The sequence below is a fragment of the Ignavibacteriales bacterium genome (genome assembly GCA_026390575.1).
Taxonomy (GTDB): Bacteria; Bacteroidota; Ignavibacteria; order UBA10030; family UBA10030; genus Fen-1298.
Genome location: JAPLFR010000011.1, coordinates 1 through 91210 on the forward strand (window position 1 = coordinate 1; position 91210 = coordinate 91210).

General features: G+C 41.7%; 59 protein-coding genes and 2 tRNA genes. 58 read left to right on the top strand and 3 right to left on the bottom strand.

All coding sequences use genetic code 11. The annotated features are described in order from the left end of the window. The 8 genes from NTX44_10495 to tadA form a co-directional block, all read left to right on the top strand. A partial coding sequence (locus NTX44_10495; GenBank protein MCX6122029.1) for a hypothetical protein occupies positions 1-188 on the top strand: 188 nt, incomplete at its 5' end. Next, complete coding sequence (locus NTX44_10500) at positions 137-6994, top strand: fibronectin type III domain-containing protein (protein MCX6122030.1); 6858 nt, start codon at positions 137-139, stop codon at positions 6992-6994. The genes NTX44_10495 and NTX44_10500, both read left to right, overlap by 52 nt. An 82-nt stretch (positions 6995-7076) precedes the next feature. Continuing rightward, positions 7077-9584, top strand: coding sequence for a hypothetical protein (locus NTX44_10505; protein ID MCX6122031.1), 2508 nt, complete (start codon positions 7077-7079; stop codon positions 9582-9584). A gap of 639 nt (positions 9585-10223) precedes the next feature. Then, positions 10224-12056, top strand: coding sequence for a YgiQ family radical SAM protein (locus tag NTX44_10510; GenBank protein ID MCX6122032.1), 1833 nt, complete (start codon positions 10224-10226; stop codon positions 12054-12056). A 133-nt stretch (positions 12057-12189) separates the two neighbouring features. Continuing rightward, positions 12190-12263: transfer RNA gene (locus NTX44_10515), tRNA-Arg, on the top strand. 52 nt (positions 12264-12315) lie between these two features. Next, positions 12316-12573 carry a GIY-YIG nuclease family protein gene (locus NTX44_10520; GenBank protein ID MCX6122033.1) on the top strand — a complete coding sequence of 86 codons (258 nt, stop codon included), beginning with the start codon at positions 12316-12318 and terminating at the stop codon, positions 12571-12573. 280 nt (positions 12574-12853) lie between these two features. Next, positions 12854-13282 carry a hypothetical protein gene (locus NTX44_10525; protein MCX6122034.1) on the top strand — a complete coding sequence of 143 codons (429 nt, stop codon included), beginning with the start codon at positions 12854-12856 and terminating at the stop codon, positions 13280-13282. 58 nt (positions 13283-13340) lie between these two features. After that, entirely contained in the window at positions 13341-13823 is a 483-nt protein-coding gene (gene tadA, locus NTX44_10530) for a tRNA adenosine(34) deaminase TadA (protein MCX6122035.1), read from the top strand. Between the two features lie 6 nt (positions 13824-13829). On the opposite strand, the gene prfA is transcribed toward tadA, so the two are convergent. Next, the gene (prfA, locus tag NTX44_10535; GenBank protein ID MCX6122036.1) at positions 13830-14900 is read right to left on the bottom strand and encodes a peptide chain release factor 1; all 1071 of its coding nucleotides are present in this window, start codon (positions 14898-14900) and stop codon (positions 13830-13832) included. A 7-nt stretch (positions 14901-14907) separates the two neighbouring features. Next, positions 14908-15999, bottom strand: coding sequence for a DUF1385 domain-containing protein (locus tag NTX44_10540; GenBank protein MCX6122037.1), 1092 nt, complete (start codon positions 15997-15999; stop codon positions 14908-14910). 104 nt (positions 16000-16103) lie between these two features. Here NTX44_10540 and NTX44_10545 point away from each other — a divergent pair, with 104 nt between their 5' ends. The 32 genes from NTX44_10545 to NTX44_10700 all read left to right on the top strand — a co-directional run bounded on the left by NTX44_10545 (position 16104) and on the right by NTX44_10700 (position 66899). Then, on the top strand, positions 16104-17939 hold the full coding sequence (locus NTX44_10545) for a U32 family peptidase (protein ID MCX6122038.1): 1836 nt from the start codon (positions 16104-16106) through the stop codon (positions 17937-17939). Positions 17940-18097: 158 nt separating this feature from the next. Next, a tRNA-Leu gene (locus NTX44_10550) sits at positions 18098-18183 on the top strand. Between the two features lie 97 nt (positions 18184-18280). Next, the gene (locus tag NTX44_10555; protein MCX6122039.1) at positions 18281-18556 is read left to right on the top strand and encodes a GIY-YIG nuclease family protein; all 276 of its coding nucleotides are present in this window, start codon (positions 18281-18283) and stop codon (positions 18554-18556) included. Between the two features lie 380 nt (positions 18557-18936). After that, entirely contained in the window at positions 18937-20196 is a 1260-nt protein-coding gene (locus NTX44_10560) for an MFS transporter (protein ID MCX6122040.1), read from the top strand. A gap of 221 nt (positions 20197-20417) precedes the next feature. Beyond that, positions 20418-23954, top strand: coding sequence for a hypothetical protein (locus NTX44_10565; GenBank protein ID MCX6122041.1), 3537 nt, complete (start codon positions 20418-20420; stop codon positions 23952-23954). Positions 23955-24161: 207 nt separating this feature from the next. Continuing rightward, positions 24162-24671 carry a methylated-DNA--[protein]-cysteine S-methyltransferase gene (locus tag NTX44_10570; GenBank protein ID MCX6122042.1) on the top strand — a complete coding sequence of 170 codons (510 nt, stop codon included), beginning with the start codon at positions 24162-24164 and terminating at the stop codon, positions 24669-24671. Positions 24672-24865: 194 nt separating this feature from the next. Further along, positions 24866-27103 carry a UvrD-helicase domain-containing protein gene (locus tag NTX44_10575; protein ID MCX6122043.1) on the top strand — a complete coding sequence of 746 codons (2238 nt, stop codon included), beginning with the start codon at positions 24866-24868 and terminating at the stop codon, positions 27101-27103. A 275-nt stretch (positions 27104-27378) separates the two neighbouring features. Further along, a complete protein-coding gene (locus tag NTX44_10580; GenBank protein ID MCX6122044.1) occupies positions 27379-29124 on the top strand; it encodes a CotH kinase family protein in 1746 nt (581 codons plus the stop codon). A gap of 391 nt (positions 29125-29515) precedes the next feature. Beyond that, entirely contained in the window at positions 29516-30826 is a 1311-nt protein-coding gene (locus NTX44_10585) for an extracellular solute-binding protein (protein MCX6122045.1), read from the top strand. Beyond that, positions 30823-32322, top strand: coding sequence for an ATP-binding protein (locus NTX44_10590; protein MCX6122046.1), 1500 nt, complete (start codon positions 30823-30825; stop codon positions 32320-32322). The genes NTX44_10585 and NTX44_10590 overlap by 4 nt, the downstream gene beginning before the upstream one ends. Positions 32323-32343: 21 nt before the next feature. Continuing rightward, complete coding sequence (locus NTX44_10595) at positions 32344-33804, top strand: sigma-54 dependent transcriptional regulator (GenBank protein MCX6122047.1); 1461 nt, start codon at positions 32344-32346, stop codon at positions 33802-33804. Between the two features lie 591 nt (positions 33805-34395). Continuing rightward, complete coding sequence (locus tag NTX44_10600; protein MCX6122048.1) at positions 34396-37686, top strand: TonB-dependent receptor; 3291 nt, start codon at positions 34396-34398, stop codon at positions 37684-37686. A gap of 16 nt (positions 37687-37702) precedes the next feature. Next, positions 37703-40462, top strand: coding sequence for a hypothetical protein (locus NTX44_10605; protein ID MCX6122049.1), 2760 nt, complete (start codon positions 37703-37705; stop codon positions 40460-40462). A 46-nt stretch (positions 40463-40508) separates the two neighbouring features. Continuing rightward, the gene (locus NTX44_10610) at positions 40509-41507 is read left to right on the top strand and encodes a PorV/PorQ family protein (protein MCX6122050.1); all 999 of its coding nucleotides are present in this window, start codon (positions 40509-40511) and stop codon (positions 41505-41507) included. A gap of 18 nt (positions 41508-41525) precedes the next feature. Further along, positions 41526-42908, top strand: coding sequence for an IPT/TIG domain-containing protein (locus tag NTX44_10615; GenBank protein MCX6122051.1), 1383 nt, complete (start codon positions 41526-41528; stop codon positions 42906-42908). 246 nt (positions 42909-43154) lie between these two features. Further along, complete coding sequence (locus NTX44_10620; GenBank protein MCX6122052.1) at positions 43155-44867, top strand: T9SS type A sorting domain-containing protein; 1713 nt, start codon at positions 43155-43157, stop codon at positions 44865-44867. A 108-nt stretch (positions 44868-44975) separates the two neighbouring features. Continuing rightward, on the top strand, positions 44976-46937 hold the full coding sequence (locus tag NTX44_10625; protein ID MCX6122053.1) for a Na+:solute symporter: 1962 nt from the start codon (positions 44976-44978) through the stop codon (positions 46935-46937). Between the two features lie 296 nt (positions 46938-47233). Continuing rightward, positions 47234-49468: a hypothetical protein gene (locus tag NTX44_10630; protein MCX6122054.1), complete on the top strand. Its 2235-nt coding sequence runs from the start codon at positions 47234-47236 to the stop codon at positions 49466-49468. 92 nt (positions 49469-49560) lie between these two features. Further along, positions 49561-50865 (top strand): cellulase family glycosylhydrolase, encoded by a 1305-nt coding sequence (locus NTX44_10635; GenBank protein ID MCX6122055.1) that lies wholly within the window; start codon positions 49561-49563, stop codon positions 50863-50865. Between the two features lie 37 nt (positions 50866-50902). Then, positions 50903-53341, top strand: coding sequence for a glycosyl transferase (locus NTX44_10640; GenBank protein MCX6122056.1), 2439 nt, complete (start codon positions 50903-50905; stop codon positions 53339-53341). Positions 53342-53425: 84 nt separating this feature from the next. Further along, positions 53426-55261 carry a GDSL-type esterase/lipase family protein gene (locus NTX44_10645; protein ID MCX6122057.1) on the top strand — a complete coding sequence of 612 codons (1836 nt, stop codon included), beginning with the start codon at positions 53426-53428 and terminating at the stop codon, positions 55259-55261. Positions 55262-55599: 338 nt separating this feature from the next. Further along, on the top strand, positions 55600-56982 hold the full coding sequence (locus NTX44_10650; GenBank protein ID MCX6122058.1) for a GWxTD domain-containing protein: 1383 nt from the start codon (positions 55600-55602) through the stop codon (positions 56980-56982). A gap of 321 nt (positions 56983-57303) precedes the next feature. After that, positions 57304-57849 (top strand): T9SS type A sorting domain-containing protein, encoded by a 546-nt coding sequence (locus NTX44_10655; GenBank protein MCX6122059.1) that lies wholly within the window; start codon positions 57304-57306, stop codon positions 57847-57849. Positions 57850-58120: 271 nt separating this feature from the next. Next, on the top strand, positions 58121-58363 hold the full coding sequence (locus tag NTX44_10660) for a hypothetical protein (protein MCX6122060.1): 243 nt from the start codon (positions 58121-58123) through the stop codon (positions 58361-58363). A gap of 11 nt (positions 58364-58374) precedes the next feature. Continuing rightward, entirely contained in the window at positions 58375-60114 is a 1740-nt protein-coding gene (locus NTX44_10665; protein ID MCX6122061.1) for a carbamoyltransferase, read from the top strand. Positions 60115-60138: 24 nt separating this feature from the next. Further along, positions 60139-60321 (top strand): DUF5989 family protein, encoded by a 183-nt coding sequence (locus NTX44_10670; protein ID MCX6122062.1) that lies wholly within the window; start codon positions 60139-60141, stop codon positions 60319-60321. An 84-nt stretch (positions 60322-60405) separates the two neighbouring features. Beyond that, complete coding sequence (locus NTX44_10675) at positions 60406-60819, top strand: hypothetical protein (GenBank protein ID MCX6122063.1); 414 nt, start codon at positions 60406-60408, stop codon at positions 60817-60819. A 9-nt stretch (positions 60820-60828) separates the two neighbouring features. Beyond that, positions 60829-61578, top strand: a complete 750-nt coding sequence (locus NTX44_10680) for a hypothetical protein (GenBank protein MCX6122064.1) — start codon at positions 60829-60831, stop codon at positions 61576-61578. Positions 61579-61882: 304 nt separating this feature from the next. Continuing rightward, positions 61883-62551, top strand: coding sequence for a succinate dehydrogenase cytochrome b subunit (locus NTX44_10685; GenBank protein ID MCX6122065.1), 669 nt, complete (start codon positions 61883-61885; stop codon positions 62549-62551). Positions 62552-62570: 19 nt separating this feature from the next. Continuing rightward, entirely contained in the window at positions 62571-64484 is a 1914-nt protein-coding gene (locus tag NTX44_10690; protein ID MCX6122066.1) for a fumarate reductase/succinate dehydrogenase flavoprotein subunit, read from the top strand. A 91-nt stretch (positions 64485-64575) separates the two neighbouring features. Further along, positions 64576-65316, top strand: a complete 741-nt coding sequence (locus NTX44_10695; protein ID MCX6122067.1) for a succinate dehydrogenase/fumarate reductase iron-sulfur subunit — start codon at positions 64576-64578, stop codon at positions 65314-65316. Between the two features lie 62 nt (positions 65317-65378). Continuing rightward, a complete protein-coding gene (locus NTX44_10700; GenBank protein ID MCX6122068.1) occupies positions 65379-66899 on the top strand; it encodes an AMP-binding protein in 1521 nt (506 codons plus the stop codon). Between the two features lie 55 nt (positions 66900-66954). On the opposite strand, the gene hydA is transcribed toward NTX44_10700, so the two are convergent. Continuing rightward, the gene (gene hydA, locus NTX44_10705; GenBank protein MCX6122069.1) at positions 66955-68334 is read right to left on the bottom strand and encodes a dihydropyrimidinase; all 1380 of its coding nucleotides are present in this window, start codon (positions 68332-68334) and stop codon (positions 66955-66957) included. A gap of 248 nt (positions 68335-68582) precedes the next feature. Between hydA and thrC the strand changes: the two genes are divergently transcribed. The 18 genes from thrC (at position 68583) to NTX44_10795 (ending at position 91202) form a co-directional block, all read left to right on the top strand. Further along, positions 68583-69824, top strand: a complete 1242-nt coding sequence (gene thrC, locus NTX44_10710; protein MCX6122070.1) for a threonine synthase — start codon at positions 68583-68585, stop codon at positions 69822-69824. Beyond that, positions 69821-70372, top strand: a complete 552-nt coding sequence (locus NTX44_10715) for an ORF6N domain-containing protein (GenBank protein MCX6122071.1) — start codon at positions 69821-69823, stop codon at positions 70370-70372. Before thrC ends, NTX44_10715 begins: the two co-directional genes overlap by 4 nt. Positions 70373-70374: 2 nt before the next feature. Further along, positions 70375-71673 carry a putative aminohydrolase SsnA gene (ssnA, locus tag NTX44_10720; protein ID MCX6122072.1) on the top strand — a complete coding sequence of 433 codons (1299 nt, stop codon included), beginning with the start codon at positions 70375-70377 and terminating at the stop codon, positions 71671-71673. Between the two features lie 95 nt (positions 71674-71768). After that, positions 71769-74123, top strand: a complete 2355-nt coding sequence (locus NTX44_10725; protein MCX6122073.1) for a xanthine dehydrogenase family protein molybdopterin-binding subunit — start codon at positions 71769-71771, stop codon at positions 74121-74123. Next, positions 74120-74974, top strand: a complete 855-nt coding sequence (locus tag NTX44_10730) for a xanthine dehydrogenase family protein subunit M (protein ID MCX6122074.1) — start codon at positions 74120-74122, stop codon at positions 74972-74974. Before NTX44_10725 ends, NTX44_10730 begins: the two co-directional genes overlap by 4 nt. Before the next feature lie 57 nt (positions 74975-75031). After that, positions 75032-75298, top strand: a complete 267-nt coding sequence (locus tag NTX44_10735; protein ID MCX6122075.1) for a four helix bundle protein — start codon at positions 75032-75034, stop codon at positions 75296-75298. Positions 75299-75446: 148 nt separating this feature from the next. Further along, positions 75447-75923: a (2Fe-2S)-binding protein gene (locus NTX44_10740; GenBank protein MCX6122076.1), complete on the top strand. Its 477-nt coding sequence runs from the start codon at positions 75447-75449 to the stop codon at positions 75921-75923. Between the two features lie 3 nt (positions 75924-75926). Continuing rightward, entirely contained in the window at positions 75927-77864 is a 1938-nt protein-coding gene (locus NTX44_10745; GenBank protein ID MCX6122077.1) for an APC family permease, read from the top strand. Positions 77865-77893: 29 nt separating this feature from the next. Then, the gene (locus tag NTX44_10750; GenBank protein ID MCX6122078.1) at positions 77894-79165 is read left to right on the top strand and encodes an FAD-dependent oxidoreductase; all 1272 of its coding nucleotides are present in this window, start codon (positions 77894-77896) and stop codon (positions 79163-79165) included. Next, positions 79155-79739, top strand: a complete 585-nt coding sequence (locus tag NTX44_10755; GenBank protein MCX6122079.1) for an ORF6N domain-containing protein — start codon at positions 79155-79157, stop codon at positions 79737-79739. The genes NTX44_10750 and NTX44_10755 overlap by 11 nt, the downstream gene beginning before the upstream one ends. A 2-nt stretch (positions 79740-79741) precedes the next feature. Beyond that, positions 79742-80974 carry an NAD-dependent dihydropyrimidine dehydrogenase subunit PreA gene (preA, locus tag NTX44_10760; protein ID MCX6122080.1) on the top strand — a complete coding sequence of 411 codons (1233 nt, stop codon included), beginning with the start codon at positions 79742-79744 and terminating at the stop codon, positions 80972-80974. Between the two features lie 24 nt (positions 80975-80998). Continuing rightward, positions 80999-82189: a knotted carbamoyltransferase YgeW gene (ygeW, locus tag NTX44_10765; GenBank protein MCX6122081.1), complete on the top strand. Its 1191-nt coding sequence runs from the start codon at positions 80999-81001 to the stop codon at positions 82187-82189. An 11-nt stretch (positions 82190-82200) separates the two neighbouring features. Then, positions 82201-83646 carry a pyridoxal-phosphate dependent enzyme gene (locus NTX44_10770; GenBank protein ID MCX6122082.1) on the top strand — a complete coding sequence of 482 codons (1446 nt, stop codon included), beginning with the start codon at positions 82201-82203 and terminating at the stop codon, positions 83644-83646. A gap of 66 nt (positions 83647-83712) precedes the next feature. Beyond that, on the top strand, positions 83713-84918 hold the full coding sequence (locus tag NTX44_10775; protein ID MCX6122083.1) for a YgeY family selenium metabolism-linked hydrolase: 1206 nt from the start codon (positions 83713-83715) through the stop codon (positions 84916-84918). Positions 84919-85072: 154 nt separating this feature from the next. Further along, positions 85073-86449, top strand: coding sequence for a type II secretion system F family protein (locus NTX44_10780; protein MCX6122084.1), 1377 nt, complete (start codon positions 85073-85075; stop codon positions 86447-86449). A gap of 49 nt (positions 86450-86498) precedes the next feature. Next, the gene (locus NTX44_10785) at positions 86499-88292 is read left to right on the top strand and encodes a GspE/PulE family protein (protein MCX6122085.1); all 1794 of its coding nucleotides are present in this window, start codon (positions 86499-86501) and stop codon (positions 88290-88292) included. Positions 88293-88568: 276 nt separating this feature from the next. Next, positions 88569-89873 carry a PilT/PilU family type 4a pilus ATPase gene (locus NTX44_10790; GenBank protein ID MCX6122086.1) on the top strand — a complete coding sequence of 435 codons (1305 nt, stop codon included), beginning with the start codon at positions 88569-88571 and terminating at the stop codon, positions 89871-89873. A gap of 87 nt (positions 89874-89960) precedes the next feature. Continuing rightward, the gene (locus tag NTX44_10795) at positions 89961-91202 is read left to right on the top strand and encodes a hypothetical protein (protein ID MCX6122087.1); all 1242 of its coding nucleotides are present in this window, start codon (positions 89961-89963) and stop codon (positions 91200-91202) included. The last annotated feature ends 8 nt before the right edge of the window (positions 91203-91210 follow it).

Below are 91210 nucleotides of genomic sequence, written 5' to 3' on the forward strand. Positions count from 1 at the left end.
TATACAACTCAATCCAAATTTCAAGGATGCAGGGAATAATGATTTCCGAATATTGGAATCGTCGCCGTGTGTGGATGCGGGAGATCCGAGTGATTCGCCGGGAGAAGAGCCAGCCCCATACAATAGCAGAATTGATATGGGTGCTTATGGTGGAACGAAATATTCACCGTATTTACCAACTAACTTAGCTCCTTCCACCCCTAAGAACCTCATCGCCATTGCTGGCAATGGAATGGTAACTCTAAAATGGAACAAGAACACAGAGAACGACGTCCTGAGATATCGGATATACATAGGAACCGACTCAAATTCAGTTTCACTCAAAGACTCATCGGCTTCTATACTCGATACTGTTAAAATCGTTACTGGTTTACCCAATGGCGCGATATATTATTTCCGCGTCTCAGCAATGAACAACTTGAGGTTAGAGAGTGGGAAAAGTTATGCTGTGAGTGTCACAATTCCAAATGTTCAATCACCGACGATCACACTGACTTCACCGATTGGTGGAGAACTGTGGAATGAAGACCATACGCATCCGATCCAATACCAGGCCTCCGATCAAGTTGGAGTTACACGCATCAAGATACTCTATTCCACTAACGGCGGTCAAACCTATACAACTATTGTTGATAGTACCCGGAATTCTGGTTTTTGTAATTGGACGGTTCCGCGCATACCTTCGACGCTAGCGAAGGTAAAAGTGATAGCCTACAACGCACAAGGTTTCTCAGCATCAGATTCAAGCCATGCCAACTTCATCATATGCGATGTATCGTCATATGTCCACGCAACAGGGGCACTCTCGCTGACCGTGCGGAACGATGGAACGATTGGAACAACCGATAGCCTGCGGCGATTCACAGAACCTTCAATGGAATACCCTCCCGGTTCCAATAAGCATCACCTGTATCTCGGCGAATTGGTGATTGCAACGATTCGAGGAACCGATACGATTACGACATCATTGTACGGAGATTATTTCACACCCGTTGGCCTTGTAACTGCTATCAATCATGGATCATATATTGAAACGCAATCGCACTTTATTGACAAGATGTATCTTGGACTTGATCTGACACAACGCACCTTCGGAATAGCAGGTCAGGCCTCCGTTATCGTTTCCTATTCGATCAAGAACACGGGCACGACATCGTTCCCGGCTTTTTACGTCGGCTTCCATACCGATTTTGATCTTAACAATCCGGCATTAAACCTTCCAGGATTTGATGTAGTGAATAAGCTTGGTTACATGTATGATGCGCAAGGTGGATGGACAAGCTATGCAGGCATTCGTCTTCTTGATCGCTCGATAGGAGGATTCAAAAGAATTCTGGGAACAGAAGGCTTTCCGACGCCAGGAGATTTCTATCGGCGAATGACTGCGGCAGGAAATGATAACACCTCTTCCGATGTACAAGCCGATCATCGGATTATTGAAATGCTGCCGGCAGTGAATTTGCCGATTGGCGAATCCACAACTGTTACTTTTGCGCTGGCCGCTGGTGCCGGACTCACAGGTCTCCAAACGGCGAGTCAGCAAGCTCAAACTCAATGGACACAGATCAACGTTGCTGCCCCCACTCCTCCACGAAACCTCACTGCCATAGCTGGCAATGGCCAGGTGACACTCAGGTGGAACAAAAACACCGAAGCTGACTTCTTGAAATACTTTGTGTATATGGGAAGCGACTCGATAACGATGTCGCTCAAAGACTCTACTTCAGGTGGAATAAATGATACTGTTCACTCAATTACTCAACTGCTCAACGGCACGAAGTATTACTTCCGTGTTACAGCATTGAACAGCGCAAGGTCGGAAAGTGCGCAAAGTTATGCTGTTAGTGCAACACCAAAAGTTCCAACAGTTATCGTACCTATCGGTACCGGAACAATAACAGATAGGCATATTCCCGTTGAACCATATTATGGATATTCATATTCTCAGGTTATCTACCTTGCTTCAGAAATTAACAATTTTGGAAATATTGTAACCCTTCAATGGTATTTTTCCGGTTCTTCGTTGTCTTCTTCAAATAATTGGACTATTTATTTGGGACATACTACGAAAACTGCGTTTAATTCTTCAACTGATTGGATTCCTCTCAGCAGTCTGACACAAGTATATAGCGGATCGTTTTCAAGTCCGTCAGAATCTGGTTGGATCACATTTGATATTACAGATTTTGCTTATAATGGATTAGACAATCTTGTTGTTGCTGTCGATGAAAATGCGAGTGACTTTAATAGTTCATCGGATGATTTTTATTGCACATCTGTGAGCAACACACGAAGTATCTATTATTATAACGATTCCGATAATATCGATCCTTCTTCTCCTCCGGCAGGAACCACGCAGTCTTATATCGCTAATATACAGGTAGGAATTTTTCAACCACTTATAATGCCGCCTCAAAATCTTACCGCTGCTGCAGGCGATGGGCAGGTAACGCTGAAATGGAATAAGAACAAGGAAGCAGATTTATTACGATATCGGATTTATTGCGGCACGTCACCTCATCCAACGACGAAAGTGGATTCTTCGACAGCCTCAAATCTTGATACGACGAAGATCATAATTGGTTTAACCAACGGCACTACTTATTATTTCCGTGTCACAGCAATTAATAACACGGGGTTGGAGAGTGGATATAGTAACGAGGTGAGTGCAACACCAAAACCAGAAGAAAATATTCTACGTCTTTCTCCGTTTGCGGTCTCTAGCCTTTATCTAAACGAACAAATTGCAGCTGATACGTTACGAAATGGGAAGCTCTCTAACCGCGTCTATATATTGCAGCGCGGTGGTGTCTATCGGGTTAACACAAGTATTATGAATTATAACTGGACGTTGCGTATTCGTGCCAACGACAGCACAACGACTCAAAAGCCGATCATCTTTCTTTATCCTTCACCAACAACAGGCGTTCTGCCTGCTCAGTTTATCAACGTTTCAGGTGATGTTGAGTTAAAGAACCTTATTGTTTCTGGATACTATGAGCTAGCAGATACAAATCTACGCAGTCTTCAAGGAACATTATTACGCGTTACTACAACATCAGGATGGAAAATAGTAATTGATAGCTGCATTCTTTCAAACGCTATGAATCACATTAGAACTGAGGTTGCTGCATCCGTCATAAAGGTCACAAACACGGTTTTCGCTAATATGGGATATTTAGGTAAATCGAATGTGGGTGCCGGAAGAGTTTTCGATTTTCGCGAGGTATCAATCGATTCACTTATAATCCAGAATTGCACATTTGTCAATTCGCTTGATCGAATTATACGACATGTGGGAATAACATCACCTTATACAACAAGTCCAATAAAGTATATACTCTTTGATCATAATACGCTCGTGAATGGAACAGGGTATCATGGAATATTAGCATTCGGAAATGTGAGCGATCGAAGTATCATCACGAATAATTTACTCTTCGACGCATTTGCATTGGGGAATGATACCGATTATACACGACAGCTCAGTCCGGAATTTGCTTCGAGTGGAGAAAAGGATCGCTATGATAGAAATCGGATAACGTGGATTTACTCGGAACCGAATCAAACTGCACAATGGACAATCTCGAATAATTATTATGGTATCAGTGACTCTGGCAGAGCATTCTATAACCAGTATGCTTCAGCTGGTGTAACAGGTGAGGGTTCACCATTGACCTGGCACATCAACAGCCGGTTAGGAGCCGACTCGATCGGTGCGTTTAAGAAGATCTGGATCGTTCCGTCAAAAGTACCCGCATTGATGACAGAACTTATGCGATGGTACCGCTCACCATCCGGCGGTAATAAGACAAAAAATACTCCAGCAGCATGGATTTATGGCGACGTGAATACACATCCATACGCCGATCCGTTTGATTATGACCGGAAGGGATACAGTTGGCTGCAGGATTCGTTAAACTGTTCTTATTATTCCAGCGTCAAGCCTTCGAGTACCGATGGAAAAGTTGTCGGCGATTCAAGGTGGAATTTCAAAGGGATTGTTAGTGATCCATATGCTCTTCCTGCTGCTCCACAAAACCTCACTGCCATAGCCGGTAACGGCCAGGTGACACTCAGGTGGAGTAAAAATATCGAAGCCGACTTCCTGAAATATCGTATTTACCGCGGCACAACGTCAGGCGGAGAAACGCTGGTTGATTCTTCATCCGCGTCGATTACTGATACAATAAAAACGATAAGCGGACTTACCAATGAACAGATCTATTACTTCCATATTACAGCAATGAATACCGCGAGATTGGAGAGTGGATATAGTAATGAAGTGAGTGCGACGCCAACGAATAATCCTGTTCTATCGGTCAATCCTGCGACACTATCTTTTAGCAGCCTAATAGTGAGCACGACGTCTCCAGAAAAGACATATTCCTTATCTGGCGCCAATTTATCACCTGCAACCGGCAATATAACAGTGACAGCACCGACAGCGTTTGAAGTTTCGTTAACGAGTGGTTCTGGGTTTACCTCGTCAATTAATGCTTCGTATACAAATGGAACGCTCAGTACAACTGTTTATGTGCACTTCAAGCCAATATCACTTATTGCTTATAGTGGAAATATTTCAAATTCAGGCGGAGGTGCGACAGCACAAAGTGTCTCGGTATCAGGGACCGGCATTCAACAGATTACCATTCCTGCCGCACCAACTAACTTGTCAGCAAGTGTAATTTCAGGTTCACAAATCAATTTATCCTGGACAGATGTCTCGAACAACGAAGATGGATTCAAAATTGAAAGAAAAATTGGCACCAGTGGAATATATTCGCTTCGTGTGACACTTGGTGAGAATGTGCAAAGTTATTCGGATACGGGATTGGCAGAATTGACAACGTACTATTATCGGATATATGCATATAACACAGGCGGCAGTTCCGAATATGCCAACGAAGCATATGCAATTACAAAAGATACCACTGCACCGAGTGCTCCAACAGCGGTGCAAATTTCCCCATCGATTTGGACGAATCAAAATAAATTCGATATCGCTTGGACAAATCCGAGTGATCCATCGGGCATTGCAAAAGTGTGGTACACGATTGATGTAGTGCCGACAGTTGCTCAACCCGGAACAGGCGTTGGTATTACACAGGCACAATTGCAGGTGACACTTGCTGCTGGCACGAATTCCGGCAAGCATACTATATATATGTATTTGGAAGATGGAGCGAACAATAAAGATCCGAACAAAATCGCAAACGTTATAGTGAGATATGACAACAATAAACCAGCTATAACAGATAACTCTACTCTTCCAACGGTAACGGTAGAAAATGGAAATGCATCACCGCAAGTGATTATTACATGTTCGGCAACTGATGGCGCTGGTGAATCCGGGGTGCAGTCATTCGTGTTGCAATATATTCGTGTAGGTGATACTCAAATTGATTCAAATAGTATTAATGCGCCATTCGATGTTACAACGAACAAACAAATACCAACGAGTGTATTTGTCTCCTCCGATGGAAAGGCAAAAGGAGTAAGTTATCGACTGAAAGCAGTGGATACAGCGGGCAATGCAACATCAACTCTCTGGAAGTCAATCGTTGTACAAAATGCATCGACAGTAACCATTAACACACCAACAACGTTTCCTGCGGCATCAAACTATGCAAGTACCGAGATAGTAAAAGCATATCGAATATTTTCGATTCCATATGATCTTAATGATAAAAGGCCAGTGGACTTTATTCCACAAAGTCTTGGTGATCATGCAAGTAACGGTATCAATTATTACAACTGGCGGTTGCAGCGCTATGTCAACGGTGTAAAACAGGACTATGAGGATTTCAAGAATGATCTGACTGCTGCAGCACCCGGTAATGGATTCTTCCTGATTGTGCGTGACCCACAGAAGAAAATCTCAATTGGTCCTAATAAAGAAGTTCCGGCAGATTTAATGAATAACACGGGTATATCATTAGCCAATGGATGGAATTTAGTAGGAACGCCCTTAAATATGGATATCAAATTCGATAGTCTTGTATTTAGCGGCGGGACATACGCAGATCGAGCATATTACGACGGCGCAGGATCAGTAAGTGGATGGCATAAGAGCGGTGCAAATATTGACGTTATGAAAGCATGGGAAGGTCTTGCTATAAAGATGAATGGAGCAGGAACAATGCGTTTCCGAACTTTAGGGCCGCAGTTACGTGTGGGAGAAAAAGATGGTATCTATGGAAAAACGATAACTGCTGGAGCGCAGGTGTTATCGAAAACCGCGATGAATTGGATTGTATCAGTGGATGCCTATCGTTCTGACATAGGAATGCGCTGTGAGGGGAACAGTATCGGAATGGCACAGGACGCTCGTGATGGACAAGATGCATATGATTCGTTTATGCCGCCGTTCGTTGGCGATCGGAACGTCGCCGTCTATTTCCAAAATCCCGATGGTGCAATGATGCGAGATATCCGTCCCTTGAATGACGACGGCGGTGTATGGGATATGCGCGTCATAACTGGAGATGCAGCAGCGAAGGTGAAGCTGCAGTTTGGCGATGTCATGAATCTCCCGAATCCGCAATTTGAAGCCTTTGTTATCGATATTGATCAAAGGATGGCGTACAACCTGAAAGATGTGTCAAAGATAGAGATTAATTCTGGAAATGGTGCACGGAATTTAAGAGTTGTTGTAGGTAAGAAATTATACATCGAACAGAACAATGCAGGAGTAGAATTATATCCGACAACAATGAAATTATTTGCAAATTATCCGAACCCGTTTAATCCAGAGACAATCATACGATACACAGTGCCGAATGCATCGCCAAGTTATACTGTCATTCTGAAAATATTCAATGTTCTAGGTCAAGAAATTACTACCTTAATAAATGCTCAGCAGAAATCCGGGTATTACGAAGTGAAATATGCAGCACAGAACCAAAGCTCTGGTGTCTATTTTTATCAGATCAATGTCTCGGATGGTATGCAGGTATTCAAGGATGTCAAGAAGATGGTGCTCATGAAGTGAGCCGTTGAGTATTAGAGCTCATGGAAAATGGAAGCTCAAATTACTTTAGGTTACGAGGGGAATAAATTAAGGAGAAATAACGATGAAAATTTTTGGACTGATGCTTCTTCCTGTGATGATGTCAGTCACGCTTATGCTAGCGCAAGACCAGAAAGAATGGCCGCGCATTATGGTTATTCTCGACGAGAAGATTGACAATCAAGAAGTCGATGCACGGTTAGTCGCATCAAAAATAGAAGAAATATTTTTAGAAAAAGGATTTCGGCTGGTCGATAAAACACAGTTCGAAAATGTCCGCGCGCGTGATATCGCAATTGCTGAAGGTGATCCTGCGCGCGCGAAAGAGCTTGGGACACGCTACGGTGCAGAACTTATTATCGTCGGAAAATCGGCAGGTACATTGGAAGACGAAAAAGATTTCTACGGAGTCAAGAATTTCGAATATGCAGCGAAAGGCGATTGCAAAGTTCTCATCACAGATACAGGTGAACTCATTGCAGTTTCGTCGAAAACTTCCAAAAAATCTGCGGGCGGAAAAAACTCGGCGGCAAACTACTGCATGGCGACACTTGGTGAAACGCTGGCGAATGATCTCTATTATAAAATCCGCATGAAGTTGAAAGAAGAAACAGCGGGGATAAAAATTGTGCAGCTCGCTTTTATTGGAATTGATCAAAAACTTCTTTCGGAATATGAAAAGACTCTCCCGCAAGAGATGCGAATGATCGAACGGTTAAAGCTGCGGTTTCTTGAAAAAGAAGCGGCAGTATTTGAAGCATCGATCAATGGTTCGATCGACGATCTCCGCAGCGAATTTGCAAAACGGAATGATCTCATTGTTATCAGCTTCACAGGCAATCGACTGGATCTGAGCACGAAAGAATATGCAGAGAAGGCGAAGGGAAGCTCTTTTGTCACCAGTCCGCTGGAAATTACAGAATTCACTGTAGAAAATATTTTTCCATCTCAGGTGAATTATTATGCCTACAATCCGCTGGCAAAGATCGATATAGAAAATTCTGCCAAATCGGAAATCAAGAATGTGAAAGTTTCCATCTTCATCCCCGGTTATATGCAGCTTCCATCTGAGCAGATTGTCCCGAAGATTGATGCGGGCGCGAAACAAACATTTAAGCTGCCAGTAACACTCGATGCGAAACAGCTCTACGGCTTAAGCGAAAATGCCGTCGCACAGGCGAAAGTCGAACTCAGTTACAGTTACACCAACCAGCCGCAGACGCGTTCTCTGGTCAAACCTGTAACGCTCTATAGCCGGAACACGATTAATTGGAAACGTGCAGAATCTATTGGTGCTTTTGTTACGACCTCGGATGAAACAGTGGTGAGCTTTGCGCGGTATGTTGTCGGCAGTCTTTCTACAGATGATAAACTAAAATCCAGACTCCCAAGAGCAGTAGTCAATGCAATGGCTGTTTGGGATGGCATCCGTGCAAACGGTTTTAATTATGTCTCCGATCCTTGGAAATCAGCGGATGCAGATGTGCTTGATGTCATCGAATATCCCCGGGAGGCATTAGCATCGCGCACAGGCGATTGTGATGATTCGTCCGTACTATTGGCAGCATGCCTGGAGAATATTGGCATCCGGACGAAGTTCATTGCAACAAATGATCATATTTACATCATGTTCGATACTGAAGTAGTTCCGAAGAATGGCTATATGATCAGTCAGGATGAGAATGAATATATTGTGCATGAAGGTTCAATTTGGATACCTCTTGAGACGACGATGATCAATAAACCGTTCATGACGGCATGGCAAACTGGCGCCGAAGAATATCATAAGGCCATTGCAGAGAATGCAAAACTTGAGATCATTGATACACGAAAAGCAATGGCTGCATTTCCAGCAACAAATCTCTCGCTTGCAACAAAACCAGTGAATCCGCCGCCAACAGAGAAGATCGTATTACTTGCTTCTCAGGATTTAAGTGAATACGAAACTCACCAGCGTGAAATTACAACAACGGCGGTGAACGCTCTTGCGGCATACACAACACCTGAGGGAAAAAATAAACTTGCCATCGTGCAAGCAAAAGCGGGTAATTTTGAAGAGGCTGTTTTCACGTTAACTGGTATTGCTACTCCGCAGGCAGAAAATACATTGGGAAACATCTCTTTATTGAAGAACGATCTCACAGCCGCTCAAGAACATTATCAAAAAAGTCTCGATTTGAATAAAGAAGACGGCGGTGTATATCTGAACTTCGGATTAGGACGTTATCTTGCAGGTTTTCCTGATGATGCAGTTGAAGCATTTAAAGTTGCAGTTTCCAAATTTGAATCTCCGGAGAAAGCATATGAGGTTCTAGGTTTGGGCAATGTGAAGGAAGCGCTGGGTATGCGTGGTGCAGAAAAAACCGAGAAGAAAGTTTCAAAAAACGATATATTTACTTTGTTGAGCAGATCGCTTCAGAATATCCCTGATAAACAGGCATCGAATTCGCAGGCGGCAAAAGTGCGCGAGAAATACAAGAATGAACAGAATCGCTTCGTCTTTGGCGGACGCCGCGGCGCCGATCCAACACAAATCGCCAGCATAAAAGAATTTCTTTATTGGAGAGAATAACTTTTATTATAAAATTCCCGATATCTTCCTATAACGTATTCTAGGTAGATATCGGGAATTGAGATTCACCTCGGAAAAATCTGCCTCTACATCATTTCTACCTTCGCAGCTGCGGTATATGGTGCAAGCAAGACTTTGTTGCGTATACAATCCGATTTCTAAAAAGTCGTTGGAAAGTGATACACGATGAGCAAAGGGGAATCATAAAATCCGAGTTCGCAGAAATATTTATCCTGCCAAAGTCATTCATTCATCGATGTTACGCAAAAAAGGAAAAAAAAGACTGTCATTCCCGCGGATTTTTAGTCCGTTTCGATTAATAAATCGAAACGAGATCTCGACAAAGTCGGACGGGAATCTTGAATAAGATGCCCGATTATCCCGATTGATATAATCAATCGGGACGGGCATGACAACTTCATTTCATGAGGTGCATTTCCTGTCTGCGTAACATGGGTTCTTCAGTTCATCCATTGACCGAATAATTTTTTTCCTCGCTTCATGAGCCGTCGTCCGGCATTCCTACATGTCTTCCAAAGAATATTTCTATCTCCTCATGCATTGGCAGATATTGGGCAAAGAAAATATTAAATCGTATATTATGCAGCATTTGAGAATCTGAAAATATTAGATAGATGGATGAAAAGCGTCACAGGTCAAGTACATAAAAAGTGTAACTGCTTTCCCACTTCTGTAAAAGAAATGCGGGAGCTTGGTTGGGAACAAGCCGACGTCGTATTGTTCACAGGAGATGCATTTGTTGACCATCCGGCATTTGGTGCAGCTGTTGTGGCACGAGTACTGGAACATGCGGGATATAAAGTCGCCATTATTCCGCAACCTAATTGGTGCGATGATCTGAGGGATTTTAAGAAAATGGGAGCACCCAGATTGTTCTTCGGAGTCACTGCGGGCAATATGGATTCTATGGTGAACCATTACACGGCGAACAAACGCCTCCGTTCCAATGATGCATTCACGCCTGGAAATAAAGCACGGCAGAGACCTGATTATGCAGTGCAAGTTTATTCAAAGATACTGAAATCGCTCTATCCACAAGTTCCCTTGATCATCGGTGGTATTGAAGCTTCGCTTCGAAGACTTACGCATTATGATTATTGGAGCGACTCTTTGAAACCCTCAATATTGATCGACTCACATGCCGATCTCCTTGTTTATGGAATGGCAGAAAAAGCTATTGTGGCAGTGGCTGATAGATTACACAATGGTGAAAAAATCGAAAGCATAACACAAGTTCCTCAAACGGCTTATTGTGCAAAAGATTTGCCATCTCTTGAACATGAAACTATGGCGGTTCTTGCATCATTCGAAGAATGCGTAAAGAGTAAAAAAACTTTTGCCCGCAATTTTGTGATAACCGAAGAGGAATCAAATAAAATTGAACAACAATATCTTGCTGAAAAGGTAAAGGATACGTTTGTCATTATCAATCCACCGTTTCCCGTCCCCTCGCAAGAGGAGATGGATAGTATTTATGATCTGCCGTTCACGCGCCTGCCGCATCCAAGATATGATAGAAAAGAACCGATCCCTGCTTATGAAATGATCAAGGATTCTGTGACAATCCATAGAGGATGCTTTGGGGGTTGTTCCTTTTGCACTATTTCCGCTCATCAAGGGAAATTTATTTCAAGCCGGTCACTTGGTTCTATACTGAACGAATTGAATACTATTGCTGCTGCTCCATCTTTTAAAGGGCATATTACTGATTTGGGGGGACCTTCAGCAAATATGTACATGATGAAAGGCATCAATCAAGAACAATGTGCTCACTGTAAACGTCCATCGTGTCTATACCCCGTTATTTGTAAAAATCTGAATGCCAGTTCCACACTGCTCATTGAACTATACAAAGCAGCAAGAAAAGTGAAAGGAATCAAAAAAATCACTGTGGGAAGCGGAATCAGGTACGATCTTATCATTGACAAAAACAACAAACCCGTGGCTCCTTCTTCTCTTGAATACCTCGATGAACTTGTTGTTCATCATGTTTCAGGCAGATTGAAAGTCGCGCCTGAGCATACTTCAGAAAAGGTTTTAAAACTTCTGCGTAAACCTGCCTTTGAATTGTTTGTTCATTTATATAATCGATTTACAGCGATCTGCAATAAAAACGGGTTGAACCAGCAATTGATTCCCTATGTTATTTCAAGCCTGCCGGAAAGCGGGGTCGATGAAATGGCGAATCTTGCAGTTCAAATGCAAAAATTAAATATGAAACTTGAACAGGTTCAGGATTTTACTCCCACGCCCATGACATTGGCATCGGTTATGTTCCATACAAAACTTAATCCATATACCTTGGAAAAAATAAATATACCGACTTCACTACAAGAAAAGAAAATACAGCAGCTCTTTTTCTTCCTCACTGATAAAGCAAAGCGCAAGGAACTTAAAGGTGAACTTTCCAGAATGAAACGGTTTGACATCATCCAACTTCTTGGCTTGTAGTTCATCAGAATTATAGAATCGTTGCATTGTTGCAAGACGTACGTTTGTTTTGTAAATTATTGATGAAGAAGATATCTGCACCTGTAGCTCAATCCCGATACAAATCATCGAGGATTTCGCTCCGAGTGCTCACGCACCCGTAGCTCAACTGGATAGAGCATCAGCCTTCGGAGCTGAGGGTTGGGGGTTCGACTCCCTCCGGGTGCACATATTTTCATCAAACTTTTTGAGTTGATGTACAAAGTTTAATTTTATACTAATGAATGGTTCTTCAAGAAAATATAGTACTTATATATTGCAAAGTCTTGTTGATCATAAGCACTATACTGGTCTTTCATCGGATGTTGAGAAGCGTCTAAAGATGCATAACGCTGGTAAAGTACAATCCACAAAGAAACGAAAACCATTCATCCTCATTTATCAAGAAGTCGCCGAAACACTTTTGGAAGCTCGTAAGCGAGAGAAGTATTTTAAGTCTGCCGCCGGAAGGCATTTTCTTAAGAGTTTGAAATATTAAGAATTCAATTATAGTTGGGGGTTCCCTGCCCGACTGCTGACGCAGTCACGCAGGCGGGGACTCCCTCCGGGTGCACAAGAGTGGTGGGTCTGTTCTGTTAAAATCGCTGATATCATCAAACACTGTTCGGGGGGTACTTTGAATGAATCCTATTAGAAAGATTTACGAAGAGGCGAAAAAATATTTTATAAAATATCCCGCGGTCCTTTCAGGGTTCTTCATTTACAGCTATCTTTTATTTTGCATCGTACAATTTTTTATCAAAGTGAAGTACCTTCCTATGCATTCTTCATTTTATCTTGTGAATGTCATTGACAGTTTTGATGCCTTTCCATTTATGTGGTTTCTCTCAGTAGCATTAGTGAAGGTTATTGACGTGCGGACGAAACTACATGAAAGCGAGGAACAACGGCTCATAGCTGAACGAGAAAGGCAACTTCAGCAAACACAACTTACAACGCTGCATGAAGTAGCCCGCGGGATACAACATCAGATTAATAATCCGCTCTCAATTATTATGCTCACGTTGGGATCTGCACATAAAGCTGCCGCAGGCAATCCGAAAATAATACGCAAACTCGATACAATAGATGAAGAAGTAAATCGAATAATCGCAGCATTATCGGATTTCTCAAAAGTAAATACCTATACCGTAGAATCCGTTGATTCGCATGTCGGCGATATTGCATCACGAAGTATCGTTCGTTAAACCATTTCATGTAAAACCTATCAACGAAGTAATCACGACCGTACTATAAAAAGTATTTATGATAACGCAACATGAACAATGGATGAAAATCGCGCTTCGAGAAGCTCAGCGTGCTTTCGATGCAGATGAAGTGCCGGTAGGAGCAATCATTGTGCATGAGGGGAAAATTATAGGCAAGGGATATAATCAGATAGAACAACTGCAGGATCCAACCGCTCATGCCGAAATAATTGCAATTACTGCAGCTGCCAATCACTTGCACTCGCGGCGGTTGGAGAATTGCACGCTGTATGTTACGCTTGAACCATGTCCCATGTGTGCAGGCGCTATTGTTCATGCCCGCATTCCAACACTTGTGTTCGGTTCATACGATCCTAAAGCTGGTGCGTGCGGAACACTGTACAATATAGTTGAAGACCGGCGGCTGAATCATAGCGTTCATGTCGTGGGAGGAATTTGTGATAAGGAAAGCAAAGTATTGCTGAAAGATTTCTTTGCTCAGAAGAGAACTTTTCAACGAAGTAAGACATCCATACAATAGGCAGCATTATGCCGTTGCGTTTTGCAGCTTCTCTGCACGCTCGGCAATTCGTAATTGTTCAATCAATTCATCTAATTCCCCGTTAATCACGCGGTCTAAGCTATAAATTGTATATCCGATTCGATGGTCGGTCAGCCGGTTTTGCGGAAAATTATACGTCCGTATTTTATCGCTTCGATCGCCGCTTTTCACCATCGATTTTCGCTGCGCTGCCGTAGATTGTGTCTGCTCTTCGAGTTTTATCTCGTAGAGTTTCGCCCTGAGCATTTTCATCGCTCGTTCTCGATTCTGAAATTGCGATCGTTCCTGCTGACAGGCAACAATAATGCCGCTTGGCTTATGTGTGATACGCACAGCTGTCTCCACTTTATTCACATTCTGCCCGCCTTTGCCGCCGGAACGATACGTATCAAGCTGAAGATCAGCCGGGTTAATATCTATTTCTACATCTTCCACTTCCGGCAGTACAACAACTGATGCCGCTGAAGTATGGACACGTCCTTGGGCTTCTGTTTCAGGCACGCGCTGGACACGATGCACACCGCTTTCGTACTTCATCACGCCATAAGCACCTTCACCGGATACAGCAAAGACAATTTCCTTAAAGCCGCCCTTTGCGGTTTCATTCCAATCCATCAACTCAACTTTCCAGCCTTTTCTCTCTGAATAGCGGGTGTACATTCTGTACAAATCTGCCGCAAAGATTGCAGCTTCCTCACCGCCTGTGCCCGCACGAATTTCCATGATAAAGTTCTTCGTGTCATTAGGATCAGGAGGAATCAGCAATATCTTCATTTCTTCTTCAAGCTGAACTATCTCGACCTTAAGCCGGTCGTATTCTTCTTGCGCCAGAGATTTCATTTCCGGGTCACTTGTAGAATCCAGCAATTCCTTGCTGCCATTAAAATCGTGATAAACTTTTTTATAACGCTGCCCGGCTTTGACAACCATTTCCAAAGAATGAAATTCTCTTCCCAGTTCTCTGCTTTTTTGCTGGTCGGCTGCAATTGCCGGATTGCTCATCAATTTGCCGACTTCATCGTAGCGCTGAAATATTTTTTCTAACTTATCAATCATTCAAATCTCATACTTTCGCTGATAAAGAAGTCGAAGAAACCGTTACCGGGATTGGTTGTAGAATATATTTTGCTGGATCGTCTTGACCCAGCGCGCATTTAAGTGCTACCAAAGCAACTTCTATTTGCGACTCAGTCGGCTCCTTCGTCGTAATACGTTGAAGCCATAATCCCGGTGCGATCAATAGTCGACCCCACCAGGTGGTGCCATGCTTTGCGGAGAATTTTATGATTTCGTACGCCAACCCGCCAACGATAGGGATAAAGGGCAAATGCGTCAGCAGGCGGATGGGCAGCGTGATACTGGTCAGGAACATGAGTAAAAATGCATCGAGAAGACTGAAGGAGAGAATTGCGACAAACGCAACGATGAGGAGAAAGCTTGTCCCGCATCGAGGATGAAAGCGGCTGTATTTTATCACGGAATTTGGGACGAGCGCACCTTTCAATTCATACGCGAATACAGATTTATGTTCGGCGCCGTGATAACGAAACAGCTGCTGAATATCTTTCATGAACGAAATGCCGGCCATATAGAGAAGTAAAATGGTAATGCGAATAGCGCCGGCTACAAAGTTGAATGTCATTGCAGTTTGTTCGATAGCGAATACTTTCGTCGTCAGATAGAGCGGTATGACAAAGAAAATTCCTATTCCAAGAGCAAGCGCGAATACAAGCGTTGCTATAAGAACCAGTTTGGACTGAGACTTGGTCTGAGACTTAGGATGTGATTTTGTTTTACTCTCAGAATTATTTTTGCCGACTGCACCATTATTTTTTACTTCTTCGATTTCAACATCAAGCATTGCAATCTCGGCAGAAAAGTTGAGTGTTTTGATGCCGAGATACATCATATCGATAAGTCCAACTGCACCGCGCACGATAGGTACATTCAGCCATTTATATTTTTCCGTAACCGATTTATAGACCTGTTGTTGTACTACGATTTGGCCATTTGCCCGCCGTACTGCTGTAGCAACTGAACCGGGCGCACGCATCATGACGCCTTCAATCACTGCCTGTCCGCCGACCTGCATTGGTTTGTTGGGATCATAGTCAGGGTTTGTCGGAATCCATTCTTTGTTTTCTTGGCTCTGCAATCATTTCTCCTGTTATTTTATTTGAAATATACGGAAGTTTTTCCGCGCTATCAATTTGAGAGGGAAGAGAAGTTTCTCTACCTTAATAAAGAGGTGATTGTTGAATGAACAAGGAAGAAGCTGTACGACGCATAGAACTTCTCGCTCCAGCGAAGAACTTAGAAACCGGCAGAGCGGCAATCAATCATGGTGCTGATGCAGTGTACGTTGGTGCGCCAAAGTTTGGGGCACGCGCTGCTGCAGGTAATTCGTTGCAGGACATAACCAAACTCGTGAACTATGCACATCGTTATTGGGCAAAGGTCTATGTTACACTCAATACGATATTGTATGATAATGAATTAGATGAAGCGCTCGCACTTATTCGATCAATTCATGAGGCAGGTGCAGATGCCCTCATTGTTCAGGATATGGGATTATTGGAGCTTGATTTGCCGCCGCTTCCGATCTTTGCCAGTACGCAAACGCACAATTATTCTGTTAAGAAAATCCAATTTCTTGAAAAAGTCGGATTCCAGCGTGTTATTTTGGCGCGTGAATTATCGCTGAAGCAATTGCGCGAAATAAGATCGAGCACGAAAATCGATTTGGAATTTTTCATCCATGGTGCACTATGCGTTAGTTTCAGCGGGCAATGTTATCTCAGTCAGGCGACACAAGGGAGAAGTGCAAATCGCGGTGAATGTGCGCAGCCTTGTCGTTTGCCGTACACACTCACGGACAGTTCGGGAAGCGTTCTTGAAGAGAACAAATATCTGCTTTCACTGAAAGATTTAAATCTTTCTGAATATCTTCGTGATTTGATCGAAGCCGGTGTGTCTTCCTTCAAGATTGAAGGTCGCTTGAAGGACATCAACTATGTGAAGAATGTAACGGCATTCTACAGACAAAGAATTGATGAAATAGTAGAAAAGGATGGGTCGCTTGTACGAGCATCGTCCGGGAAGACAATGATAACATTCCAACCTCATCCATCTAAAACATTTAATCGCGGATTTACGGAACACTTCATCCGGCGAAGGAGTAAAGATATTCTCTCTCTGCACACACCGAAATCTATTGGAGCATATTTAGGGAAGGTGAAGCAGAGCGAACGAAATTGTTTTATTCTTGAGACAGCAGAGATATTGCACACTGGGGATGGGATTTGTTTTTTCGATGCACAAAATGCGCTGCAGGGCACGAACATAAACAAGATAGAAGGGAAGAAGATATTTCCTTCTGAAGCCGGTGGAATTGAAATCGGAACTACGATCTATCGCAATTATGATTATGCGTTTGCAAAGGAACTCCAGGCAGATACAACAAAACGTCTCGTTGCAGTTAGGATGCAATTCGTTGAAACAAACGATGGCTTTGCTGTTTACATTGAAGATGAAGATGGTGTAAAAATAATGATTACTAAAGTTTGTGAAAAGACTCCTGCAAAAAATAAAAACCACGCGGAGGAAACTGTTCGTCGTCAACTTACAAAATTAGGTGATACGATTTTTGTTTGCGAAGAAATGAATGTGGTCTGGAGTCAGCAGTATTTTCTTCCTGTCAGTGTGTGCAATGAATTGCGGCGTGAAGGAATACACCAATTGGAAGAAGAACGATTAATACTGTACAGTAGAAAAATCTCTTTTATTCAACCCAACAATGAGCCATATCCGGAAAGACAATTAGATTATTTGGCTAATATCGCAAACAGAAAAGCAGAAGCATTCTATCATCGGCATGGTGTAGAAAATATTGAGAAAGCATTTGAGCTGCAAAAAGGGACTAAAGGAAAGACTGTCATGACGATGAAGCACTGTTTGCGTTTCCAATATGGTCTCTGTATGGGAAAAAACATTTCCGATGCAGAACCGTTATTTTTACAGGATGCAAGGAATAAGTACCAGCTTGAATTCGATTGTGAAGCTTGCCAAATGCGAGTAGTGGTAAGTAACGAATGACGAGTCACCAGTGACCAGTGTAGAGCGACTCTTCAAAGGATTCGATGAACTCACCGCAGGCGAGCTGACAGAATTATATTTCAATAACGATATTTAAATTAATTCACGCAAGATGAGTTGATTCGAAAGAGAAACTTTAATAAATTAAAATATTGTTTGCCGAAGTGGCGGAATTGGTAGACGCGCTGGACTCAAAATCCAGTTCGACTCAAATCGAGTGGGGGTTCGAGTCCCCCCTTCGGCACATATCAAGCTCGGAGAATTTTTTATCAAGTTTTTTTATTTTCTAGTAAACTCTCTTGGAATCAAGCGCACCCTTCTATAAGTTAATTCTGTGATTAATGTCGAAACATAGGTATACGGTATATATTCTGCGTTCTTTGAAAGATTGCAACCTCTACGTCGGGATGACTTCAAATATTGTTAGTCGATTGAAAAAACATCAAGCTGGCGGAGTACCTTCGACAAAACATCGTCGTCCTTTGGAAATTGTTTATTCAGAAGAATGTCCGGATCGTGAAACCGCACGTAAGAGAGAAATATATTTCAAGAGCGGACCAGGTCATCAAGAAACAAAGAGGATTCTTGAAAGACGCGTCCCGACTTCGTCGGGATAAACTGGACTCAAAATACAGTTTACCCCGTTCTACGGGGTTCGACTCAAATCGAGTGGGGGTTCGAGTCCCCCCTTCGGCACAAAAAAAGCCTGTGAGCATTATGCTTACGGGCTTTTTCGTTGTGTCTGTTGGAAATGCAGCCTGGCTTACTTAATTTATTAAATGATATTTCGGAAAGTAAGTTGATGCATAGCCACGACGTTTACGTCGTGGACAAATAAAGTTGAAACAGCATCGGCTTCAGTCACATTTTGAATCGTTTTGGGCTAAAGCCAGGATTTTTATGAGACAATAAAGCCACGACCTGTCCCGAAGGGATGGCGTTGCCAAAGGTCGTGGCAATATTTTATACATTTATACATTACATAAGTTGTTAAGCGATGAATAAATCGAATATCTTATCTCAAGAAAACGATCCATATGCAGCTCTGCGATATCCGGAGTTTCGCAATCTTGTTCTGGGAAATTTTTTGCTCACGTTGGCGCTTCTTGCGCAAGAAATTGCGATTGGATATGAACTCTATCGCGTCACTCGCGATCCGCTTTCGTTAGGATTGATTGGACTTGTTGAAGCGGTCCCTTTTATTTCTTTTTCTCTCTTCGGTGGCCATATTGCTGACAAGTACAGTAAACGTAAAATCCTGTTGCGGAGCGTAGGAGGCGTTGCCCTGAGTTCAATAATGCTGCAGATTGTTGTACGGCAGCAGGGCCATATTTCTCAGGCAGCTTTTCTTATTGCAATCTACCTCACGATTTTTATTATCGGATTCTGCAGAGCATTTCTATCTCCCACTGCAACTTCTCTTCGTGCTATTCTTGTCCCTATAGATTTATATGAAAATGCTTCAGCGTGGGGCAGTTCTGCCTGGCAGGTAGGTGCTATTGTAGGTCCAATGATGTCTGGTTTTCTCTATGCATGGATTGGATTTGCGAATACCTTACTTGTTGTGATTGTTATGGTTACCGCATCTTTTTTCCTTTTTAGGCAGATCGGAGAGAAACCTGTTCAGGTGGCGGATGATCAAAGTGAAATCATCGCCAGCATAAAGCAGGGAATAGGTTTCGTTTTCAAAACAAAAATTATCCTGTATTCCATATCGCTTGACTTATTTTCCGTAATGTTTGGTGGAGTGATGGCGATTCTTCCCATCTATGCAGAGGACATTTTACATGTCGGGGCACAAGGATTAGGAATTCTTCGCGCAGCCCCCTCACTTGGCGCTGTTATTACATTGTTCTTGCTGACGCGCTTCTCTCCCATGCATCATGCTTGGAGAAATTTGCTTATCTCTGTTACAGGATTTGGTATTTCCATCTTACTATTTGCTGTCTCACCGTGGATGGGACTTTCGGTTGCGATGCTCTTTATAGGGGGCGCTTTTGATAGCATCAGTGTCGTCATTCGCGCAACAATATTACAGATAATGACTCCCGATGAAATGCGTGGCAGGATTATGGCAGTGAATGGAATATTCCTTGCTTCATCTAATGAGCTTGGCGGCTTTGAATCAGGACTTGCCGCAAAACTCATGGGGACGGTTCCTTCTGTCGTGTTCGGTGGTGTAATGACACTACTAATCGTCACTTGGGTTTATTTCCGAACTGGTGACTTGAAGTATGTTGAAGTGAAAAAATCCTGAAGGGATTCTATGATATCTGTCAGAAGATATAATAGGGATTTCTCGACATTCATCTCTGTCTATAATCTCTTTCTATAAAGAAGTTGTAACAATTCATTCTCTTCGTTATCTTGCAATAACCATATTCATGGTTAACCGGAATAAGTCGATATAGTGCGTTTAGGAGGAAATTATGAGATATTGAGACAAATCTTTTTTCAGGAATATCCTCTACGCACTCAATGAAGTATTTGCTTTCTATCACCATTCTTGTCTTGTTGTTTCATTCAGCCCGTCTTTCCGCGCAGTCTTCCGGAACGGTTACGTATTCTGGTATCCATTCCCATACGATTATACTCAACACGATTGATACAATCTATCAACTTCCAAAAGAATTTATTATTGAAGGAAGTGAGCGCATTCTTATCGATTCAACAGCACATTTACTACGTTTGCGTGATTATCAAATAGATTATCGCTACGGTCATATTCTATTTTCTTCAGTTCAACTCAAACGAATTGTTTCCGATTCAATTCCACACAGGATGACAGTCACGTTCCGCACGCTTCCGATCAACTTCAAACGGGAATATGCACTCCGGCAATTAGAAATACGACGGGATTCTGATGGTGGTAATACAACGCTTATCTCACAGCCATCACGCGGGTTACTCTCGGAAGATTTATTTGGTCCGGGTTTCCAAAAAAGCGGATCGATTGTCCGTGGTTTTTCTGTCGGTTCTAATCGTGACCTATCGTTGAATTCCGGCTTCCGCATGCAGCTTGCAGGCAAACTTGCTCAGGATGTTGACGTAACGGCAGCGCTGACAGATGAGAACTCACCGATTCAACCTGAAGGGACTACACAAACGCTTCGCGAGGTTGATAAAGTGTATGTTGAAATAAAACATCCTCACTATTCTGCTACACTAGGAGATTTCAATTTACAGATTGATCAAAAGGAAGGAGGTGAGTTTGGAAGGTTGAATCGCAAATTGCAAGGTGCGCGCGGGGTTGCTTCATTCGAACGGATTGCAGGCTCTGATGTCGATGGATCAGTGTCATTTACCGGGGCGACAGCGCGGGGCAAGTATACAACAAATCAATTTCAAGGAATGGAAAGTGTGCAAGGTCCGTACCGTCTTACGGGAGCAAACGGTGAAAATCGTTTGATTGTCATCGCAGGAAGTGAACGTGTCTATTTAAACGGCGAGTTGATGACGCGCGGAGATGTGAATGATTATACTATCGATTATTCCAGCGGAGAGGTGACATTCTCGAGCCGTCGATTGATTACGAATGCGTCGCGGATTGTAATCGATTTTGAATACACCGATCAACAATTTATTCGAAATCTTATTGCAGGTACGATAAGCGGAAAAATATTCAGCAATGGATTAACATTGAATGCATCATTTGTACAAGAGGCGGATGATCCGGATTCTCCTATCGATGTAGCGCTCAACGATACAACTCGCGCCATCCTTCGGCAAAGCGGTGCAGATCGGATGACGGCATCGGTCTCTGGAATCATGAGAGCGGATAGCGGCAAGGGGCAATATATTTTGCACGATACACTTGTGAACGGTATACATTATCCGATACTTATCTATGCACCGGGAGATTCGCTCGCATTCTTTTCGGCAAGTTTTTCGCCTGTAGATTTGGTGCCCGATACATCTGCCGGATACGTACGTGTTGCTGCCGGACAATTTCGTTTTGCCGGAATCGGCCAAGGAAGTTATCTCCCTCTCCAATTTTTGCCCATGCCGCAGCTTCATCAAATTTTTGAAGTGAACGGTCAAGTTGCTCTCTCATCGGATTTTTCTGTTTCCGGTGAATATGCAATGAGCAATTTCAATCAAAATAGATTTGCCAGCCAAGAGAGGAGCAGTCTTCAAGGCGGTGCGTTCACGTTTACCGCTCACTATAATCCGAAACGACTGCTTCTAGGTGGAAAGAATGTAGGGGAAGTGGATGCACATATCTCCGATCGATTTGTAGACCGGCGCTTCGTTCCGCTGGATCGTGCAAATGAAGTGGAGTTCAACAGGAAATGGAATCTCAGCGAAGCAGCCGTTGCCAATGAAGAAATTCAGGAATTCTCTCTGGCGTATCTTCCGACACGGAGTGTGAACAGCGCTGTGTCGTATGGTGTGCTGAATCGTTCGGGAGAAGTGCATTCCAGCAGAACGCAAATCAATCTTGGAATTGCAGACTCAAGTTTACCGAACGCTCAATACCAAATCGAAAGAATCAACACAAGCAACACACTCTTGCAAGATGAATCGCACTGGACTCGTCAGCGCGGAACAGTGGAATATGAAATTGCAAAATGGCGCCCCAGCATTCGCATAGAAATGGAAGAACGCATTGCTGCACCGAGCGGACAAGATTCAATGCGTCAAGGCAGTTTTCGCTTTCTCGAAATTGCCCCGCGCCTTTCCACTGCCGAATTCTGGAGAATGACTGCCTCTGCCGAGTATCAAATACGTACGGAAGACAGCACTGCTGACGGAAGTATAAGCCGTGCATCACGATCTCTGACGCAACTTTACAATTGGCAGTTGAACGGATGGCAATCTTTATCAAGTTCGCTCACCTTAAGCATTCGCACTGTAGAGTTTACTGATGAATTCAAGCACCGTGGGAATTCTAATTCTGACGGCGTTCTGGTTCGCTCCCAAACACGTTACACTCCTCTGCAGCGTGCTGTTGAAACTGATCTCTACTATGAGTTTTCCAACCAACGTTCTGCGCGCCTGGAGCGGCTATTTATTCGCGTAACAAAGGGGAGCGGAAATTACAAATACATTGGTGATGTGAATAACAACGGAGTTGTTGATGAAAATGATTTTGAACTCACGCGTTTCGATGGTGATTATATCGTTGTCTATATTCCGAGCGACCAGCTTTATCCTGTCGCAGATCTTAAAACGAGCGTGCGTTTACGACTGCAACCGGCACGTTTGATTCCGGTTGCATCCACGTGGCTCAGAAAAGCTCTGCGGGCAATTTCAACCGAAACATATGTACGCGTAGATGAGAGAAGTAAGGATACGGATACCAAACAAATATACTTGCTTAATTTCTCGCATTTTCTGAACGATCAAACGACGCTCGCTGGTGCACAGCAATTCACGCAGGATGTGTTTCTCTTTGAGAACAATTCCGATCTCTCATTTCGGTTTCGTTACAACGAGCGATATGGATTAACACAACTTGTCTCGTCAATAGAAAAAACCTTTCAGGAGGAACGATCCGTACGGATCCGATCGCAACTTGTGCAAGAGATCAGTAACCAGACAGACTTTGTTAGCAAAATTGATCGAATGACAGCATCCGCGCACTCGTCGGAAGAACGAGAACTGGTTTCCAATGCACTGCTTTCCGATTTTTCTTATCGGCCGACGATGAATTGGGAATCCGGCTTCAATTTCGGCGTCACGGAAGTGGTTAATCATTTCGGTGGAAAGAATGCAACAGCAGATATAAATGAAGAGGGAATGAGGATGGTGCAGTCATTTCCTGGCGTCGGACAGTTACGTGCGGAACTCAAGCGGGAAGAAGTGTCGTTGACAAATATCACCGATCCCAATGCATCATTGCCCTATGAATTCACTCTCGGTAAAGCAGTAGGACAAAGTTATCTTTGGCAGTTGACATTCGAGTACCGCATCACTGCGAACCTGCAATTGTCACTCAATTACAATGGACGGAAGGAAGGAGGAGGACTGCCGATCCATTTTGCGCGCATGGAAGCGAGAGCGTTTTTCTAATTACTGTCAAGGACTATTCTCAAGAAGGAGTCGAAAGAATCAAGAGACCTCTTGCCTTTCAAATACCTTTTCGTTATACTTTTTCCGGCTTCAGCCCGGGAGCATTTCTCGAAATGCAATTCAACAACAAATCGATTTCGCATACGAAAGAATGAAAATGAAATTTGATGAGACGTTGGACCTGTTTTTTTAGGACAGTGAGAGAACATGGAAAAAATCTACTATTCGTCGTTTAATTCAAAAATCGGCACCATTCATATTGCTTCAACAAAATCGGGTGTATGTAAAATTAGTATTCCGGCTCAGACAAAAAAAGAATTTCTCGTATGGCTGCAAAAGAAATTCGATGGTGCTGAACTCGTCGAAACATCGACCAAGAATCGTCAGATCATCGATGAATTGAATCGCTATTTTGACCGGCGGCTTGTGAAGTTCCACAGCCGGCTCGACCCGGTGGGAACTGAATTTCAGCGCCGTGTGTGGTGTGAGTTAAAACGAATTCGCTATGGGAAAATGATTTCATATAAAGAACTTGCGAAACGTGTCGGCGTTCAGCGTGGCTTTCAAGCAGTAGGAAAAGCAAACGGGGCCAATCCGCTTCCCATTGTTGTGCCATGTCATCGCGTCATCGGATCGAATTCTAAGCTTGTAGGGTATGCTGCTGGTTTGAAAACGAAAGAATTTCTTTTACGGCTCGAAGGCGCATTGCCGGTATGATTTTGAAATGAGGGAGTAGGTGTGTGGCATGAGTGATTACAATCTCAATTTCAATACTCTTCATTCTGTCATCTTCAATCTGAAATCAGCACTTCAAAATTTATTTTTCTGTAGGAATACGTAAAGAAGAAATCGACTTCTTCTTGCCCTCCGAGCAAATATTTCTTACCATTTCATCTTACGAAAGTACTTGTATGATGAAATTTCTCAACGATCTCAATCCTGTTCAAGCAGAGGCAGTGAAAGCCGCCAATGGTCCGGTGATGATCATCGCCGGCGCAGGCAGCGGTAAAACACGCGTCCTGACGTACCGCATTGCATACCTGATGGCATGCGGTGTGCCGGCACATCAAATTCTTGCGCTTACGTTTACGAACAAAGCGGCAAAGGAGATGAAGAATCGTATCATGAAGCTGGTGGGTGATGATGCGGGAAATCTTTGGATGGGTACATTTCATTCTATGTTTGCTCGTATTCTCCGCAAAGAATGCATGCATTTGAAGTTCACGCCGTCCTTCACGATCTATGACTCTGATGATTCGCTCAGTACCATAAAAAAAGTAATGGAGAAACTGAACCTGCCGACTCAGCAGTTCAATCCTTTAGCGATTCGCTCGCGCATTAGTAATGCGAAAAATCAATATCTCTCGCCACGTAAGTTCGCTGACACTGTACACGAACTCTTCGATGAAAAGGCAGCACTGGTATATTTGGAGTATCAAAAAACGCTTGAGCGCAGCAACGCTATGGATTTTGACGACCTCCTGGTAAAACCAATTGAACTCTTCGAGAAGAAGAAAGAAGTGCTTGAAAAATATCAGTATCGCTTCAAGTTTATTTTAGTGGATGAATTTCAAGATACGAATCGAGCACAATACCAGGTTATCCGGCTGCTCGGCAATATGCTGAAGAATATTGCGGTCGTGGGAGACGATGCTCAAAGTATTTATTCCTTCCGCGGCGCAGATATCCGCAACATTTTAGATTTTCAAAAAGATTATCCCGGCTGCCAGCTTTTTAGATTAGAACAAAATTATCGGTCTACAAAATCGATCATATCGGTGGCAGATGAGCTCATTCATTGTAACAAAGAACGGTTGAAGAAAAAATTGTGGACTTCAAATCCTGCGGGCGAACCGGTAACGATTGTGCAATGCGCAGATGACCATGATGAGGGAAGTCAAATTGTCCGTGCCATCCAGCAGGAAAGTCACAGGCGTAAACTCGACCTGAAAGATTTTGCTGTGCTGTATCGAACAAACGCACAATCGCGTGCACTGGAAGAAGCATTTAGAAAAAATGCGATTCCCTATGAAATTATCGGCGGCACGCGGTTCTACGAACGCAAAGAAATTAAAGATGTGCTTGCGTACTTGCGCCTGCTTGCAAATCCTACGGACGAAGTAAGTCTGTTGCGCATCATTAATTATCCCGCACGCGGAATAGGTGACGTGACGATCGAACATCTGCAGAGATTTGCATCGGAACACTCGCTCACGTTATTTGATACATTAAAACGACTTGATGAAGTAAGAGATCTGACGGATCGAGCAAAAAACAGCTTGTCAGAATTCAGCGCAATTATTGATAAGTACCACTCATTACGTCCGCAGATGACGTTCAGCGAATGGTCGCGTTCTCTCGTGGATGAACTGGGAATTCTATCGATCTTTAAAGAGGAACGCACGGCTGAGTCGATGGGACGGTGGGAGAATGTACAGGAATTACTCTCGGCAATTTCTGAATTCAGCAATGATAAACCAGATGGCACGCTCGAGTCGTTTCTTGAAGAAGTAGCGCTCGTTTCTGATATCGACACATGGGAAGGCGAACACAATGCCGTTACATTGATGACGCTGCATGCGTCAAAGGGATTGGAATTTCCTGTAGTAATGATCGCTGGATTGGAGGAAGGGCTTTTACCGTTTTATTCCAGCACCATCGAATCTTCAGATGTGGAGGAAGAACGGCGGTTATTTTATGTCGGGATTACAAGGGCAGAACAAAAGTTGTACATCACTCATACCAATCTCCGGTACAGATTTGGCGACGTCACGTATCCAAGCGAATCACGATTTCTTCATGAGTTGGGGACAGAAAATATAGAGCGTGTAGGAATGAAAGCTCAGCGTCAGCGCGCGGCTGCATCATTGCTTGAGTTCGATAAGCCGGCATCTGCGACGCGGCAACTGGCACATCAGAAGAAGAAACAGGAAGCGGCGCTTTTTAGTGACGTCATGCCGGACTATGAATCTGAATCACAGGAACATTTCGAAGTCAAACGCGGCGCAATTGTGAAACACGAAATATTTGGCTGCGGACGCGTTATGGTTGTAAGTGGAAAAGGGGATGCTCAGAAAGCTGTCGTGCAGTTTGATAGTTGTGGAACGAAGAATCTCATTTTAAAATACGCAAATTTGAAACCCGCCTGATCAGCCCAGTTGTTGGTTCGACTATATGTGGATGAAGTGTTTACTCAGTTCAGGATGTAGATTTAATGGGAACGCCTCCCTGATTTAGAACTCTCACAAAACTGCTTATTCCATGTTATTTTAAAAAAAATGACCGTGATATAAAACGGCATCAATCTGTATCATATTAGTTTTATCTAAAACTTATTGCTTCCCACTAATCATTTCTCAATATTTTATATAAGTGAAATTTCAATTTGTAACCATAGTATACTGATATCGGAATTACACACACAATGAATACTTCAATAGTAAGACCATTCCTTATTTTTGTTTTACTTTCATTAATACTATTCTTAATGAATCCTGATTCTCTCAAAGCGCAAAGTAATTCTTCTATTCGACCAGATGACTCATATGTCGCAAACTCTGTTACCTTTTCATCCTCGAATCTGCCGATCATCGTAATTAATACACATGGTGGTGTAATTCTTGATAACCCGAAGATAGAAGCAGATATGAAAATTATTTATAATGGTGAAGGGAAACGCAACACTGTCACGGATACAGCCTATGACTATAACGGTAAAATTGGGATTGAAATACGAGGTTCGAGTTCGCAGATGTTTCCCAAAAAACAATATGGTGTCGAAACACGAAATTCGGTTGGAGAAAATTTAGATGTCTCACTTCTCGGTTTCCCCGCCGATAATGATTGGATTTTGTATGCTGCTTATAATGATAAAACGTTGATGCGGGATGTTCTCGCATATACACTCTCGCGCAACGCTGGCAAATATGCAACCAGGACGTGTTATTGTGAGCTCATCCTGAATGGCGAATATATGGGCATTTATATTCTATTCGAAAAAGTGAAACAGGGAAAAATGAGAGTGAACATATCGAAGCTCGATTCCACCGATACAACAGGAGATGCGCTCACGGGAGGATATATAATAAGAATGGATAAACTCGATCCTGGAGACAATCCTTCCGTGGTCGGTTGGTATTCGCAGGTCCTACCATTTCCATCGATTCCAACCACGAAAATATTATATCAATACACGTATCCAAAATCCGAAAATATTCGCCCGGAACAGAAAACGTATATTCAGAATTTTATCAAATCATTTGAAACGACAATGAACGGTGCGAAGTACGCTGATTCGGTCAACGGATATCCGAAATATCTCGATATCAGTTCCGCCATCGATTATATGCTTGTTAATGAACTAGCAAAGAATGTCGATGCGTACAGGTTAAGTGCATATATGTTTAAAGATAAGGACAGCAAGGGAGGCAAGTTGAATATCGGTCCATCATGGGATTTTACTAATTCATTGGGCAACTGTGATTATTATAACGCATGGCTGACTGAGGAATGGTGGATGTCTTACGCAAAAACAAATACGGGGGATTATTTCGCAGTCCCCGCTTGGTGGAAACGTTTGTTCTATGATTCGACATTTATGAGTAATGCGAAAAATCGCTGGATTGAATTACGATCAAGTCAATTTACAAAATTAAAAATTTTTGGAATCGTTGATTCACTTGCTGCGCATATCGATGAAGCACAGAAAAGAAATTTCGTTAAGTGGCCAATTCTAGGGTCGTATGTCTGGCCGAATAAATATTATTTTAAAACATACCCAGAAGAAATAACATTTCTAAAGAGCTGGATCAATGATCGGCTGAATTGGATGGATACGGAACTTGCGGGTACTCCGCTTGGTGTTATTGATATCAACAGTCAACAACCCTCGAAGTTCGAACTATACCAAAATTATCCCAATCCGTTTAATCCGGCAACAGTGATTCAGTATCAAATACCAGTTTCTGGCTATATCAATTTGAAAGTTTACGACGCATTGGGAAGAGAAGTAGCAACATTGGTTGATGGTTACAAGGACACCGGAAGATATGAGGCTCAGTTTTCTGGCAGTCATCTTGCAAGCGGTCTCTACATAGCCCGCTTGACTGTGATCGATGAACATGGTAAATACACCAATGCGAAGAGTATGAAAATGCAACTTGTCAAATAATAATTATGAGCATCAAAGTATAAATGAATTTTATATAAAGAAATATCTGAATATAAGATAACAATGACATTCTTCGCTTCGCACAGAATGACAACAATTAAATGAGGTCGGGAGTCAAACTCCATCCCAGCTTTGGTTACTTCTCAGAAGTTACTTGCCGGCGAGGACCCGTTCATAGTATTGCTCATACTGGCTAATAATTTTTGTAGACTCAAATTCGATTGCGCGCGTGAAGTAAAAATTACTGATATTTTATCATGGTGAGAGGAGCGAGGATTGAGATAATTGCGTATGAAGAGTAACATACAAAATAAACCATAACACTTGTAAGTCTATGAATTGCGCCTTAGATTGATATAAGCATTGTTCCATCTATCATCAAAATCTCCTTATGCAAAAACGATATGTTTATGTTTCAGTCTTCATTATTGTTTCAGTCATCATCGGCATAGGTTGGTATCCGACACTGCTTGATTTTTTTAAAGTTGGAGAGAAAAATCAGCCGGTCAAATTGTACTATGCTGATAATATTTCTCCATCACATCAGTTCGCCATTGATGAGTTTAATCGATTGTACAAAGGGAAGATTGAAGTCATTCCCGTTAATTTGCCGTTTTCAAAATTCAGTACGAACGAACGGAAAGAGATGCTTACGCGTTCACTCCGTAGTAAAAGTGAAAAACTCGATATCTTTGCTGTCGATTTGATTTGGGTGCCACGTTTTGCAAAATGGTGTGAGCCATTGGATTCTTATTTTTCCGCCGAAGAGAAGGCAAGGTTATTAAGTAATGCGATGCGGTCGTGTGTTTTCGAAGGAACACTTGTCGCGATGCCGATGTACCTCGATGTAGGTCTTATGTATTATCGTTGGGATATTATTCGCAGACTGCCGGACGCAGCGGTGATTGAGAAACGGCTCCAGGAATCAATAACATGGGAAGAAATGGCACATTTGCGCAAGCGGTTAGGGTATATGAATAAACCCTTTTTTTTATTCTCGGCAAAAGACTTCGAAGGGTTAGTATGTACTTTTCTTGAGTTGGCAGTTGGTTATGATCCGGGTTTTTTGAAAGCAAATACCTTTCCTACTCTCTCGCTGCCTGCAAAAAAATCTCTTCAGATGATGGTGGACTTTGTGAAAAATGGGACAACCCCCCTAGAAGTTGCAGACTTCGATGAGTTTTTATGTAATACATATATGCTTGATCACGATGCTGTTTTTGTTCACAGCTGGCCCGACTTTGTACAAAACTTTCGCACTTCTTATCGTGATACGGCAAAACTCAGATACATTGCCAAAGCACCTTTGCCTCATTTCGAAGGAAGACCATCAACCTCCGTTATAGGCGGGTGGAATTTAATGGTGTCAAAGTCTTCAACTAAAAAAGCGGAAGCAGCTGAATTTATACGATTCTTTCAAAGCGAGCCGATTCAACGAATGATATTCGAACGCACCGGGTATTTACCAGCCATTAATTCTATCTATGAAGATAGTGTGTTCTTGCGTAATCATAAAGAATTAATCTTTCTTCATCGATTGCTCCGTCGTGGATTCTATCGCCCTGCGCTTGTCGAGTACACTAAGTTCTCGGATATTATTTCTCATTTTGCAAATCTTGCTATCAAACAAGAAATTTCGGTAGATGAAGCTCTTGCTCGCACCGATGAACTGATTCGTTCCAACGAAGTGCTGATCAAATGATAATAAGACTGAAAAATCCTAGACGGCTACGGGAAAGATATCATAAGTATCGGATTGAAATCCGTCACATTACAGTCATCGCATTAGTATTGATTGCTTTTCAGATTGTTGTTCTCTTCATGAATCAGAATTCGCTTGGAAAAGTATTTGTCAAATCCCAGCAATGGTATCAGCAGGATGCTGCAGAACGTATCGCCAATCTGACCACCACTTCCATTGAAATGCTTTTAGAATCGAAAGGTTCGAAGGCAAAACTTTCTGATAGCGAAGAACGGAAAATCATCAAGGATTTTAACATCATATTTAGTCAGCAATTATTAGACAAGAATGTTCAAAGCGTATCAATCCTGATCCCTCATGGGAACACTATCATTGCTATCGACGATGGTAAACAATTGTTCGATTATTTGTTTGGAGTGGACAAAAAGATTCAAAGTTCTGATAGCACTCACGCCGAGGCAATCCGATTGTTTCAATCGGTTCAAGATACACTTCGCAAAATAGAACAGACCTACACTATTGTTGAGCGGGAACAAATATTCCATGTGTTTATTCCGTTCGTTCCGAGAGGGGAATTTGTCGGTGCCGTCTATATGAAAACAACTCCCGATCTTATGTTTCTTACCGAGGAAATGTCGAAGAACTACAGTCAGACGGCATTGGTATATTCTGCCCTCATCATTGTAGGATTGCTTGCAATGTTCTATATATCAACGCGGACTCTTACCGAGCGGAATGAAGTACAGCGGTTGTTATTTGAAGAACAGAAACTTCACTTGGCAGAACAAATCAATCATCAGAAGGAAATGCTTTTCACCAAGCGGATCTATCATACACATCACAAAGCCGAAAAAATTGTTGGATTTATTAAAGAGGACTTGCGAAATTTATCAATTGAAAATATCAACATTATTAAGAACCGCATCGGCAAATATGCCAGTTTCATTGCACGCGTGATCTATGATATGAAATGGTATGATCCGCCTATCCAGACAATTCGAAGTCCGCTGTTTCAAACTAACGTGAATGAGGGCATTCAATTTATCGTAAATAATATTTTTCAACGAGTGTCGGATAACCGGCCAAGAACAAAGTTTGAACTCCAGCTTGATCCTTTGATGCCTGAAGTCGCCATCAATGAATATGTCATTTGGGAGGTCATTGAACCCATTATCCAGAATAGCGTGGATCATGCTGGAGTCGAGAACAAAGTTGTCACAATCAAGACGGAATTCAATCCTTCTCTGAGACAATCGACTATCACCATTGCAGATAATGGAACAGGAATTCATCCTAATCTTTTAGAGAGTGATGGGAGTGGTGTCAAGAAAATATTCCAGGAACAAGTAACCTCCAGTACTGTACCGGGTAAAGAACACTCAGGATATGGCTGTTATATTGCATATGAACTCGCGACACAGCGTTTTGGATGGAGAATCGATGCAGAAAATCTTCCAACAGGAGGATGTAAATTTACATTTATCGTACCGCATTAAGTAAACAGGAAAAGAAATACCATGTCAACTGATGAACGTATACAAGTCTTACTCATTGAAGATGAAGAATTTGATGTTCGCAGAGTACGAAGTACACTCAAACCATTCGAGCATCAAATAGAAATTCGAGATGTAGTCTCAAATGGTGATTCAGCTTTAGAGCTGCTCGAGCATCACACTGAACGCTATGATGTTGTGATTATGGATCTTCAGATTGCCGGTGGTACTATGGGAGAATTACTGATTAGGGCGATTAAGCGAATAGCGCCTTTACATCAAATCATCGTTATTACAAAGATGACTGTGAATATCACAGACTTTGATTTTGCGAATCGACTTCTTCAAGCAGGAGCATTTTGGTATTGCACCAAATATCCCAGTGATATTGAAAATTATATTTATCAGCCCACCGACTTCATTCTAAGTATTTTCAATGCCTATCAAAGAAAAAAACTTGAGAGAGAAAAGTCGCGATCTGAAAAGAAACTGCTCCATAATGTCGAAGGAATGCTGTCACGTACAAAAATCCTCGGGGTTTCAGAACAAATCCAGAAAATTCGAGCGCAAATAAAACAATTAGCTGTGACTGATGCGACAGTACTGATTTCCGGGGCATCAGGTACCGGTAAGGAATTAGTTGCGATCAATATTCATTATGAAAGCAAGAGAAAGTTGGAAAATTTTGTTCCTATTAATTGTGGCAGTATTCCGGATGAGTTAATAGAAAGCGAACTCTTTGGTTATGAGAAGGGTGCGTTCACAGGAGCAAACGCAAATAAGCGCGGGCTTTTTGAACAAGCGAATCATGGCACGATCTTTCTTGACGAAGTTGCAGAACTTCCTCTGGCCGCGCAGGTAAAATTGCTAAGAGTCATCCAGGATGGTGAAATCGAAAAGATTGGGAGGGTAGGGGAAAAGGTGAAAGTTGATGTTCGTATTATTGCTGCAACGAATAAAATGTTACAGCAAGAAATTGCAGCAGGGAGATTTCGGGAAGATCTTTTTTTTAGGTTACATGTTGTACCTCTGCATATATCTCCACTGAAGGAGAGACCCGAGGATATTCTCGTTCTGTGGGAGCACTTTATGCGCAAAATGAGTATTGATATGATTAAATCGACTCCAAGCACAGAAGAGGCTGCTTTTGATGTCTTGAAGAAATATGACTGGCCAGGCAATGTCAGAGAGCTCGAAAATGTCGTGCAAAGACTTTTGCTGCGAGAAGAAAATATTATCACCTCGAAAATTATTGAAGAAGTATTATCTCTCCACCCATTATCTCCGAATGCCGGAAGCGACACAATAGTATTTCAGGATTCCGAAAATGTTTCTTCGCTGCGAGAAATGGAATGCGTCTTCAGAAAAAAATATTTTGAATTTATCCGAAAACATTCTTCGTCGGATGCAGAGGCAGCGCGAAAACTTGGCCTCGCTCCACCAAATTTTCACAGGATGTGTAAAAAACTTGGATTAAAAAGTTGAGATAAATTGTTTTTACTTACAATTGTTTCACAATCTCATAATGAGATCTGTCTTAATGTTTTTCGCTTCAAGTTAATTATCAAGCTGATAATAGCGCCGTTATTAGCATAATAATCTTTTCGATTTTGAATATTAACTTTAGTTAAGAATACTGGTTTTTTATTTGGTACGGATGTTGCAGTCTGCTTATAGAATCACTGGTGAAAGACCGCTGTGTAGGGTCGTAAAGTGTACAATTTATAGTACTTGTTGCATTTAATAATAATAAATTGAATATTGACCCTGGTTGAGAGAGTTGGATTTTTGATTAGCGAGATATTGCAAATTAAATGATAACGTCGCTCGTGAAAGATCGCTTAATAAATTAATATTCTAATTGTAGCACCTGCTGAAATCAATAGCAATAAATGGATTCAACATTATAAATTCATTTCAGAGAATCCAAAAGTACATTTCAAGCTAATAAGTAAAACTTCTAGAGATCATGAGAATAATTCTGTCAGCTTCATTTATGCGCGTGAGGAAAATACTGTATTATTTATAAAGTAACTTCAATTTGGTATAGAAAGAATCTATCAAAGGAGTAAATCTATGTTATCGGATAAATACCGAATTCTTGTTTATGTTGTCTTACTATTTACGCTGACGGTAAATTTTGTTTTAGCAGGGACGACAGGAAAAATTGCTGGCAGAGTTATGGATAAAGAAACTGGTGAACCATTGATAGGCGTTAATGTCGTTATTAAGGGTTCATCTCTTGGAGCGGCCACAGATATTGACGGCTATTTTGCAATTCTCAATATTCCACCTGGTGTACATACTGTTGTAGCTAGTATGGTCGGTTACTCCTTGGTAACTGTGAACGAAGTGCGTGTCCTTATTGATCAGACTACGCCAGTTGATATCCAAATGGCTCCACAATCAATTGAAGCCTCTGCTGTAGATATAGTTGCAGAAAGAAACGTTATAAAGAAAGACGTTTCTACAAGCGTATCTTCAGTACAGACGGAAGAAATTCAAGCCCTTCCTGTTTCTTCGGTTAATCAGATTGTGGGTTTGCAAGCTGGAGTTGAGGATGGCATGATGATTAGAGGTGGTACTTCAGACCAATTACTTCTGCAGATTGATGGTATTACTCAACGTGATCCAAGAGACAACACTCCTATTTCTACAGTTGCATTAACTTCAATTCAGGAAGTTTCAATTGAAAAAGGAGGCTTCAATGCAGAATATGGACAAGTCCAATCGGGTATTATAAATATTGTCGGCAAGGAGGGAAACGCCTCTAAATATTCTGCCGCTGCACAAGTCAGATATAGCCCACCAGGTCCTAAAAATTTTGGAATATCTTTCTTCGATCCTAATTCTGTATGGAACAAAGCCTATTTGGATCCTGCGGTTTGTTGGACGGGAACAGATAATGGTAGTTGGGATTATTATACACAGAGACAATATCTTCCGTTTGAAGGTTGGAATGCTGTTTCCCAAAGACTGTTAAAGGATGATAATCCGTATAATGATCTTTCTCCTGCTGCGGCTCAACGTGTATGGGAATGGGAACATAGAAGAAGACCACAAACAGATCAACCCGATTATAATATTGATGCAAGTTTTGGCGGCCCTGTTCCGTTTATTAGTTCATCATTAGGTGATTTACGATTCTTTACAAGTTATACATTGAATAGAGAAATGTCATTTGTTCCGCTTACCCGTGATGATTACAAAGAGTATAACTGGTCGATTAAGGTAAATTCAGATATTAGTAAAGATATGAAATTGATGCTCACAGCTAACACGGGTAGTTTTTATACTTCTGCTAAGAATATAGAAGGGGACATTTTCCATAACCCTACTGATTATTTCCATTCACCATTTTCAATTGCACAAACTTTTGTCGACCGCGACGGCCAATTTTATTCTAATGGGTATTACAGCGATGTTCAAGTAAAAAATCTCACATTAGGAGCAAAATTTACTCATGTTATTACTCCTACAACATTTTATGAAGTAAGTATAGAAAATGTAAATCGTTACTACACTACCGGTCCCGTCGCTGGAAGGAATCAACTTAAGTATATTGACCCAACGGATCTTGCTAAATATAATCAATATGGAGAAGATAGTGTAACGGTAATACGGCTAGATTATAACGGGGATCCTAATCTTGTCTACATAGGGGATCCGGCCGCGCGTCATGAAGTAGTTCCTGGTTATTGGGTAAGTGAAGTTCCAATGGGATATAGCTCCAAAAATGATAATTCTCCAATATCAGGTATGTTTTTGGGAGGTCATTCAGGTGAAGATCTTGATTCCAGTATTGTTAGATCTTATAAAGCAAAATTTGACTTAACGAGTCAAGTGAACAAATCTAATATGGTTAAGTTTGGCGTTGAATTTAATTCATACGATCTGAAATTAAATTACGCATTTGTTGCTCCTGGTTACGGTAGTCGTAACGCTGTTAATACGGAGTGGAAACCTTATCAATTTGCTGCATATTTGCAGGATAAGATAGAAATGTACGGGTTTATTGCCAATGTTGGCTTAAGGATGGATGTCAGTAATCCAAATACAGACTGGGTAGTTGTTGATCCATTTGATAAATCTTATTATTCGAGTGATTACAATGCGAATGCTGATTATCCGAAACAAAAAGCCTCTGTAAATGTTTCCTTCAGTCCGCGTTTAGGTATATCGCATCCGATTACAGAAAATTCAAAATTGTATTTTAATTACGGGCACTTTTTACAATTGCCTGCATACCAAGAAGTATTGAGACTTGGTCGAGGAGCGAACGGCAGTTTATCAAATTCAGGTGACCCTAACTTAATTCCGGCAAAGACAATTGCGTATGAATTAGGCTATGATCATGTTCTTTTCGATTATTACTTATTACAAATTCAGGCCTATTATAGAGATATCTCAGATGTTCAAGCATATACTCAGTATACAAGTGATCTCAAAGGTATTGGCTATTATAAAGCTACGAATAACAGATATGCGGATATCCGAGGTTTTGAATTAACATTTAGAAAATCCGAGGGTGATTGGGTACGAGGTTTTGTAACGTATACGTATGAAGTTAGTACCAATGGTGCATTTGGAGCAGCCGCTATCAATGATGACCCGGCTGTGCAAAGGCAGCTAGACCAGACTACTCAAAGCTTATATCAACAAAAACCGATTCCTCAACCACATGCACGAGCAAGTGTTACATTTTTAACACCTAAAAATTTAGGACCTGATATCTTAGGGCTTAAACCTTTAGATAATTGGTCACTTAATATTTTGGCAGATTGGCGTGCTGGCTCGTGGCTTAATTATAATCCCAAGGGAGCGCAGGAATATTTAAATATTCCCAACGTTCAATTAGCGGATTATTTTAATATTGACCTTCGGCTAAATAAGTCGTTTAATTTCAAAAACATTAATTTGATGGTTTTCATAGATGTAAGAAATTTATTTAATATTAGGAGATTATCTGGAGTAGGTTACTATTATGGCTTCGATCAGCAATTTTATTATCAATCGTTGCATCTGCCAGAAAGCACTGCGTATGACAATATTCCGGGTGATGATCGAATAAACGATTATCGGAAAGACGGTGTTGCTTTCCAACCAATAGAACAAGCCGGTAATGTGTATTCAATCGATCCTAATAGTATCCATTATACCGCGAGTGGACAGTCTGCAATATATTATAACACACCGACTAAACAATACTTGAGATATGTGAATAATAGTTGGTCAGAAGTGCCGAGCGGTGAGATGAAACAAATCTTGGATGATAAAGCATATATTGATATGCCAAATATTACATCGTCTGCTTTTTTAGATCCGAGGCAGATTTTCTTCGGAATAAATATTTCATTTAATTTTTAAATAAGGAATTACGATAATGAGAGGTGATAATAACATGGTGAGAAATTACATGAGAAAAATTGCAATTGTTATATCTCTTTTCTCTCTATTGACAATTGTAAATTTTCAGCGGGTCCATGCACAAGTCGTGGGGACGGAACCACAGGTCATAAAATGGTTGTCGGCAAGTGCATTACGTTCTTGGTTCTCGAATTTGGGATCAGAAATTGAATATGGAAGACGGGACAGGGCAACATACCAGAATGTGGATCAGATTGATGGATTATGTTGGCCTAATGAATATAGTATAAGAATGAAGGGTATAAAGGTCGGAAAATCACTGTGGATTGGTACAACAGATTTTGCTGATCCGATTTCAAATACTACATATCCACATAAAGTCGTTTGCATGGGTGGAAGGATGATAGTATCAGGAACAGAGGTTTTTTCAGATGAATTAAGTCTCATAGGTACATTACCACATCCCAATGTATATGTAGATGATGCACGCGCTTCCGCGCGCGATTATGATGATGTTCTTGATAAAGAAGATAATGCTCAGGTTGCAGACAGAGTAATGATGAATAGATTTCATACAAGTATTGGAGTTTCTGTAACAAGGAAAGTATTGGCTTTTTCACAACAGTACAACGATAACTATTATATTTATGAATATACATTTAAAAACACGGGTATTATTGATGGAAGCGGACAGAAAAAATTAGATAAAACTCTTACAGGAGTTTATTTTTATTTGCAAAACCGGTTAGCCTACTCTGGTATGTCGGTAAGTGCAACGGGCGCTTATTTCTGGCTTTCAGGTGGTAATTGGGGAAGAAATACAATAAATGATGTAATTAGAAAAGATGGCCCTACCCCTGGCGAATTCAGAGCTGATTTTTCGTATTGGGGACCGTTGTCAACGACTGCTTTTGGAAGCCCATCAGCAGATATAGGGGGGCCTGGGCCGAATGCGACAGCTGTAACTCAATTAGGAGCTACTGATTTCGGGGGTATGGTTGTATTGCATGCCGATAAAGCACCTAATGACCCAACGGATGACATAACACAACCAACAACAACGAAGTTTGTAGGATCAGACAATGGTATTGATTTACAACCAAGTCAATATAACCAGCTTTTGATGGATCAAAAATATACGATATATATGGCAGGAGGCCACTACGCTCAAACTCAGGCAGATCAAGTAGGAAAAGATGCGAATGGGTGGCCAACTAATTATGCAAATACTTGGGGAAATGATGCGGGTGGATACAAGTCTACTCAAGGTTTTGGACCATATACACTTGCGCCTGGAGATAGCATACGTATTGTGGTAGCAGAATGTGTTGCAGGTATAAGCTGGAATAAAGCATGCGAAGTTGCAAAAAACTGGTTTGCGGTTAGGAATAGTACTTCTAATCCTCAATTAGTTCTGCCTGCAGGATACAAAAATGGAGCGGTTACAACAGATGCTAATGAATATAAAAATGCCTGGGTGTTTTCTGGTAAAGACTCTTTGTTTCAGACTTTTAGAAGAGCGATAGCAAATTATAATAGTAACTATGCAATACCCCAGCCGCCACCGCCACCGGATCTTTTTCAAGTTAATTCGGGCGGTGATCGAATAAAGATTAAATGGTCTAAGAGTGCTGAATCGAGCCCCCATTTTGACGGCTACAGACTCTTTCGAAGCGAAGGCAAAACAGATACAACATACGGAGATCCCATCTTTGAGTGTGGCAAGAGTACAGGTAACCTTGTAAATTCATTCGATGATCAAAGTGCAAAACGTGGATCTAACTATTATTACTATATTCAATCGAAAGATGACGGATCAACGAATCCAGGAGATCCTAGTTTAAATATACCTGCACATGAACCATTGGTAAGCAGCAGATATTTAACGATGACAATGAACCCTGCATATTTAACACGTCCGGCGGGTGTTGCGCTTACAAATGTAAATACGATTGCTACATATCAAGGCAACGATACTACTACAGATTTTATACTGCCGAAAACTGTCGCAGATTCTACAGGAACTGTAGTGAGAGGTTTATCCGTCACGGTAGATGGTGTCAGGCAAATTCCTGCTTTATATACAATAATGGTTAATACCTCACGAATTACATATGTTACTGCTGGTGCAACAATACTACGACCTGATACATTAAGATTTGTAAAAGCACCGCATGGGACTATTGAAGTGACACTCATCGCTCCCGTTAATCCGCGTGTGAATATGATAATTATAGGAGATAGCATTCATACTAAATTTGGTCTCCCTGAATTCGTGACAGATAGTAAAGGCAATAAGATATACGATGTAAAAGTATCTGACATGAGTGGTGAAATTTCATCAGGATTATATACCATAGTTGCAGATACGATAATTTTCACGCAGGTTTACACACGTCGAGATACTTTAACAGTATTGCTTACATCTCAAGTGCAAAGAAATTACTTGCTCTCAGCAATCAGAGTGGTTCCGAATCCTTACAATATAAAAGCGAGGAATATTCAATATGGACAGAATGATCCCACTTCTATAGATAAACTAGGATTTTACAATCTTCCACCTGTTTGCAGAATAAAAATATACACTGAATTAGGTGATTTAATCGCAACCATAGACCATACCAATGGTAGTGGCGACGATTATTGGTATTCACTAACATCTTCAAGACAAGTTGTCGCCAGTGGCTTATATATAGCTTATATTGAAGTTACTGAAGATTCCCAAAATTATAGGAAAGGCGACAATATTTTTAAGAAATTTATTATCATAAGATGATTATACCCATCTATACGAGAATGTATATCGAATAGGAGATTAAAACGTGAAGCGAATACAAAATACATGCTTGGCTTTAATAATAACGGCGTTATGTGCGACCATGTCCTTCAGTCAGATAAAATTGGCTCAGACAGGATTTAATTTTTTGAGTGTATCCTCTGATGCGAGATCAAGCGGGATAGGCGGCGCTGTAAATTCATTCTCAGGATTCTCGGGCGCGATGTCCTATAATCCGGCTTCTATGGCTGAAATGCCAACGTTACTCAGCGCTACTTTTAGCATGAATAAATGGATAGCTGATATCAATTACTTATCGGCCAGTGTAATACTATCACCAGCTTCTGGAGATTATGGTACGGTTGGTCTAAGTGTACAAACCGTTGATTACGGAGACGTTGAAGGGACAATGGTTGATAGAAATAATCCGAATGGATATTTTGACACTGGTATTATAAACCCTACTGCTCTTGCGGTAGGACTTGGTTATTCTAAAATGATCAGTAAGCAATTTGGCCTTGGCGCTCGAATCAAATATGCATATCAATCGCTGGGTGAAAGTACGTTTTTTGACAATACTTCAGCGGATGTTACGACAAAGAAAAATAAAGCTGATGCAATTGCCTATGATTTTGGAACGATCTATAAGACGGGTATTAAAAGCATCGCATTTGGAATGTCTGTGACGAACTTTTCACAAGAGATCAAATTTGAAAGTGAAGGTTTTCAGCTTCCTTTGCTTTTCACCTTCGGTGTTTCAGCCAATCTTTTTGATCTCATCAACCTCCCGCAATCTAATCAAGAGTTCATGATAGCTGTTGACTGGACTCATCCAAGATCACATCCGGAACAAATAAAAATTGGAGCGGAATATAAATTTATGAATTTACTTTCTCTGAGAGGTGGATACGTCGGTGGCAATGATGAAAATAAATTCACCTATGGAGTTGGCATTTCTTCTTTCGGTTTTGCAATTGATTATTCATATACTCCGTTTGGAGTATTTGGTAATGTTCAGCAAGTCACAGCATGTGTCTCATTGTAAAATGTATAAGGGTAAATTATGAAAAATGAAAAATTAAAACAAAGAACTTTTGCAAAGGGATTTATTGCACCGTGGTCGATCTTCTTTGCATGGTGTATTTTTATTATACCAGTACTATTTAACGCTTGCGAATACAAGAACAAGCCTGGAATTATATATGATCCCTCAATGGTTATGGATACTACTGGCAAGCCAACCATTACCGGCTTTACACCGGCAGCCGGTGCATTCGCGGGAGTTAGAGAAATTCAAATTAACGGTTCTAATTTAGGATTAAAAAATGGTACGGATACAGATTGGGTTTTTGTTGGTGGAGTGAGCCCATTAATCAAAGAAATACATGACTCATATATAACGATCTATAGACCAAAATTAGCAAACGATCATTATAATATACCTATTTCTGTAAGTGTTACAAACATGAAAATGCCGACAGAATCTTCCAGCGCCAGTTATTACGTTGAATCTCCGGGCACTATTACAGGTGATTATTCCAGCAATTCCGGTGCTTCTACAATGTTGACAGCAACTGAGTTTGATAAGAATGAAAATATTTATGTAATGAGTGTAGGTAAAAATTTATATAAAACCGATTCTGCAGGTGTTACACGAACGACAATATTAAATTCACAAAACATGGTACCGTCTGAATATGCGTCGATCACCACTATAGCTTTTGGCCCGGGTTCTAAAGATAAAAATCTCTTTATTGCAGATGGTAAAAGCAACATTGGACGCATTGATGTTTATGATACGTTAAATAGAACCGGTACTAAATCTCCATCGCCAGTTAAGTTAATCACACCTGCACCGGTGAGCGGACTGGACTTTGATGAAAATGGTAATATGTACGTCGCCGGCAATGCAAATCTTTATATCGCCGATACCTCGGTTGGCAACAGTACTGCTCCAACGTTTAATACGATTTCAGGTTATGCAGGTGTAACCAACTTAATAAAAATTCGCATAATTAAGGAATCAGGCAGCCAATATATTTATTATGCTGATTCTCTGCATGTTTGGAAAAGTCAAATATCGGGTAGTGCGTTGGTTAGCACTTCATCATTGGTTGACTTAAATACTCATCCCGAGTTAACCGGCTGCAAACTCAGTTCATTTGAAGTTGATATAAATGGCTCCCTTTTCCTTTGTCTAAAGAATCATCCAAAGTATTCCTTATTTTTTAGAGAAATTGATGGTTCAATAACTCCATTTTATTACGATCAAACTATTTTACCAAAAACTGTTGAAAGGATAGTTTGGGGCTATAGAAAGAATCTCTATCTCATAAGCGGCTCATTACAGACTGTACCTGGTACATACGACGCTGGCAGAATATATAGATTGGTCATGGATAGGTATGGTGCGCCATACAATGGCCGGAAATTTATAAAAAAATAAAAAAACCATTGACTTATATAAAATGTATTGTTAATGTACAGTCAAGCAAGTCACTAATCCAGTGAGCGAAGGTAATTATTTATATTAAGGAAAGGAGGTTCCCCGAAAATATTCAATCAACAATACAATGTACTAGATGAAAGGAGGTTTTTATAGTCAGGGGGAAAGAATGTAATTTTTTAAACGGTCTTTTTTTAGTACTTGTTTGGTCAAACTATTCACAAATATATGTTTGGAGAAATGAATATGAAAAATATACTATTACTTCTTCTTAGTCTTGTCTTAATTGCAGGTATAGTTGAAGCAAAGATAGTTACGAAAGATAATCTGTATCAAATTCCAAAAACAAAAATTGCTCCGGTCATTGATGGACAGGTAGATGCTGTATGGAATACTCTTGACTGGAATATGATGCGAAATTACCACACAGACGGTATATGTGATAGCGGTGCTGGCCTTACCGGTCTGAGCAAGATGATGTGGGATGCGAATAATCTTTACATTTTGTTCTACACAGTAGACGATGTTGTTGTTGATATTCCATCAAATCCAACTTGGAATCAGGATGGTGTTGAACTCTTTCTTGATGGATCCAATGACAAGACCGCAGAGACTGCCTTAAAAACTGGTCAGTACCAGTGGAACATCCCTCACTGGCTTAAAGGCCAAGAAGATGGGCATAAATATGTATCATTCACGGGTGGTGTCGATACAACCGGCATCGAATTTAAAATTTACGATGTACTTGATACAGAAGGTTTCCCAGGATGGCAGCTTGAATTAAAAATTCCTCTTGATGCTTTAGGCATTGATGGATCTGCAGCTGACAATCAAAAAATTGGGCTGGAATTCCAAATGGATGAAAGTGATAATGGAACTGCACGTGAAAGCGATGCGAAATGGTGGAGTGACAATGGCAGGTCATGGGCGGATGCATCACTTTGGGGCACCGGTATTCTTAGCACGAGAGAAGTAGATACTGTCCTTCAAATTGTTAAAGCTTCTACAGCCATAACTCTTGATGGGCTAATGGATGAAGACTATAAAAATTCCAATTCTATTACCATGAATTACTTTAGAGTTGATGGTGCGACAGATGTTTCAGGAACAGACCCAATGTTCGGTAGCTTCGTAACTGCCTATCCATTGTGGGATGCGAATAATTTTTACCTGTTCTGCGATGTCGTTGATGGTACTGTAATAGATGTTCCTACAAATCCGGGTTGGAATCAAGACGCTGTTGAACTTTTCCTTGATGGTGACAATGATCATACACCGGAAACTGCATTACATGGCAATCAACACCAGCCTGTCGTCCCGCACTGGCTAAAAGGCCAAGAGGCTGGGCATATGTATTTGATGAATTGGGGAACAATGGACACAACCGGCATTGAAGTCAAAATTACTGATCATGATATGAGAGGTAACGATGGCTCCCTTACAGAAGAAGGAAGCGGCTTCAATGTAGAGTTTAAGATTCCTCTTGCAAATTTTGGTGTTGATGGCTCGAGTGGAGCTGGTGCGAAATTCGGATTCGAAATTCAACATGATAATGGTAACACAACTGTACGTGATGGCCAGCAAAAATGGTGGAGTCCCAATGGCAGGTCGTGGGCAGATGCATCACTTTGGGGCTATTGTCAGTTGAGTGATGAGATTATTAATACTAAAGTGAAGACATCATCGTCTGTTATCAGCAGTTATAAACTGGAACAGAACTATCCGAATCCTTTCAACCCTTCCACGAAAATTACTTTTGAGCTTGCAAAGAGCGAGAAAGTAAAGCTTGCAGTTTATAACCTATTAGGAGAGCAAGTTGCAGAATTGGTAAATGGAATGATGAGTGCTTCATCTCATACCATTACTTTTAATGCACAGAATCTTGCCAGTGGTATCTATTTCTATAGATTAGAAGCTGGAAGCACAGTGTTATCAAAGAAGATGATATTACTTAAGTAATTAAGTAATATTGAATTGAGGTCTAAGAAAGCGTCTGTGGCAGACACCTTGCACAGACGCTTTTTTTTGCCAATCCTAAATACATAGTAGCCATTGGAGCTTAGAAATATGAATCTTCATATTATTGATATCGGAATAATCCTTCTCTATTTAATTTCTACAATATTTATTGGATTCTATATTTCTAAAAAAGCTACGAAGGACATGAATAGTTACTTCCTTGGGGGTAACCGTATTCCTTGGTGGGTTCTGGGTATTTCTGATGCTTCGGGTATGTTTGATATTTCCGGCACGATGCTTTTGGTTTATTGGCTTTCTGTGTATGGAATGAAGAGCATTTGGATCCCCTGGATATGGCCGGTGTTTAATCAAATTTTTTTAATGGTTTATTTATCTCCCTGGCTACGAAGATCAAATGTGATGACGGGTGCAGAATGGATGAAGACCCGTTTTGGGACGGGAAGAGGCGCTACGCTTTCCCATATCGTCGTAGTGATATTTGCTCTTATTAGTGTCATTGGATTTCTCTCGTATGGGTTTAAAGGAATTGGGAAATTTGCCGTTGCATTTCTACCCGCCTTGGTAACTGACCCGGTAACGCTGGCTCATTACCCTCAAATAAATGCAAATCTTTATGCTCTCATACTTATGGGAATAACAACATTGTATGTTGTCAAGGGTGGAATGATGAGCGTCGTTGCAACAGAAGTCGTTCAATATTGCATTCTTTCAATTTCTGCGGTTGCAATTGGTATTATAGCAATGGTTCACGTTTCCCCGGACATGATCAATAGTGTAGTTCCAGAAGGCTGGAAAAGCATGATGTTTGGTGCAAACCTGAATCTGGATTGGTCGACAGTGCATTCCATCCTTGCGACAAAAGTAGTCGCATTTAATCAATGGATCAAAACGGATGGCTATTCAGTTTTTGGATTATTTTTTGGTATGATGCTCTTTAAAGGATTCTTTGTTGCCGCAGCGGGTCCCGCGCCTAATTATGATATGCAGAGAATTCTTTCTACACGCAGTCCGAAAGAAGCAGCAAAAATGAATTCCATGGTTAGTATTGTTCTTAATCCGACCCGCTATTTTATGGTTGCAGGTATTACAGTACTTGCCCTGACAAATTTTGACACACTTTATAAAACCTCTTTAACGACTCCCGATTTTGAAGGAATTCTTTCTGAAGTTCTTGCTAATTATGTCCCTGTTGGCTTACTCGGTCTGCTTATGGCTGGTTTTATAGCGGCATTTATGAGCAATTTTGCAGCGACAGTAAATGCTGCACCTGCATATATTGTGAATGATATCTATAAGCGTTACATCAATCCTCATGCAGATCCCAAAAAATATGTCAGGATGAGCTATATTGCATCTGTTGCTGTTGTCGTGGTTGGAATAACAACCGGATTCTTTGTTGAATCAATTAATCAAGCCGCACTTTGGATTGTTGCATCATTATGGGGCGGTTATACAGCAGCCAATGTTTTAAAATGGTACTGGTGGCGTTTTAATGGATATGGATATTTCTGGGGTATGGTTTCAGGTATTACAACTTCATTGGTGCTGCTTTTATTGAATAACCTGGGTTTTATTCCATTCTTGAATCATTGGCCGTTATCCGATAATCCAAGTATGAATTCTTTTCCCTTTATCTTTCTCAATTCTATCATTGGATGTTTGATCGGCACCTTCTTAACGAAACCAGAAAGTGATGAAGTGCTTATGAAGTTCTACCACAATGTTCGTCCTTGGGGCTTCTGGAAGCCGATCTATGAAAAAGTTGTGAAAATTGATCCAGAGTTTGTAGCGAATAAAAATTTCAAACGTGATATGTCAAATATCTTCGTTGGAATTGTATGGCAGATAACACTCATGGCGACACCTGTGTTTTTAGTACTACGAGATTTCAACTCGCTCTTGATCTGTCTTGGTGTGTTGGCAGTGACGTCACTCATATTAAAGTTTAATTGGTGGGACAACCTTGAATCCTCGTATGGTGAACAAAAGACGAAATTCGTATTTCCAGTGACAGAGAATGGGACTTCAGCGGGACAAGGAAATAAATAACAGAAAAAGAATATCATGTGGGAAGTACGATCTTATATATAGATACCCCGGTTTCAAAGTCCGGGGTATTCTTATAGTATACTACTGTCAGCAAGCATCCACGTATTTCAAAGGACATCTCCTGATTCTTCATAAGGGAAAGATTATTTTTCCATTTGCCCTTTCTCCCATTCCTTCGCGAATCATACTATCATCAGAAATTGTTTCCAATCAATTCAGTATGGAATGGTTTCAAACTTTACTCTATATTGAAGGAAGTGAGATTGGCAGGATTATTATAAAATGAAAAAAGTCGTATGCGTAAGCTGAAGCACAATGGGAAAAAGATTCTATTTTATTCGTTGATGGTAATTTCACCATACCTCGTCTTAGCATTGTTAGAACTTGTGCTCAGACTATTCTCATTTGGCGATGATATGAGTCTCTTTATCCCAAGTTCTGATTCAAAGTACTACGAAATCAATCGACTTGTCGGGGAAAGATATTTCAGCAAATATGACCATACAACGCCACTTTCTGAAATTTTTTTGAAGGAAAAGCCAACGAATGGTTATCGAATTTTCGTTTTAGGGGAATCATCAGTACAAGGCTTTCCGTACGATGCGAATGTTGCATTTACAAGAATTCTTCAGAGGCGCCTTCAAGATATCTTCCCAAATCGAATTATTGAGGTTGTGAATCTCGGTCTCACTGCAATCAGCAGTTATACTCTCTTAGACTTTACAAATGAGCTTCTTCAACAAAAGCCGGATGTCGTCTTAATATATACCGGCCACAATGAGTACTATGGTGCTTTGGGTGTTGCTTCCATGGAAAACGGGTCAATTCCTCAATGGCTCAAAAAGCTCCATTTGAAGATTATTCATGTAAGGACATATCAATTGCTTCAAAAGGGAGTTGGAAGCATTCATAAACTTTTGTATCCCACCACGAAAGATGAAGCAAAAGCAACAATGATGGAAAAAATGGTTGGTAAGAATTTGATCCCGTTCGGTTCACACATGTATTTGGAAGGATTGAAACAATTCTCCGACAATATGAGTACTCTGTTGGGAAAATTGAAAGATGCACATGTTCCTGTTATTATCAGTGATCTTGTAAGTAATGTAAGAGATCTACCTCCTTTTCGCTCGTTGCAGTATGAAAATTATCCAAGAGCAGATTCTGTGTTTTCCCACGCACAACGACTTGACGCTCATCATGTATTTGAAAAAGCAAAGGATGAATATATAACGGCAAAGAATTTAGACGTCGTTCGGTTCCGGGCACCGGAAGATATAAACAAAATAATTGCACATCTTGCCGATTCGCTTGAATTGTATCATCTCTCGTTACAATCGCTTTTTGAAAAATATTCTCCCCAGGGTATTATTGGAGACAATTTGATGACCGACCATCTCCATCCGAACGTTGATGGATATTTCTTGATGGCGGAGGGTTTTCTTTATGCACTGAGAGATCATGGGATGATCGATACTGAGTGGGATTCTACGAGAGTGAAGCCATGGACATATTACAGGTACAACTGGGGTTTTACCGAACTTGACAGTATGATCGCAGTTCTTCGCATAAAGCATTTGAAAGCTGGGTGGCCATTTCAACCTGAGACCACAGTCAACAATTTCCGCGCTACATACAAACCGCATGGAATGATAGATTCATTAGCATTTGCCAGTATTATGTATATGGATGTAAATCCGAGTAAGGTACATAAAAAACTGGCTGACTATTATGAATCTATTGGAGATCTCTCTCGCGCTTCAAAAGAATATCTATCATTAGCATATATTTCTCCATCAGATATTTCATCGTATTATTATGCAGCCGATCTTGCGTATAAAGCAAAAGAGTACACCAACGCAATCCGATATTTACAAGAATCACCGAGCGCTGATACGAATTTTTATGCCCAATTAACGCTTGCCTCAATTTATTATTCTCAAAAAAACTATAAAGAGGCTCTTGCATGCATAGACCGATTGGAAAAAATACACACAGATGGAAATAAATATTTGCAGATTCAGAGGCTTCAATACAACATTCTAAAAGATTCAGGACTTAGTTCCGATGCTGAAAAGACGCTCGCTGAAATTAAAAAAATAGATCCATCCTTCAACGAATCTGTAAAAGGGAAAAGTCTCGTCATTCTCATTCCCAATAGTATAAAACCTTATTTAGAAAAAGCCGAGACATTGCGGAAAAACGGACAGCTCTCTGAAGCATTGTCTGTTTTAAAAGAAGCCAATACGATTCATGAAATCTCCTACACCAATCTTCTCATTGGGAAATTGCTATTTTCACAAAAAAATATTCAAGCCTTAACGTATCTGGAAAAAGCCCATAGAGAAATTAAGGACGATCCGTCACTGATGTATTGTCTATGTGCTTTATATATAATAAAACGGGACTTTCCTAAAGCTAAGACATCGATGGATAATTTTGTAAAATTACAAGGTGAGAATCATCCGCAGTACAAACAATTGAAGGCATTATTTGAGAAACAAGTAAAAAATAATGAAGCTCGTAAATAGGCTGTCAATATTTTTGTACGATGAATTTCTCTTGAGCGGTTAGAGAAAATGCAATTGCAAAATTTTAGTAATAAAAATCATGAGGTAATCATATGATACGACAAAATATTTTTGTATCACTGCGCATAATGCTTTTCATGAGCGCGCTTGCAAGCTTGACCAGCACAGCAGTATACTCCAACGACACGTTAATTGTTGAAAAGCATGGTCAACTAAGCGTTAAAGGGAATCGGATAGTAGACAAAAATGGTGATCCTGTCGCTTTGCACGGAATGTGTTTGTATTGGAGCCAATGGAAAGGGCTATTCTATAATTACGATTGTGTGCAATGGCTTCGTGATGATTGGAAATGTACCGTTGTGCGTGCGTCGATGGCAGTAGAATCGGGAGGATATCTTACGAATCCGGAAACTGAAAAAGCTAAGATTATGGCTGTAATTGACGCGTGTATCGATTTAGGTATCTATGTTATTGTTGACTGGCATGATCATTATGCCCAGCGGCATGGAGATCAGTCAATTGCTTTTTTTGAAGAAATCGCAAGTACGTATAACGGCATACCAAACATAATCTATGAAATTTATAATGAGCCTTGGGGATCTGTCTCCTGGGCTGATTCTGTGAAGCCATACGCGGATTCTGTGGCTAGACATATTCGCGCCATTGATTCTGTTAATCTTATTCTTGTTGGTTCTCCAAATTGGTCCCAGGATGTTGATGTTGCCGCTAATAATCCTTTGTTATATAACAATATTGCTTATACATTACATTTCTATGCCGCAACCCACAAACAATGGTTGCGAAACAAAGCGACGACGGCATTGAATAGAGGCGCCGCACTTTTTGTGAGTGAATTTGGTACAACGACGTCGAGCGGAGATGGAACTATTGATTCCGCCGAAACAAATATTTGGATGCAATTTATGACTGATAATAAATTGAGTTGGTGCAACTGGTCTGTTGCTGATTTAACCGAGACCTCCGCTGCATTAAAACCGGGCGCCAATGCCAATGGCGGGTGGCCGGACTCAGATATTAGCATTTCAGGTCTTTTGATAAGAAGAAAACTTAGGGAAGCGTATGAGTTGTCCACAACAAGTGTGGGGACTGTGAGTGAAACGCCGTTGAATTTTGCATTACACCAGAACTATCCCAATCCGTTTAATCCATCAACAACGATCAGCTATTCGTTGCCTGAGGGAGCAAAGGTGAAAATTGATATATACAATCTTCTGGGACAAAAAGTGGCTGTCTTAGTCGATAGAGTTGAAGCTGCAGGCAATCATTCAGTTACATGGGATGCGCACAACTTCTCAAGCGGAATTTATTACTCTAGGATAAGAGCCGAAGGGGAAAAGACATTCGAGAAAACTCAAAAGTTAGCGCTTGTACGATAGAGCAAACATGATCTTCATTAATAAATAAGGAATAAAAGTGAAATACGGATATTTTGATGATAAACAAAAAGAATACGTAATAACACTTCCCGATACACCTTTACCATGGATCAATTACTTAGGCACCAGCGATTTCTTTGGAATCATTTCCAACACGGCAGGAGGATATTGCTTTTATCAAGATGCAAAACTTCGCCGTTTGACACGTTATCGGTATAATAATATTCCCATGGATAGCAATGGCCGGTACCTCTATATCAAAGACGGCGATTCAGTTTGGAATCCAATGTGGAAACCTATGCGTGTTCCACTTGATAAGTACGAATGCCGTCATGGGTTGGGATATACGAAGATCACCGGACAAAAAAATGAGCTGGAGGTTTCTTCATTATTTTTTATTCCGTTGGGTTCTAGAAATGAAATCTGGCATGTGCAGGCAACAAATCATTCAAAGAAACTGAAAAAAATTCGGTTGTGGAGCTTTGTTGAATGGTGTCTGTGGGATGCTCTTGATGATATGACCAACTTTCAAAGAAATTATTCTACCGGTCAAGTTGAAATAGAAAATGGTACCATTTTCCACAAAACAGAATATCGCGAACGAAGAAATCATTATGGATATTTTTCTTCCAGCGAACCCGTCTCTGGTTTTGACAGCAGCCGTGATGCATTTGTAGGTGTGCATCAGGGACTGGATGCACCGCAAGCTGTCATGCAGGGAAGTTGTAAGAACAGTATTGCATATGGATGGTTGCCTATCGGTGTTCATCAAATAGACCTGGAGTTGAAACCAGGTGAATCAAAATCTATAAATTTCTTATTAGGGTATGCGGAAAATCCGCCTGAAAAGAAATTTCTCGAGAACGGAAAAATCAGAAAAGATGAATTTGAAGAAGTGAAAGCGAAATACTCGAAGACTTCGGATGTACTGGCCGCATTTCAAACACACAAAGATTATTGGGAAAACTTGTTCTCAACGTATCAGGTTGATGCACCTGATACGATCGTTAATCGGATGGCAAATATCTGGAACCAATATCAATGTATGGTTACTTTTAACATGTCGCGCTCAACATCTTTATATGAATCCGGAATTGGCAGAGGAATGGGATATCGCGACAGCAATCAAGATATTCTGGGATTCGTGCACATCTTACCAGCCAGAGCACGTCAGCGGATGTTGGATTTAGCACGAACACAGCTTTCTGATGGCACATGCTTTCATCAATATCAGCCGCTCACCAAGAAAGGGAATGCTGATATAGGTGGTGGATTTAACGATGATCCTCTCTGGCTGATTCTATCCGTTGCGGCTTATCTGAAGGAAACAGGTGATTACAGTATTCTCAGTGAAAAGACCGGTTTTGCGGATGTTCAGAATTCAGCAGCAACAATGCTTGATCATCTTACTATCTCACTACAGTATACGTTAAATCACCGAGGACCGCATGGTTTGCCGCTTATTGGCCATGCTGACTGGAATGACTGCCTTAATCTGAATTGCTTCTCTACGACACCAGGCGAAAGCTTCCAATTAGCAGGACATATCGAAAATGATAAAGTCGCCGAATCCGTCATGATCGCTGGTTTGTTTTGTAGAGCTTGTGAAGAGATGGCGAAAATTCTAAAAAACACCGGAAAATCTGAACAAGCCGAAGAGTATCTGAAGCAAGCTGAAAATATGAGGAAGGTGATTTATGAGCATGGATGGGATGGTGAATGGTTCCTCAGGGCTTATGATTCTTTTAGCAGAAAACTTGGCTCATCAGAAAATGAAGAAGGTAAAATATTTATTGAAAGCCAGGGCTGGTGTGTTTTGGGCGGTGCTGGATTAGAAAATGGCTATGCAAAAAAAGCGTTAGACAGTGTCCGGAAACATTTAGCGACACCGAATGGAATCGTCTTGCAGCAGCCAGCTTTCCAAAAATATTATGAGCACTTAGGTGAAGTAAGTTCCTATCCACCCGGATATAAGGAAAATGCTGGTATCTTTACTCATAATAATACTTGGATACAAATTGCTGAAACCATGATCGGCAGGGGAGATCAGGCTATGGAATATTACAAGAGCATTTGTCCTCCGACGAAAGAAGATCAAATAGATATTTACCGTTCCGAGCCCTATGTGTATAGTCAAATGACCGCGGGCAAAGACGCCCCTACGCCAGGCGAAGGCAAAAATTCTTGGCTCACAGGCACAGTGGCTTGGTCTTTCGTCGCTCTTTCTCAATACATTCTCGGCGTACATCCAGATTACAACGGATTACGTATTGATCCTTGCATCCCAAGTGCATGGAAAAAGTATAATGTCGTTCGAAAGTTTAGAAACAGTATTTATAATATTACAGTGCATAACCCAAAGAACGTTTGCAAAGGCGTGAAGAGTCTGAAGCTAGACGGAAAATTATTGAACGGTACTGTTATTCCAGTTTTGAATGATGGGAAAACTCACACTGTAGAAGTTGAACTCGGTTAAATGAAAGATAAGAAAAAGAAAAAAGAAATTGATCCTCCATCCGCTTTGAGTCTGTCTCCTCGGAAAAGGAGAATATTTATGGGAGTGGCTGTTACACTCCCATTCGTATGTATCCTGCTTCTTGAAATAGGTCTTCGAGTATTTCATTACGGAGGAAACCTCGATCTGTTTATTGAAGGGCCGGATGGATATGGAGAATATCTCCGCTGTAATCCGAATGTTGCCCGACGTTATTTTTCCATGCAATCGAGCATACCGACACCTCCCAAACAATTATTTCTTAAGCAAAAACCTTCGAATGGATATAGAATATTTGTGTTAGGTGAATCCAGTGCTGCAGGTTTTCCTTATGGAAATAATGCTTCTTTCCCTAATGTGTTAGCGCGAGCTCTCTCAAATGCGTTTCCTGAAAAGCGTATTGAAGTAATTAATGTTGCGATGGCTGCTATCAACAGCTACACACTTTTAGATCTGGTTGATGAAGTCATTCAACAATCACCCGATGCATTACTTATTTATACAGGTCATAATGAGTATTACGGTGCATTGGGAGTTGGATCAGCACAATCCCTGGGCAATTTTCGATGGCTTATTAATGCCTACTTGAAGCTTCAATCAATAAAAGTGTTTTTGCTCTTACGCGATTGTATCGAATGGACAAGAATTCAGTTTAGTAGAATATTTTATAAAGGAAGCGAGGTTGATCCTTCTGCTACTTTGATGGAAAGAATCGTTGCTGAACAGACTATTCCGTATGGCAGTTCACTCTATGAAAACGGAAAAAAGCAGTTTCATGAAAACATAGATGCTATTCTTCAACGAGCTCAAAAAAGTGGTGTACAAGTGGTTCTGAGTGAATTGGTAAGCAATGTAAGGGATCAAGAACCATTCATCTCGATAGAGGGTAAGGAAGGACCATCGGCAAAATCAATATATACTCTGGCACAACAATTAGAAGCACATGGTGAATATGAAAATGCCAAACGAAATTATTATTTGGCAAAAGACTTAGATGCGTTGCGTTTTCGTGCACCAGAAGAGTTTAATTCAATCTTAAGGGAATTAGCGAAGAAATATAATATTCCGATTGTACCTGCAATATCGTATTTTGAAAAGGAATCTCCGAATACATTCATCGGGAGTTCTTTGATCCTGGAACATGTACATCCCAATATAAAAGGCTATTTTCTTTTAGCAAAAGCATTTTATGAAACAATTCAAAACAATCGAATGATTGGTACTGAATGGCCTTCGAATTGTATTGACCAAGAATGGAATCATGGATTGACCGAATTAGATAGTGTGTATAGTGCGCTGGTCATTCAGCAGCTAAAAGGGAGCTGGCCATTCCAACCGAAATCTCTGCCCAATCAGTTTCTCAAATATTTTCGACCAGCTACTCAGATTGAAAAAATAGCCTTTCACGTTATTCAAACTGCAAATTATAGCCTCGAATCAGGCCATATGGAATTAGGCAATTACTATAAAAAACAGGGTATTCTTGATAAAGCTTTTTTAGAATATAATGCGCTCATTACATCAATTCCTCATGAAATAGAATTCTATCAAAAGGCCGCAGCCGTTCTTCTTGAAGAAAAAGAATATGATAAAGCCTCACACTTGTTGCGCACGTCGCTAAAATATAAGGGGAACTATTTTGCATATAAGTGGATTGGACAAGTGGCGTTGATGGAGAATGATTATAAAGAAGCCATTTCGTTTTTATTAAAAGCAGATTTATTAGATACTCAGGTAGTATTTAATTTATGTCGTGCCTATTATTCGGACGGTCAATGGAAGAATGGAGAAGTGTATTTTCGTCGGCTGCAAAATTTAGCTCCTCATTCTAACTATTTCGACTATCTTAAGAAAATGCGAATTCAGTCGCTCATAAAAAATAGTACACCACCATCGAAATAATCTGAAAAACGCATACAAAGACGTGAAAAATCTGGATTGGGATGGAAAATTATTGAGCGAGCACGAGATTCCAGATTTAAATGAAGGAAAAATTTATAGCGGGAGAAGTTAACCTCGGTACGTGAACGACAATAGTACAAAGACGAGTAGTATGCATTGTGATAAAAAGCACGAATTGTACTGAGGAATCGAACCACATGACATTTGATGACTTCTCTAAGAAAACGGCGACGGTTCAGTGAGGAGAAAAAGAGTATATTATATAAGAGAAGATGGAGTTATCATTTTTCAATATTTTATTGACGAAAGATTTTTCATAATTAGGAAAATATAAGTATATGAAAAACATACGTTTGTATATGTATTATGTTCTCTCATTCTGTCTGCTAAGTCTTCAAATGCAATCGCAAACTCAATCTCATGTACAGAATCGCTTTGTTCTTAATGTCGATTATAGTCGGTTTTGGCAAAACGATTCTACAATGTTTGTAGAAATATCCACCGCAGTCTATCCGAATCTTACTATACTTACGCAAGATTCCCTGGGCTATCATGGGAAAATCGAATTGAGTATTACCATTCAGGATACATCAAGCGGAGTATTTGTTAACACAGATCGGTTTACGATTCCAATGAATTTTATCGATTCTGTTGCTCTCGCTAAAACAAAATCGATGGTTAATAACGCAACATATACTTTACGATGTGGCCTCTATAAAGTCTCTGTCTTGGGTGTTGATGCTTCCAATAGATCACGACGGGATAGTTCAATGTTCTTCATCGATATCATCAAGAGACCCGACACAATTGCTCTTAGTGATATCGAATTATGCTCAAGCATCACCGAATCTTCAGATCAAAAAGATGTTTTCTATAAAAATACATATCGAGTGATTCCTAATCCGAATTGTGTTTATGGCTCAACGACTTTTCCTCTGGTGCTCACGTATATGGAATTCTATAATCTGAAGAAGGGAATGACGTATTCAATCAAAGCACAAATTGTAGATTCGAAGGGTGATGTAAAGAAGCAGCGAACGCATCTCCGTCGATTCTCAATTCCCAACGTCGTGGATGTAACAACGTTGAATGTTACTTCGATTAGTTCAGGAAAATACAACTACGTTATTATCCTTTCCGATACACTTGGCAACGAAATTGCCAAATCACATCGGCCTATTTTTCTCTACAATCCCAATGTCCAATCAGCGCAAGCTCAGCCACTTTCAGAAGGAAGCGCTGTGTATGCTGGGTTCTCTTTGGAGGATCTTGCCGAAGAGTTTCGAGTTGCAAAGTATATTACACAATCCGAGGATAACAATGCATTCGATAAATTAACGACACTGGGAGCACGTCAAGAGTTTATGCAAAAATTTTGGACGAGAATTGAGAGAGAAGAACTTGGACGTTTAAACCTTACAAGATCTATCTATATGCAAAGAGTTGAGACTGCCAATCAGCGCTATAAGACACAGGCTAAGGAAGGATGGCGGACAGATCGAGGTAGAGTTCTTATTCTCTATGGAGAACCTGATGAAATACAAAGATTTACCTACTCGATGGATCGCAAACCGTACGAAATCTGGAATTATCATCAAATAGAAGGCGGTGTTGAGTTCGACTTTGTTGATCTTATAGGATTTAATGAATACCTCCTTGTGAATTCTACGAAACGTGATGAAATAAAGGATGATTCATGGCAACAATTATTAAATCAGTAATAACTGATAAGGAAATTTGCGACAGTAGATTATTTTGACGGCAAAAGATCGTATATGAAAAAAACTTACTTCACTTTAACAGCATTCCTGTTATTTTCTTTAGTTCCATTACTAACAGCTCAACCATTTCCTTATCAGGAAAGTACTCTTCCAATCGATCAACGGATTCCAATAAATTTTAGTGATGAAAACTATCATCTTCTTTATACGTACGGATTTGGAATAACTTCCATGGATGATTTTCCCCCAGGATCTTCTCCACAGTGTCTGTCAGCAATTATAACTTCTATGCGAGACATTTTGAGTTGACGTTTAATAAAAATGAAAAATCCATCTACTGAGCAGGCGTCTTTTGTTTTTACAAGAAATCATGTTCCACTAGTTGCAACGGCAACTCTTTCCTTGAAACACAATGACAGCACAACAATTATTGTAGAGTTAGACGCAGCATATTATTCCAGTAGCGACACTGGCACAATATCATATCGTTCCGGAACGATAGAATCTGTCGATAAAGGAATACTTCAACCTTTCGCTCCAATGGATGTCTATAATTGGACAAGCTCGTCACTGGTGGTCGCAGAAGATAAAAGCCTGATTCCTCTTGTGAGTAAGCTGGACCAAAACTATCCTCACCCATTCAATCCGGAAACATCAATGAACTATGAGCTTTCATTATATTGCCATGTTGAATTAAAAATCTATGATTTATTGGGGCGTGATGTGGCAACATTGGTAGATAGAGAACAGAATGCCGGAAGATATGCTGTAAAATTCAATAGAAGCAATTTAAGCAGCGGTATTTATTTTTATAGAATGAAAGCTGGAAATTTTCATAGGACACAAAGGATGATTCTGATGAAATAAGGACATTTGGATTATTTAATTCATAAATTGTCTTAGGATGTCTCAATTTGAAATAAGAATTTAGTTAACATCGTGGATGGATAAAAGGAAGCAGCATCGGCGTTAGCCACATTTCAAACCGTTTTCGGCTGAAGCCCAGATTTATTTAAGATATTCAAACCACGACCTGTCTCGAAAGGGATGCCCTTGGCAAGGGTCGTGGCAATATTTATGAATGACGACGATTTATCGTAGACACACCTGCTGGAGTATTTTAGAAAATGAGGATGAGATGAAGAATATTTTTCGAACACTCAAACGACTGTGGTTACTATTTGCACATACGCTTGGCAAGGCAAATACGATTTTGCTGCTCTTTCTTGTGTATTTTGTTGTCATTGGGATTATGTCGATCATTGTGAGACTTTTTCGAAAAGATCTTTTGCAGAAGAAAATGGATTATGATCAAGCATCGTACTGGCAATCCAGGGTAACAAGTGAACAGACTCTCGACCGCTCCAAATTTCAATTTTAATCTGGCATACTATGAATATTCTCGGCATATCCTGTTTCTATCATGATTCTGCGGCAGCTCTTATTAAAGACGGCATTCTCGTTGCCGCTGCCCATGAAGAACGGTTCACAAGAAAAAAGCACGATCAAGATTTCCCGACAAATGCAATTCGCTATTGCATGCAAGAAGGAGGCATTCAAGCACAGGATCTTGATTACATAGGATTCTACGATAAGCCGTTTACCAAGTTTGAGCGAATACTGACGACGTATGTAGCAACTTTTCCGAAAAGCTTACCTTCTTTTCTGAAAGCGATGCCGATTTGGTTGAAAGAAAAACTGTGGATTCCACAGAAGATGAGAGAGGAACTGGGTGACACTGCAAAACTCTTGTTCGTAGAACATCATCTCTCTCATGCCGCGAGTGCATTTTTTGTTTCCCCATTTACTGAAGCAGCAATTCTTACTGCGGATGGAGTCGGTGAATGGGAAACGACGACTATGGGCATAGGAAATGACAAAACTCTTACGTTGACGGAGAGCATTCATTTTCCGCATTCGCTCGGGCTCTTGTATTCAGCATTTACCTACTATCTTGGATTTCGAGTCAATAGTGCTGAATATAAAGTTATGGGGCTGGCGCCGTATGGAAAACCGGTGTTTGCTGATCTTATCTTAAAGGAACTTGTATCCCTGAAGGATGATGGAAGTTTTCGTTTGAATATGAAATACTTTGCGTATGATTATGGTCTGACGATGACCAATAATCGTTTCCATAATCTTTTCGGTGTGCCGCCGCGAACTCCGGAATCTGCATTAACGCAGTTCCATAAAGATGTTGCCGCCTCTATTCAGTATGTCACTGATGAAATAATGCTGCGCATGACAACCGACCTTCACAAGAAAACCGGAAGCGATAATTTATGTCTTGCGGGAGGCGTCGCACTCAACTGTGTTTCCAATAGTAAAGTACTTGCTTCGTCTGGGTTTAAAAAAATGTTTATACAACCTGCGGCGGGAGACGCTGGCGGATCTGTTGGAGCTGCGTTTTATATTTATAACATGTTGTTGAAGAATGAGCGCACCTATACTTGGAGTCATAATTTTTTAGGGCCGGAATATTCCGATGAAACTATTGAGCAGGTATTAAACCAGTTGAATCTTGGAGGCGAGCGACTGAGCAGCGAGAATCTTTTAAAACGCACTGCTCAACTGATCGCTGATCAACAAGTTGTGGGATGGTTCCAAGGTCGTATGGAATTTGGACCACGCTCGTTAGGTGCACGCAGTATTTTAGCAGATGCACGAAATCCAGAAAACTATTCACGTGTAAATTTAAAAATCAAATTTCGAGAGAGTTTTCGTCCATTTGCACCGACAGTGATATTGGAAAGAATGAAAGACTATTTCGAGTTTGATCAACCCAGCCCCTATATGTTGTTTGTTGCGCAAGTGAGACCTGATCGGAGAACAATTCCGGCAGTGACGCACGTCGACGGCTCAGCTCGCCTTCAAACCATTACACGTGACGATCATCCATTATATTATGATCTCATTGGCGAATTTGAAAAACTCACAAACTGTCCGGTTATTATTAATACATCGTTTAATGTCCGTGGTGAGCCTATCGTTTGCACACCGTTCGATGCAATCAAATGCTTTTTGCGAACCGACATGGATTATCTTATCCTTGGCAGCTTTATTTTGGATAAACGGAAAATCAAAGAATCAGGGTATCAGATGCAGATAAGCGAAACGTTTGCACTTGATTAATCTCTATTCATGAAAGGAATAGGAATGTCAAAAATTCTGAAAAGGCTAAAATCTGTGGTTTCACTCTTGGGAGAGTTTTGGGCGTTTATGCGCATGCAAAAAAAATGGTGGCTTGCACCTCTCATTATTATCTTGGTTCTTATGGGTACACTCATAATCTTAACGGAAGGTTCAGCTCTTGCGCCATTTATTTATGCACTTTTTTAATACCATCAGTATCAACGCACTATGTTCTTGGGGCAGGTATGCATTGCCGCTGCGTGAAGCACACATGTGATAGAATTTCTCTCGATGAAAAAGAATTTTAATATATGTATCCAAATTTGTATAGCGTTGCCGCTTCTTGCTTTTATTTCATGCACGATGGCAACTACCGGGCCTCAAGTTGGAAGCGGACCAATACCACTTGCATTTGCCCTCTATCAAAATTATCCCAATCCCTTTGCAGACACAACTCAAATCAAGTATGATGTTCCATTCACCGGAGGTTCGAATTCTCTCGTAACGATCGTTGTCTACGATCTCTTCCGAAATGATATACGGATTCTTGTAAATAATTCTTCCAATCCGCCTGGAGCATACACAACCAAATGGGATGGCCTGGATTATAAGGGAATTGCAGTTCCTTCAGGATTGTATATCATTGAAATGCGGGGATATACTCCGCAAACCACTATCCTTCGTATCACTGCAATCAAGGAATAGCAAAGGGATATGAAAAAGAGTTTGATAATATTGATATTTGCAGTGTCAATCGTTTCCGCGCAACAACAAGAACGAGATACGATCTTTGTCCAACGATCAGAAGTCGATACACTCTTTTCATCTGTACCAACCCCGGTTTTCAGTCTTGGCGTTTCAGGTGGGGCGACATTTCTTAATCCGGAAGCGATCAACAATCAGATAGAATTCAATAATTCTGCGTTCAATGAATCGCAAGCTCCGGTAAAGACAGTTGCTCAATGGACGGCGTGGTTCTCATTCCGTCCCAAAAATATGCCAACCTTCTTTTCTGTTCGAGGTGAATATATTACGGTTTCTCGAACGTTTTCATACATTGGAACGGTGACCGATCATGCGGGGAATATTGCTCGAAAGTTTAACGCATCGTTCACATCCAACTATTCTCTTTATCCTCTTTCGATCAATACCGGAAGTTATATTCCCAAGACAACAGTGAAGATGGAAATCGGATTTGTGTATGCTTATGCTTCATTGGCTACCACAACGGATATGGATGCGTATGGTTCTTCTAAAACTTCCTATACCGGCGAAGGATATGGATTTCGCATGGATTTGCAGCAAGTTACACCCATCAGCGGCGCTTTCAGCTTTACAGTTGAATTTGGTTATCGCTACCTCAATTTAGATGATTTTCGTGATTCCAAAGGACGTCTGCTGAATAATTTCTCCGTCAGTTATTCCGGCGTTTCGGTTCAAGCCGGTCTGTCATATGGATTTTAAAGCAACAGCTTGAACTTTCCTGCACAATCTCGATATCTTCTTACCGTATAAGCGCCTCATTCTTTTGAGAATTCATTCTACTATTGACGAAGATATACACATAAAGGATGGTAAGGAATGAGCACAGACCGATAATCAAAAAATTCTGTCTTAAAATGGAAAGCAATAAATATTCATTACTCTTCCGTTGCTTTTTCCAAGAATCTTCCCTACACTCTCAACAGTTAATTTACTGATAATTAATGGTTATGAATTAAACACTCGCTTAATGTAACTGTTGTTTAACCACACAGAGTCATCCTCTATGAACAGCATCCTCGAATTCTATTACTCATCTATTGGCAAGAAAGTACTGATGAGCCTCACAGGATTGTTCCTGATTACTTTTCTTGTAGAACACCTCGTAGGTAACCTTCTACTGTTTGCGAATGACGGCGGAAAAACGTATGAAGCATACGGTGATTTTCTCGTTTCCAATCCGGTCATTCGTTTCATAGAAATATTTCTCTTCCTCGGTATGATCGGTCATGCAATCCTTGGCGTCATTCTATGGATCAAGAACCGGATGACCCGGCCGGTCAAATACAAATTCTTCCGGTTGAAAGATAACTCACCTCTCGCATCCCGTACAACAATTTGGACTGGCAGTGTGATCGGAATCTTTCTTTACATTCATCTAAAATCATTCTTTATTCCTTCTCGATTTGCCGCAGAGAAAGTCTCAAATTATGAGCTGGTGATGCAGGCGTTTTCAAATCCCTGGTATGATGCATTTTATCTTGTTGCTTTACTCGTGCTCGGGTATCATCTGCGGCATGGATTCCAATCGGCATTCCAAACTCTCGGTCTTCGGAATAAAACCTATGCGCCGTTTCTTGATATGCTGGCATTCATTTTCTGGTTTCTCATTCCGCTGGGTTATGCGGTAATTCCTGTTTATTTCTTTTTTTATCAACAAGCTGTTTCTACGTGATTATGGGAGTTCATTGACTATGACGCTTGACTCCAAAATTCCCGGCGGGCCGATTGAAAAGAAATGGTCCAATCATCGCTTCAATATGAAGCTGGTTAATCCATCGAACAGGCGCAAATATTCCGTTATAGTAGTTGGAACTGGCTTGGCCGGTGCTTCTGCTGCGGCTTCGCTTGCCGAACTTGGCTACAACGTGCTGGCGTTCTCGTACCACGAATCGCCGCGGCGAGCGCACAGCATTGCGGCACAGGGCGGCATTAATGCACCGAAGAATTATGCCAATGATGGCGACAGTGTTTATCGCTTATTCTATGATACTTTAAAAGGCGGTGATTACCGGGCGCGTGAAGCAAACGTATACCGGCTCGCTGAGGTGAGCGGCAGTATCATCGACCAATGCGTCGCACAGGGTGTTCCGTTTGCTCGTGACTACGCAGGTTATTTAGATACGCGTTCATTCGGCGGCGCACAAGTATCGCGAACATTTTATGCCCGCGGCCAGACTGGTCAGCAGCTATTGCTTGGTGCATATTCTGCGTTGAGCCGTCAAATTGGTGCGGGTGGCGTGAAGTTTTACGACCGGCGCGAGATGTTGGATCTTGTCGTCGTAGATGAAAAGGCTCGCGGTATCGTCTGTCGAAATTTGAAGACAGGCGCAATCGAATCGTATGTGGCGGATGCAGTTGTGCTTGCTACTGGCGGTTATGGCAACACGTTTTATCTTTCTACGATGGCAAAGGCGAGCAATGCCACGGCAATCTGGCGAGCGTATAAGAAAGGCGCACTGTTCGCGAATCCTTGCTTCACACAAATTCACCCAACGTGCATTCCGGTTGGTGGTGATTATCAATCCAAGTTAACGCTTATGAGCGAAAGCTTGCGTAATGATGGACGCATTTGGGTTCCGAAGAAATCCGGTGACACACGCATACCATCTCAAATTCCAGAAGATGAACGTGATTATTATCTCGAACGTCTCTATCCTTCATTCGGTAATTTGGTTCCGCGCGATGTTGCTTCACGCCGTGCAAAAGAAATATGCGATAAAGGTTTTGGCGTCGGTAAAACAAAGATGGCAGTATATCTTGATTTCGCAGACGCCATGAAACGCAATAGTAAACATTGGATTGAAGAAAAGTACGGCAACCTTTTCGATATGTATCACGAAATTACTGCCGAAGATCCCTATGCCGTACCTATGCGCATTTATCCCGCTGTTCACTATACAATGGGTGGATTATGGGTTGACTACAATCTTATGAGCACGATTCCCGGTTTATTTGTTATCGGTGAAGCGAATTTCTCAGATCACGGCGCGAACCGGCTTGGAGCCAGCGCGCTCATGCAAGGATTAGCCGATGGGTATTTCATTCTTCCATACACCATGGGAGATTATCTGGCGAAAACAAAATTCAAATCTCTAGCAACCGATCATCCTGAATTCAAGAAAGTCAACACTGATGTTGCCGAACGAGTGAAGCAACTTCTTGCTATCAACGGCAAACAACCTGTAAGCGAAATTCATAAAAAACTCGGTAAGGTTATGTGGGATTTTGTCGGCATGGGGCGCAGCGAAAAAGGGTTGAAGAAAGCGTTAAAGCTCATTCCGGAAATCAGGGATGAATTTTGGCATGATGCCAAAGTCATCGGCGAGACTGACAATATCAATATCGAACTGGAAAAAGCCGGGCGCATTGCCGATTTTATGGAATTGGCGGAATTGCTGGCGCTCGACGCGCTGGAACGGAATGAATCATGCGGCGGCCATTTCCGCGAAGAATATCAAACACCTGAAGGCGAAGCACTTCGGAACGATAAGAAGTTTGCATACGTGTCAGCTTGGGAATACACCAAGGCTCACAAAAAACCAAAGCTCAACAAAGAACCGCTCACGTTTGAATATGTGAAACCCTCTGAACGCAGCTATAAATAGAAAGCAGTAACGAGTAGCCAGTAATGAGTAACTCGATACTCGTAACTCAAAACTAAAAATTCAAAACTTAAAACTAATAACTCTTAATCCTATGAACTTCACATTAAAGATATGGCGTCAGAAAAAACAGGAGGATGCAGGGCGTTTTGAAATGTACGAAGTGCAGAATATATCGCCGGATGCATCATTTCTAGAAATGTTGGATGTACTGAATAATCAACTGGTGCTTCAAGATAAAGACCCTGTTGCATTTGACCACGATTGCCGCGAAGGCATCTGCGGCAGCTGTGGCCTCATGATCAACGGGCGCGCGCATGGTCCTGGCCGCAAACAGGCGACATGCGATGTGCGCATGCGGACATTCGATGAAGGACAAACATTGACTGTAGAACCATGGCGTGCACAGCCATTCCCCGTGATTAAAGATTTGGTTGTCGATCGAACTGCAATGGATAGAATTATGCAGGCGGGCGGATTTATCTCGGCACGAACCGGCGGCGCACCGGATGCGAACTCAACTCCTGTGACGAAAGCGAATGCGGAAGAAGCGATGGATGCGGCGGCGTGCATCGGATGTGGAGCATGCATTGCAGCATGCCCGAATTCTTCTGCAATGCTTTTTGTGGCGGCAAAGGTTTCACAGTTTGCATTACTGCCGCAAGGACAGGTTGAAAGAAAAGAACGCGTTCAGAAAATGGTACTGCAAATGGATAAGGAAGGCTTCGGCAATTGTTCCAACAATTATGCATGCGAAGCCGAGTGCCCGAAAGGAATCTTAGTCACGCATATTGCGCGATTGAACCGAGAATTCCTGCGAGCGAAACTGGCATAAGAACGTATCTCGGCAGAGGTATTCGCAACGATCACCGCACAAAATTTTCTAAGGGAAAATAAATGCTTCTTCATCATCACTTTGTCCACATTGCCAAGCAGTTTGAAAACAAAATGGCAATTATCGACCGTACAACAGGGAAGAACATCAGCTATGGCAAAGCACTCATAGCATCGCTCATCTTAGCGGATAAATTCAAAAAATACGATGAGGGATTTATCGGTATCATGATTCCGACTTCTATGGGATGTGCGCTTTCTATCCTTGGTGCGCTCATGAGCGGGCGGACTCCAGTGATGATTAATTATTCGACCGGTGCCGCACAGAATTGCGAGTATGCTCAGAAGAAATGTGCTTTCAAAACCATCATTGCTTCAAAAGCACTCGTCGAAAAGATAAATTGTCCACGCGTGCAGGGAATGATCTTTATCGAAGATATTATGGAGACTGTTTCTATTCTGGATAAAATTAAAGCAGCACTGCGGGCAAAGCTTCCTGTAGATCGGCTGCTGAAAAAAATCCATTCCGGCGATGAAGATGATAACGTGATTATTCTCTTTACAAGTGGAAGCGAGAAAGATCCAAAAGCGGTTCAGCTCACGCATCGAAATATATCTGCTAATGTTGATGGGCTCATCAAAGTCTTTGAATTTACATCTGATGATGTATTCCTTGCCAACTTGCCTTTCTTCCATGTGTTTGGACAGACGGCAAATTTATGGCTGCCTCTGTACTACGGCATGACAATTGTTTCCTATGCCAACCCGCTTGATTTTAAAGCCATCTGTAATATCATTCGTGAAGAGAAAATTACTTTTGTGGTGGGTACACCAATATTTATGTGGGGATATTTGAGGAAGTCAGAACCCGGCGATTTTGCATCATGCCGTATTATGCTGGCTGGTGCTGATAAGACACCGGATTCCTTGCGACAGGAATTCCTTCACAAGCATAATATTAATCTTCTAGAAGGGTATGGCTGCACAGAGACGAGCCCTGCAATCAGTGTCAACACACCGGTAGCAAACCGTCCGGGAAGTGTCGGATTACCGTTACCGAATGTGAAAGTACGAGTTGAGAATTATGAAACCGGCGATGAATGTGCTGTCGGTGAAATAGGCAAGATTCTTGTCAAAGGCGATAGTATTATGAAAGGTTATTTTGATGATTTTGAAGCAACAACTCTGAGCATACGGCATGGCTGGTATGACACCGGCGATATGGGATATCACGATGCAGATGGATATCTCTGGCATGTCGGCAGGTTAAAACGTTTCATGAAAATTGGCGGTGAAATGGTTTCACTCATCCGAGTAGAAAATGTGCTGGAACATTTACTGCCTGATGATGTTGCTTGCTGTGTTGTCGAGGTGCCGGACTCTGTTCGTGGAGCCAAGATTGTTGTCGCCGTCACCCAAAAAATTGACGAAAAAGCAATTCTAAAAAAAATGGCAGAGGAGCTGCCGAATATCGCTTTGCCGAAAAATTTTGTTGTCTTCGAAGAACTGCCTAAAATGGGCAGCGGCAAGATTGACTTTCGCAAAATTACCGATATGGTCAGGGATGCGTTGCAGCAAAAATAAGAATAAACAGAGATGTGAGCAATAAAATATTAGAATGAATTTTATTGTCCATCATTTATCGGACATCACGTGGCAATCTTGGTAGAAATTTCCCATGCCCCGGCTCTCCGCACCATATATTATTATCGATAATAATCTTTCCACGCGAAACTACGGTTTCCGCATTTCCTTTTAATCGCCATCCTTCATATAATGAGTAATCGACATTCATATGATGCGTTGATGCAGAAATGGTATGCTCGGTTATAGGATTCCAGATTACAATATCGGCGTCGCTGCCAACAGCAATTGTTCCCTTTTTAGGATAGAGACCAAAGAGCTTTGCAGGCATTGTCGAAACAATTTCGATCCATCGATGTATTGAAATCTTTCCGCCTGCCACGCCGAAATGGAAAAGGAGTTGTAATCTATTCTCTATCCCAGGAGCGCCATTGGGGATTTTTGTGAAGTTCGCGTATCCCAATTCTTTGTCTCGCCGGAAGTTAAATGGACAGTGATCTGTCGAGACAACTTGCAATGAATTATTTCGAATGCCATTCCAAAGCTTCTCCTGATTCCATTTTTCCCTTGGCGGTGGAGTGAAGACATATTTTGCACCTTCAAAATGAGGTTTGTCCAAATCTTCTATTGATGTAAAAAGATATTGCGGGCATGTTTCCGCATACACTGGTTGATGTTTCGATTGTGCCTGATGGATATATTCGAGCGATTCTGAACACGAGATGTGAACAAAGTACACAGGCGCTTCTGCTTGTTGCGCCAGTTCTATCACTCGCTGAACGGCTTTCGCTTCTGCCTCGGCTGGGCGTGTCGTGGCATGATACTTTGGCTCGCTCTTGCCTTCCATCAATGCTTTCACAACAAGCACTTCGATCATTGCTGAGTCTTCTGCGTGTACACAAACAAGTCCGCCGTTCTTTTTTGTCTGACGCAGTGTTCTGAGAATAGTCTCATCATCCACCATCAGCCGATCGGGATATGCAGTGAAGAGTTTGAAACTCGTCACGCCTCTTTCTATCATTTCATCCATCTCAGCAGTTCGGTGTTCCGGTAAGTCAACAATAATCATATGCAAACCAAAATCGATCACAGATTTTTCAGCTTCCCTCAGCCGGATATCGAGTGCTTCGCTCAGTGAACGCCCTTTTACTTGCTGGGCAAAGTCAATGATGGTCGTTGTGCCGCCAAATGCCGCCGCACGCGTTCCGGTTTCGAAGTCATCACTCGTTATGATATTGCCCACAGGTAAACTTAAATGAGTGTGAACATCAACACCGCCTGGGATGACAAGTTTTCCAGCTGCATCGATGATCCTGTCTGCTTTCATATCGAGATCCGGTTCGATTCGTTTGATCACTTCGTTCTCGATGAAAATATCTGCATGTATCTCGCCGGTTGATGTAATGACGCGACCGTTTATAATAAGGATTGACATGTATTTTTCTTTTCCCTGCGTTGTGGAAAGAATATACTTTTAACTTTCAAAACGCAAGTTATTCGTTGGTACCTGATAATGAGTACGTTAGCTAAATCGATAATTATTCAATTATCAAACAACCTACCTGCAAATTTGCTCAAATTCTTGAATGTCCTAAAAACTTCCTCTCGATTTCCATTAGAAAGCGCACTATATTGACAGAGAAGTTGGAAGAGTGAACGCTCCTTGATTATTAGAGGAATACAATGGAAGTACGAAAACCTGAATTTGTTACCAACTTACGCTGTCTTGTATGCGGCAGAATCGTGGCGTACGGCAATGTGTTCACCTGTCCGAACTGCGGTGTCGAAGGAATTCTCGATGTCCAATACGATTACGATTCAATTCCCAATCCACGATCCACAATCCGTAGTCGACAATTTAATCATTGGCGTTATAAAGAATTACTCCCCATTTCACCTGATATTTCACTTCCGCATTTACACATCGGCTGGACTCCGGTGTATGATGTTCCCCGTCTTGCACAAACCATTGGTATCTCAAAATTATTTCTGAAAGATGATGGGCGCAACCCGACGAATTCTTTTAAGGATCGCGCAAGCTCGGTGGGTGTGATGAAGGCGCAGGAGTTTGGATTCAAGACCATTGCATGTGCTTCAACAGGGAATGCGGCATCGTCGCTGGCGGGAATGTCGGCGGCAGTTGGATTACGAAGTTTCATCTTTGTTCCGCAGCGCGCACCGGAACCGAAGGTAACACAATTGCTCATTTTTGGTGCAACGGTTATCCGTATCCAGGGGACGTACGAACAAGCATTCGATCTATGCCGCGAAGCTTGTGAAAAGTTCGGCTGGTATAATCGCAACAGCGGCACGAACCCTTTTTTGGTAGAAGGGAAAAAAACAGCAGGATTAGAAATTGGCGAGCAGTTTGGTTCTGCGGTTCCAGACTGGGTGGCTGTCTCGGTGGGAGACGGATGTACAATTGGCGGTATCGGAAAAGGATTGCAGGAAATGAAACGGCTGGGATTTATCAATCGTGTGCCCCGTTTGCTGGGTGTGCAGGCAGAAGGTTCCAAGCCGTTGATGGATGCTTTCTTTTCCGGAAAAGATTTGGTACCATCACAACCCGACACGATCGCAGACAGCATCGCCGTCGGAACACCGCGCAATTGGCGCCGCGCGATTCAGCAAATTAAAATATCGAACGGAACGATGATTGCAGTTTCAGATGAAGAAATTTTAAAAGCAATGCGATTAACAGCGCGACTCGGCGGAGTATTTGGCGAACCGGCAGGTGTTGCAGGTGTTGCAGGATTGAAGAAAGCACTTGCACAAGGCATCGTCAAACCGGATGAATCTGCCGTTGCAGTCATTACCGGCAATGGATTGAAAGATATTGCTTCTGCAAAGAAAGCAGTAGGGCAGACAATCGATATAGAACCTGACATTAGTATATTAGAAAATAGATTACACGAACTCACGTGAAGAAAGAACTCATAGCACTAGAAAGAATTGAGGAAAAGATATTCCTCATTCGCAATCAAAAAGTGATGCTTGATTTTCATTTGGCAGAACTCTATGGCATATCAACAAAGGTTTTAATACAGGCAATTAAGCGCAACGCCAATCGGTTCCCGTTCGATTTTATGTTTCAGCTTACTCAGGAAGAATATGATAACTTGAGGTCACAATTTGTGACCTCAAGTTGGGGTGGCAGAAGGTATCTTCCGTATTCATTTACTGAACAGGGTGTTGCCATGCTTTCTAGTGTACTTCACTCTGAACGTGCCGTACTCATGAATGTTGCCATAATGCGAACGTTTGTAAAACTACGGGAAATACTAAGCACGCATAAAGAACTTGCCCAAAGACTTGCGGAACTCGAAGAGAAAATTTCTCAACACGATTCAGAAATTCAAATCCTCTTTCAGGCTATTCGTCAGCTTATGAAACCACGTGAGAAATCAAAACATCCTATTGGATTTATTGTTAGAGATCAGAAAGCGAGTTACAATACGAGAAAGCGAAAGTAGATATGAATTTCCTCCTCAGAAATGTTAAAATCATTTCTCTAGATCCACTAAGGATCGAAGAAGCGGACATCCGCATCATTGATGGTACTATTGCTGATTGTGGGAAGAGTCTACGACCAAAGAAGAGTGATGAAGTTATTAATCTTTCTGGAAAAATTATTCTTCCCGGGTTTGTGAATTCACACACACATCTCTATTCAGCACTTTCACGCGGAATGCCTGCGCCGAAGACCGCGCCAAGGAACTTCATCGAGATTCTTCAAAAAGTATGGTGGAAGTTGGATGAAGCGCTGGATGAGGAAGCCATCTATTATAGTGCACTCGTTGGCGCAATCGAAGCAGTCAAATTTGGAACGACGACACTTATAGATCACCACGCATCGCCGAATCATATTAGCGGCTCGCTTGATTTAACAAAATCTGGAATAGCGAAGGTTGGTTTGCGCGGAGTCGTTTGCTACGAAACCACTGATCGCGGTGGAATGAAAAAACGCGATCTTGGATTGGAAGAGAATGAACGTTTTATTACTGAGAATGCGAACAATCCTCATTTCCGTGGAACCATGGGAGGGCATGCTTCCTTCACGCTCTGTAATGATTCACTGCGAAAACTTGGCGAACTTGCTTCGTTGTATGATTGCGGTGTCCACATTCATGTCGCTGAAGATAAAGCCGATGTATTGGATTCAATGGAAAACTATAACACCGATATCATTAGCCGATTGAATGAACTTGGCATTCTTCGCAAGAAATCTATCTTCGCTCACGGCGTTCACCTCAATCAAAAACAATTTGCCAGAGTTGAAAAAGCCGGTGCGTGGATGGTCCACAATCCGCGTTCGAATATGAATAATGCCGTTGGTTATGCGCCGCTGAATTGGTATGGAGAACATTCTGCTCTTGGCACGGATGGATTTCCGGCAGATATGTTTGATGAGGCAAAGTTCGGCTATTTCCGAAATGCTGAATCTGATCATCGAACAGAGTTTTCCCGGCTGCCAGTGATGCTAAATAATGGACAGAAGCTTATCTCTCAATTCTTCGGGCGATCATTTGGAACGCTTGCAAAGAATTCACCGGCGGATCTTGTTGTGCTCGATTATAAATTGCCGACGCCAATGATTTCTCAAAATATCTATGGTCATTTTCTGTTTGGAATGAATTCACCCATGGTTCAACATGTGATGATCGATGGTAATTGGATTGTCTGGAACCGCCAGATGATGGGAATTGATGAAGATGCAGTAATGGAGAAGGCACGTAAAGTTGCCGCAAGGTTGTGGAAAAGCATAGGTAAATGATTTCGAAATTCGAATTGTCATTTGCGAATAAGAAAGTGCAAAGATGAATCTTGGAAATCTAAAACTCGCGACAGACTTCTGAAAGCGGATAACTGATGTCTGAAAAACTCAAAATAATCGGCAAGTCTGAACGGCGTGTGGATGCATGGGGCAAGGTAGCCGGTAAAGCGAAGTACGCCGACGATTATAATGTGTCGCACCAATTGATAGGTAAAGTGCTTCGCTCGAAATATCCGCATGCTAAAATTATCCACATCGATATTTCGAAAGCGGAAAATCTTACTGGCGTTGAGGCGGTGCTGACTGCAAAGGATATTCCCGGTGCAAAAGTGTTCGGTGTTGTTGTAAAGAATCAAGCTATTCTTGCGGAAGATCGTGTCCGCTATCTTGGAGATGGCATTGCAATCGTTGCCGCTCTGTCGAAGGAAATTGCCGAACAGGCGATTTCACTTATCGAAGTCGAATACGAACCGCTTCCCATCGTGAGCGATCCGGAAGAAGCAATGAAACCGGATGCGCCGGTTCTCCATGACGATAAAAATGAATTCGTGCATCATCACGTTCGAAAAGGTGATATCACGAAAGGTTATACTGAAGCTGATTTTATTATTGAACGGAAATTCAAAACTCAATTTATCGAGCATTCGTACATCGAACCGGAAGCTGTACTTGCAGAACCATCAGAACAGGGTGGAATAAAAATCACGGGTTGTGTACAGAATCTTTTTTCAACCCGCCGTTCTGTTGCATCGATGTTGAATCTTGATCTTGCGCAAGTGCAGATTGTACAGTCAACGCTTGGCGGTTCATTTGGCGGTAAAGATGAAGCGATGACGTTAATCAGCTGCCGGGCTGCGTTACTTGCGATGAAAACAGATAAGCCAGTCAAGATAGTCAACACGCGCGAAGAGTCGATGCTCGAAAGTTACAAGCGGCACCCGTATGTGCTCTATTATAAATGGGGCGCTAAGAAGGATGGCTCCATCACTGCAATGGAGATCAAGTGTATCGCAGATGGCGGTGCGTACGCATCGATGAGCCCGTTTGTTACGTGGCGGTCCGTTGTGCAGGCAACGGGGCCTTACTATTGTGAGAATGTTAAAACAGATGTCTATGCGACATACACCAACAATAATTACACCGGAGCGATGCGCGGATTCGGATCGCCGCAAGTCAATTTTGCCATTGAATCAATGATGGATGAGTTGGCAGAAAGAGTTGGAATGAATCCGTTCGAAATCAGAATGAAGAATGGATTTGAGATCGGAGCGGTGACTGCGACGGGTCAAAAACTAACACATAATGTTAGTTTGAAGGAAGTATTGAAGAAAGCTGCGGATGCAAGCGACTTCGAGAAGAAATGGAACAACAATCGCAAAGCAACGATGAACGAAAAACGATGCGGCATTGGGCTCGCATGCAGCTATCGCGGTGTGTCGCTTGGTGCAGAAGGAACCGATGCAGCAGAAACCATAGTCTCTGTGCAAACGGATGGCAGCGTGATCGTTTCTTCCGGCATCACTGATATGGGACAGGGTGCGCAAACGCAAATGTCGCAAATTACTGCTGAGGTGCTTGGTATTTCGATGAATCGGATTCAATTTCTGAACACGAATACAAGTCGTGTTGCGGATTCCGGAGCAACAGTCGCATCGCGAGGAACAATTATGGGCGGTTCAGCGGCAAAGAATGCGGCAGAAAAAGTGCGTATGACATTACTCGAAGTCGGTGCAGAAATGACTGGCGAAGCAGTGAGCGATCTCGATCTTCTCGACAACTATCTCGTCAATAAAAAAACAAAAGAGCGTCTGGCATCATTCAATGAACTTGCAACTGTATGCTTCGACAAAGGTAAACCAATGATAGGACTTGGCTGGCATCGTTCACCAAAGACTTCTTGGGATGAAACGCAGGGACAAGGTGATGCATATTTTACTTTTGTTTACGGAGCAAATGTGGCAGAAGTAGAAGTCGACATTGAAACAGGAAAAGTCAACGTGAAGGACTTCGTTTCTGTGCATGATGTCGGTAAGGCGATCAATAAAGGAATGGTCGAAGCACAGATTTACGGCGGTGTAGCAATGGGCATTGGTTATGGATTGCTGGAAGAGTTTGAAATTGAAGACGGCATTCCAAAGCAGATCAACTTTGATGAATATCTCATTCCAACGTCGATGGATGTACCGCGCATGAAGGCAATCATAGTAGAGAACGAAGATCCAACTGGACCGTTTGGAGCAAAATCAGTCGGCGAACCGACCAATGAACTTGCAGCTCCAGCAATTGTCAATGCGATTTATAATGCAACTGGAAAACGTCTCTATGAAATTCCTGCAAACCTTGAACGAGTACGGCTCGGTCATAAACTCATACGAACTGGCAAGCGTGGTTCGGAGCAGAAGGAATCTGGGGAAGCCGATTCATGCAAGATTCAGGGGAATAGAACGTGAAGCAGTTTGAATATTTTTCGCCGAACAATGTTATAGAAACTTTCGCACTGTTGACAGAGTTTGGAAGTGATGCACAAATTCTTGCTGGCGGCACAGATGTGTTAATAGAACTTCGTAAACCTTCGGTCAAAGCTCCCAAAGCAATCATCGATATAAGCTGTTTAAGTGAATTGAAGGGAATTACCGAGACTGAATCTGAAATTGTTATCAAACCGCTTAGTACACATACTGAGCTTGGAACTTCGCCAGTTATCAAGAAGTATGCGCGATTGCTTCATATGGCTGCAAATGGTATCGGCTCACCGCAAATCAGAAATCGCGGGACCATAGGCGGTAACATCATGAACGCAGCAACATGCGCCGATACTATTCCGCCATTGATGGCGCTTGGTGCAACCGCGAAATTACAGTCGATAGAAGGTGAACGTAATGTTCCTCTTATCGATTTCTTTGTTAAACCTTATCAGACCATCGCGGCAAAGAATGAGCTTCTCACGGAGGTTCGATTTCCTAAGTTACTCAACTTGATGAAAAGCGCGTTCATCAAACTTGGAAGAAGAAATGCACTGGCGATTTCCCGTTTGAGTGTTGCGGCAATCCTTCAAAAGAATGACAATGGACTTATCAAGGAGGCGCGAATTGTTCCTGGAGCGGCATTCCCCAAATGGCAGCGAATGATAGAAGCAGAAAAAATATTGATTGGACAAAAGCCGACAAAGGAATTATTCGCCGAAGCAGGGCAAAAGGTTTCGGAAGTAATGATCTCTTTTACTGGAAAACGTTGGTCAACTGAATACAAAGAGCCCGTGATAGCCGTTCTTGTTCGCAGAGCATTGGAAAGATGTGTATGAATGATTAGAATAATTCAAATGATTGTAAAGATTCAAATAATTTGAAAGATTGGCTTTGTGGTAAAAAGTATAAAGAGATTTGAGGATTTGGAAGTGTGGCAACGGGCTGTAGATTTTGCTGCTGAGATCTACAGGATCTCCGATATTGGAAAACTGAAGCAAGATTTTGATGCGAAGAGTCAGTTAAGACGTGCTGCTTTTTCTATATCGAATAATATCGCAGAGGGATTCGAGTATAATTCTACTTCAGAGTTTATTCGATTCTTAAAATATTCAAAAGGGTCGGCTGGTGAAGTACGAAATCAATTGATTATTCTAAATTAAATTGGTTATCTCGCGGAAGATGAATACAAAATATTAACTGAACAGATAATTGAATTGTCCCAACACATAGCAAATTTTATGAAATATTTAAAAGAATTCCGTAAGAGTTCAACAAGGGCGAATCATTAAAATCATTGCAATTATTAAAATGAAAAACATCTCAGTATCAACAACAATTAATAAAAAGCACTACACGTTAACAATTCCACCTAATATAACTTTGCTGGCGCTTCTGCGCGAAGAGTTGGGCTTGACCGGAACAAAGTGTGGCTGTGAAATCGGTGAGTGCGGCGCATGTACAGTGCTGATGAACGACAAAGCTGTTAATTCGTGTCTTGTACTCGCTCCACAGATTAATGGACAAGAAATATTGACTGTCGAAGGGCTTGCGACCGGAAACAAACTTCATCCGCTGCAGGAATCATTCTTAGATCATGACGCGGTGCATTGCGGATTCTGTACACCCGGTATGCTGATGAGTGCAAAAGATTTGCTAGATCATAATCCAGATCCCAAGGAAGAAGAAATTCGAACCGCTATTTCCGGCAACTTGTGTCGTTGCAGCGGATACCAACAAATAGTTGATGCTATACAAAACAACAATGTTCCACCATTGAAAGGATAGTTCTTGGAGCGCATTAAAGAATTACTCATCGGGAAACCCCGTGATATTCACGATCCAAAACTTTTTCACAAGATTTCGCTCATTGCGTTTCTCGCGTGGGTGGGACTTGGAGCCGATGGACTAAGTTCATCAGCGTATGGACCCGATGAAGCTTTTCGTGCATTGACAGGACATCCGGAACTTGCTGTTCTTCTTGCATGTGCAACGGCGTTCACCGTATTTATTATTTCGTACTCTTACAGCCGAATTATTGAACACTTCCCAAGCGGCGGTGGTGGTTATGTCGTCGCGACGAAACTTCTCGGAGCACCTTTCGGAGTTGTGTCAGGAAGTGCCTTGCTTATAGATTATATTCTCACAATCACCGTATCGATCGCTTCCGGTGCTGCACAGATATTTAGTTTTCTTCCGTATTCATGGCGCCCATGGATGGTGCCGGTGGAAGCGTTTGCAATCATCGCTCTGATCATTTTGAATCTCCGGGGAGCCAAAGAATCCATTTCTATATTGGTTCCGATCTTCCTCTTCTTTCTCGTAGCTCATATTGCAGTGTTTGTTGGTGCAATAGTGCTTCGCTTCGGCGATATTCCGCAGGTAGCATCTACTGCCGCAGTGAATTTACACAATGATATTTCAACGATCGGATGGCTTGGTATGTTTCTTATCTTCGCTCGTGCCTACTCACGCGGAGCCGGTACATACACTGGAATCGAAGCAGTTTCCAACGGTTTACAGATTATGCGCGAACCGCGTATCCCGACGGCAAAACGAACGATGGTCTATATGGCGGTATCGCTTGCGATAACCGCCGGGGCGATTTTTCTTCTGTATCTTCTCTTAGGAGTTACTGAACAACCTGGAAAGACCCTCAATGCTGTGATGGTCGAAAAGCTTGGCATTGGTCCTTGGTTTGTTGTTGCTGTCCTTATTTCTGAAGCAGCATTGCTCTTTGTTGCAGCACAAACCGGCTTTATCGACGGTCCGCGTGTAATGGCAAATATGGCAAACGACCGCTGGATGCCGCATCGTTTTGCCTCATTGTCGGATCGGTTGACGATGCACTATGGAATTATTTTAATGGGTGCAGCTTCGCTTGCTCTACTCTTCTATACAAAAGGGCATATTGATATGCTCGTAACGATGTATTCCGTCAACGTGTTTGTGACTTTTTCACTTTCTCAATTGGGCATGGTGCGATTCTGGATTCGTGAACGGGGAAAACAGGAGTGGAAGCGGTCAATCTCTATCCATATCATCGGTTTGATCCTGTGCGTAGGTATTCTCGGAATCGTGGTTTATGAAAAATTTGAAGAAGGTGCATGGATGACAGTTGTGATTACTTCGATGCTCATTTTGTTGTGTGTTGTCATTCGGAGACATTATCATCTTGTAACCAATAAACTTCGTTCATTATCTGATATCCTCGAAGGGCTTCCTGCTGAGAATGCTACAGTTCATTCTGAGGAAAAACTTGTTGGGAATAAACCAACTGCAATTTTGCTTGTTGAAAGTTACAACGGACTGGGCATTCACTCTTTGTTAAATATTATAAAACAATTCCCCGGCTATTTTAAGCAAATGGTATTTGTATCGGTCGCAGTGGTGGATTCTGGAAATTTCAAAGGGGCCGATGAAGTAGATCGTCTTGAAGAAAACACGAAACAAGAATTACAACGATATGTACAATTAGCAACAAACCTCGGTATCCCGGCAACATCGCGAATGTCAACAGGAACAGAAGCTGTGGAAGAAGCAGAAAAGATTTGTTTAGAACTTTCACATGAGTTTAAACAATCAGTATTTTTTGCTGCAAAATTGGTCTTCCAGAAACAGAAATGGTATCAACGAATTCTGCACAGCGAAACCGCGTATGCGATTCAAAATCGGCTTCAATTTCAGGGACTGTCAATGGTCGTATTGCCAGTGCGGGTGTGGAATTAACGAAATTAGGAATTGGAAAGTACATCAGAATGAACTTAACGTTAACTCAACAGCAAGCCAGGATCGAAGCCGAACGGTGCTTGCAATGTTTTGATGCGCCGTGTGAGCAGGCGTGCCCGACGCATATCAAAATTCCTCAATTCATCGGAATGATTCGCAGCGGCAATATTATTGGTGCAGCCAAAGTTGCAAAAACCTCCAATGCACTAATCAATGTCTGTGGTAAAATCTGTCCGGAAGAAACCTTTTGCCAATCGGTTTGCACTCGAAGTAAGCAGGATGAGCCGATCAAGATCCGTGAACTGCATTTCTTTGCATCGCAAGAAGAAGTAAAGCAGGGATTTTCGAAAATAAAACTATTTCCGAAATTGAATAAGAAAATTGCTGTCGTTGGAGCCGGACCGTCCGGACTCGGATGTGCGTTTGAGTTAGCGAAATATGGTTACAAGGTAAATGTGTTTGATAAAGGTAAACCAGGCGGCGTGCCACGTAATAGTATTCCAGTATATCGTCTTGCAGATAAAGAGTTAGAATCGGATACAAAGTTTTTGTTAAAATATTTTTCTCTGAAAAAGAAAACGATTAATGGAAAAACGTTCGCGCAAATCCAAAAATTATACGATGCGACGTTTCTTGCGATTGGACTTGGAAAGGATCGTCCTGTTGGAATTTCCGGTGAGAAGATGAAAGGCGTTTTGCCGGTTTTGGAATTTCTTGAATCAGCGAAGGCAAATCCAAAGAAAATAAAACTCGGCAAGCGTGTCGTTATTATTGGCGGCGGCAATGTATCGTTGGATGCCGCGGCAACCGCAAAACGGCTCGGTGCGGAGAATGTTATCCTTATCTATCGACGTGGTGAAAAAGAGATGCGTGTCTGGAAGTCCGAGTTGGAAGAGGCGCGCAAGCAAGGCATAGAAATTCGTTTTCTCACAAATCCGGTTGCAATTGTTGGAAAGAAAAAAGTGGTAGGCATGACATGCCGACGCACGAAGTTAAGTAAACAGAAGGATACATCGGGTCGTCCAATACCGGTGGAAGTGAAAGGAACTGAATTCATCATTGATGTCGATACTGTTATTGTTGCTATTGGCCAGTCAATAGCGGCGGATTGGCTTGAAGGATTTGCTCGCGAAAAAGGATATATCAAGGTTGATGAGAATTTCCAGACTTCCCAAAAGAGCGTTTTTGCGGGAGGCGATATGATTGCCGGTGAAGGAACGATTGTCCAATCTGTTGCGCAAGGAAAACATGCCGCGCAGGCGATTCATAATTATTTAATAAATTCCAAAAATGAACTATAGCCTGGTTCCATCGGAAGTCATTGAACAGCACATTTATTTGATTCGTAATCAAAAGGTGATGCTGGATCGTGACCTCGCTGATTTGTACGGAGTTTCCACAAAAATTCTCAATCAAGCGGTAAAGAGGAATCTGGAGCGATTTCCCGAGGATTTTATGTTCCAATTATCTTCAGATGAGTCAGAAACATGGTGGAAGCACGTCATCTCCGAACGTTCAAGGTCACAATTTGTGACCTTGAAGCGAGGTGAAAATATCAAGTATCAACCATTTGCTTTTACTGAACATGGTATCCTAATGCTTTCAAGTGTTTTGCGGAACGAACGAGCAATTGCGGTGAATATTGCCATTATGCGAGCATTCGTAAAACTGCGGGAAATACTTGCCTCACAAAAAGATCTTGTCCGTAGGCTTGATGAACTTGAACAGAAGTATGATGAGCACTTTCAAGTAGTATTTGATGCGATCCGTCAATTGATGACTCCACCGGAGAAGCCAAAACATAAAATCGGATTTTGTGTTGAAGAACCAAAAGCAATCTATCGTACTCGTAGAAAGAGAAATAGGAAGCATTAATTATGGGATATAAAAAGTTTAAAGAAATAGAAATTTATCCAGAGCGCGATCTATCATACAATTTTCTCGGAATTCATTTTGAGAATCCGTTCATCCTTGCTGCAGCGCCTTCAACAGATGATCTGGATATGGTGCGGCGTGGATTCCAAATGGGATGGGCTGGAGCAATTCTCAAAACAACATCAGTAGAAGGAACGAAAGTCGATCTTTGCTACCCGATGATGTCTACATTCGAGTATGAGGGACGAAAGTTGTTTGGAATGGGAAATATCGATCTTATCTCAGAACATCACATCGATAAAGTGGAATACAATGTTCGGATGTTGAAGAAAGAATATCCGGAGAAAATGATTGCAGCAAGTATTATGGCAGGAAGAAAAGAAGATTGGCAGCGTCTCGTTGAGCGTTTGGAAAAAGCCGGTGTTGATCTGATCGAATGCAGTTTTTCATGCCCACAGGGAAACATTGGTGAAGATCCGGGCAAGATGCTGGCGCAAAGTTTGAGTGCAACAGAATTGACAGCGCGTTGGGTAAAAGAAGCATCGAAGCGAGTGCCGATCTCGATCAAAATAACTCCGCACGTTACAGATATTGTTGAGGTTGCAAGAGCAGTGAAACGAAGCGGTTGTGATGCGTTGACAGCATCGAATTCTATTCAAGCATTGATGGGAATTGATATTAAGACGTTCGTTCCCAATCCGAGTCTCGGTGGCAAGTCTACCTATAGTGGTATGACCGGTCCCGCGATAAAACCGATCACTCTCCGTACGATAGCCGAGATCGCCCGCAACGTTGATATTCCGATTCTGGGCACAGGCGGCGCAAGCACCTGGAGCGATGCGGTGGAATTTATGTCGGTTGGTGCAGGCGTGGTGGAATTTTGCACGGTGGTGATGCATTACGGTTTCCGTGTCATTGAAGATTTGAAAAACGGAATGTCGCACTATCTCGATGAGATGAAATTTTCATCCCCTGAAGAAATTGTTGGAAAGGCACTGCCCAACATTGTATCGCACGATGAACTGCCAAGAAAACGTATGCGCAATCATATTCATGAGAATTTGTGTATCGGCTGTGATCTATGTTATGTTGCATGCCGCGACGGAGGGCATCATGCGATCGATCAGTTAGAAAATCGCATTGCCCATATTGATTGGAAACGGTGCGTTGGCTGCGGGCTGTGTAAATTCGTCTGTCCGATCGATGGGTGTATTGAGATCATGGAATGGAAATAATTTAAGATTGATGGAGGATGAAGAATGTTGAATGTAATACAAAATAATCTCGAACTTCTGAAACAGCTACACACCGATATGTATAACCGCGATTTTTTGTTAACGTGGGAGCGCACCGATGATGAAATCAAAGCAGTGCTCACAGTAGCGCAATTGATGATTGATTTGCACAAAGCGGGAATTTCATTCCGCGCGTTTGATACGGGACTTGCTATTTCCATCTTCCGCGATAATTCTACGCGCACGCGGTTCAGTTTTGCATCTGCGGCAAATGCACTGGGGTTGGGGCTTTCTGAACTTGATGAAGAAAAATCACAGATTGCCCACGGAGAAACCGTGCGCGAAACGGCAAATATGATTTCGTTCCTAGCTGAAGTCGTCGGTATTCGTGACGATATGTTTCTTGGCGAGGGAAACAAATATATGCGGGAGTTTGGCGCAGCGATTCAGGAAGGGTACGAACAAGGAATATTGCATCAACGTCCGAGTATTGTCAATTTGCAGTGCGATATTGATCATCCCACGCAAGCACTTGCCGATCTTATGCAATTGAAGAATACATACGGTTCATTAGAAAATCTTCGCGGTAAAAAAATTGCGATGACGTGGGCGTACTCACCAAGCTATGGCAAACCACTCTCTGTTCCACAGAGCATTATCGGATTGATGTCGCGCTTTGGAATGGATGTTTCGCTTGCGTATCCTGAAGGATATGGATTGATCCCAGAAGTTGCGGAATTGGCGAAGAAACAGTCAGTTGAGCACGGCAGTAAGTTTGAAGTGGTCAACAGCATGGACGATGCATTTCAGAATGCTGACATCGTGTATCCGAAATCGTGGGCGCCATATCACGTGATGCAAAAGCGCACAGTATTGTTGAGCAGTAACGATAAACCCGGCTTGAAGGAATTAGAGAAAGAATGCCTTGCGAACAATGCAAAATTCAAAAACTGGGAATGTGATGAACAGAAGATGAAATTGACAAAGAATGGCAAAGCATTGTATATGCATTGCCTGCCGGCAGATATTTCTGGTGTCAGTTGTACCGAAGGAGAAGTTTCCAAGAATGTGTTTGAAAAATATCGTCTTGCCACATACGCAGAAGCGAGTTACAAACCGTTCGTTATTGCAGCGATTATGTTCTTGATGCGCATGCAAAATCCCGAAGAAAAACTGCAAGCGATTGTCACCCGAAATCAGAAGCGATCGGTGTAAAGGAATAAAATATGTCGAAAATCATTCAGCACATCAATTATGAAGTTGTAAAGAAAACTGCGGCACGATGCAAGAAGCACGGGATCACCATTCCAACATTTGCGCAGATGAGGAATCCGGAGACGATCCCTGCTGCTATCAAATCGAAACTTCCAGATATTGGATTATGGGATGTCAATCCTTTGAATCTTTATCGCATTACATGGAAAAATGATATCAAGACCGGGTTGTATGGTGGTGTGAATTATTTTGAGATTCCGAAAGCTATCACTGGTGTCAATGCCCGTATTGTCGGCATCATTGGGAAATATTTTCCTACGGGTGCACACAAAGTTGGTGCGGCATTTGGATGTTTGGTGCCGCGATTGGTGAGCGGAGAGTTCGATCCTGAAAAACATAAAGCTGTGTGGCCATCCACAGGCAATTATTGCCGCGGCGGCGCATTCGATTGCCGTCTGTTAGATTGCACATCCATTGCAATTCTTCCTGAAGGAATGTCGAAGGAGCGTTTCAAGTGGTTGAAAGAAATTGGAGCAGAAGTTATAGCAACACCGGGAACAGAATCCAACGTGAAAGAAATTTACGACAAATGCTGGGAACTGAAAAAGGATCCGCTTAACGTCATCTTCAATCAATTTGAAGAATTTGGCAATCCGATTTGGCATTACAATGTAACAGGACCAGCGTTGGAAGAAGCATTCCGCGCGCTTGGCATAATGAATGGAAATCCGGTTGCATATATTTCTGCAACGGGTTCAGCAGGAACGATTGGAGCTGGTGATTATTTGAAGAAACTCCATCCACATCTGAAAATAGTCGCAAGTGAAGCGTTGCAATGTCCTACATTACTGATGAATGGTTTCGGTGAACATCGTATCGAAGGGATTGGTGATAAGCATGTACCGTGGGTCCATAATGTCCGGAACACAGATGTCGTTTCGGCGGTGGATGATGAAGATTGCATGCGTGTGCTCCGATTGTTCAACGAAGAAGAAGGCAGGAAGTATCTTAAGTCACAAGGTGTCTCTGATATGCAACTTGAGAATTTAAAACTCATGGGCATCTCCAGTATCTCCAATATGCTTTCAGCAATCAAGACTGCAAAATACTTTGAATGTAGTTCTTCGGATGTGTTGCTGACTGTATTTACAGATTCAGCCGATATGTACATATCGCGTGTGGATGAACTGCATCATGAACGCGGCGCGTATTCACAGATCGAAGCGGCAAAGGATCACGCTGGACCATTGATGCATCAGAGCGTCGATTATTATAAAGAGCTGACATATTATGAACGCAAAGCGATTCATAATTTAAAGTATTTCACCTGGGTTGAACAGCAGGGGAAATCGTCCGATGAACTCCGACAGCAATGGGAGCCGGAATATTGGCAAGGTCTGTTTGAAGATGAAGTCGGATATTTCGACAAGTTGATCACAAATTTTAATAATATGTAACCTTTTCAAGGTTGCAAAGGTTAAATCAAGAAACCTTGAAAAGGTTTCGGAGAAAGTGAGAAACTTATGTTCAAAGAAATCTTGAAAATCGCTCAAAAAAATGAGCGTCAGGTAGCGCAGTTTCTGCGAGAATTGATAGCGATAAAATCGTTGAGTTCACAGGAAGAACTTGTGATCTATCGCATAAAACAGGAAATGGAAAAATGCGAATTTGATGAAGTTACAATTGACCCGATGGGCAATATCCTTGGCCGCATCGGACACGGAAAACATATCATTGCATTAGATGCGCATGTAGATACCGTAGATGTCGGTAATCCAGCAAACTGGACAGTCGATCCGTTCAAAGGGGATGAGAAGGATGGCATCATTTATGGTCGTGGTGCATGCGATATGAAAGGTGCACTTGCTTCGATTGTGTATGGCGGAAAGATTATTAAGGAACTTGGATTGGAAGATGACTACACACTCTATATAGTTGGCAGTGTACAGGAAGAGGACTGTGATGGGCTCTGTTGGCAGTACATCATCAATGAAGATTCATTGAGACCTGAAGTCGTCGTCATTGCTGAGCCGACGAACCTTGCTCTCTATCGCGGCCATCGCGGCCGTATGGAAATTGAAGTGCGAACGAAGGGAATCTCATGCCACGGTTCTGCACCGGAACGCGGTGTGAATGCGGTGTACAGAATGGCGCCGATTATTGAAGACATTGAAAAGTTGAATGAACGATTAGGCGGCGAGCCCTTCCTTGGCAAGGGAACTGTCACAATTGCGGAAATCCGCTCTACATCACCCTCGCTTTGTGCTGTGGCAGATTCATCAACAATTCATTTAGATAGGCGGCTTGCTGCAACCGATACAATGGAGTCAGCGGTGAGCGAGATTCAAGAATTGCCAAGCGTGAAGAAAGCAGAAGCCGAAGTTGTCGTGCTAGATTATGCAGTTCCAAGCTGGCGCGGATTAACATATCCAACGAAAAAGTATTATCCGACATGGCTGTTGCCGGAGAACCATCCGCTTTTGGCGTACGGTGTTAAATCGTATGAGGGTTTGTTTGATGAGAAGCCGAAAATCAGCCGTTGGGTATTCAGTACGAATGGTGTGGCAGTGATGGGTCTGCACGGAATTCCGTGCATTGGCTTTGGCCCCGGCAATGAAATTTATGCACATATGGCAACCGAACACATTCCAGTGGAGCATCTCGTCAAAGCATCTGCATGGTATGCAGCGTTCCCGTTGGCATTTATAAGTTCTCCTAAACTTCAATAGGGGTATATCTCTCATTCAATAATAATATTGGTTTCTTATAGCGGAGGAGGAAGTCCTCAGTTCTTGACACAGAGAGCGAAAAAGTGTATAATCGTAGTGGGTAAATGGGTAATTATATTCAACACATTAAATTTTCTATAAGTCGGATAATCATATGCCTGAATATCGAGTTGATGGTATAACCCTTGGGGGAAAAACAGTGTCCGGTTCTATTACTGCTGACAATAAGGGCATTGCCAAAACTAAAGCAGCAGAACTTTCACGTGAGAAAAAGTTTAAAGTGACTGGTATTCACGAACGCGTGTCATTCATCTACCGCGTGAAGAAGGGAACTGACAAACCGATTGATGGCGAGCAGAAGGCGTTTACTTCTGATGAAGTTCGAGTAGCGCTGCAGAAAATGGGATTTAATGTTATCTATGTCAGAAAGAAATTATTTGGGAATAAACTGCATGCCGCTCCAATGGTTGACGTTATCTCTTTTGTTAGAGTGAGTACAGACTTAATGAGGCAAAAACTTCCATTTAATGAAGTGATGTCATTGTTAATCAATGATATTCCTAATCCAAGATTGCGCGATTCAATTAAAGAAATCAATGCAGAACTAAAGCAAGGAAAAGACAGTGAAAAAGTGTTTATGAAACAAGCGCCGGTGATTGGCAAATTCACAGCGCAAATGCTTGGTCTCGCTTCAAAGAGCGGGAACATGGCAGAGATTTATGAAAGCGCCGCGAAATTTATGGAACGCAATATGGAATTTAAAAAAAATCTTCGAAGTGCTCTTATTACACCGCTGATTACGCTCTTTGTGTTGTTCTTAGCGTGCTTATTTTATGTTTATTATATTTTCCCCAAGACAGCAGAAATGTTTATTAAATTTCACATCGAACTTCCCCCTATGACGGCGGCGACTCTGAAAGCGAGCGACTGGCTAGGTGAACATGTAATCATCCTTTTAATTATATTCGGTGTGCCAACTGTTGTTTTAATGCGCTTCATGGGAACAGAAAGAGGGAAATTTTTAATGGACAAGTATTTGATCAGAATTCCAGTTTTAGGTTCTATGTTTCATAAAACTGCCATTGAAATATTTTGTCGTGTTTTTTATGCGCTCTATAGCGGATCAGGTGAAAATATTGAAATTATTCGTATGGCAGCGGAAGCGTGCGGCAATAGATATATGGAACATGAGATCAAGACGATTGCCATACCGATGATGCTGGAACGAGGAAAAGGTTTGACGGAAGCATTTGAAGCATCCGGAGTATTCACAAAAACAGCTATTTCTAGATTTGCGTCAGGTGCAGAAACAGGAACCGTAAAAACGACAGCTCTTCAACTGGCGGAGTATTATGAGAAAGAAACATCCTATAGGATGAAGAACGCAATTGAAGTTATTCAATTAGCTGTATCCATGATTATGATGATTGTACTAACAGCGTTAACCCTTGTTTCTTCAGAAACAGCATTGGTAAAGCCCAAAAGCCCGGGAGAGCGCATGCTCCTGCCATTGTATTTTATGCTTCCATAAAATGCTTTGAGAAACGCGATTGGGTTAATAAGCAAAGAGGAATAGAACCATGCCTGAAATAGATATAACTGATAAAATCGGATATACACTTCTTAAAAAAGGTATAATCGATTTTGAGACGCTTGAGAAGTCGCTTAGGATGAAGGATTCCGACGATAACAAGAAAAACCGAAAGAACCTGGGACAGATTCTTGTTACGGAATTCGGCGCTGACCATGATGCAGTCTTTCGTGAAGTAGCAAATCTCTATGCGTTTCGCGAAGTATTCCTGAATGATGAAAAAGTTGATGACGCACGGGTTGCGTTCGTGAAGAAGTACATTGAACAACTTTCAGATCAGCAGCGGGAAATGATGATCCAATCAAAGATGCTGCCGTTTAAGTTTGACGAACGCCAACCGGATAAGCTTATTATTATCGCAGCAGATCCAACGGATCGCAATCTTCCAATCGTGGCTCGCAGTTTCAATGTGAAAAAATATGAAATCTGTTACGTGCGCTTGAAAGACTTGCAGTCGTTTATGGATAAAGTGGCACCGGCGCAAAACGAATTCCTCAAACTCCTCGACGACAATAAAATTACTGTTGATGAATCCGGCGGTGGAGAAGATGAGGCACTTGATGAACAAGCTCTTGAAGCAGAAATCAGCAAGAGCGCATTGGTGAATCTGTTTGAAGGGTGTTTGGTTGAAGCAGTGAGAAAAGATGTAAGTGACATACACATCGTCGCAGCAGAGGGCAATCGAACTAACTTTTTATTTCGTTTGGATGGCAATCTGAAAGTATGGCATATCCAGGAAAATACGTTACCGGAGGCGGTGCTTGCTGTTGTCAAAGATCGTACAAAAAATGTAGATAGATTCGAGCGTGAAATGACACAAGACGGATTCATCCAGCGTGTCATTGACGGACATCAAATGCGTTTCCGTGTCTCAATCATGCCGATTGTGACAACGGAATTTAAACACAAATTTGAAAGTATCGTCATCCGTGTATTGGATGATCGTAAAGTCATCACCGATCTGGAAAAACTCGGTTTGCAGGGACCAGCACGAGGATTCTTCTATAAGGCCATTAACAAGCCTCAAGGTATTATTATTCTTACTGGCCCGACAGGTTCTGGTAAGTCAACAACGTTGATTGCTGCTTTATATCAAGTCATCGACCCTACGGTGAACGTCCTGACGATTGAAGAGCCGGTTGAATACATTATCAAAGGTGCGCGTCAACTAAAAATTGGACCTAAGATGGGATTCGAAGAGGCTATTCGTGGTATCCTGCGTCACGATCCAGACATTGTGCTTGTTGGTGAAATGCGTGATAAAATAACAGCAGAAACCGCCGTGAAGATGGCAAATACAGGCCACTTGGTATTCTCTACATTACATACGAATGATGCGCCGAGCGCAATTGCTCGTCTCTATAAAATGGGTATTGAACCTTTTTTGCTTGCGTATGCAATCAATGTAATTGTTGCGCAACGGCTTATCAGGACGCTTTGTAAGTTTTGCAAACAGCCGATGGATAACAACGAAAAGAGCGATTTGCTGAAATTCGGTTTTACCGAAGAGGATATTGCCACATATAAATTCTATAAAGCAGTAGGATGCGATAAATGCAGTGGAGGCTACAAAGGACGTGCAGCTATACATGAAGCACTGTATTTTACAAAAGCAATCAAAGATATCATCCTTAATGCAGGTGAAAAAGTGGATGAAAACGCTGTCCGGGAACAAGCTTCGAAAGATGGCATGTGGACATTACGCCGATCTGGGATGGAGCGTATGAAAGAAGGAACAACGACACTTGAGGAAATTGTAGCGACTACTACGGAAGAAGATTAATTTCACTAATAATTCAGGGACATGGGGTAGAATGATCGTTAATAAAGTAAATTATACATACCCCATTTTTTCAAAAAAAACATAAATCTGTAAAATCATTGAGCCGCAAATTGTGTATGTGATGTCTTTATAAGGGAAAAGGTGCTTTCACTTAAAAAACTCCTTTATATCTGTTGCTTTTTCAGTTGTAGTTTATTATTATCTAACAAAATAAGGTCAGATACATTATCTAAAGATTTTGATAAAAATGTGTCCTATCAAATTGAAAATATTTAAATGACACCTCAAATGCCGTCGCCTTCTCCAAATGAATCACCCACCGCGCCTTTGTCGTCGGAATTACCACCAGTTGTTGTTGATGCAAAAAAAATTTTAAAAGAAATGGCATCTCAGCTTCCCAAGTCCATAACTGGACTTGAGCGGCAAATGATGATTAGTGATGTCATGACACGTACGGATGAGACAACCAAAATGAAGCTTTTGGCTATGATCAATCATTTTCTCAGCCGTATGTTTACGCTGCGTGCATCTGATATTGACATGGGAGGGTATGGTTCACAAGGTTATATCTGGTATCGTGTCTATGGTTCCAAAAAAGCAGATTCATCGCTTGGAAAATACTCGCCGGATGAAATTAACATTCTTATTCAGAGCGTTATTGGAGAGCGTCAAAGGTCGTTTCTCTTTGAGAATAGAAATCTAGACTTCTCTCATATGTTGTATGGAGAGGGTCTTGATTTCAGAAGATTTCGTGCAGACGCATATTTTGATTTAGATCAGCTTGCATTAAATATGCGTGCGATCAACAATGTTGTCCGCGCCTACAAAGAACTAGAATTGCATGTTAATGTTACGAAGGTTCTAAGTTTAGCCCATACCAAGGAAGGACTTTGTCTTGTCACTGGAATTACCGGTTCTGGAAAAAGTTCTACGTTAGATTCCATCATTGATGCAAATAATCATAGTATAGAAGGGCATATCGTTATCATCGCTTCACCAATTGAGTATGTCCATAAATCAGATAAGTGCATCATCAGACATAGAGAAGTAGGAAGAGATGTTCTTTCATTCAAAGAGGGCGCGGTGCAGGCACTGCGCCAAGACCCAGATATTATTATGATTGGCGAATTACGGGATCCTGAGACAATTTTGACGGCACTGGAAATTACAGATTCAGGTCACAAGGTCTTTTCTACATTACATACAGCAGCAGCAGTCGAGAGCATTGACAGAATAATCGGTGAGACACCACCGATTGAACAGGAGCGTGTGCGCAATCGTTTGGCAGATTTACTCCGATGTGTTATTTCACAAAAACTTGTACCAAGCTTAGATGGCAAACGCGTCCTTGCAAAGGAAATTATGCTTGGGACTCCTTCAGTTCGCGCTGCCATCAAGAACAATAATACAAGCGAGATTTATCAAATGATCTCAGAAGGTACAGAGCTTGGAATGATAAGCATGGAACAGGATCTTAAACGCCTGTACCTGCAGAAGAAAATTTCCTTGGAAAACGCTATGAACTACGCTAACAACAAACGACGTCTTCAACAGCTTTTACAGTTACAGCCAACGGAATGATATTTCCATTGGTTGTTTGTGGTGGAGCAAAGATTGACACACGGATCATGGTTAGACAAATCTTAACATAAGAGGATATACCAGCTCATGCCCATTCAAGCAGGAGACGGAAAGACAGCAGTTGCGATATTTGTGGACGGACTTGAACTCAAATTTGTTCGCCTTTCTGCAAAAGGCAACACGGTCACACTCCGAGATTTTAAAACAGTCGCGTTAGTACACAAGTTTGAAGAAAAACAAGCTGCCACCGCAGAAAACGAAGCATCGGCATTTGGTGATATTTCTTCAGGAGGAGATGCGTTCGCATCGGCGGGCGCGCTCGAATCTCCTTCCGATGAGGGAAGCACGAATGCATCCGTATTGCTCGGATTGTTGAACGAAATTGGTTCTCCCAAAAAATATACACTCTCTTATGCAATTTCCGAACCAGCTGTGACGTATCAGGAATTTGAGGGCAATTTTGGATTGAAAGGTGAGAAGTTAAAGAAAAAACTCTCACAAGAACTCGCTTTGATGCGTGCTACTGCTCCGGCATTGGATGCAATTGATACAATTCCATCAGCATCCGGTGGAATTCTCTCGTTAATTCGTGAAGATGGTTTGCACGTCTATGAGCTTCTTTCTGAGACCAAACCATTTATGGGCGGACGTGTACCTCTTATCAAACTCATGGATAGCGCAGACACTGCTTTAATGGAGATGGTGCGCACGCAGTACGAACCGCAAGAAGAAGAAGTTTCAGTGCTGGTCTATGTAGGACATGATTTTAGCCGTCTGGTGTTCATGCAGGGTGAACATTATCTTCACTTCGCTCCCATCATCAGTGAAGGATATGAATCGCCTAATATTGAAAACACAATTTATAGTCGTATCCTTCTTGAACAAGACAATATTGCCCTTACGCGGATTGATAGAATACTTCTCTCGGGTGAAAGTCATAAAGTGAATTTGTTGGATACTCTCGCCCCGCAATTCTCAAGTGCTGTGGTGGAATATATAAAGGCTCCAAATCTAGATCTTGGTGATTTTACAGAATCAATTGGTGAAGCAGTATCAGAATATGTTATTCCGATAATGACAGCGTGGCGCTCCCTTCAGCCCAAACTTCCAGGATTCTATGAGATCAATCTTGTCCCGCATTTTATCTTAGAAGGTCAGCGGACGCTTGCACTAGCGTGGCACGGAATATTGATGGGTGTAATACGGCACAGAAAATGTCAGGTTAAGCGGACAGTGAAAATGTCAGGTTCACGGGTAGTACCTTGTATGTGCACACACTCACAAAGGAACCCCAGAAATGCACCTGACCATGAACACCAAAGAACGTGAACGATTGA

Coding starts and splice junctions, on each gene's coding strand:
- thrC (MCX6122070.1), top strand. CDS start 68,583: ATGGAAGTACGAAAACCTGAATTTGTTACCAACTTACGCTGTCTTGTA.
- NTX44_10655 (MCX6122059.1), top strand. CDS start 57,304: ATGAAAAATCCATCTACTGAGCAGGCGTCTTTTGTTTTTACAAGAAAT.
- NTX44_10740 (MCX6122076.1), top strand. CDS start 75,447: ATGAAAAACATCTCAGTATCAACAACAATTAATAAAAAGCACTACACG.
- NTX44_10725 (MCX6122073.1), top strand. CDS start 71,769: ATGTCTGAAAAACTCAAAATAATCGGCAAGTCTGAACGGCGTGTGGAT.
- NTX44_10660 (MCX6122060.1), top strand. CDS start 58,121: ATGAAGAATATTTTTCGAACACTCAAACGACTGTGGTTACTATTTGCA.
- NTX44_10590 (MCX6122046.1), top strand. CDS start 30,823: ATGATAATAAGACTGAAAAATCCTAGACGGCTACGGGAAAGATATCAT.
- NTX44_10555 (MCX6122039.1), top strand. CDS start 18,281: ATGTCGAAACATAGGTATACGGTATATATTCTGCGTTCTTTGAAAGAT.
- NTX44_10750 (MCX6122078.1), top strand. CDS start 77,894: ATGAACTTAACGTTAACTCAACAGCAAGCCAGGATCGAAGCCGAACGG.
- preA (MCX6122080.1), top strand. CDS start 79,742: ATGGGATATAAAAAGTTTAAAGAAATAGAAATTTATCCAGAGCGCGAT.
- NTX44_10545 (MCX6122038.1), top strand. CDS start 16,104: ATGAACAAGGAAGAAGCTGTACGACGCATAGAACTTCTCGCTCCAGCG.
- NTX44_10685 (MCX6122065.1), top strand. CDS start 61,883: ATGAACAGCATCCTCGAATTCTATTACTCATCTATTGGCAAGAAAGTA.
- NTX44_10525 (MCX6122034.1), top strand. CDS start 12,854: ATGCATTCTTCATTTTATCTTGTGAATGTCATTGACAGTTTTGATGCC.
- NTX44_10785 (MCX6122085.1), top strand. CDS start 86,499: ATGCCTGAAATAGATATAACTGATAAAATCGGATATACACTTCTTAAA.
- NTX44_10615 (MCX6122051.1), top strand. CDS start 41,526: ATGAAAAATGAAAAATTAAAACAAAGAACTTTTGCAAAGGGATTTATT.
- NTX44_10775 (MCX6122083.1), top strand. CDS start 83,713: ATGTTCAAAGAAATCTTGAAAATCGCTCAAAAAAATGAGCGTCAGGTA.
- NTX44_10630 (MCX6122054.1), top strand. CDS start 47,234: ATGCGTAAGCTGAAGCACAATGGGAAAAAGATTCTATTTTATTCGTTG.
- NTX44_10505 (MCX6122031.1), top strand. CDS start 7,077: ATGAAAATTTTTGGACTGATGCTTCTTCCTGTGATGATGTCAGTCACG.
- NTX44_10605 (MCX6122049.1), top strand. CDS start 37,703: ATGAGAGGTGATAATAACATGGTGAGAAATTACATGAGAAAAATTGCA.
- NTX44_10755 (MCX6122079.1), top strand. CDS start 79,155: ATGAACTATAGCCTGGTTCCATCGGAAGTCATTGAACAGCACATTTAT.
- NTX44_10575 (MCX6122043.1), top strand. CDS start 24,866: ATGATGAAATTTCTCAACGATCTCAATCCTGTTCAAGCAGAGGCAGTG.
- NTX44_10670 (MCX6122062.1), top strand. CDS start 60,139: ATGTCAAAAATTCTGAAAAGGCTAAAATCTGTGGTTTCACTCTTGGGA.
- tadA (MCX6122035.1), top strand. CDS start 13,341: ATGATAACGCAACATGAACAATGGATGAAAATCGCGCTTCGAGAAGCT.
- NTX44_10690 (MCX6122066.1), top strand. CDS start 62,571: ATGACGCTTGACTCCAAAATTCCCGGCGGGCCGATTGAAAAGAAATGG.
- NTX44_10520 (MCX6122033.1), top strand. CDS start 12,316: ATGAATGGTTCTTCAAGAAAATATAGTACTTATATATTGCAAAGTCTT.
- NTX44_10570 (MCX6122042.1), top strand. CDS start 24,162: ATGGAAAAAATCTACTATTCGTCGTTTAATTCAAAAATCGGCACCATT.
- NTX44_10795 (MCX6122087.1), top strand. CDS start 89,961: ATGCCCATTCAAGCAGGAGACGGAAAGACAGCAGTTGCGATATTTGTG.
- NTX44_10770 (MCX6122082.1), top strand. CDS start 82,201: ATGTCGAAAATCATTCAGCACATCAATTATGAAGTTGTAAAGAAAACT.
- NTX44_10675 (MCX6122063.1), top strand. CDS start 60,406: ATGAAAAAGAATTTTAATATATGTATCCAAATTTGTATAGCGTTGCCG.
- NTX44_10650 (MCX6122058.1), top strand. CDS start 55,600: ATGAAAAACATACGTTTGTATATGTATTATGTTCTCTCATTCTGTCTG.
- NTX44_10700 (MCX6122068.1), top strand. CDS start 65,379: ATGCTTCTTCATCATCACTTTGTCCACATTGCCAAGCAGTTTGAAAAC.
- NTX44_10780 (MCX6122084.1), top strand. CDS start 85,073: ATGCCTGAATATCGAGTTGATGGTATAACCCTTGGGGGAAAAACAGTG.
- NTX44_10695 (MCX6122067.1), top strand. CDS start 64,576: ATGAACTTCACATTAAAGATATGGCGTCAGAAAAAACAGGAGGATGCA.
- NTX44_10790 (MCX6122086.1), top strand. CDS start 88,569: ATGACACCTCAAATGCCGTCGCCTTCTCCAAATGAATCACCCACCGCG.
- NTX44_10595 (MCX6122047.1), top strand. CDS start 32,344: ATGTCAACTGATGAACGTATACAAGTCTTACTCATTGAAGATGAAGAA.
- ygeW (MCX6122081.1), top strand. CDS start 80,999: ATGTTGAATGTAATACAAAATAATCTCGAACTTCTGAAACAGCTACAC.
- NTX44_10635 (MCX6122055.1), top strand. CDS start 49,561: ATGATACGACAAAATATTTTTGTATCACTGCGCATAATGCTTTTCATG.
- NTX44_10500 (MCX6122030.1), top strand. CDS start 137: ATGGGTGCTTATGGTGGAACGAAATATTCACCGTATTTACCAACTAAC.
- NTX44_10625 (MCX6122053.1), top strand. CDS start 44,976: ATGAATCTTCATATTATTGATATCGGAATAATCCTTCTCTATTTAATT.
- hydA (MCX6122069.1), bottom strand. CDS start 68,334: ATGTCAATCCTTATTATAAACGGTCGCGTCATTACATCAACCGGCGAG.
- NTX44_10560 (MCX6122040.1), top strand. CDS start 18,937: ATGAATAAATCGAATATCTTATCTCAAGAAAACGATCCATATGCAGCT.
- prfA (MCX6122036.1), bottom strand. CDS start 14,900: ATGATTGATAAGTTAGAAAAAATATTTCAGCGCTACGATGAAGTCGGC.
- NTX44_10620 (MCX6122052.1), top strand. CDS start 43,155: ATGAAAAATATACTATTACTTCTTCTTAGTCTTGTCTTAATTGCAGGT.
- NTX44_10510 (MCX6122032.1), top strand. CDS start 10,224: ATGAAAAGCGTCACAGGTCAAGTACATAAAAAGTGTAACTGCTTTCCC.
- NTX44_10680 (MCX6122064.1), top strand. CDS start 60,829: ATGAAAAAGAGTTTGATAATATTGATATTTGCAGTGTCAATCGTTTCC.
- NTX44_10565 (MCX6122041.1), top strand. CDS start 20,418: ATGAAGTATTTGCTTTCTATCACCATTCTTGTCTTGTTGTTTCATTCA.
- NTX44_10665 (MCX6122061.1), top strand. CDS start 58,375: ATGAATATTCTCGGCATATCCTGTTTCTATCATGATTCTGCGGCAGCT.
- ssnA (MCX6122072.1), top strand. CDS start 70,375: ATGAATTTCCTCCTCAGAAATGTTAAAATCATTTCTCTAGATCCACTA.
- NTX44_10600 (MCX6122048.1), top strand. CDS start 34,396: ATGTTATCGGATAAATACCGAATTCTTGTTTATGTTGTCTTACTATTT.
- NTX44_10580 (MCX6122044.1), top strand. CDS start 27,379: ATGAATACTTCAATAGTAAGACCATTCCTTATTTTTGTTTTACTTTCA.
- NTX44_10585 (MCX6122045.1), top strand. CDS start 29,516: ATGCAAAAACGATATGTTTATGTTTCAGTCTTCATTATTGTTTCAGTC.